Source organism: Methylocaldum sp. RMAD-M, assembly GCF_017832375.1.
GTDB lineage: Bacteria > Pseudomonadota > Gammaproteobacteria > Methylococcales > Methylococcaceae > Methylocaldum.
In genome coordinates this window covers 1-86,163 of sequence record NZ_JAFIBZ010000020.1, presented here as the reverse complement: position 1 = coordinate 86,163, position 86,163 = coordinate 1, and the positions used below count along the sequence as shown (strand labels likewise).

Below are 86,163 nucleotides of genomic sequence, written 5' to 3'. Positions count from 1 at the left end.
CGCTGCTACGCCACCAACTGTTGTTGCAGCCATAGTTTTACCTCCAAAGTTAGTACTCATTCGCGGTGCGTCGCCGCCCCGCTACCTCGTCGTGCGTCCTTGTCTTCTTCATTCTTGCCCCTGGCCCACGGGCCCCTGCGACAAAATGCCCCACTCCTAGGGTGCGTTGCAGTCTATCACTCATTCATGCCTTGTCAAGGAACAGTCTATCTATGAAAGAATACATATTTACATCGCTAAAAAGCGTCGTTTATAAGCGCAACCCATTGTTTTAATTGGTAACTTAAAAAACCTTTCCAAAGACTTGTCACTCGACGCTTTCAAGGCGCTCGACTGATTCGAACGTGCCCAAGCAGAGGCAACCGCTCATTGCAAACAAACGGACCGGACGATAGTCAGCAGTTCTAGCGGACATCGCATCAGACCCAATGCTCAAAATGCTCAATAGGCAACATGATTCTCAAATGTGCCTCGGCGATGTACGCTAACTTGATGCCCTCCCCGAGAAATAGGCCAGATATGCGACTGACCCGAATTCTGCAAGTGTCGGCATACGCCGGTGCGCTCGCACTTTCGATTCCGCAAGCTGCATTCAGCGACAATCTTGAGCGCCCGGGTTTCGCCCGAATCGCCCTCGCTTGCACCGGTTGCCATGGCGCATCGGGCCAAGGTATAGGCTCGATTCCGGCGATTAGCGGCATCCCCGAATCCGAATTCATCCACACAATGCAGGAATTTAAAACGGGTTACCGCTCAGCCACGGTGATGGACCGCATTGCAAGGGGATATCAATATCAAGATTTCCTAGAGTTAGCCCGGTTCTTCAAAAATCATCGCTAGGAGAACGCATGGCACCAATTTCCCGACGAAGTTTCATCAAGTGGGCCGGGGCGATTTCGGCGCTTGGAACAGTCGGCTGTTCGGTAAACCATCCCAGCACCGGATCACGACGCGAAAAAGCCCGCGTAGCGGTAGTCGGCGGCGGGTTCGCGGGAGCGTCCGCTGCGAAGTACCTCAAGCTGCTCAATCCGGAACTTGAAGTCACTTTGGTTGAGCAACAGGCTAATTACTTGTCCTGCCCCGGATCGAATGAAGTTATCGCCGGCCTAAAGCAGCCCGATGAGCTTCGTCGGAAATATGACATCCTCAGGAACGTTCAGGGAATTCAAACGGTAACAGCCGAAGCCCAAACTATCGACACTGCTCGGCGCACCGTGTCATTGGGGGATGGATCGGCCATACCTTACGATCGGCTAATCGTCGCACCGGGCATCGATTTCCGCTGGGACGCCATCGACGGTTACGACGAGACTGCCAGTCTGTTGGCTCCTCATGCCTGGAAAGCAGGGCCACAGACCACACTTCTGCGTCGCCAATTGCAGGCCATGCCTGACGGTGGCGTGGTTCTGATCACGGCACCCGCCAATCCGTATCGTTGTCCGCCGGGACCTTACGAGCGTGCGTCACTGATAGCGCATTTTTTGAAGCGTTACAAACCGCGCTCCAAAGTGCTCATTCTGGATGCGAAAACCCAATTCTCCAAACAATCGCTCTTCCTCCAAGGCTGGGAAGAGCTTTATCCAGGGATGGTGGAATGGATCTCGGCGGAAAAGGAAGGAAAGATAGAACGGGTAGATGCGCAATCGCGCGTCGTCTTCACCGAGTTCGACGAGCACCGTGCGGATGTTTTGAACGTGATCCCGCCGCAAAAGGCCGGCAAACTCGCGCATCAGGCGGGGCTGACCGATCAATCGGGCTGGTGCCCCATCGATCCGCTCACCTTCGAATCGCCGCTGGCACCTTACGTGCACATTATCGGCGATGCCTGTACGGCAACGCCCATGCCCAAATCGGCATTTGCCGCCAACTCGCAGGCCAAGATCTGCGCCGCGGCGGTAATTGATCTGCTGCAAGACCGCGAACCGGGTCATCCAAGCCTGATCAACCACTGCTATAGCTTTTTAAAGCCGGATTATGCGATCTCGATCACCGGCGTGTACAAGTATTCGCCAACCGAGAAGCAGCTCGAGGCCGTGTCGACGGGTGAAACACCCATGAACGGCGATCGGCGGAAAGAAGCCGAGCATGCCCGGAGCTGGCAGAAAATCATCGCCGCTGACGCCTTCGGGTAATCTCCGCCATTTGGCGCTTGCTGCCTATACCGCTTCCAAAGCCGTTGCGAGCAGCGCCCGGACAGACTCCGGAAATTCCAGCTCCAATGCGCGGCTCCGCGCGTGCTCGGACATCTTTTTCCAGGTCTTGCGGACGATACCGATCAGCTTTTCTTCATCGTGAATCGCCGCGAAGGCGACAAAGTAGTAATCGAGAAACACGAGGCACGCGACGTCCTCGATCGATTGAACGTCCGGATCGTTTTTCAAACCGCGTTTCTGAAGAACTTTGCGGACCCGCTCGATGTCTATCGGATCGTATCCAGCTTGTGTCATAAGCTGTGCAACACAATCGGCATGAAAACCATATAGATAGCTGCGCCATTGCAGATACCCCTCGCGCGTGTCCGGGTAGGTCTGCCGGGGAACCTCCCAACGTCGAATGTGCTGCCCGCGCGCGGCGATGTGCAGCAAATCCGGCGCATCGGGATAGAGGCGGTCAAGCCATTCCGTCATGCGCATCCCGTAAAGCAATTCCTTGGGATAGGATTCGCCTCGCCAAACCTCACTATTAGGGTCCTGTGCATTAGCTTCGTCTATTAAGACTAGCACCCGATCCAGCCGATCTTCGTTCATCGAAATACTCAGTCCAAGTTGAAATTTGAAATACTGGGAAACTACTTATCAAATCCTGATTTCAAAGGCAATGAAGCCATTTCAACCGGTTCACGCATTGGCGGAAACGGGGCTAAACAGTATCATCCATGGCATGATCGATTCGCCGGGAGGAAACGATGCTCGACGCGTGCGTCTTCACTATTTTTGGATCTACCGGCCACCTTTCCCGCACCAAACTGATGCCTGCCCTGTACCAATTGGACAAGGCAGGCCGACTGCCCGCGGCGATGGTCGTCTTAGGTGTCGGCCGGCGGGATTGGGATAATTCCCATTGGAGAGACGAGGTATCCAAATGGCTAGAAGAGCGTTTGGGCAGCACACTCGACCGGGACGCTCTTGAGCGCTTCAGCAACCGCCTGCATTTCTTCTCGGCGGATATCGGCGATACGGACTCATCGGTACAGCTAAGGCAAGTCCTGGACACAGGCCCCGAGTTTCCGCCCAATCACGTGTATTACCTTTCGCTTCCGCCGTCCGAATACAAAGCGGCGGCCGACTATTTGGCGCTTAGCGGACTCAACCAGGAAGTCGCCGGCTGGCGCCGTCTCGTTGTGGAAAAGCCGTTCGGCTATGACTTGGAGGACGCACAAGTCCTCGATCGCTGCCTGCACCGCAACTTTACGGAACATCAAATCTTTCGGATTGACCACTACTTAGGTAAGGAAACGGTGCAAAACATTTTCGTGTTCCGCTTCGCGAATCTCATGTGGGAACCGTTGTGGAACCGCAACCTCATCGACCATGTGCAGATCACCCACAGCGAATCGGCGGGAATCGAAGACCGGGCGGACTACTATGAAACCGCCGGCGCGCTGCGCGACATGATCCAGAGCCATCTGATGCAGATGTTGGCTTTGGTAGCCATGGAACCTCCGGCGACCATGGACGCCGAATCGATCCGGGACGAAAAGGTCAAGGCGCTGAAATCCATTCGCCCCATCCCAAAGGCTGCGGTCCATGCTCACGCCTTCCGTGCGCAATATGCTCGCGGGCGCATCGACAACCAGGAGGTGCCCGGATATCTCGACGAAAAGCAGGTCGACAAGCAAAGCACGACCGAAACGTATGCCGCCCTGAAGCTTTATATCGACAACTGGCGCTGGCGCAATGTACCGTTTTATTTGCGGACGGGAAAACGCTTGGCGAGGAACAGTTCTCTCATCGCGATACGCTTTAAGCACCCGCCGCAGCAATTGTTTCGCGAAACCCAGATCGAGGCGCTGCCCCCCAATTGGCTGCTGATGGGCATACAGCCCGAGCAATGCATTCGCGCCGAGGTTCAGGTTCGAGAACCCGGCATCGGCATGCGCGCCCGAACCACTCAACTCGATGCCAGCACCTGTTATCAGGCCGGTTATCAATTGGACGCGTACGAGTCCCTTCTGCTCGACGTCATCGGCGGCGATCACTCTCAGTTCCTGCGCTCGGATGAGGTGGAATGGGCCTGGCGAGTCGTCGATCCCATCATAAGAACATGGTCGGTAGAGCGGGAATTCATCCACACTTATCCCGCCGGCTCCTGGGGCCCCGAGGAAGCCGACCGCATCTTCGAGCGGGAGGATCAGCAATGGCGGCATTCTTTCTCGACCGGGGATGCACCTCGTTAAGACCGACGATCCTTTAAGCTATTTGCCTAATTCATTCGATACTTTTGGAGACCTTCTTAATGGCCGTTACAACTCAAGCCATCGACTACAGCCATAACGACGTTCAGCTCGAAGGCTTTTTCGCGTATGACAATAAGCGCCCTCAGCCTTTGCCGGCCGTATTGATCTCTCATGCTTGGGGAGGCAGGGACGAATTCGTGTGCAACAAGGCTCGTAAATTGGCCGAACTGGGCTACGCCGCGTTTGCACTCGATATGTATGGCAAAGGCATCATCGGAAGCGGCCCCGAGGAGAACGCACGGCTGATGAATCCGCTCATGAATGATCGCCGCCTGTTGCAGGACCGCATCACCACAGCTCTGGAAACCGTCCGCAAGCTCCCCCAGGTCGATCCCAAACGGATCGCGGCCATGGGTTTTTGCTTCGGCGGCCTATGCGTGCTGGACCTTGCCCGCACCGGCGCCGATCTGCGCGGCGTTGTCAGCTTCCACGGCTTATTTGTGCCGCCGGGCAATACTCAAGGCAATAAGATCAAGGCCAAGGTTCTCGTGCTGCACGGCCACGACGACCCCATGGCACCACCCGATCAGGCGGCGAATCTGGCTAAAGAACTGACCGAAGCCGAGGCAGACTGGCAAATCCATATTTATGGTAACACCCTGCACGCCTTCACCAATCCCATGGCAAACGATCGATCGTTCGGTACGGTTTACGACGAGACCGCCGATCGCCGCTCTTGGGAGAGTCTGCGGAATTTCCTTGCCGAGGTGTTAAACTAGGCCTTCTCCGTGCACCCTAAACAAACGACAAATGGACCTGAAATTCCTAGATTTCGAACAACCCATTGCCGAACTCGAAGCCAAAATCGAAGAACTCAAGCGCGTCGGATTCGACAATGAAATCAACATCAGCGAGGAAATTGCGAGGCTTGAAGAAAAAAGCCGCAAGCTGACCGAATCGGTATTCTCCTCGTTGACGGCGTGGCAGATATCGCAGATTTCCCGCCATCCCCAGCGTCCGTATACGCTGGACTACCTCGACCTGATGTTCGATGAGTTCCACGAGCTTCATGGGGATCGCGGATTCGCCGATGATCCGGCAATCGTGGGTGGACTCGCCAAACTCGACGGACAGCCGGTTCTGATCATCGGCCATCAAAAAGGCCGTGATACCAAGGAAAAGATCTACCGCAATTTCGGCATGCCGCGGCCCGAAGGCTACCGCAAGGCGCTGCGGTTGATGCATCTCGCCGAGCGGTTCCGCTTACCTATCCTCTGTTTTATCGACACGCCCGGCGCCTATCCCGGCATCGGCGCAGAGGAACGGGGTCAGAGCGAGGCCATCGCCCGCAACCTTTTCGAAATGTCCAAACTGCGCACCCCGATCATTTGTACCGTGGTGGGCGAAGGCGGTTCGGGAGGCGCGCTGGCTATTGGTGTGGGCGACCGCCTGTTGATGCTTCAGTACAGCACCTATTCCGTCATTTCGCCGGAAGGCTGCGCCTCCATTCTTTGGAAAAGCGCGGACAAGGCCGAGCTCGCGGCTGAAGCCATGGGCATTACGTCGGATCGGCTGCAGGAACTGGAACTCATCGATGAGATTGTTCCCGAACCGTTGGGCGGAGCCCATCGCGACCGCAAGCAAACCGGCGATAATTTGAAAGCGGCACTGAAACGGCATCTCGAAGAGCTGCGTCGCACGTCCATCGAGACCTTATTGCAACAGCGCTACGAGCGGTTGATGAGCTACGGCATTTTCGAGGAAGCCGTAGCCTAGCTTCATTGATGCGGGGCGGATAATCACCGCCCCTCACTTCACGGCTTAGATGAGCCTTTGTACCGAAACACTCGATCGAATCCTATCTCGCCAGCCGCCGGCATCCCGCTACTGGATCGCGTACAGCGGCGGACTCGACTCGCTCGTTTTGCTTCATCTCTGTGCGGAACTGAAAGCCAAAGATCCGAACCTCCGCTTTACTGCCGTACATGTCCATCACGGCCTGCAAACAGCCGCCGAAGAATGGGCCGAATCTTGCGAAGCGAGCTGCCGGATGCTTGGAATTCCGTTCCGTCTGTTACGGGTCAACGCCGCCGCGAAACCCGGCGAGAGTCCAGAGGAAGCCGCGCGAAACGCGCGCTACGATGCCCTGCGCGCGCTTCTGTCCGACGGCGAGGTCTTGTTGACCGCACAGCATAGGGACGACCAGGCGGAGACGCTATTGCTCCAACTGCTTCGCGGAGCGGGTATCGCCGGCCTTGCCGCCATGCCGGAACGCACCGCCTTCGGCCCAGGATTTCTGCTGCGGCCGTTACTGTCTTTTTCCCGCGGACAGCTCCGCGAGTACGCTCAAGCACACGAGCTGACCTGGATCGAAGACCCCAGCAACCGCGACTTGAGTTACGACCGCAATTTCATACGCCACGAGATCATCCCCTTGCTCGAAAACCGCTGGCCGGCGACCAAGGACGCGCTGGTCCGCACGGCCCAACATTGTGCTGAAGCGCAAACGCTGCTGAACTCGCTTGCCGCGGACTTGCTGAAGTCCGTTATTCATCCGCTGCGAAACACGCTTCTTCTGGATCGGCTGAGACCGTGTTCGGAAGCGGACCGCCGCCTGATTCTGCGCGAGTGGCTGCGGAGCCGCGGTTTCCGCATGCCTTCGACTCGCGTTATTGATAGGGTTTTGAACGAAACGCTGAACGCCAGACCGGACCGAAATCCCGTAATCCGGTGGAGCGAAGGCGAGATTCGGCGCTATCGGGGAGAGATCTTCCTGATGCCGGCCGCTTCGCCTTTCCATCCGAATAGAGTCATTCCATGGGATGGTGCTACGACACTCCATCTGCCGGACGGGAACGGCGACCTCAGCGTCACCACTGAAAAACGAGCCGGCATCTCGTTAACGGCATGGCGAGCCGGCAAAATCACCGTTCGCTACCGGCAAGGCGGCGAATCGCTACGCCTGCCCGGCCGCGAAGGCTCCCACGATCTGAAAAAACTGTTTCAGGAAGCCGGCATTACACCTTGGATCCGGGAGAGAACACCGCTGATCTACATCGGCGACGAGCTAGCCGCAGTGGCGGGATGGTGGGTGTCCGATTCTTATGCCGGGCAACCGAACGACTTTAATATCGTGATCCGGTGGCACGCGCCGGAGAATTTTTCCGGCGCACTGCCTTCGGCTAATTAAGGATTGATGCAGCGGTAAACATTGAAAGACTGCTCACCATCGATCAGGGGGCCGGTCGGCACGATGGTGTCTCCCCCCATGTCCGCCGCGTTATTGCGGGCGAGACGTTCAACTTCCTCTTGTACGGTATCTTTGCTGCGGGCAAAGATACCGATGGTCGCCGCCGTATTCGACGTGATACGCCCCAAAAATTTACAGCGCCCAACTTCGGGCGGCGTGAGCATACGAATCTTTTCGCCCTGCGGCTTGAGCTCTACCCATGTGCACCCGGAGACCATGGACATTATCGCCACCCCAAAAACAATCGTGAGTAATCTCGCCCCATTCATCAAATAACGTCTCCGCATTAGTCGTTGTATTTTCACCATGTTAGTGCGATTCAATATTCGATTGTAAACAACCTGGGCGGTGACTCCGATCCACAGGTTGAGTAGAATATGCTGACAAATCCTTTTGACGTCCGACGCGACGGCCGCTGCCTCGGCGATCGTTACGCAGCCTAAATTTACCCATCGTTGAATGACCAAATATATTTTTATTACCGGCGGAGTCGTCTCATCCCTGGGCAAAGGCATTGCCGCATCGTCGCTTGCCGCAATCCTGCAGGCCCGCGGTCTTAAAGTTACACTGACCAAACTCGATCCGTATATCAATGTCGATCCGGGCACCATGAGCCCGTTTCAGCACGGCGAGGTTTTCGTTACCGAGGATGGCGCCGAAACCGATCTGGACCTTGGCCATTACGAGCGCTTCCTGAGCACCACGATGGGCAAGGTCAACAGTTGGACCACCGGGCAGATTTACGAAAATGTCATCCGCAAGGAGCGACGAGGGGAATACCTCGGAGCGACCGTGCAAGTTATCCCCCATATCACGGACGAGATCAAGCGCGTCATCCGGCTCAGCGCGGAAGGCTACGACGTGGCCCTGATCGAAATCGGAGGGACGGTCGGCGACATTGAATCGCTGCCCTTTTTGGAAGCCACGCGCCAGATGCGAGTCGAGTTGGGCGATGACAAATGCCTGTTCATTCATCTCACCCTCGTTCCGTACATCGCGAGCGCCGGCGAGCTCAAGACGAAGCCCACCCAGCACTCGGTGAAGGAACTCCGAACCATCGGCATTCAGCCCGACGTTCTGATTTGCCGCTCGGACCGGATCATCCCCAAGGCCGAGCGAACAAAGATCGCACTCTTCACCAACGTCGGGGAAGATGCCGTCATCTCCGCCGTCGATGCCGACACCATTTATCGAATTCCGCTGCTGCTGCACGAACAGGGGCTGGACGATATCGTCGTGAAAAAACTCAAACTCGATGCCGGCGCGGCCGACCTCTCCGAATGGCAGAGAGTGATCGATGCCCTGGAGCATCCCGGCCATGAAGTGACGATCGCCATGGTAGGCAAGTACGTCAATCATTCCGACGCCTACAAATCGCTGACCGAAGCGCTCATTCATGCCGGCATTCAGACCAGGACCAAGGTCAAAATCCGATTCATCGAATCGGAAGAAATCGAGGACAAAGGCACCGGCTCGCTGGAAGGCGTAGACGCCATTCTGGTGCCCGGCGGCTTCGGCGAACGGGGTGTCGAAGGCAAGATCGCCACGGTCAAGTACGCTCGCGAGAAGAAAGTCCCCTATCTCGGCATTTGCTTAGGGATGCAGGTGGCGGTCATCGAATTCGCGCGCGATGCGGCGGGACTGGAAGGCGCCCACAGCACGGAGTTCTTGCCGAAAACACCGCATCCGGTCATCGCCCTGATTACGGAGTGGCAGGACGACTCCGGCACGATCGAGCATCGGGACGAAAAGTCCGATCTGGGCGGCACCATGCGTCTGGGCGGCCAGAAATGCCGGCTGGTCAGCGGCAGCCTGGGCCATAGAGTCTACGGCAAGGACGTCATCAACGAGCGCCACCGCCACCGCTACGAGTTCAACAACCGCTATCTCAAATCCCTTGAGGACGCAGGACTCAGGGTGTGCGGCAAATCCCTGGACGGCCGCTTGGTGGAAATGATCGAGATCCCCGATCATCCGTGGTTCCTCGCCTGCCAATTTCATCCGGAATTCACGTCCACCCCGCGTGGCGGCCACCCTCTTTTCACGGGCTTCGTGCGCGCCGCCGCCGAATATCATCAAAACAAGAAGGCGAACTGATGCAACTGTGCGGATTCGAAGTCGGCTTGGACCGGCCGTTTTTCCTGATTGGCGGCACCTGCGTCATCGAAGGCGAGCAACTCGCCTTGGAGACCGCGGGAACACTCAAGGAAATCACATCCAGCCTCGGCATTCCCTTTATCTATAAATCCTCCTTCGACAAGGCGAACCGCTCGTCGCACGAAAGTTTCCGCGGCCCCGGCCTCGAGGAAGGACTGCGCATTCTCGAAAAGGTACGGGATACCATCGGCGTACCGGTGCTGACCGACGTCCACGAGGATACCCCTTTAGGCGAAGTCGCCGCCGTCGTCGATGTGTTGCAGACACCGGCGTTTCTCTGCCGGCAAACCAACTTCATTCAGGACGTCTGTGCGCAAGGCAAGCCGGTCAATATCAAGAAAGGCCAATTCATGGCCCCGTGGGACATGAAAAACGTAGCCAACAAGGCAAGAGCCGTCGGCAACGAACAGGTCCTCGTCTGCGAGCGCGGCGTCTCGTTCGGTTACAACAACCTGGTCTCCGACATGCGCTCTCTCGTCATCATGCGCGAGACCGGCTGTCCCGTGGTGTTCGACGCCACCCACTCGGTGCAGCTGCCCGGCGGTCAAGGCACGGCTTCCGGAGGGCAGCGGGAATTCATACCGACCTTGGCCAAGGCCGCCCTAGCGGTGGGCATCTCCGGCCTGTTCATGGAAACCCACCCCGAACCGGACAAAGCCAAGAGCGACGGCCCCAATTCATGGCCCTTGGCTCGCATAAAGGAGCTCTTAGAGGTGCTTGTCGAAATAGACCGCATCGTCAAACAACGCGGAATGGTCTAGACGGAATTATTACAACGACACTCCGATACCAGAGGAACGGAACCGATGAGCAAAATCACCGAAGTGCGGGCACACGAGGTGCTCGACTCCAGAGGCAATCCCACAGTCGCCGCAGAGGTCATACTCGACTCCGGAGCAACCGGCTCCGCCATGGTGCCGTCCGGCGCTTCCACCGGAACCCGAGAGGCCATCGAGCTTCGGGACGGCGATAAAACCCGCTATCTGGGCAAAGGCGTATTGAAAGCGGTCGAGAACGTCAAAACAGCGATCCGGTCCGCCGTCTTGGGCATGGACGCCGATGACCAGGCGGCCATCGACCGCAAGATGATCGAACTGGACGGCACCGACAACAAAGGCCGCTTGGGCGCCAATGCCATTCTCGGCGTCTCCCTGGCGACCGCCCATGCCGCGGCGACCGATGCCGGCAAGCCGCTCTACGCGTACCTCAACCGCAGCGGCGAGTTCCTGTTGCCGGTCCCCATGATGAACATCATCAACGGCGGCGCGCATGCCGACAACAGCGTGGACATGCAGGAGTTCATGATTCTTCCCGTCGGCGCGCCCAGCTTCCGGGAAGCTCTCCGCTACGGCGCCGAAGTCTTCCACGCTCTGAAAAAGGTACTGGCCGAACAGGGCCTGAGCACCGGCGTGGGCGATGAAGGCGGCTTCGCGCCGAATCTGCCGTCCAACGAATCCGCCATCGGCGTCATCCTGGAAGCGATAGAACGGGCAGGATATAAAGCAGGAAAAGACATCTATCTCGGCCTGGACGTCGCCAGCTCCGAGTTTTACCGGGACGGCGTCTATACGCTGGAATCCGAGAATAAACGGTTCACTTCGGACGAGTTCGCGAACTATCTTGCTGCCTGGGTCGACAAATATCCCATCATCACCATCGAAGACGGCATGGCCGAAGACGACTGGGACGGGTGGAGACTATTGACCGATCGGCTGGGGAGCCGCATTCAGCTGGTAGGCGACGATCTTTTCGTCACGAATCCCGCTATCCTGAAACAGGGCATCGAGGCCAAGATCGCCAACTCCATCCTGATCAAGGTCAATCAAATCGGTACCTTGACGGAAACCCTGGAAGCCATAGCCATGGCCCACCAGGCCGGATATACGGCTGTCGTCTCGCACCGTTCCGGCGAAACAGAGGACACCACTATCGCGGATCTCGCCGTGGCCACCTGCGCGGGACAAATCAAAACCGGCTCTCTCAGCCGATCCGATAGAGTCGCCAAATACAATCGGCTTCTCAAGATCGAAGAGCAATTGGGCGATAAAGCCCAGTACACCGGCCGCAGCGCCTTCCGTCAAGCGCTCTGAAAGGCGGGACGCCGTCCGACGACAGTGTGAAAAAGCTGATTGTCTTCTTGCTGGTGTTGATCGCCCTGCTCCAGTACCGACTGTGGCTGGGCGATGGCGGAATCGCCGAATTGCAGGAGTTGCAGGACCGTATCGAAAAGCTCACGGAGGAGGGCGAAAAGCGGCGCGAACGTAACGCGGCGCTGGAAGCCGATGTCAGAGATTTGAAGGAAGGAACGGACGCCATCGAAGAGCGGGCTCGCCAAGAACTGGGGATGATCAAGCAGGGAGAGACTTTCGTCCAAGTGATCGAAATGCCTAAGAACAAGACACACGACCGATCGCCGCAACCAAAGCCTTCGGAGCGGAAAACTACGCCACAAAAGACCGAAAGGCCTCGTTAGCATCTGTTGTCCATGACCGACACCTGCCGAAATAATCGATTCTGGGCCATTGTCCCTGCAGCCGGCGTGGGTAAACGCATGGGGGTCGACGTACCGAAGCAATACCTTCAGGTCCTGGGCAAGCCGGTATTGCAGCATACCCTGGAGCGGTTGCTGGCGATCGATGTCTTGGCCGGCGTCGTCGTGGCTCTCGGGAGCGAGGATGGTTATTGGTCCGATCTACCTTGTGCTACCCATCCCAAGATCCGGGTCGCCCCCGGGGGTAAGGAGCGTGCCGACTCCGTGCTTTCCGCCTTAATGAGTCTCGAGAACGTGGCCGAACCGGACGACTGGGTGTTGGTGCACGATGCAGCTCGGCTGTGTATCACGATCAGCGATGTTCAAAAACTGATCGATCGGCTTAGGAACGATGAAGTCGGCGGCATACTGGCACTGCCGGTCACGGATACCCTGAAAGGCGCAGAGGCGGGCGAAATCGTCGAAACCATCGACCGCAGCCGGATCTGGCGCGCGCTGACGCCACAGATGTTTCGCTTTCGTATGCTCAAGCATGCGCTGACCGATGCTGCCGAACGGAAACTGATCGTGACGGACGAAGCCAGCGCTCTCGAACTTCGAGGATTGCGCCCGAAGATCGTGGAAGGACGCCCGGACAATATCAAGATTACGCGGCCGGAGGATCTTCCTCTGGCGGCTTTTTACCTGGAGCGACAATGCTACGAATAGGTCAAGGTTACGATGCACATCGGTTCAAAGATGGCGGCCAACTGGTCCTGGGGGGCGTAGCCATCGATTATGAAAAGAGCCTCGCGGCGCACTCGGATGGAGACGTTGCGTTACACGCCTTGTGCGATGCCTTATTGGGTGCGGCGGCACTGGGCGATATCGGTCGGCATTTCCCGGATTCCGACCCCAGCTTCAAGGGCATAGACAGCCGGGTTTTGCTCCGCGAGGTTCACGCCAAGATCACCGAACGCGGCTACACCGTGGTCAACGTCGATCTGACCATCGTCGCACAAAAGCCGCGGCTCGCGCCCTATATCGAAAAAATGCGCACAACCATCGCGGATGACCTCGACATTGCGCACGACGCGGTCAACGTCAAAGCCACCACGACCGAAGGCATGGGCTTCGAAGGCCGGGGCGAAGGCATCTCCGCCTATGCGGTAACGCTCCTTCAGAAAAATTAAGCCATGGGCGATTCGACCGCCGCCCTACCCTACGCCTTTGGCGGGCCAATCGGAACCGGCATTATCAAGACGTCGCCGGAAGATTTCGTCGTCGAGGAACTGCTGGGTTTCGAGCCTTCCGACCAGGGCGAACACTTTTTTCTGCGCATCGAAAAACGCGGCGAAAATACCGACTACGTCGCCCGCCAACTGGCCCGCTTTGCCGGAATCCCGACACGGGACATAGGCTACGCGGGCCTTAAGGACCGCCACGGCAAGACCATTCAATGGTTCAGCGTATGGCTGCCGGGCAAGGCCGAACCGGACTGGAGGCAACTTGAATCCCCCTCCCTCCGCATACTCGAAGTCCGGCGCAACAGCCGCAAGCTAAAAAAAGGCGCGGCAGCCGGCAATCGTTTCGAAATCGCCGTTCGCGAATTGAAATGCGACATCCCGCTATTGGAACGACGCCTGAAACAGATCGGCGAATGTGGGGTTCCCAATTATTTTGGAACGCAACGGTTCGGCCGCGAGGGACAGAACCTTGCGAAGGCATCGGCTCTTTTCGCGGGTACGCTCGGGCGGGTGGACGCTCACCGTCGCGGGCTTTATTTGTCTGCCGCGCGTTCTCATTTGTTCAACGGCATCCTCGCCAAGCGGATAAGCCGAGACGTCTGGGATCGCGCGGTTACCGGCGATGCCTTCATGTTTCCCGACTCGCGCAGTTTTTTTAAGCCCGACGCTATTACTCCGGAAATCACGCAACGGCTTGAGGCCAAGGAAATTCATCCAAGCGGCGCGCTCTGGGGCAAAGGTACACCGGCCGTTACCGATGAGGCACTGGCCATAGAGACGGCCGCAGCCGAGGAAGAGCCGGTTCTCTGCCGCGGTCTCGAAGATTTCGGCGTCGAGATGGCCCGCCGGCCGCTGCGACTTTGCCCGGACGGATTTCAGTGGGAACGGTCCGGCCCGAGCAGCATGCATTTGCGATTCGCGCTGCCCGCCGGGGCTTACGCGACCGCCGTTCTGCGGGAACTGATCGACACCGGTTTTTCAGACGATTAAAGGATCCTCATGGACTGCCATCACGTGTATTACCTGGCTCTCTTGCAAGGGCTGACCGAATTTCTGCCCATTTCGAGCGCCGCTCACCTTATCCTGATGCCGGTGGTTTTCGGCTGGCATGATCAAGGCTTGGCCTTTGACGTCGCCGTCCACATCGGAACGCTGACCGCGGTCGTGGTCTATTACGCGGGCGCTCTGCGCGATATGGCCGGAGCCTGGTTTCGTTCGATCTCCGGAAAGGGCATGAGCACGGATGCGAAACTTGCTTGGTACGTAATTCTGGGGACGATTCCGGCGGGCGTCGCGGGGCTGGCGGCCAACGGTTATGTCGAGACCCAGCTCCGCAATCCGCTGGTCATCGCCGCTAGCACGATAGTGTTCGCCTTGGTACTTTGGCTGGCGCAAAAAGTGAGCGCCGAACGACGTACCGATGCCGACATGAACTGGCAAGATGCTTTGATAGTCGGTCTCTTTCAAGCCGTGGCGCTGATTCCCGGCACATCCCGATCGGGTATCACGATAACCGGCGGTTTGTTCCGCGGCCTGGATCGCAAAGCTGCCGCCCGATTTTCGTTTCTGCTGTCGATCCCGGTAACGGCATTGGCGGGATTGCTCAAGGCATACGCATTATTCGAATCCGACCAGACGGTATCCTGGTGGAACATGTCCCTCGGAGCGCTGCTCTCCGGTATCGTTGCCTACATTACCATTGACTGGTTCCTGAGACTCCTCGATCGTATCGGCATGTTACCCTTCGTGATCTATCGGCTGATTTTGGGCGGCGTGCTGCTTTACATCTTCCTGCCCGGTTAGCGATACCGGCGGTTTTTCCTGCAACCGGCCACTCAAACGGTTAAAATACAAATCCTCCATCAATCTACAGCGCAAAGGATCATCATGTCTGTTGGACAATTCTGTAACCGCGATACGGTCATCCTAAGAAAAGAAAACTCGATCATCGAAGCGGCCAAACTGATGCGCGAGTTTCACGTCGGCAGCGCCGTAGTCGTAGAGGACTCATCGGAAGGAGCGAAACCCGTCGGCATCGTGACCGATCGCGATCTCGTCGTGGAAATTCTTGCCGCGGAACTGGACCCGAATGCAGTCGCCGTCGGGGATATCATGAGCTACGAACTGATAACGGCCCGCGAAGAAGACGGACTTTGGGAAACCTTGCAGAAAATGCGTGTAAAGGGTGTTCGCCGCATCCCCGTCGTCAATCAGCAGGGCTTGCTGGCCGGCATTCTGACCAGCGACGATCTCCTCGAGATACTCGCCGGCGAACTTACCGAACTGGTTAAAATCATCGGTAAAGAGCAGGAACGGGAACAAAAAACGCGCGGCGGTCTCGGTTAAACGATCAAGCTTTCCAATTAGGACCGGCAAAACCAAGCACGAGCAATCCGCCGGTCATTTGATGAACCGCAACCTTTCGACGCGTCACGATCGACTTCGAGAGCTATAGCCATGACTGTTACGATTTACCATAACCCCCGCTGCAGTAAATCCCGCGCTACGCTTGAGCTTCTCAAGAGTAAAGGCATCGAGCCCACGGTAATCGAATATCTGAAAACACCTCCTAGCGCATCCGAGCTGGAGACCATTCTGGCCAAACTGGGCATGGAGCCCCGCGACTTGATGCGCAAAGGCGAAGCGGCATATAAGGACGCCGGGCTGGATAATCGTGATCTGGATCGCAAAGCATTAATAGGCGCCATGGTGAAAAACCCGATCCTCATCGAGCGGCCTATCGTGCTGGCAAACGAGAAGGCGGCCGTCGGACGTCCGCCGGAGAACGTTTTAAAGATTCTTTAAGACCGGCAAGGTCTCAAGTACTTTGGCGAGTCACTTTGGCTCGCACCTCTTTACTCACGTGTTTCGTCCTTTTCATGGTTGAAGTTCTAATCGTCTACTATAGCCGTTGGGGTTCCACGGCCGAAATGGCCAATCTGATCGCGAGAGGCGTCGAGGAAGTTCCCGGCGCCGTCGCCAAGATTCGTACCGTCCCTGAAGTATCGCCGGTCTGCCAGGCCACCGAGGAGACTATTCCTGAAGCCGGTCCGCCTTACGCAACGATCGACGATCTGAAAAACTGCGATGCACTGGCCTTGGGAAGCCCTACGCACTTCGGCAATATGGCGTCGCCCCTCAAATATTTCATCGACAGCACCAGTTCCTTGTGGTTTTCGGGCGCATTATCCGGTAAACCGGCTGGCGTCTTCACGGCCACTTCGTCCATGCACGCCGGCCAAGAAGCGACGCTGATCACCATGTTATTGCCCCTGCTCCACCATGGCATGGTTCTGGTCGGGATCCCCAGCAGTGAAAGCGCGCTTCTCGAAACCACCAGCGGCGGAACGCCCTACGGACCCAGCCGGCACACCGGGAGTGACAACGCGGTCAGCGACGAAGAGCGGAAACTGTGTCGGGCGTTCGGAGCCCGTTTGGCGCGTGTGGCGCTGGCGCTGAAAGGCGCCCAAGTGAAGTAACTCCTAGTGGTCTTGACTGACGCTTTCGACGGATTGCTTTCGGATATGCTGCAATACGCCGCGACGGTTAAACATTTTTGAACTCATGGCGGAGCAACTCCCCCTGCGCTTCGCTTTCAATCCCGAACTGGGTTTTCTGCAATACCACTCGGGAGCCAACGCCGAAATCGTCGCTCATCTAAAACATGCCGCCAGCGGTCGGGGCGAAACGCTGATTTTTTTGTGGGGTGAACCGGGCACCGGCAAGAGCCACTTGCTCAATGCCTGCTGTCGGGAAGCGTGTCAAAGCGGCTTGTCGGTCTCTTATCTGCCGCTATCCGGCCTCCGCGAGTACGGTCCCGGCGTGCTCGATGGCCTGGAGCATCAGGATCTGGTTTGCCTGGACGATGTCGATTCCGTCGCCGGAGACGATGCCTGGGAACGAGCTTTATTCAATTTGTTCAATTGTTTGCGAGACCACGGCAATCGCCTCATTGCCGCTGCCGGCGTGCCGTCCGCCGAACTTGCGATCCGTTTGCCCGACCTCAAAACCCGCTTAGGCTGGGGATTAACCTTGCGCCTGCAACCATTGAACGACGAGGATAAACTAATCGTCCTCGGCGCCCATGCCCGCTCGCTGGGCTTAGATCTGTCGCCACAAGTCGGACGCTTCTTGCTTTCTCATTATCACCGAGATCTTTCCTCCTTGAAGCGCTTGCTGGACGAATTGGACCACGCGACCCTAGCCGCTAAGCGCAAGCTCACGATTCCTTTTCTCAAGAACTATCTGGAAGAATCGACATGAAGGTACTCGTCATAGGTTCAGGAGCGGTCGGCAGCTTTTACGGTTCACTGCTCGCCAAGCAGGGCGCTAAAGTTTCGATGATCGCCCGTTCCGACTACGAACACGTCAAAGCTCATGGCATAGACATTACGAGCGACACCAAACTGGGCGCTTATCACTTCCGGCCCCACACCGTCGTACGCAACGCGGCCGAATTGACCGAAAAGCCCGACTACGTTCTCTTGTGCATCAAAGTGGTCGAAAACGCCGATCGCATCAGCCTTCTGAAAGACGCCGTGGGACCCGACACGTCCATCGTTCTCGTTTCCAACGGCATCGACATCGAAGACGAAATCGCGAAAGCCTTTCCCGATAACGAACTGATCAGCGGCCTCGCATTCATATGCGTCACCCGCACCGCACCCGGCAAAATCTGGCACCAGGCTTACGGCCGGCTAGCCTTGGGCAATTATCCGCAGGGGCTTTCGGAAAAAGCTCTGGCGCTTTGTAGAGTATTCGAGCGATCCGGCATTACATGCGTCGCCTCCGAGGATATCGTTGCCGCCCGCTGGCAAAAATGCGTTTGGAACGCGCCCTTCAACCCGCTGTCGGTCCTCTCCGCGGGGCTCAGCACGAATGACATACTCTCGACTCAAGAGTCTTTCGTTCGGGCCATCATGGAAGAGGTTTGCCTGATCGCCAAAGCCACGGGACATCCGTTGCCCGAAGATACCGTCGATAAAAACATCGAGAGCACCTACAAGATGCCGCCATACAAGACCAGTATGCTGCTGGATTTCGAGGCCGGTCGGCCGATGGAAACGGAGGCCATTCTAGGTAATGCCGTGAGGGCGGGATGGAACGCAGGCGTGCCGATTCCCCATCTTGAATCGGTTTATGCTTTGATGAAGCTCAGAGAGTTGAGCCGTCGAACCGGATAACCCGCTGCCACAAATCGAAATTACGCCCGCGTGAGGCGGGCGTGATGCCAAATCAAGAATCGCCCTAAAACGGCATCCCCCGTCCTAGATTGCCCTTCATCCCTCGCAGCATGTTCATCAGATTGCCCTTCTTGAATTTCTTCATCATCTTCTGCATCTGATCATACTGCTTGAGCAGACGGTTGATGTTCTGCATATCCGTGCCCGCGCCTTTTGCGATGCGCTGTTTTCGCGAGTTGTTGATCACATCCGGAAATGCCCGTTCCTGCTTGGTCATCGAGTTGATGATGGCGATCTGCTGAATCATTTCCTTGTCGTTCACTTTTTCCTTCACGTGCTGCGGCACGTTTGCCATGCCGGGAAGCTTGTCGAACATTGCGGCGACGCCGCCCAGATTCTTCAACTGCAGCAGTTGATCGCGATAGTCGTTCAAGTCGAAAGACTTGCCCTTCTGAATCTTCTTGACCAGTTTTTCGGCTTTCGTCTTATCGATCTTGCGCTCGGCCTCCTCAATCAGACTCAGGACATCGCCCATGCCCAAGATTCGGGACGCGATTCGATCGGGGTGAAAACGTTCCAAGGCAGCTGTCTTTTCACCCACACCCAAGAATTTGATGGGCTTGCCCGTAATGTGGCGAACCGACAACGCCGCGCCACCTCTGGCATCGCCGTCGGTTTTGGTCAGAACGACACCGGTCAGGGTAAGTGCGTCGCCGAATGCTTTCGCGGTATTGGCGGCGTCCTGACCGGTCATCGAATCGACCACGAACAGCGTTTCGATCGGGTTGATGGCGGAGTGAATCTGTCTGATTTCCTCCATCATCTCGTCATCGATATGAAGACGGCCGGCCGTGTCGATAATGACGACATCCTTGTATTTCTTCCGGCCATATTCGACGGCGTTGCGAGCGATATCCACCGGATTCTGCGTCGGATCGCTCGGAAAAAAATCGGCGCCCACCTCAGCGGCAAGAGTTTGCAGTTGATCGATAGCGGCCGGACGATAGATATCGGCGCTCGCGACCACTACGGACTTGCGCTCGTTATCCTTGAGCCAGCGGGCCAGCTTGGCAACCGTGGTGGTTTTACCGGCGCCTTGGAGACCTGCCATCAGAATCACCGCCGGCGGCTGCGTCGCCAGACTGAGCCGCTCGTGGGCACTGCCCATGATGGCGATCAATTCTTCATTGACGATCTTCACTAGCGCCTGCCCGGGCGTAAGGCTGGACTGAACTTCCTGCCCCAAGGCGCGTGTCTTGACGTGCTCGATGAAATCCTTGACGACCGGTAGAGCCACATCGGCTTCCAAGAGGGCCATACGCACCTCTCGCAAGGTGTCCTGAACATTGCTCTCGGTCAATCGGCCCTGACCGCGAATTTTTTTGAGCGATTGGGTTAAACGTTCGGTAAGGTTGTCAAACATGGCTCTTAATCCTACGGGCTATGGAAATACCCAGATTACTTCATCTTGATCGGCCATTATGCCAGACTAGAGAGCTCAGGAGGACATGATTTAAATGAATTCTACGCTGTTTGGCGCCATGGCGATCGCCACTTATGTCGCTGCCGCTCTTACCCTGATTCGCTCGCTGCGCGAGAACGACTATGCGGCCATGGAGACACCCACGCTTCGGCGGTTGAAACCCTTGACACTCGGTTGGTTCGCCGCCGTTTTGCACGGGCTTGCGCTCACCAGCGGCTTTCAGACTAACGAAGGACTCAACCTCAGCTTTCTGAGCGCGATGTCGTTAGTAGCTTGGGTGATCGTAGCCATCTTGCTCCTGACGGCTCTCGCGAAACCGGTGGATAAACTCGGGATGGTGATTTTTCCGATGGCCGCGCTGGTCCTCCTGCTAAAACTCAGCATCCCGGAGAGCGTTCACACGGTGAAAGACCTTTCCTGGCCTTTGACCATTCACATCGTGGTCTCCATGCTCGCTTACAGTTTTCTCAATATTGCCGCCTTTCAGGCAGCGCTGCTGGCGTTTCAGGACTGGCGGCTGCGCAGCCACCATTCCGACCTCTTGCTACGCTCGCTCCCGCCTCTGCAAACCATGGAATCCCTGTTGTTTCAGCTGATTGCGGCCGGGTTCGTGTTTCTTAGCGTGTCACTGCTCACAGGCTTTATTTTTCTGGAAGACATGTTCGCTCAGCATTTGGCCCATAAGACCGTGCTGTCCATCCTTGCCTGGGTCTTGTTCGGCGTACTACTGATCGGACGAGCTCGCTACGGCTGGCGGGGAACCATAGCTATCCGCTGGACGCTAGGAGGCTTTGTGTCGCTAATGCTGGCCTATTTCGGCAGCAAGATGGTATTGGAATGGATATTGAACCGGGCTTGATGGTGCGGACACCGACCCTGGTCCCGGAATGCGAGTGCGTGTCCGGACTCTTTGAACTCACTCATTTTCAGCCGATCGATAAGCTTGCTCGCGTTGCCGGGAGTTTCTGAGCATGCGTAGTTCTTGAGCAGCTTGGTTTCTTTCCGCCTCAATCAAAGACATAACCTTCCCGTCGATGGTCTGCACTTCCTCGACTAAACGAACCAAAGACTCGTTATCGCTTTTCTCAAGATTGGCCGGCGAAAACAGTTTCTCAATCAGGGGCATCCGTTCCCTCTCCAGCCGAGCAACCCTCTCCCACTCCATACCTTCGGCCGCCGTTAGGATCGAACGGCACATTGCAAGAAGCTTCTCGGTTTCGGGCGTCAGATCTGACATCGCGGCATACCCGGTCTCGGACGATTAAAAGCTTGCTGAAGCTAACCTGTTTTCAACAGTCTGAGACGGAACCGGCTCTCGTATCGCCTCCCAAGCACTCTTGATCTCCTTTATCAAACCGCCGACTTCGTCCAGGGCACTCTGATCGTTTTGCGCGCTGGCGTAAAACAGCTGCTCGGTAACATAGGTATAAAGTCGATCCAGATTTACCGCGATTTCGCCGCCGTTATCCAAGTCCAGACAGGCTTGGAGGTAGCCGACGATTTCAATTGCACGGCCGATGGCTTGGCCCTTCTCGGCGAGCTCCCCCCTTTGTATCGCGCCCTTGGCAACGGAAATTTTTTCGTTCAGCCCATTAAAAAGCATCATTATCAGAGTATGCGGATCGGCGTACTCGGCACTCGCCTGCACGGTAGTTTGCCGATACTGATTCAATGCAAACTGAGCGGGTCTCATGGCGTATAACCTCTTCTTATTTCTTGTTTTGGTTAGCCAATGGCAAAGCGGCCAACTGCTGACTCAAATAACTGCTGATACTCTGAAACTGCCCCAAAAGAGCATCCATCTTATTGAATCGATCCAGAAGACGCTTTTCGAAATCACTCATTCGACTCTCTAAACGCTCTCGGCTTTCTTGAATTTTCTCGAGATTCTTTTCCAGACCGTCAGTACGCGCCTTTATGGCTCCTTTACTGTCCAACAATCCGGCAAGCACCTTGTCCAGTCGTTCTATCAGCCCACGGGAAAAACCAACCTCGCCCCGGTCGCCGGTCTTGGTATCCGAGATCAGAAGCTTAAGCCCCTGGGCATCGCCCGCCGTTGCGGTCAATTCTTGCCCTTTGCCCGTTGCCTCCAAACCTCCGATGCTTCCGGCGACATCCATGCCCCCGGTGCCCTCCGTCGAACTAGAGGCGAGCTTTAATCCCAAGGTCGCTTCACTATTAATATCGACCTGCGTGATTTCAACTTGAGACTCCGAGCCATAATTTTTGGATTGAATGACAAATCGATTATTGACATCGTCATAACTCACGCCGACTGAAATACCTTTTGCTTTGAGGGCACTGTCGCCATTGATGCGGGATTGAATCTCTGCCGCCAGAGCCGCATGATTGCTATAGGTCGCTTGCGTCAAGGTGATATCTGCCGACAAGACCCCATCGACTTTGATCTTGAAGGTGTCGTTGTCGCCGTCCACCACCAATGAATTGACGGCACCGCCGTTCAGAAAGCCCTGGGTAGCTGCTTGGGTAATGTTGACCGCATAAGTTCCCGGCTTGGTATCGACGGTATTGCTGGAATATATCACCCCGGAATCCGTGGGACGCCCGATAGCCGCAAACAAAGCGGCTACGCTGCTCCGATCCGCATTTAGCGCCTCGTTTAGCTTGGAACTGTCCAAATTGAGGGTGCCGTCTCTTTGCGTTCGGATTCCTATATGGGCCAAGGTTTTCGCCGAACCTTCGAGACCTTGGATAAATCGTCCCAGTTCCGAGCGAAGCTGCCCCATACCGCCGCGTACCGTGGGATCGCCCTGTAAAATTCCGCCTGCTTTCTGGGCTGCGTCATAGCCGGTTAAGCTTCGGTCCGTCTTTGCCAATTCGTTAAAACTTTTTACGAAACCTTCTATAAGCTTTTTGATGTCGTCATTGCTCTGGCTGACCGACACATTGACGATCTTCTCGGATTGAGCGGATTGAAGATTTAACGTCACCCCTTTAAGAGCATCTTTGATCGTGTTGCTCGCATTGGTAACCTCAAGTCCATTGATAGCGATTTTCGAGTCCAACGCCATCTGGGTCTGCTGGAGGTTAGCAGCGGCGGCATTAAAAGACAGGACGGACAGGCCTGAGGCGTCGACCGAATTTCCATCATCATCGGCTACGCTGATCTGCAAGCTGTTCTCGGCGCCGGTTTCACTCGAATTCAGTACAAGGCGAGAACCGCCGCTATCGTTGACTATAACCGCAGTCACTCCGGCCTTGGCGTTGTTGATAGCATCTCGGATGCCGCTGAGGGTATTGTTGCTCGAGTCGATCTCAAGGGTCAGCGTGCCTTTGTCGCGATTTTGGGTAAATCCGTTATAACTACCCGGGGTGGCATCCACCGGCGGCGTATAGTCCGTAGTGCCGAATTTCAGCGTCAAAGTCCCGGTTCCAACCACTGCGTTGGCCGATGCGAAGTAACCGGTTGCCAGTGCGTGGCTCTGCGCGAGTTGCTTGACCTCGATCTTGTAATTACCCAGATCGGCATTGCTTTCCGCCGAAGCACTGACAATACTGCTGTCGCTGGAAGTTGCGCCGATCTTTTGAAAACTACTCAGGTTTTTCAACGCCGAGAGGCTATCCCGAAAAGCCGATAAAGCGCTCTTGAAATTTCCAAACGAGGAAATCTTGGATTGGATCTCGGCTTCTTGCCGATCCAAACGGGCAGCGAACGGAGCACGCTCCGCCTGCACCAATTGGCTGACCATGCTGGATATATTGAGGCCGGATCCGAGCCCCGTCGATGTAATACCTGCCATCAAACCCTCCGCCTTGCCTGTTGCCGCTCTGTCCCGATAAGGATATATCCGCGCCTTACGCTTGGACCGATTCGGCCGCGCGGACTCGTCAGCCGAACCGACAAACCCTCCAAACTCACACTTTTTCTTTCAACAACATGCCTTTAAATCCATCTTTGAATTCGTCTAAATGTTTTGCGAGTCGCAAAATCTCTTCCGAGGGGATTTGGCGAATAAGTTCATCGGTTTCGGCATCCCTGACTTGCACTATCGTTCGGCCCGAATCTTCGTCAATGGAAAACTGGACCGTTCTCCGCACCATTTGAAAAAATTCGTTGAAATTGCGCACGGCATGGGCGACTTCGTCCTGCCGCTTCTCTCCTTCTCTTCCCGAGGAAGCAAACGCCTCGGCGGCCAAAGCCGGGGGAACCGCCCTAACCGTAGAAACCTGCTCTACCGCCCCGGTGCTTCCCGCTGCGGCGAGGGTTTCAGAGCCCACCTCGTCTGCCGTCTGGCGGCGCACCATGTTCGGCTTCAGAGCCGTTACATTGCCTAAAGCTATCGGGGCTTCCATATCGATCTCCTATTGCTCGAAGAAGAAAGCGGGAACGCCTCAGTGTTCCCGCTTTCCGGTTTAGCCAGCTCGGAAATTAACCCCGAAGCAGCGAGAGCACGTTTTGGGTTGAGGCATTCGCCTGTGCCAACATTGCCGTACCGGCCTGCTGCAGGATCTGATTCCGGCTCAGCTCGGACGTTTCAGCCGCGAAATCGGCATCGAACACACGGCTTCTTGCGGCGCTGATGTTTTGCGAAGTGGCCTGCATATTGGCTACCGCTGAGCTGAAGCGGTTTTGGACAGCGCCCAGGGTGGCGCGGAGGTCGTCAACGAAAGCGAGTGCACCATCGACAGACTTAATAGCCGAGTTTGCCCCCGACTGAGTACCGACGTTAATGCTTCCCACTGCACTTAGAGTGCTTGCATTCGTCGCTGCACTGAACAAGGTACCCGTCGTATCCGTGGTGACGGTGTACGAGCTTGCGGAGCTAAACATGAGGGTTCCGACCACTTTACTAGAGTCTGTTCCCACCGCTGCGCCCAAGGTAGCGGCGGCACCTTCCGTTGCCCCGGTGTCAGCGTTCAAGCCTTGGAAATTGATAGTACCGCCCGCGCCGGCGCTATTTAAAAAGTCTTCGATGACAATATCGTAACCTTCGGCTTGGCTCAGCGTGATCGAACTTCTCGAAGCATCCAGTTCTGCGGTGATACCGGTACTTGCCGCCGCACCATTAATGGCTTCCGCCAGCGAAGTGAGATCGCCAGTACTGGAGACGTTTGCCGAGATCGCAACGGCGCTGCTGTTCGAACCATACAAATTAAACGTCAACGTACCGGCAGCGGCTAGACCGGAAAGAGTTGCTTTAGTCAGCGCCGTTGCCGTTACGCCCGTGGATGCCGTGGCGTTATTCACAGCCGTCGCGATCGCATTGGCTGAATCATTGTTTGCTACGGCCAAGGTCGCGGACCCGATATTCCCGGTAACCGTTAGATTTTGTGCCGCAACACGGTTGAGAGCGGTCAAAGCAGTCTTATCAGCACTTGCCGCCGCCGCCTCTACCGCAGTACCCGTCGTATTGGTGAGACTGTTCGATCCGATATTGGTCGCCTTGCTGTTCCCGATCGAGAAACTGATCGTCTGATCGGCATACGCACCAACCTGAAATTTCGCACTCGTGAACGAGCCATCCAGCAGATTTTTTCCGTTGAATTGGGTTTGAGTGGCGATACGGGTAATCTCCTGCTGCAACTGAGCCACTTCCTTCTGCAGGGAAGCACGATCGGTCGCGGTATTGGTATCGTTGGCGGATTGTACGGCCAGTTCCCTCATACGCTGCAGCGCGTTCGTGACCTCTCCCAAGGCGCCTTCGGCGACTTGCGCGATGGAAATGCCGTCGTTGGCATTTCGGGCGGCCTGATTCAAACCTTTAATTTGCGCGGTCATCCGGTCTGCAATGGCAAGGCCGGCTGCGTCGTCTTTTGCGCTATTAATGCGCACACCGGACGACAAGCGTTGCATTGCAGTCTGCATCGCGTTGGATGACTTCAGCAACTGGCGCTGAGCGTTAAGCGAGGAAATATTGGTATTAATCACTTGGGACATGATCGTCTCCTTCAACTTTTAGGATTTTTCAAATCGACGAGCTCAAGGACATCAGCGCTGTGCATTCAACTCTCGTAAACGTTATCGGACACCACGGCGGAAACTTTAAAGGTTTTTCTGTCGGCCTTAAGTTATGGCCAAGATGCGCTGTTTCCTATGACGTCGCCTCCGGCATGGCGCCAAAATACGCCCCAGGAAGTGTATTGATATGCGTACGAACATCGTTCTTAACGACGAGCAGGTCAGAGAGGCTTTCAAGTATTCCGATGCCAAGACTAAGCGTGAACTGGTCGAGCGGGCACTCCGGGAGTTCGTGGCCAATCGAAAACGGAAGGACGTTCGGGACTTGATCGCTACGGTGGAAATCGACCCGAACTACGATTCCAAGACACTGCGCGCCGAGCAGAGCTAAGCATGTATTTGGCGGATACTTCGGTATGGATCGATCTCCTACGGCAAAGGGGAAACCCCGCTACGGAACAGTTCCGCCGAATACTGGATGGCGGCGTATCGTGGTGGAGGAATTGAATCTGGCCTGACCAGATCGCGAACGATGCGGTTCACTTCGCTCACCGCATCCTACAGCTCTGGCTTGACCGGCAGCCCGGACTGAAACGACTTCGGCTGTCGGCGCGTTATGAAAACAGTTCTCGAACGGTGGAGACGAATCGATCGAAGCTGCTTTGTAGCCAGCTCCATAACTCCTCGGGCACTATTCTGGACGCCGCAAAAACCGCGAATCCCAGAAACAACAAACCGCTAGCGATATGTAGCGCCCGCTGAGGCGTCTTCCGGAGCAGTGTGGCGCCTGCCCAAATCCCTAACGCGGACGTCACGCCCAGAGCCGCGGTGGCGCCAAGCCAAACCGGCACAGGCGGTGCTGCCGCACCTAAACCGGCGACCGCCAGTTGAGTTTTATCGCCGAATTCGGCAAGGAAAATCATCAGGAAGGTCGTCAAAAAGATGCCGTGACCGGTTTTTGCCTTGATGAACTCGCCCTCCTCTTCCTCCCTAAAAAGCAAAGCTTTCACGCCGAAGACCGCAAACAAGAGAGCGACCGCCAGGGACACCACGGAATCGGGCAGCCACCGGGCTGCCGCCGCTCCGAAGACTACGGCGACTAGATTCAAGACGGCAAAAGCGAACACGGCGCCGAGCAGAATAGGCCAATGCCGGTGCCGCACAGCCAAAGTCATGCATACCAGCTGGCTTTTGTCGCCGAACTCGGCTGCTGCGACCAGCGCGAACGCGGTACCCGACGACGCCCACCACCGTGCCCAGTCGATCGCCGGCAGGCTTCGATCCAGCCACACCCCTACTTCGTTAATCAGATTGCAAGCCACAGGGTCGGATACTCAGGTCGTGATCAGGTTGTCCAAAATCATCATGATGATGAAGCCAAACATCAGCGCAAAGGTCGCATAGCGCGCTTTGCCCTGGGATTGGGTTTCGGGAATGATGTCGTCGCTGATGACGAACAGCATGGCTCCGGCGGCGAACGCCATACCGATAGGCAATAAAGGCAAGAACATCGTGACTGCGGCAACGCCGAGAAAGCCGCCGACCGGCTCGATCAGCCCCGTCAAGGTCGCGATCAATACCGCCTGTTGCCGCCGATAGCCCAGGGCCACCAGCGGCATCGCCACCGCCAAGCCTTCCGGGATATTCTGCAGACCGACCGCGATCGCCAAGGCTGCTCCGTTGTGCCAGTCGCCGGAACCGAAACTTACGCCGACGGCCATGCCTTCCGGCAGGTTGTGCATGACGATCGCGGCGATAAAGAGCCAAATCTTTCGCAGCGAGTCGAAGGTTTCTCGGCTTTCGCCCAGAAACCGCTCATACGGCAGCCAACTATCCGCCAATACCAGAAAAACCGCGCCGATCATGACCCCCGCCGCAACCACGTACACACCGAGACCCGGCCACAGCTGATTGCCGGCCTGGATGCCCGGAACGATAAGCGAGAACGCCGTGGCTGCCAGCATCACGCCGGCGGCTCCGCCCAGCATCAGATAAAGGGTCCTGCTGGAAACATCCTTGAACAGTAGAGCGGGCAAGGCACCGAATCCCGTGGCCAATCCAGCCAGAATGCTGGCGAAGGCCCCCATGGCGATGATCGGATCGACAAAGAAATACATCACGACCAGAAACAAGGTCGTCAGGAAAGTGATCGAGCTCACCAGGATAAGCTTTTGAGCTAGCGTCGGCAGGCGAGCATATTTCTGATACAGAGCGTTGGCGCGGAGCTTCTCGGCCAGCATATTCAAACGTTGCGAGTTCATCGGATGAAATCCTTGGTGGGGTAAGTTCGGATGGACCATATCTATACATTTTTCTTGCCGTCATTCCGGCAGGGATTGCCGGAATCCAGGGCACAGGGATGTGATCCGCCTCTGCCATCCATGGCCTCTGGACCCCGGCAATCCAATCGCAAACGGTCATCCGGGGAGCGCCCGGATGACCCTTCCCTGCCGGGGTGACGACTTCCATGACAATCTTGCAATCGTCGAGGATTCGTTAACCAGCGTCAAGGCAGAGCCGCCAATGCCGCAATTCCCCTTATCTGTTATCGATAGTTGAAGCCGGCTGTACCCGCCGACCATCAGCCGCCTATCGCAGCAGATGCGCCGACTGGCCCGGTTCTTGTGTAAAATGGTCAAGGAATAGGGGGAGCATGCCTGATGCATATATTGTTGAGCAACGACGACGGTTATTCCGCCCAAGGACTGATCGCCTTGGCAAATGCGCTGGGGCAACGGGCGCGACTGACGGTTGTTGCCCCCGAACGAAACCGCAGCGGAGCGAGCAATTCGCTAACCTTGGACAGACCTTTGCGCGTCAGCCAAACCGAAAGCGGCTTCATCAAGATCGACGGCACACCGACCGATTGCGTGCATTTGGCTATCACGGGATTGTTACATGAGGAGCCGGACATGGTGTTCGCCGGCATCAATCACGGTTCCAACCTGGGAGATGACGTTATCTACTCCGGCACGGTGGCGGCAGCCACCGAAGGGCGTTTTTTGGGGCTTCCGGCGGTCGCGGTCTCCTTGGCGTCGAGCAATCCGCAGCACTTCGACACGGCAGCCCAAGTTGCCGTCACCTTGCTCAAACAGATCCAGGAACACCCCTTGCCGGCCGATACTATACTGAACGTCAACGTGCCCGATATTCCCCTGACAGAGCTTCGTGGCTTCCAATCCACTCGTCTGGGCCAGCGCCACAAGGCCGAACCCGTGATCCGGACGACCGACCCGCGCGGGCGCGAGATCTACTGGATCGGCTCCGCCGGTCCGGAGCAAGATGCCGGACCCGGCACCGATTTTCACGCCATACGCAACAACTACGTATCCGTCACACCTTTGCAAATCGATTTGACCCGTTACGAAAGTCTTCAGCGATTGGCCGACTGGCTTCCGCGTGAGGTTATTCCATGAACCGTCGGCTTCAGGGTATCGGCATGACCTCCCGCAGAACGCGGGAGCGCATGGTCAGCCGATTGAAGGAACAAGGAATCAGCAATCAGTCTGTGCTAGCCGTCATGCTGGAAACGCCCAGACATATTTTTGTCGAAGAGGCTTTCGCGAGCCGTGCGTACGAAGACACGGCGCTCCCGATCGGATTCAACCAGACGATCTCCCAGCCTTATATCGTGGCTCGCATGACCGAACTGCTGCTGGAAAAAGGCCCGTTGGACAAGGTGCTCGAAGTCGGCACCGGCTCGGGTTACCAGACCGCTGTATTGGCGCAACTCGTAAAGCGGGTTCATTCGGTGGAACGCATTTACCCCCTTCAGCAGCGCGCCCGCCGCTGCATTCAGGATCTTCACCTGCGCAATGTGCGCATGAAGCACAGTGACGGCGGCTGGGGCTGGGACGATTACGCGCCCTACGACGGCATCATCGTCACCGCGGCACCGCCGGAGCTGCCGCAGCCACTGCTCGACCAAATGGCACGGGGTGGTGTCATGGTGATACCCATCGGCGACGGACGCGAGCAGTTTCTACAGCGGATTACGCGCACGGAAGTCGGGTTTCAGGCGGAAATCATCGAACCTGTCAGCTTCGTGCCTCTGCAAGGCGGATTGCTTTGACAAACAGCCCTCTCTTTCAGGATTAAGGAATTCCCGATGCATGAACTGATCAATTGGCTGGTGACGACCATCGGCGCGATGGGCTACACCGGAATTTTTCTGCTGATGGCCATGGAAAGCTCGGTTTTCCCCATCCCCAGCGAAATCGTCATGCCGCCCGCGGGCTATCTGGCCCAGCAGGGCAAGATGGACATGACCCTGGTGATCCTCAGCGGAACGGCGGGAAGCCTGGTCGGGGCTTACGCCAACTATTTCGTCGCGCGCTGGCTGGGCAGGCCGCTCCTGATCAAATACGGCAAATACGTCTGGATTACCGAGGAGCACTTCAACCGTGTGGAGAAGTTTTTCTTGGCACATGGTGAAATCTCCACCTTCGTCGGCCGCCTCCTGCCCGTAGCGAGACATCTGATCTCGTTACCGGCCGGCCTCGCCAACATGAATCATCTCAAGTTCAGCTTTTACACGCTGCTCGGGGCGGGGATCTGGGTATCGGTGCTCAGCTGGATCGGCTATTTCATCGGTGAAAACCAGGAGCTGATCGCGCGCTATTCGGAACACGCGGTCATCGACGTGATCATATTCAGCATCGTCCTGGTTGGAATTTATGTCGCGATCCATCGCCGCAGGACCCGCAGCCAGACGCACTCATGACTATCCCCGTATTTTCGATTTCCCGCCTTCCCCGCATTCTTTTCGGTTCCGGCCAATTGGCGGAACTGCCGAAACTGGCTCGCTCCTACGGTCACAAAGCGCTGCTCGTCACCGGAGTGCGCTCCTTCCGCTCGTCGTCGCGCTGGCCCTGGCTGACGGATAACCTGACCGAGCAGGGCATGATCTTCGAACACATGACCGTCAGCGACGAGCCCACGCCGCAGTTGGTGGACGATGCTGTCGCCGCCTTTCATGGCCGCAACATCGGCCTGGTGGTCGCCATCGGGGGCGGCAGCGTGCTGGACGCCGCCAAGGCCATCGCGGGACTCCTGCCCCACGGCAATTCGGTCATGGATCACCTCGAGGGCGTAGGCCGTAACATTCCTTACACCGGACCTGCTACGCCGTTCATCGCCGTGCCCACCACCGCCGGCACCGGCAGCGAAGCGACCAAGAACGCCGTCTTGAGCGTGCGCGGCGAGCACGGCTTCAAGAAATCGTTCCGCCATGACTGCCTGGTTCCCGAATACGCGATCGTCGATCCCGATCTGCTCGACACTTGCCCGCCGGATCTCATCGCCGCCGACGGCATGGACGCGTTCACGCAATTATTGGAATCGTACGTTTCCGCTCGCGCCAACCCGATGACCGACGCCCTCGCGAAAAGCGGCATGGAAGCATTTTGCGGCGGGTTCGTCGCAGCATTGAAAGGAGGCGACGGCGAGCAAGCCCGAGCCGGGCGCAGCGCCATCGCTTATGCATCGCTCGTGTCCGGCGTCACCCTGGCGCAGGCGGGACTGGGCTCGGTACACGGGCTCGCCGCGCCGCTGGGTGCTTTCTATCCGATACCCCACGGTCTCGCCTGCGGCACCCTGCTCGCCGAAGCCACGGCCATCAATATCCGCGCACTGCGGGAGAGAGCTCCGGAGAATCCGGCCTTGAAGAAATACGCCGGTATCGCCGAACTCCTGACCGGCCATGGCTTCAAAACCCAGATGGAAACTTGCAACGCCTTGGTCGAACAGTTGCACGATTGGACCGAACGGCTGGCTCTGAAGCGCCTCGGCCATTTCGGCGTGGAATCGGCGCACATCCCTAAGATCGTCGCCAACGCCCGCGGCACCAGCATGCAGACCAATCCGGTAACGCTCACCGACGGCGAAATCGGCGAAATCCTCCTCACCAGAATCTGAGGCCGATATGGCACGCCATTACCTCGAGCATTTGTTCAGCCCGAAGTCCATAGCCGTGTTCGGGGCCAGCGAGTTGCCCGACTCGGTCGGCGCACGGATCTATCAAAATCTCTTGGACGGCGGTTTTCAAGGCCCGATCTACCCGATCAATCCCAAGTATCAACTGGTCCGGGATCAGGTCTGTTTCTCGTCGATCGAAGAGGTGAAGGAACACGTGGATCTCGCGATCATCGCCACACCGGCCGCCACCGTCCCCCTCATCATCCGCGCTTGCGGCCAACAAGGGGTCAAGGCCGCCATCGTCATTTCGGCGGGATTTGCCGAACAGGAAGGCGCCGGCCGGATGCTGGAGCGGGCCTTACTGGACGAAGCCAAGCACTACGGGCTCCGGATTCTCGGTCCCAACTGTTTAGGGCTGATGCGCCCTTCGGTCGGCCTCAACGCCACTTTCAGCAATAATGTCGCGGAACCGGGTTCGCTCGCCCTCGTCTCCCAATCGGGAGCGCTTTGCACGGCGATTCTGGACTGGGCGAGCGCCCATCGCATCGGTTTTTCGACCATGGTGTCCTTGGGCGCCGGAGCCGATGTCACCTTCGGGGACATCCTAGACTATCTCGCTCTCGATCCCGAAACCCGCAGCATCCTGATGTACGTGGAAGGCGTGCGTGATGCGCGGCGTTTCATGAGCGGGCTCAGGGCCGCGGCTCGCATGAAGCCGGTGATCGTGATCAAGGCCGGCCGCCATGCCGAAGGCTCCCGAGCGGCCATGTCGCACACCGGCGCGCTGGTCGGTTCGGATGATGTCTTCGACGCCGCGCTGCAAAGGGCCGGCGTGGTTCGGGCCACCACCATCGAACAGCTTTTCGCCGCCGCCCAGCTCCTCGCGACCCAGCACCGCGTTCGAGGCAATCGCCTCGTGATCATCACCAACGCGGGCGGACCGGGGGTGATGGCAACCGACCGGGCCGTCGAGCAAGGCATCCGGCTCGCCGAACTGGGCGGACCGACCTTCGACAAGCTGAACGCGGTGCTGCCCAAACAGTGGTCGCACAATAATCCCGTCGATATCCTGGGCGACGCCACCCCCGAACGGTATCGGGCGGCCGTCGAGGTCTGTCTGGCCGACGAAAGCGTGGACGGCGCCCTGGTGTTGCTCACGCCGCAGGCCATGACCGATCCCACGGAAGCCGCGGAGGCCGTCATTCGCGCCGCCGAACAGAGCCGCAAGCCGATACTCACCTGCTGGCTGGGAGAAACCTACGTCCAAAAAGGGCGAGAACTGTTTACCGCACATCAGATTCCGACCTTCGCGAACCCCGAGAGCGCCATCGAAGCGTTCGGCTATCTGGCGGAATATCACCGTAACCAACAGATGCTGATGCAGGTGCCGGGGCCGTTGGCCTCGCACCAGATGCCCGACCTGACCGGCGCCCGCCTCATCATCGAGGGCGCCCTGGCGGAACGGCGGACGCTGCTATCCTCGCTCGAGACCCGCGCCGTTCTGCGCGCCTTCGACATTCCCGTGCCGCCGGCGCTGAACGCCCATTCGCCCAACGAGGCGTTATCGGCGGCCGAATACCTGGGTTTTCCGGTCGCGCTGAAGATTCTGTCGCCGGACATCACCCACAAGTCCGATGTCGACGGCGTCCGGCTCAACATCAACAGCGCCCAGACGGTGCGGAACGCCTATAACGATCTGGTGTCGACGGTGCAAGCCCGAAGGCCGAACGCGCGGATCGAGGGCGTAACGGTCGAAAAGATGTACCGTAACCGCAACGGCCGGGAACTGCTGGTCGGCGTGGTCGACGATCCGATTTTCGGCCCGGTCGTGAGTTTCGGCTCGGGCGGCACGGCGGTGGAAATCCTCAAGGACCGTGCGGTCGCCCTGCCCCCGCTCAACGAGCACATCGTCCAGACGATGATCGGCCAAACCCGTGTCGCACGGCTGCTCGGACAGTTCCGCAACCTCCCGCCGGTCAAGCTGGAGGCGATCGAACAAGTGTTGCTGCGGCTCTCGGAGATGGTCTGCGAACTCCCCGAGATCAAGGAGATGGACATCAATCCTCTGGTGGCGGACGACCAAGGCGTGTTCGCCCTGGATGCCCGCATTGCGGTGCATGAGCCGCAGCCTGGACGCCGGCCCTACGGGCACATGGCTGTCCACCCCTATCCCGGCCACTTGATTAGACAGTATCAGCTCGCCGACGGCACCAACATCATCATTCGGCCGATCCGTCCCGAAGACGCGGAAATCGAGAAGCGTTTCGTGAAGCAGCTTTCGCCCGAGGCCAAATTCTTCCGCTTCATGAACGCCTTGCAGGAATTGAGTCAGGACATGCTGATACGTTTGACTCAGCTTGATTACGACCGCGAACTGGCGCTCGTCGCCATCGTCGATTCCGGGGCCGAAGAAACGGAACTCGGCGTGGCGCGCTATTTCACCAATCCGGATGGCGAAACCGCCGAATTCGCCCTGGTGGTTGCCGACGAATGGCAGCACCGTGGGTTGGGTACACGGCTGATGTCCTGCCTGATCGACGCCGCTCGCGAGATGGGGCTCAAATCTTTGCGGGGCGAAATCCTGGCGAACAACGTCAAAATGCTCGGCCTAATGAAACGGCTGGCGTTCACCTGTCATACCAAAACCGACGACTCCACCATCGTCATCGCCGAAAAGTCACTGTGATTCTACTGGCGGATTTTTGGAAACATCCGCGAATGCTAAAATTTCACCCCTTTTTACTCTTGAGGTTTGTTGATGAACATCATCGCCCGTATCGCTGAAGAGCTCGGCGTCCGAGAAAGACAGGTCCAGGCAGCCGTGGACCTGCTGGACGAAGGGGCCACGGTACCGTTTATCGCGCGCTACCGTAAAGAAGCGACGGGCGGTTTGGACGATACCCAGCTCAGAACCTTGGAAGTTCGGCTCTCTTATCTCCGCGAACTCGAGGACCGCCGCCAGATCATCCTGGACAGCATCCGAGAACAGGACAAGCTGACTCCGGAGCTGGAACAAGCCATTCTCGCCGCCGACACCAAGACCCTGCTGGAAGACCTTTACCTTCCCTACAAACCCAAACGGCGCACCAAGGCCCAAATCGCGCGGGAAGCCGGTCTGGAACCCCTGGCCGACGCCTTGCTTGGCGATCCGTCCCTGGTACCGGAGACGGAAGCACAGCAATACGTCGATGCGGACAAAGGCGTTCCCGACGTCGCGGCGGCGCTGGAAGGGGCAAGGCAAATCCTCATGGAACGGTTCGCCGAGCACGCCGGGCTTCTGGCCGAGCTGCGTGAACGAATTTGGAACGAGGGCATCCTCGCCTCGACGGTCGCCGATGGGAAAGAACAGGCCGGAGCGAAGTTCCGGGACTATTTCGATTTCGCCGAGCCTATCGCGAAGATCCCGTCCCATCGCGCGCTGGCCCTGTTCCGGGGACGCAACGAGGACGTGCTGGACCTGGCCCTGAAAGTCGGCAAGGATGAGGACGCCGCGCATAAAGCCGCGGAAAGCCTGATCGCGAGGACCTTCGGCATCGCCGACAAAGGGCGGCTCGCGGACCGCTGGCTGGCCGACACGGTGCATTACGCCTGGAAAGTCAAAATCCTGACCCGCATCGACCTCGACCTCAAGCAGCGCCTCCGCGAAGCCGCCGAAGCCGAGGCGATTCAGGTTTTCGCCAAGAACCTCAAGGATTTGCTGCTCGCGGCGCCCGCCGGCCCCCGCACCACCATGGGCCTGGATCCGGGGCTACGCACCGGCGTCAAGGTCGCGGTGGTGGACAAAACCGGCAAGCTGCTGGAAACCGCGACGATTTACCCCCACGTGCCGCAAAATCAGTGGGATCAATCGATCGCAACGCTGGCCCGGCTGATCGCCCAGCACGGCGTCGAACTGGTCGCCACGGGCAACGGCACCGCCTCCCGCGAGACCGATCAGCTGGTCGGCGATCTCATCAAGCGCCATCCCGAATTGAATATCACCAAGGTGATGGTGTCGGAGGCGGGGGCATCGGTTTATTCGGCGTCCGAGCTGGCCGCCAAGGAATTTCCGGATCTCGACGTCTCACTGCGCGGTGCCGTTTCGATCGCCCGCCGCTTGCAGGACCCCTTGGCCGAACTGGTAAAAATCGAACCCAAGGCCATAGGCGTCGGCCAATACCAGCACGATGTTAACCAGTCGCAGCTCTCTAAAAGCCTCGACGCGGTGGTCGAGGACTGCGTGAATGCCGTGGGCGTCGACGTGAACACGGCTTCGGCTTCGCTGCTCCGTTACGTTTCCGGACTGTCCCAGACCATCAGCCAGAACATCGTCGAATACCGAAACCAGAACGGCGCTTTCAACAGCCGCGAAGATCTCAAAAAAGTCCCGCGACTCGGAGAAAAAACCTTCGAGCAGGCGGCCGGATTTCTCCGCATCATGAACGGGAACAATCCGCTCGACACCTCGGCCGTGCACCCCGAGGCTTATCCGGTGGTGGAACGCATCATCGGCACCACCGGCAAGGATATCCGCGAATTGATCGGCAACGCGGCCTTCCTACGCGGCGTCAACGCCGAGAATTACACCGACGAACGCTTCGGCCTTCCGACCGTCACCGACATTCTGCGCGAGCTGGAAAAGCCCGGCCGCGATCCGCGTCCGGAATTCAAGACCGCACAGTTCAAGGAAGGCGTGGACAAGATCGAGGACCTCAAACCCGGCATGATGCTCGAAGGCGTCGTCACCAATGTCACCAATTTCGGCGCTTTCGTCGACATCGGCGTGCACCAGGACGGCCTGGTGCACATCTCGCACTTGTCCGACAAGTTCGTCAAAGACCCGCGCGAGGTGGTCAAGGCGGGAGACGTGGTGAAAGTGAAAGTGCTTGAAGTGGACGTACCGAGACGCCGCATCGGTCTGTCGATGAAAAAGGATGCGGCCCCCACTCCCGGTTCGGAGCGGGATTCGTCGCGCACCTCGGGTAGGACAGCCGAACCCAGAGCCAAAAAGCCACGGCAGGAACCCTCCTCCAAACCGCAAGGCGCCATGGCGGAGGCGTTGGCCAAAGCACTCCGGAAAGGCTGATAGTCATTACGCCGGTTACGGCGGCGCGACGGGTTCCAACGGAATCCCCCACCTCCCGGCGCTATAAGCCGCTTCTTATACGCGGCCGGTAACAGCCCCACCGGACGCGGTTTTACTCGCGCCCTAAGCGTTTTTCGCCACAGTGACCGGCGTAGACTGGGAAAACCGCCCCGCATGTGGTAGGTCGGCAATCCTTTGCCGGCGAAGGTGTCGGCAAAGGATTGCCGACCTACTTCGGGCGCTACGTCAAACCGGAAAATGCTCTAGTGCCTCAAGGATTGAGGAAAGCCAGCATGTTCCGCCTGTCGGCTCCCGACGGCAAGGGTTTGGACCTATCCGCAACCCACGCCGCGATATCGGCCCAAGGCTTGGCGGCGCTCAGATCGCGCAGCAGCAAATGGTAACCCTGCTCGTAAAGCGCGACACGGGCGGTCCCGGTTTTCGACAGCTTCTTCAGCATTAGGGAAACGGGCTCTTTGGGGATCACTTGGTCGTGCTCGCCATAGAGGACTAAAACCTCTTTATTCAGCTGCTCAACTCGCGAAAGCGCCTCGTCCATGAGATTGACCAGCCCGTAAATCGCATCGACTCGCGTCTCCTTTATGACCAGGGGATCGCGACCGAGACCGCGCAACATCTCGATATTGTCGGAAGGGAGAATCCCGAGGCTTTCCCCGGTCAACTGAAGCCAGGGCACGGTACTTACCGAAATCGAAAGCAAGGCCCGTTGATACCAGGGCATGGTGCTCCTGCCCCACACGGCCGGTGCCGAGAGAATGATCCCATCGGCCAGCGGAGGCCGTTCCGATGCCGTCGCAACAATCGCCAAGGCTCCGCCCATACTCTCGCCGAGGATATAAACCGGTTTGCCCGGATGGTTCTTGCCGACGAGTCGCGTGAATTGTCTCAGATCGTCGACATAGGCATCCATTCCGGCCCAGAGTCCTCGTCCCGGCGCGTTCCCGAAGCCTCTCTGATCGTAGGCGTACAAGGCAATTCCGTGCTCGCTCAGATAGCGGCCGGGCATGGTGAAAGCATTGCTGTAATCGTTGAAACCGTGGAGCGCCACGACCACCGCCTTGGCTTTGCCATCGTGAGGAAGCCAGGACCGCACCGGCAAAACGGCGCCATCCGTAGCGACGAAATGGGCTTTACGGAGCTGCGGTTCAACATGTTCGAGTCCCGTGGGATGGATGAGCGGCGTACAGCCACCGAGCAGCAGACATGGAAAAAGCACGAAGCAAGACAGGCGAAGAGTTTTCAAAGTCATGACGGGCATCAGAGTTGCGGACGGGTCCTATATTACCTTTGATTGCGACGGTTTGCCGAGGTTGCGCATTAATCTGTTCACCGCACTGGAATATATTGAACACTGTTTATTTTTGACCTAGACTTTCTTCTCGGAGGTGAACACCATGATAAAAATAATGCTTCGCTGGATTCTCGCCCGGCTGTTCCGCGTCAAAGTCGTCGGTCTCGAAAACTACCAAAAGGCGGGGGCTCGAGTCCTGATCGCCGCCAATCACTCGTCCTACCTCGACCCGATACTCTTGTGGGTCTTTCTGCCGGACGAGGTCACATTCGCGATCAATACCCACATCGCCCAGCACTGGTGGGTGCGGCCGGCTCTCAGGTTCGCCAAGGTGTTTCCGATGGACCCCACCCAGCCGCTGTCGGTCAAGGCCCTGACCCATTATCTGAAAGAGGACCGCAAAGCGGTGATTTTTCCGGAAGGACGCATCACGGTGACCGGAGCCTTGATGAAGATTTACGACGGCGCCGGGCTGATCGCCGAAAAATCCGGCGCAACGGTTCTGCCGATCCGAATCGACGGCACTCAATACACCATATTTTCCCATCTGCACGGGGTGGTGCGGCTGCGCTGGTTTCCGCCTATCACGCTGAACATTCTGCCGCCTCGCGAAGTCAGTCCGCCGTCGGAGATCACTGGTCCCGAGCGGCGGCATCAGGTCGGGCTCATGTTGTCCGATTTGATGAGCGAGATGATGTTCGAGACGAGCAATTACCGGCGGACGGTGTTCTCGGCCTTGCTCGACGCACGGAGGACTCACGGCGGCGGGCATCGCGTGCTCGAGGACGTACAGCGGAAACCCCTCAGCTATGATCGGCTGATCGCACAAGTCCTCGCCCTGGGCCGCAAACTGGCGGAAAAAACCGAAGACGGCGAAGCGGTAGGTCTCTTGCTGCCCAACCTGAGCGGTACGGTAGCCGCATTCCTGGGGCTTCAAGTTCACGGGCGCCTCCCCGCCATGCTGAATTTCAGCGCCGGCACCCGCAATCTCCTGTCGAGCTGCGCCACGGCGAAAATCAAGACCGTGGTCACGGCCCGTCGTTTCGTCGCCACGGCGAAATTGGAGGAATCCGTAGAGGCTTTGTCGGAAAAAGCGAGGGTGATCTATCTCGAAGACCTGGGCCGGGAGCTGGGCGCCTGGGACAAGTTCAGGGCTTTCCTCGCCGCGCTCACCGCCGATTACTGGTACCGCGGCCGGCGCAACCCGGATGATCCGGCGGTAATTCTGTTCACCTCCGGTTCGGAGGGCGAACCGAAAGGCGTCATGCTTTCCCATACCAACCTCCTCTCCAACCGCGAACAGCTCGCCGCACGCTTCGATTTCAATGCCCAGGACGTCATCCTCAACGTCCTGCCCGTCTTTCACGCCTTCGGTTTGACCGCCGGCACGCTGCTGCCCTTGCTGTCCGGCATGCGCCTGTTCCTGTATCCCTCGCCTTTGCATTACCGAATCATTCCCGAAGTGGCCTACGACATCAACGCCACGATCCTGTTCGGCACCAATACCTTTCTCCACGGTTATGCAAAGCATGCCCATCCCTACGATTTCTATAGCGTGCGCTATGTCTTCGCCGGCGCGGAAAAACTGCAAGCCGATACCCGCAAGCTTTGGGCCGAGAAATTCGGACTCCGCGTACTGGAAGGCTACGGGGCCACGGAAACTTCGCCGGTATTATCCGCCAATACGCCCATGTACTACCGGGAAGGCACGGTGGGGCGCTTTTTCCCCGGCATCCAATGGCGGCTGGAAGAGGTTCCCGGCGTAACCGAGGGAGGGCGCCTCCACGTGACCGGCCCCAACGTCATGCTGGGCTATCTCCGCCCCGGGCATTCGGGCGAACTCGAGCCGCCCGCCTCGCAGTATGGACTCGGCTGGTACGACACCGGCGATATCGTCCGCATCGACGAGGAAGGTTTCGTCAGCATTCTCGGCCGCGTCAAACGGTTCGCCAAGATCGGCGGGGAAATGGTGTCGCTTAACGCGGTCGAAGAGCTGGCCGCGCGAATTTGGCCGGGACAGCGGCACGCGGCGGTTGCGCTGTCCGACCCCAAGAAAGGCGAAAAGATCGTACTCGCCACCGAGTACCGGAACGCCGATCGCGCCGAACTAACAGCCCGAGCACAGCAGGAAGGTGTCGGCGAACTCTGTCTGCCCAAGGATATCCGGGTGCTCAAGGAACTGCCTCTGCTTGCCACCGGCAAGGTGGATTATCCGGCGCTTACCGGGTTCGTCCGGGAAGGGAGCGAATCATGAACCGGGGACTTCGTTCGCTGATCGCTGCGCAGTTTCTCTCCGCGTTCTCGGACAACGCCATGCTCTTCACGGTCATCGCCATCGTGCTGCAAAGCGGTGATCGCGGCCCCTGGTATGTCCCGGCCCTGCAAAGCGTTTTCCTGGTGGCGTTCGTGATGCTGACGCCCTGGGTCGGAGCGTTCGCCGACCGGCATTCGAAGCCGAAGGTTCTTATTTTGGCGAATGTCGTCAAGGCACTCGGCGGACTTCTGATACTGCTCGGCGTCGAGCCTCTGATCGGCTATGCCGTCGTCGGCGTGGGTGCGGCAACCTATAGCCCCGCCAAATACGGGATCTTGCCCGAATTAGCCGATCACACGCGGTTGGTCAGGATCAACAGTTGGATCGAAGGCGCGACCATCGCCGCGATCCTGCTGGGCACCGTGATCGGAGCAAAGCTCGCCGATGCCTCGATCGATCTGGCGCTGAGCTCGATCATCGCGTTTTATGTTATTTCCGCCGGGGTTACGCTCCTCTTGCCCAAGCTGCCGGCACGCGGCGCGCGCCCCGGTTCGTCCTTGACCAAACTGGTGCACGTAATCAAAGAGCTATTGAAATCAGAACGTGCCCGGTTAGTTCTAATCGCCCTGAGCTTGTTCTGGGCCTCTGCCGCCACTCTGAGAATTATTCTCGTAACCTGGGCGCCGCAAGTGCTCGATACGCAAACCGCGGGGGAAATCGCGCAGCTGACCCTGTTTCTCGCCGTCGGCATCGTCATTGGCTCAGGTATAGTCCCGCGCCTAATTCCCCTGGAGCACATCCGGCGTGCACGGCTTGCCGCGTATGCGCTGAGCCTATTTTTTCTGCTCCTGGCCGGTGTCGATAGCCTGTGGCCGGCCAGAGCGACGCTGCTGGCCATCGGCATCGCCGGTGGCCTGTTCGTCGTGCCGCTTAACGCGGCGATCCAGCAGATCGGTCATCATACCGTCGGCAGCGGCGGCGCCGTGGCGGTCCAGAATTTCTTTCAGAACGCCGCGATGCTGGTGAGCATGGGGATTTATACCTTCGCGTCGACTCAGGGCATCGGCCCGGTGGCTGCGATTCTCGCCCTGGGCGTGGTTGTCCTGGCCATGACGGTGCTAGTTTCCTGGTGCCTGCCGCGGCAACCGGCGGTGTAGCAGGCATACCTACAACTCCGCGGCGCGCCGTTCGCCTTCGGCCACATCGACATTCCAGAGCAGCGCGCCGCCCAGGGTAAAGAGCACCAGCAAGGAGAGTATCGAAAGTCTCGGTTCGCCGGTGGCATGGCTGACGATCCCCACCAGCACGGGACCCAGAACCGCCGCGAACTTGCTGAGCAGGTTGAAAAAACCGAAGAATTCGCCGGACTTTTCTTTCGGAATGAGGCGCGCGTAAAGCGCACGGCTGAGAGCCTGAACGCCGCCCTGGACCAAGCCTATGCCCACCGCGATCCCGTAAAACTCCCACTGCCGGCTCATGACGGAACCCCAAACCACCAGCAACGCATACGTCGCGAGTCCCGCGAGAATGCCGGATTTGGCGCCGAAGCGCTGACCGAGCCAGCCGTAAGCAAGCGTTGCCGGAACGCCGACGGCTTGCGTGATGAGCAAGGCCAACATCAGCCCGCCGGCATCGAAGCCGATCGCCAGCGCGTAGTCCACCGCCATGTGGACGATGGTGTCCACGCCATCGATGTAAAGCCAGTAAGCGCCCAAGAACAGCATGACGATCTTCAACCGCCGGACATGCCGGAAGGTTTCCCGAAGCTGTATCAACCCATACTTGACGGCGTTGGCACCGCTGGCACACCGGGGAGGCGGCTCCCGAACGACGAACAGCAAAGGAAGGGTGAACACGAACCACCATACGGCCACGGACAGGAACGACATTCGGACTGCGGCGGACGCATCCGCAAGACCGAACCACTCCGGCTTTTGCGTCATCAGAATGTTGACGGCGAAGAGCGCGCCACCGCCGAGATAGCCCATCCCCACCCCGAAGGCGGATACATGCTCGAAGCGGGCGGGAATCGTCACCGAAGGCAACAGCGCGTCGTAAAAAACCATTCCGGTGGAAAACCCCACGAGCCCGAGGCCGAATAGGGTAAGCGCCAATTCCCAGGCTCCCTGCTCGATCCAGAAGAGTCCTGCGGTCATGGTAATGCCGATGAACGCGCAAAGCGCGAGCAAAGGCTTCTTCCACCCCCCGGCGTCCGACAGCGATCCGAGCACCGGCGCCAGAACCAGCGCGACCAAAGCGCCTACAGAACTTACCGCCCCCAGCCAAAAGGTGCTTTCCGTCACCGGCAGCGCGCTCGCCCAAAACTGCTTGAAAAAGACCGGAAAAAAAGCCGCCATCACCGTCGTGGCGAACGACGAGGTCGCCACGTCGTAGAGAGCCCACGCCCGTTCGCGGGAGCGAAGCGAAGTCGAGTCGGAAATATCCATATTGGTATTAGAGTGAGTAAACAAAAGCGACGATCACTTCTTTCTTAGAATTCCGCCGTCATTTTTTCACGGAAAAACGGATGAACCCGGCGGAATATCACCTGTATCGACAAATGCTTTTTCCGCCCGGCAACGGGCACGATCAGAATGAACGGTGGTCTTTATTAAAACACGTTCCGATTGCGCCGCTCTGGCCCAAGGCAATCCCATGCAAAACAGCAGAATCACGCCGATGAAGCTGATTGACCATTATCGCTGTCACGGCTTGAAAGATGGAAGATCCGGCGTTTTTATTGTCGCGCCGTCTTGCGGTTTCCTTTGCTTGATTCTGCAGCGCTCGGCCTGTACGTCCATTGTTCTTGAGGTAAGGCGACAGACTGTCGAACTGCGTGCCCTTGCCCGTTCGGGATTATAATGTTCTCTTCTTGACGAATCGGCCTATCTGTCATGAATTTGCGCGAAGACGCCCCGTCCTTCGACATCAAAGCTTTCCTCGAAACTCTGACCCAGCTACCTGGTGTTTACAGGATGCTGGATGACAAGGGTGAAGTGATTTACGTCGGCAAGGCGAAAAACCTGAAAAAGCGGGTATCCAGCTATTTTTCGGGCAAAGACTGTTCGCCCAAGCAGCAAGCCATGGTGGCACGGATATGCTCGATCGACGTGAGGGTGACGCACACCGAGGGCGAGGCGCTCCTTCTGGAAAGCCAGCTCATCAAGCGCCACAAGCCGCGCTACAACATCAATCTGCGCGACGACAAGAGCTATCCTTATATTTATGTTTCGACCCATCAGCCTTTTCCTCGCATTACCTTCCATCGTGGCGCCAAGAGCAAGCTCGGCCGCTACTTCGGGCCTTATCCGAGCGCCAGCGCGGTGCGGGAAAGCTTAAAGTTGCTGCAGAAGATCTTTCCCGTGCGTCAGTGCCAGGATTCTTACTTCCAAAACCGCTCTCGCCCCTGCCTGCAATACCAAATCGAACGCTGTACCGCGCCCTGCGTGGATCTGATCGATCGTGAAACATACGCCCAGGACGTGCAGGATACCGTCATGTTCCTGGAGGGAAACGGCAAGCGGCTGATCGACGATTTGGCGGGACGCATGGAAAAAGCCGCGGCCGATCTCCATTTCGAGCGAGCGGCGCGCTATCGCGACCAGATCGCGAGTCTGAGAACGGTCTTGGCAAAACAGGCGGTACACGGCGAACACGGCGATATCGACATCATCGCCTGCGCAATCAAGGGCAACGTCGCCTGCGTACAGATGTTGTTCATTCGCGGCGGACAGCAAATCGGCGACCGCGCCTACTTCCCCAGCATGCTGGAGGAGCACGATCCGGGCAGCATCCTGGCGGCGTTCATCCCTCAGTTTTACCTTGGGAAACAGGTTCCCCGAGAAATCCTCATCAGCCATCCGATCGAGGATGCCGAGCTAGTCGCAGAAGTGCTCGCCAGCCAATCCGGCCATGCCGTGCAGATCGCGGCGCGGCTCCGCGGCGAACGTCAGAAACGCCTGCAGCTGGCGCTCATCAATGCCGAGAACGCCTTGAATGCGAAATTGGCGAATCGGCAGGACCTGTATGCGCGCTTTCTCAGTCTGGGCGAGGCCCTACATTGCCCGGAACCGCCGAAACGCCTGGAATGCTTCGACATCAGCCATACCCAGGGCGACCAAACCGTCGCATCCTGCGTGGTGTTCGACCGGCAAGGTGCGGTCAAATCCGCTTACCGCCGCTTCAACATCGAGGGCGTTACGCCCGGTGACGACTACGGCGCCCTGGCGCAAGCGGTTTCGCGGCGTTATCAGCGAATCAAGCAAGGCGAGATCGAAGCGCCGGACATCCTGTTCATCGACGGCGGAAAAGGCCAGGTCAATGCCGTGCGCGAGGTTTTGCGCGAACTCGGAATGAATAGCATTCGCACTGTCGGAGTAGCCAAGGGTCCCGATCGTAAACCGGGAATGGAAACCCTCTTCCCGGCGGGCTCGTCCGATGCCATCATTCTGCCCAGCCACTCGCCCGCCCTGCTACTGATTCAGCAGATTCGCGACGAAGCCCACCGTTTCGCCATCACAGGGCATCGTCAACGACGCGCCAAAGCCCGAAAACAGTCCACTCTCGACGATATCGCGGGACTGGGTCCGAAGCGGCGCCAGCAACTGTTGCGGCAATTCGGCGGCCTCAGGGAAATCAGCCGTGCCGGCGTGGACGCCCTGAGCAGCGTCGAAGGCATCAGCGCTCAATTGGCAAAGCGCATTTATGAAACGTTCCACGAGAGAGAAAGCTGAACATGGAGTTGAATCTCCCCACCAACTTGACGTTACTTCGGATCGTGTTGATTCCGGTCCTGGTCGTCTTTTTCTATCTACCGTGGAGTGGCGCCCACATCGCCTGCGCGTTGATTTTTGCAGTCGCCGCCGTAACCGACTGGTTGGATGGTTATCTGGCCCGCAAAATGAGCCAAACCACCCGCTTCGGGGCATTTCTCGATCCCGTCGCCGACAAGCTGATGGTGGCCGTCACGCTGGTCTTGATCGTCCAGGCCGACCCCAGTCCTTACGTAGCCATCGCTGCCGCGGTCATCATCGGACGCGAAATCACGATCGCCTCTCTGCGCGAATGGATGGCGGAAGTCGGACAGCGCAAGCGCGTGGAAGTATCTTGGCTGGGCAAATGGAAAACGACCGCCCAGATGCTCGCGATAGTCACGCTCCTGCTGAGCATGGATGTCTGGCTAGGTTTTCTAAAAAACCTCGGGCAGTTGTTTCTGCTGATATCCGCCATACTGACGCTCTGGTCGATGGTCAATTATCTGAAGGCCGCACTGCCAGTGCTCAAAGGCGATAACGAAGAGTTGACAAAGCCTCCAGTGATACCTAAAATTCCAACTCTCAACAGCACGACGCGGGAATAGCTCAGTTGGTAGAGCACAACCTTGCCAAGGTTGGGGTCGCGAGTTCGAGTCTCGTTTCCCGCTCCAAATTCAGAAAGCCGCGATAAGAGACGCGGCTTTTTACTTTGGCAAGCCCACTTAGGCTGAGTGGCAGAGTGGTCATGCAGCGGCCTGCAAAGCCGTGGACGCCGGTTCGATTCCGACCTCAGCCTCCATAAAATCCCACCAAAATCATATAGATATCAAGATATCGGCGCGATACCGCCGATATTTTTTATTGCCAATACCCACCAAAAACAGGTAAAAATCGGACAAAAATCGCTTCAGGTGTGGCAGAAACCACACGGAAGCGGACAAAAAGTCCGTCGACGCCAGTTCAAGGGGGGTACCGTGGCTACGATCCGTCAGCGAGTAGGTCGGGAATCCTTTCCCGACGACACGTCAGGCCGAGCGTCTTCGTCGGCAAAGGATTGCCGACCTACGAATGCTTGTGTAAAGGAGTCAGGCTTTGGTTATTTGCCTTAGGCTCGATGGTTAGAGCATTCGTTTCCGGCCGCGCTTCATTTCATCCAGCAGCCAGCAGCCGCTCATTGACGCTTCGCGCGTGTTCGATGTCCCAGATCCGGATCGCTTCCTCGAGTTCGACCTTGCCTTCGTTGACCATTTTGCAAAGGCCGGCTCGTAGGGCATGGCGCTTGATGATGAGCGGATCTTCGGGGGTGTCGGCCAAGTGCTTTTCCCATTCCGCCGCCTTTTGCGGATCTTTGTAGTAGTTGACCCAGCCTTCTTCGGCCCGGAGGCCGAAGGATACGGCCAGCATCAAAATCAAAAGCGCTTTCATTCGTCGATCGCCAAATCAGCTCCCGCTTTTAGCCCAGCTTCAATAAGAAACCCGGCCGCGGGGTGCCAGCCGGGTATCTAGCATGCTGCGAGCTACAAGACTCGCTCGCTATTGCATCGCTTTCTGCCTCACCGCACTGGTGCTTACATGATGGCTCTCAAGATATATCCATGGCTGAATCAGAGTGGCAGAGAGCTCTATCATCAACGTATCCAGATTATTGGCATATTGTCGGACGCTGAATAAGGGTGGAGGGAAGAGCCGCCACCAGCATATCCAGATCATTGCATCCGATCTGGTCGTTGCTGACGAGATTTAAGTACCCCAAAGCGTGCAGTTGAGTGAGTGGCCAGACGTCCACTAGAGCATTGCTCGACAGATCCAGTTCTTTGAGTTGGCTGAAGTTTGGGCCATTCGGGCCTGGGCTCGCGAAGACCTGAATATTGTCGATGCCGTTGCCCGCGACGTTGAGCCGGGTCAGCGTGCTGCCAAACGGCATGAGGAAGTCGAGGCTCTTGCCGCCGTTGGAATCGGTGAGATGGGTATTGCCCAGATCCAATTCCACCAGAGGGTAAGGCTTACCGGTCTCCCAATTCGTTAGCGGCCCGAGGTTGCTGAACGAGCCGATCTCGATACCGTTGAGCCCCAGGCTGGTCAGCCCCCGGTTCATGTCGATCACGGGACGTACTTGCCAGATGGCAAGGCTTTGGTTGCCGGAGAGATTGAGCTTGGTCAGTTGATGCAGCGGACTAAGCGGCCAGACGTCCATCAGGGCGTTTTTCGATAGGTCCAGCTCTTTGAGTTGGCTGAAGTTTGGACCGTTCGATCCCCAACTCGCAAAAACCTGAATGTTATCGATGTCGTTGCCCGCGACGTTAAGCCGAGTCAGCGTGCCACCAAACGGCATCAGGAAGTCGAGACTCTTGCCGCCGTTGGGATCAGTCAGGTGAGTGTTGCCCAAGTCCAGTTCCGTCAAAGCGTAAGGCTTGCCCGTCTCCCAATTGGTCAGCGGTCCGAGGTTATCGAATGAGCCAATCTCGATACCGTTGAGCCCCAGACTGGTCAACCCCCGGTTCATGTCGATCACCGGGCGTACTTGCCAAATGGCGAGGTTCGGATTGCCCGAGAGGTTGAGCTTGGTCAGATTGTGCAGCGGGCCGAGGGGCCAGACGTCCACCAGAGCATTGTTCGACAAATCCAATTCGCTCAGCTGGACAAAGCTCGGGCCGTTCGGTCCCCAGTTGGCAAAGACCTGGATATTGTTAATGCCATTGCCGGCGACGTTGAGCCGGGTCAGCGTGCTGCCAAACGGCATGAGAAAGTCTAGGCTCTTGCCGCCATTGAGGTCGGTCAGGTGAGTGTTGCCCAGATCCAGCTCCGTCAAAGCGTAAGGCTTACCGGTCTCCCAATTGGTCAGCGGTCCGAGGTTATCAAATGAGCCGATCTCGATACCATTGAGCCCCAGACTGGTCAGTCCCCGGTTCATGTCGATCACGGGACGCACCTGCCAGATAGCCAGGCTCTGGTTGCCCGAGAGGTTGAGCTTGGTCAGCTGATGCAGCGCGCTGAGAGGGGCTACATCAATCAGGGCGTTATTCGACAGGTCCAGCTCCCTAAGTTGCATGAAGTTCGGGTTGTACGAAGAACCCCAGCTTCCCAAGACGTGGATGCTGTCAATGCCGTTGCCGGCGACGTTGAGCCGGGTCAGCGTGCTGCCAAACGGCATGAGAAAGTCGAGGCTCTTGCCGCCATTGAGATCGGTCAGGTGAGTGTTGCCCAAGTCCAGTTCCTGTAAAGCATAAGGCTGTCCAGTCTCCCAGTTGGTCAGCGGCCCGAGGTTGTCGAACGGGCCGATCTCGATACCGTTGAGCCCCAGACTGGTCAATCCCTGGTTCATGTCGATCACGGGACGCACCTGCCAGATGGCAAGGTTCTGATTACCGGAGAGATTGAGCTTGGTCAGATTGTGCAGCGGACTAAGCGGCCAGACGTCCACTAGAGCATTGTTCGACAGATCCAGCTCTTTGAGTTGGTTGAAGTTTGGACCGTTCGATCCCCAACTCGCGAAGACCTGAATGTTATCGATGCCATTGCCCGCGACGTTGAGCCGGGTCAGCGTGCCGGCAAACGGCATGAGAAAGTCGAGGCTATGGCCGCCGTTGAGATCGGTCAGGTGGGTATTGCCTAGATCCAATTCCGCCAGCGCGTAGGGCTGACCGGTATGCGGGTTGGTCAGCGGTCCCAGGTTGTCGAACGAGCCGATCTCGATGCCGTTGAGCCCTAGACTAGTTAGTTCCCAACTCATGTCGATCACCGGGCGCACTTGCATGAGCGCCACGCGACGGTTGCCGGAAAGATTGAGCTTAGTCAGATTGTGTAGCGACGTGAGGGGGACTACCTCGATAAGAGCATTGTTCGATAGATCCAGCTCTCGGAGTTGGCTGAAATTCGGGCTATTCAGGTTCCAGTTCCAGCTTCCCAAGACCTGGATATTGTTAATGCCGTTGCCGGCGACATTGAGGCGGGTCAGCGTGCTGCCAAACGGCATCAGGAAGTCGAGGCTCTTGCCGCCGTTGGGATCGGTCAGGTGAGTGTTGCCCAGATCCAGCTCCGTCAAGGCGTAAGGCTCGCCCGTCTCCCAATTGATCAGCGGCCCGAGGTTGTCAAACGAGCCGATCTCGATGCCGTTGAGTCCCAAGCTGCTTAGTCCCCGGTTCATGTCGATCACCGGGCGCACCTGCCAAATGGCCAGAGTCGAATTACCGGAGAGATTAAGCTTGGTTAAGGTTTGCAGTGAAGCGAGTGGCCAGACGTCCTGAATATTATTCTTGCTCAAGTCGAGCTCAGTAAGACTGAAAAGCCCCTCCAATCCTTCCAATCTAATGATATTCCGACCGGGACACTCCAACTGGACTACCTGCTCAACGTACTGCCAACCGTTACGATTGGCCTGTTCTGTTAGGCAGTTTTGTAGATTTGGGTCTGCCATGGATGGCAAAGGAGTTGCCGCCTGCGCCGCAAAAGAGGCAAAGCAACTAAAAATAGTTATGGTAGCTATAGAGGCACTCTGAATACCAAAGAAAAATCTTGAACAGCGCATGTGCAACTCTCCTGAATGGCGCCTTTGCCATGAAAAAAGCCGCTAAATGCGGCAATCCCCCAGTCCTGCAGCATGGACGCTACGCATGAGCGCAAAAAATTAGTAGCGCCTCACAATGAGGCTAGGCACGAAGAAGTATAGATAAAGATACGTAGCGGACAGGCTGGACTTCCACGAAGCGTCAACCCAACTACGAAACTCCGGGAAGAAAGGATGATCGATGCCGACCGTATGGTCGTGAAGTTAGAGCTTCCGAGGTATGAGTTCCCAAGCCAGAGCTTGAGAGGGGGGTCAGGCTTTAGTTATTTGGCTAATGCCCGATGGTTCAAAGCGTACGTTTCCGGCCGCGCTTCATATCATCCACCAGCCGCTCATTGGCGCTTCGCGCGTGCTCGATGTCCCAAATCCGGATCGCTTCTTCGAGTTCGATTTTGCCTTCGTTGACCATTTTGCAGAGGCCCGCCCGTAGGGCATGGAGCGTGATAATCAGCGGATCTTTGGGGGTGTCGGCCGGGTACTTTTTCCAATTCGCCAGCGACTATCCTTTAAATTCTGTGAGATACAGAATCAGATAATCAATCGCTAGGGGGTATCAATGGGTGTCGGAACGGGGCTGCTTATTACGTTTTTGCTCTCGCTGCTTTGGTTTGCGATCAGGACGGGTAGAAAGCGCCGATCGCACTGGAACAGCGGTAGTTATGATTCGAGCTCTAACTCTTGGTCACAACCCAGTGATTCAGTTTCCTCAAGCGTCGATTGCAGTTCAGGGGATAACGGCTCAGGCAGCGATAGCGGTTGCAGTTGCGGAGATTAATTATTAATCAGGCCCGTAAATACCCTCCTGGTATTTCGGGCCGCCGCCCAAGCCCGGTACACGCCCGGCCTGGGCTCACGCGGCTTGTCGCCGCGCCGGGGCATCCCTGCCCCGGATTAACCCGGCCTATATTTATAGGCCGGGTTAATAGGAGTCACGCTTTCATTGTTTGACTAACGTTCGATGGCTTAGAGCGTTAGTTTCCGACCATGCTTGAGTTAGCGGGGCGCCGTTCACTGTAAGTCTACGATCCGCCGAAAAAAGACGGTCCTCGGCTTCCCCCAGACGCCCGACGAATGCGGAATCTGTGCGATAAACGGGGAAAAGACGCCTGAACTGAAGAAGGTTCCCAATCGTGACGGAACCGGGCAACGCACGGCGCTGTCACGAATGAACTGTGGGAAAAGCTCCGAACGAGTTACGGAAGCACGGCAATCGCCCAGGGACCGTTTCCGACCGGAACCGTCTTCGTTACGACGAAGGTCGAGAGGTCGATGATGGAGAGGTCGTTGCTGAGTCCGTTCGCGGTATAAAGCCGCTTTTGGTCCGGCGAGAATTCGAGATTCCAGACCCTTTGTCCCACCGGAATGTACCGAACCACTTCGAGCGTACGGGCGTCGATGACGGCGACCCGGCTGGCCCGGCCCAAAGCAACATAACCGTAGCGGCGATCCCGGTCGATTCGGATACCCACGGCTCCGATATCACGGTCCGCGACATCGGGAATCTTGAAGGTAATTGTCTTGATCGGACGCTTCGTTGCCGTTTCGATAATCGTCAGAGACTGGCCGTCATGCGAACTGACCCAGAGCTGTTCACCGTCATCGGTAAAGCGCGAGTAGCGAGGTCGCGGGTCGACCGGCGTTCGCTCCATCGGCTCCAGGCTGGTGGTGTCGATCCACGTGGCGGTATTGTCGGCTTCGCTGGTGCTGACGACCCAACGCCCATCGGGGCTGATCGAAACACCCTCCGGTTCCTTGCCTATGGGAATGCGCTTCAACACTTGGCGCGATTCGACATCGACCACGGTCAGCTGGTTGTCGTCGTCGTTGGATGCGAACAAGCGGGTTTCGAGGGGGTTCAGCGTGAAGGTTTTCGGGTCCTTGTCGACCGGCCATCGGCCGACGGGTTCCAGAGTGCGGGTATCCAGGACAGCGATCGCATTGCCCTCGCTGGTTGCCACGAAAATCTTCAGGCCATCGCGCCCGGCCAGGATACCTCGGGGCCGCTTGCCTACCGGAACCGTGCGCCGGACTTCGCCGGTGGCCCCATCCACTTCGACTACGGCATTGTCCTTCTCCAGGGTTACAAAAACGGAGTCTGCATGGGCGGGCAATATCACGGCCGAGGCGAGTATGCAGGGAACGAGTCTTTGTAGGCGGAAAGCTTGCGGCAGGCGCAACAGATATGGGCAATTTTTATGGAACATGTCGGACGTATTCGAAACAAAAGGAAAAGGGTGGTTACCACCGCATGAGCGATGGCGGTAAGCTGCAGGCATCCGGGTAGGATACCCGTCGATACGGTCGCGACCCACGAGGGATGTCGGGTAACTCTCCCGAAGATGCAAGGAAAATATCCTTTATTTTCGAAGCAAGGACATTCCCGATGCCTTCCGCACCAGGATTTCGCGCTCGCTGTGGTAACCTTTTCGCTCTGATCTGACGCCAACTTTTCGGAGTAGCCGGTGACTCAATCAAAACCCTTTCGCGGTACGAAGCCGCTCCGGGAGCTCAGCAACCCGGTGATCGCCATGGGCCTTGTCATCGTCGCAGCCGGATGCGACAGTCCGGATTCTTCCTCTAGCCAGAACATCCCCGCCGCTGTCGAATCGCCATTGACGCGCTCCGACCGACTGGCAGAGTTGCGCAAAGCAAAATTCCTGAACCTGGCGGAGAAGGACGTCGCAGCCGAATGGCTGGCACTTCAGGAACACCGCGACGACTCTTCCTATCGGCCGACGCCCGGCGACGTGGCGGCATACGAGCAACGCATCAAACTCCTCGCCAAGCTCACGCAGGAAGACCGACGGATGGTCGCCAACCGAACCGTACAAACACGGGACCTGCTGGCAGAGCAGAATATCCGCGAATCTCTCCTGACCCTGCTGGATGGCATGACCGATGTGGCCAAGGCCAGTGTGGTCGGCAATTACGGCGCCTATTGCCAATGGTATGTCAATTTGCGCCAAAGCCGGCTCGGTCACCGGGAAGCACTGCAGCAGATGACGAGTTTGAAGCGGTCGCCTTAGAACCGATCAGAGACAGTTCGACAGGTTCACGATAGGCCCTTAGACAGGCTCAGGGCGAACGGTCTACTGCGATAGGTCTAGGGTGCCGTCGAAACGTTTCCATCGCGACACAGCGCGATGGGGCGACGCGTTACGAACCGAAGGCAAACAGACCGGTCCGCAGATCATTCCAAGCCCTGAATCAAATACGTATCCACGATGCCGCAATCCCTCAACGCAGTCCTGCATCCCACGTCCGTAATCGCAGCGCCGCGTCTCTCCCGAAGAGTCGGTGCGAACCTTACCCTGGTCAGCGAAACCTTCCAGCACACCGGCAGTTTCAAGTTCCGCGCCGCCTACCATCTGGCTTCGAAAGTCCCTCAACGGCAGATCATCGCCGCGTCGTCCGGCAACTTCGGACAGGCGCTGGCCTATGCCTGCGGGCTGCTGGGCAAGTCCTGCCGGGTGGTCATGCCGGCGACTTCGGCCAGGGTCAAAATGGACGCGGTGCGGGAATACGGGGGTACGATAGACGAAGTGGACACAAGCGTGAAAAGCCGGGCCGAACGGCTGGCGGAACTCGCCGCAGACTGCCCCGATGCCTATGTTGCCAGCGCCTACGATGATCCGTTGGTAATCGAAGGCAATGCCAGCCTGGGAGAGGAAATTGCCGCTCTGGGCGACCTATTCGACGCGGTCATCGCGCCCGTGGGCGGTGGCGGCCTCACTGCCGGTCTGATCACGGGACTGCGTCGCGCCGGCCGATCGACGCCCGTGATCGGCGCGGAACCGCTGCTGGGCAACGATGCCGCACGCTCTCTGAGAGCCGGGCGCATCGTGGTTAACGAATCCGAACCGCAAACCCTCGCCGACGGCGCGCGCACCCTGAGCCTGGGCCGGCGCAACTGGGAAATTTTGCATACGGGGCTTGCCGGCATCGTCGAGGTACCGGAAACCTCAATTGCCCAGGGCGTCAAGCTGTTGTTCGAACTCGCCAATCTCAAGGCCGAACCTACCGGCGCCCTCGCCGTGGCCGCTCTGCTGACCGAACCGGAACGCTTCCGCGGACAGTCGGTCTGTTGTGTGATCAGCGGCGGGAATGTGGATGGGGAGGTTTATCGGACGTTGCTGCGGTAGGATGGGTAGACCGGAGCGAAACCCATCATTGCGAGGCTTTCGATTCCGATGGGTTTCGCTCCGCTCTACCCATCCTACGATCCTCCATCAATCCCCTTGTAGAGATTCCCCATGGACAGACTGAAACGGCAAATCGGCTTCATCGTCGAGTTGGACAAACTCAAGACCATCGTTCGCCAGTCCTGGCTGGCGGACGGCTCGCGCCGGGAGAATTCGGCGGAGCACAGCTGGCATGTCGCGCTGATGGCCTTGGTGCTCTCCGAGCACGCCAACGCCGACATGGACCTCGACCTCGCGCGGGTCGTCAAGCTGCTGCTGCTCCATGACGTGGTCGAAATCGATGCCGGCGACGTTCTGATCTACGATGTCGCGGGAAACGTCAGCAAGCCCGAACGGGAACGGCAGGCGGCCGAACGGATTTATGGGATGTTGCCGGACGATCAGGCGGCGGAACTGCGGGCGCTGTGGGAAGAGTTTGAAATGGGCGAGACGACCGAAGCCCGCTTTGCGGCGTCTCTAGATCGACTCATGCCTTTGTTGCACAACTTCCTGACCGAAGGCCGCGCCTGGCGGCACCATGGCGTCACCGCCGACCAGGTGTTGGCGGCCAATGCCCGCATCGCCGCCGGTTCCACCGCGCTATGGGACTATGCCCGAGGACTAATCGACGAGGCGGTGGAGCGGGATTATCTGCTTCCGGGCAAAGAATAGCGATTTTGAGCCTATCCCAGTAGGTCCCCGAAACCCTTCGACCGGCCTGTCGTGAGCGGAGTCGAAGGGCTCAGGGCGAACGGCCTACTGAGATAGGCTCTTAGAGCGTTTTCATCGCGCTCGTACGGCAAAACAGGCCTGGCAGGAGTCGTTGGTACCTTCGGCCAGGGTAGATCGACTCAAGCTTTCGTAGGTCGGCAATCCTTTGCCGACGAACCCGTTGGCCCAACGGCACCGTCGGGAACGGCGGCTTCGGCGCTCCCAGGCCGACCGTTTGCGATTGGAAGGGTCGCGACTAAAGCGACCGTTTGCGATTGGAAGGGTCATTCGGGTGCTCCCCGGATGACCGTTTGCGATTGGAAGGGATTCCCGACCTACGCGCGAGTGCCCGTACACTAGGTATGAAAATGCTCTGGCTATTGATCAATGGGCAAAAGACATGCTTTTCTTGTTTGACCAATGCCCACGATCAGCACGTTCGTCTCCGGCCGAGAGCAACCGGTGAGCCGGAGTCGTGCAGCAAGCTTTTAGCAAGGTTGAAAAGAAGGATGTCGAAGGAGTATTGTATCTAAAGATAAGCCTTGTCTTTTTTTGCACTTGGGCCGGTAGCTCAGCTGGGAGAGCGCTGCGTTCGCAATGCAGAGGTCGGGAGTTCGATCCTCCTCCGGTCCACCAATACCCAGGGCCTGGATAGTCTCCAGGCCCTTTTTCTTGCCTGAAATCCCCACATGGCGCGGGATTCCGGGCGAATGCCCTGCGGGTGCAAACGCGCCCAGATGCCCCGAAACGCCCCATTTTCCTGCCAGCCCAGTCTCTTTTCTCTGTTTGCCCTGCGGGTAGTCGCGGCGCAGAGACCAGTGATTTCGCGGGTTTGGCGCGGCCTTTCTGCGGTCAACCATGGCCACCGATTTGCCGAGAAACCGCTACGCATCGAACCCGTCGATCACCCGCCGCTGCTCGATCCAGTCCTGCGGCAGGGGGTTGCGCTGGAACCAGATCAGGCTCATGCAGCGCGGCTGCTTGCCAGCCAGAATGGCCTGGATGATGGCGGGTTCCAGGAAGGTCAGGCGCAGCAGTTCGTTCACGGTTGAGTGATGCAGTCCCTCACGCTGGGCGATATCGGTGCCGCTGACCACTACGCCGTCGTCGAGCAGCTGTTGCCAGTAGAAGGCCCGCGCCAGCGCCACCAGCAGCGGGTTGTCGTGCTGGCTGCGGCTGGAGGGTCGTGTGCTCTCCCCGTCCGGGCGGATCACCACCTTGCGCACGCCGCGCTTGCGGATCTTGAGCGGGATGAATGTGGACAGCTTCACCGCATCGCCGTCGATGCGGTTCTGGATTGTCGCCTCGCCTGTCTGCCGAATCCGCGTCATACCATCATCTCCACTTCCGCGAGTTCCGCACCGATGCTGCCGGGACGCAGCTCCTCGATCAGTCCAGCCCAGCCGGCGTCGCGCCAGAGGATCTCCAGCCCGTCGTCGCCGATCTGCACGCGCTCGATCAGTAGTTGCGCACCATGTGGGTGGTCGAGCGGGCGCGGGCAAAGTCCGCAAAGATGCGCCGCACTACCGTCGCTTCCGCCTCGTTGATGAACAGCAGGCGGTTCTGCGCGTCGTAACCCAGCGGCAGCGGCCCGCCCATCCACATGCCCTTGGCCTTGCTGGCGGCGATCTTGTCGCGGATGAGACCACCACGATGTCGATGCGGCTCGCTTCGATGTCGGCCAGCAGGCGCTTGAGCGCGGGCCGCTCCATGTTGCCGCCGGAGAAGGCGCCGTCATCGTAGTCGTCCGCCACCGCGATCCAGCCCTCGTGGGGCTGGCTCTTGATGAAAGCATGGCCGGCCTCCTTCTGCGCGTCGATGGAGTTGAAGGACTGGTCGAGGCATTCGTCGCTGGAGACCCGGCAGTAGACCGCGCAGCGTTTGGGCGAGGACTGGATGGCTGCACTCATCGCTGCCTCCCTTGCCCGGCTTGAGCCCGAAGAACTTCGGCCCCGACCACTGCGTGCCGGTGATGTGACGCGCCGCCGCGGACAGGCTCTTGAAGCGCTGGCCGTTCAGCTCGTAGAGACCATCGGCCGTCACGGTGACGCGGTGCTCACTTGTCCCATTCGCGCACCAGTCACTGTGCCGGGCATCAGGTGGCATTCCACGCCGCGTCCGGGTACGCGAATCTTGGAATGCTGGGCGCCGTGCCGCCCCGGGCGATCACGCCGATGAAGGCCGGCAACTGCTCCTACAGTTCGATCTCGGCGACGATGCCCTGCGCACCCAGATCCGCGCCCGCCAGACCGACGTCGATCTGCTGCCCGCACTCAAGGCCGCCATCGCCCGCGCCGCCGCCGAGGGCAAGCCCTACACCAAGACCGGCGGCAACGGCGTCCACGAGCGCCGCCATGAACTGCCGGAAGCCTTCCACGCCATCGGCAAGCACCGGTTGGCCGAACGGGTCGGCACGCTGCTCGACCGGGAGGAACTGGTCATGGCCATGGTCGATGGCTCGAAGCTGGTGAAGTGGCTCGACGTGCCCGATGGCCCCATGGCCAGCGGCGAGGCCCCCTTCGTCACCGGGCATCTGAAGCGCGCGAACGCGAGCCAGCCGGATCAGGCGTGAGCATTCCCGGAGCAAGCATCCGTTCCCGGCCACAACCGTTCCCGGACCGGGGTGGGAACGCGCAAGCCCGGCAACGGCGCCACTTTTCCGGTTCCCGGCGTTTCCTCTCTAAAGAGAGTGGGTGAGCATCGGGAATGCTCACCTCCCTCGATGCCAATGGCTGGCCGGGCATGGGAACGATGTCTCGTCCAAGCATACGGGTCCTTCCTGGCCGGATTCGCATACGGGGGGCGCGAGCGCGCTGCCCCTCCACCGTCAGGGTGCAAACCGAGGTTTGCAGGCCCCGTCCCTGGGGCCTGCCGCTTCGCGGCCAGCCTCCGGCTGTCCAAATCCGCTCCCGGCGGATTTGTGCAGGCCCGGAATAAATTCGAGGCTGCGGCTGTCCGATACGATGCTCGCGTGATAGCATCAACGGCACACAGGGGGAGAGCATTCATGCGCACGGTCGTCGGCATCTGCTCGGATAAACGGGCCCACCAGGCTTCCAGCTACAGCGAAGCGCCCACGCCCACGGTCTGGTTCGCGTCATGGCGCCAGCTGGCCGGCGTGCTGTCGGACGAGAACCGGGCACTGCTGCGCCTGATGCAGGAGAAGCAGCCCCGCACGGTACTGGAACTGGCTGAACTCTCCGGCCGCGCGGCCAGCAATCTGTCGCGCACGCTGCGCAATCTGGAGGGTTACGGCCTGGTCAAGCTGCACCGCAGCCCGGATACCCGCGCCGTGCGCCCGGAGGCGCTGGCCACCGAATTTCTGGTCGTGCTGGATTGATCCGGCGCGCCCAATAACCAACAACAGCACGCAATCGACTGGCAGAAGGCCCGAATGACGAACAACACCAAAGAAACCGAACGCGCCGAACTGCACAAGACCATCTGGCGCATCGCCAACGACCTGCGCGGCAGCGTCGACGGCTGGGACTTCAAGAGCTACGTGCTCGGCATGTTGTTCTACCGCTTCATCTCCGAGAACCTCACCGGCTATCTCAATGAACAGGAGCGCCGCGCCGGCCACAAGGATTTCGACTACGCGACCCTCAGCGACAAAGATGCCGAATTCGGCCGTTTGGAGACGGTGAAGGAAAAGGGCTTCTACATCCTGCCCTCGGAGCTGTTCGCCAATGTGCGCGCCAGGGCCCGGCAGGATGCCAACCTCAACGAAACCCTCTCGCGCATCTTTGTCGACATCGAGGCCTCCGCCAAGGGTTCGGACAGCGAAGACGACTTCAAGGGCCTGTTCGACGACCTGGATGTGAACAGCAGCAAGCTCGGACCCACCGTGGCCAGGCGCAACGAAAAGCTGGTCAAGTTGCTCGACGCCATCGGCGACCTGCCGCTCTCCAACGGCGCCGGCAGCTTCTCGCGCAACAGCATCGACCTGTTCGGCGACGCCTACGAATACCTGATGCAGATGTACGCCTCCACCGCCGGCAAGTCCGGCGGCGAGTTCTACACCCCGCAGGAAGTCTCCGAACTGCTGGCCCGCCTCACCGTGGTGGGCAAGACCGAGGTGAACAAGGTGTACGACCCGGCCTGCGGCTCCGGTTCGCTGCTGCTGAAATTCGCCAAGGTGCTGGGGCCGGACAAGGTGCGCCAGGGCTTCTATGGGCAGGAGGTGAACCTCACCACCTACAACCTGTGCCGCATCAACATGTTCCTGCACGACATCAACTACGAGAAATTCGACATCGCCCACGGTGACACGCTCACCGACCCGCAGCACTGGGACGACGAGCCCTTCGAGGCCATCGTTTCCAATCCGCCCTACTCCATCAAATGGGACGGCGACGCCAACCCGCTGCTGATCAACGACCCGCGCTTCGCTCCGGCCGGCGTGCTGGCACCCAAGAGCAAGGCCGATCTGGCCTTTACCCTGCACATCCTGAGCTGGCTGGCGGTCAACGGCACCGCCGCCATTGTCGAATTCCCCGGCGTGCTCTATCGCGGCGGCGCGGAAGCCAAGATTCGAAAGTACCTGATCGACAACAACTACGTGGACGCGGTGATCCAGTTGCCGCCGGACCTGTTCTTCGGCACCACCATCGCCACCTGCATCATCGTGCTGAAGAAATCCAAGCACGACAACGCCACCCTGTTCATCGACGCCAGCAGCCTGTTCACCCGCAGCGGCAACAAGAACAAGCTCGCCGCGGCGCATCAGCAGAAGATTCTCGATGCCTTCACGAAGCGCAAAGACATCACCCATTTCACCCGACTGGTGGACAACGGCGAGATTGCCTCCAACGGCTACAACATCGCCGTCTCCAGCTATGTGGAGCAGAAGGACACCCGCGAGGCGGTGGATATCAAAACGCTCAATGCCGAAATTGCCCGCATCGTCGCGCGGCAGGCGGAATTGCGAACGGCCATCGATGCCATCGTGGCGGATCTGGAAGGAGAGCGGGCATGAGCCGGATTGATGGGTTGATTGCCGAGCTTTGCCCGGAAGGGGTGGAGTTCTGCGAACTCAAGAAAGTCACGCACCGAACGACCAATATCAAATGGCCGGATACAAATGGCCAAGAGTTCCAATATATCGATCTTACGTCAGTTGATCGAATAACCCATGCAATCGTCGAGACCCAGACAATAACCAGCGAGAATGCACCAAGTCGGGCACAACAGATCGTTCAAGAAGGCGACGTGATATTCGGCACCACGCGCCCCATGCTTAAACGCTACACCCTGATTCCCTCAGAATACGACGGACAGGTATGCAGTACTGGCTATTGTGTACTTCGGCCAAACAGAGAACGGGTGCTACCGAACTTCGTCTTTCACCTCCTTGGAACTGAGTCGTTCTATTCCCACGTCGAGGCAAATGAGCGAGGCGCCAGTTACCCCGCTATTACAGATGGCGCGGTAAAGGCTTTCCGCATTCCCATCCCACCCCTCGAAATCCAGCGCGAAATCGTGAAGGTGCTGGACAGCTTCACCCAGCTGGAGGCGGAGCTGGAGGCGGAGCTGGAGGCGGAGCTGGAGGCGCGTCGGCGGCAGTACCAGTACTACCGCGACGCGCTGCTCAGCTTCGATGAGCGCATGAGCGGCGCAAGCAAGCAAGCAAGCAAGCAAGCAAGGATAAGGTGGACGACCTTGGGTGAGATTTGTCAAATCAATCGTGGTCGCGTCATGTCGAAGGATTACCTGCGCGATCACGCCGGGCCGTATCCGGTGTACTCGTCGCAGACTGCGAACGATGGCGTCTTTGGCTTCATTGACACCTATGACTACGACTTCGAATCCATTACATGGACGACTGATGGCGCCAACGCGGGTTCGGTTTTCTACCACCGCGACAAACAGTTCAGCATCACCAATGTCTGCGGCCTTCTGAAAGTGCTGGACTGCAATCACGTAAGCACCAAGTTTCTCTACTACGCACTAGGCGGGCTTACGAAGCGGTATGTCAGTGATGGTATGGGCAACCCAAAGCTGATGAGTAATGTCATGTCGCAAATCAAGGTTCCTGTCCCACCCCTGGAAGAACAACAACGCATCGTCGCCATCCTCGACAAATTCGATGCGCTGGTGAACGACCTCTCCAGCGGCCTGCCGGCCGAGATCCAGGCGCGCCGACAGCAGTACGAGCACTACCGCGACCGGCTGCTGAGCTTCAAGGAGGCCGCGTGAGCGAAGACCTCAAACCCCACCGCTACGAGCCCATCGCGCTCTCCAGCGAGAGCACGGTGGTGGCCGAGTTCGTGCCCGAGCCGGGGGTGCGCGAGCCGGGCTACCAGAGCGAGGCGGCGCTGGAGCGCGACTTTATCGCCCAGTTGCAGAAGCAGGCCTACGACTACCTGCCCCTGACCTCGGAAGCCGCGCTGGTCGCCAACCTGCGCGCGCAACTTGAAGCCCTGAACAAGATCGCGTTTTCCGATGCCGAGTGGCAGCGCTTTTTCAGCACCTGCATTGCGGGCGCCAATGACGGCTTGGTGGAAAAGACCGCGCGCATTCAGGAAGACCATGTGCAGTTGCTCAAACGCGACAACGGCAGCACCAAGAACATTTACCTGATCGACAAGCAGAACATCCACAACAACCGCCTGCAGGTGATCAACCAGTATGAGGCGGAAGGTACGCGCAGCACCCGTTTCGATGTGACCATCCTGGTCAACGGCCTGCCCATGGTGCATGTGGAACTCAAGCGCCGGGGCGTGGACATCCGCGAGGCCTTCAACCAGATCAACCGCTACCAGCGCGACAGCTTCTGGGCCGGATCGGGCCTGTTCGAGTATGTGCAGTTGTTCGTAATCAGCAACGGCACCCTGACTAAGTACTACAGCAATACGGTGCGCGACGGCCACCTGGCCGAACAGCGCAGCAAACGCAGCAGGAGCAAGACTTCCAACAGCTTCGCCTTTACCAGCTGGTGGGCCGATGCCAAGAACCGGCCCATCACCGAACTGGACGGCTTTACCAAAACCTTTTTCGCCAAGCACTCGCTGCTGAATGTGCTCACCCGCTACTGCGTGTTCGACGTGGATCGCAAGCTGCTGGTGATGCGGCCCTATCAGATCGTCGCCGCCGAGCAGATCCTGCAGCGCATCGCCACCAGCACCAATCACCGGCAGCTCGGCAGCGTGGCGGCGGGCGGCTATATCTGGCACACCACAGGCTCAGGCAAGACCCTGACCAGCTTCAAGGCGGCGCAACTGGCGCGCGGCTTGGCCGGCATCGACAAGGTGCTGTTCGTGGTGGACCGCAAGGATCTGGACTACCAGACCATGCGCGAATACGAGCGCTTCGAGAAGGGCGCGGCCAACTCCAACACCTCCACCGCCGTGCTGCAGAAGCAGCTGGAAGACCCCAACGCCCGCATCATCATCACCACCATACAGAAGCTGTCCCGCTTCGTGGCCAACAACAGAAAGCACCCGGTCTATGACCAGCATGTGGTGGTGATTTTCGACGAGTGCCACCGCAGCCAGTTCGGCGACATGCACGCCGAGATTACCCGGGTGTTCAAGCGCTATCACCTGTTCGGTTTCACCGGCACGCCGATCTTTGCGGAAAACGCGGGCAGCGGCGGCAACCCGCTGCGCCGCACCACCGCGCAGGCCTTTGGCGACAAACTGCACACCTACACCATTGTCGATGCCATCAACGACAAGAACGTGTTGCCGTTTCGCATCGACTACATCAATACCATCAAGAAGTCCGATCACATCAAGGACAAGCAGGTGCCGGCCATCGACACCGAGCGGGCGCTGCTGGCGCCGGAACGCATCAGCCAGATCGTCGGCTACATCCGCGAGCACTTCGACCAGAAGACCAAGCGCGCCGCCTCTTACAAAATGCACGGCAAACGGCTGGCAGGTTTCAATTCGCTGTTCGCCACGGCGTCCATCGATGCCGCCCGGCGCTACTACAGTGAATTCAAGGCCCAGCAGGCGGCCTTGCCGGCAGCGCAACAGTTGAAGGTCGGTCTGATCTACAGCTTCGCCGCCAACGAGGACGATCCCGATGGCCTGCTGGGCGAAGAGGAATTCGAAACCGAGGGGCTGGACCAGAGCGCGCGCGATTTCCTGGAGGCCGCGATACAGGACTACAACGCCCTGTTCGGCACCAGCTTCGACACCTCCGCCGACAAGTTCCAGAACTACTACAAGGATCTGTCCCAACGCCTGAAGACCCGCGAGCTGGATTTGGTGATCGTGGTCAACATGTTCCTGACCGGCTTCGACGCCACCACGCTGAATACCCTATGGGTGGACAAGAACCTGAAGGCCCACGGCCTGATCCAGGCCTATTCACGCACCAACCGCATCCTCAACTCGGTCAAGACCTACGGCAACATCGTCTCCTTCCGCAACCTGGAGGACGCCACCAACGATGCCCTGGCCCTGTTCGGCAACAAGGACGCCAAGGGCATCGTGCTACTGAAGCCCTACGCCGAGTATTACGCCGAATACCAGGGCAAGGTTGCCGAGTTGCAGGCGCTGTTCCCCCTGGGCACCACGATCACAGGTGAAGCGGCGCAGAAGGCCTTCATCAAGCTGTTCGGCGCCATCCTGCGGCTGAAAAACATCCTCACCGCTTTCGATGACTTTGCCGGCAATGAGATTCTCAGCCAGCGCGATTTCCAGGATTACCAGAGCCTCTACCTGAATCTCTATGCCGAGTTCCGCGCCGCGTCGGAAGCGGAAAAGGAAAGCATCAACGACGACGTGGTGTTCGAGATCGAGTTGATCAAGCAGGTCGAGATCAACGTCGATTACATCCTGATGCTGGTGGAGCAGTACCTGAAGAAAAAAGGCACGGGCGAGGACAAGGAAATCCGCGCCAATATCGAGCGCGCCGTGAATGCCAGCCCGAGTTTGCGCAACAAGAAGGACCTCATCGAGCAATTCGTGGAAGCCGTGTCCACCAAGGGCAAGGTGGATGCCCAGTGGCAGGCCTTTGTGGTGGCCAAAAAGGCCGAGGAACTGGAGCGCATTATCCAGGACGAGAACCTGAACGCCAAGGAAGCCCGTGCCTTCATCGACAACGCCTTCCGCGACGGCGCCATCCCGACCGCCGGCACCGCCATCACCAAGATACTGCCGCCGGTGTCACGCTTCTCGAAGGATAACGGCCACGGGCGCAAGAAGCAGACCGTGCTGGACAAACTGGCCGCCTTCTTCGAGCGGTATTTCGGGCTGGTGAGTTAATTGCCTATGGATTTCGGCTCAGCGACGTGCAACGAGAGGGAGGGGGCTTAATGCTGTTCAGCCCGACATGGTACCTCTTGGAACAGGAGGGGCTGCTGGCCCAAGCCTGCCTCTGCAATGGCCTGACGGCCCTGCGTCGCGCCAATCTGGGGGACAAGAAGGGACTGTTCTATTCGGCCTTCTTCGAACTATCGATCGGGTTTGAGCGGGTGTTGAAGCTGGTCTTGATCCTCGACCATATGGCGCGCAACCAGTTGGTTCCTCCCGACAGCAAAACTGTCGAGGGCTATGGACACAAGCTTCGTGCCCTCTTCGACGCCGCAAAGGCCGTCTGCTCTTCGCGCAACGTGACCGCACTGGATGGATTTCAATCCGATTCATTGCCAATCGTGATCCTGGGCTTTCTTGACGATTTCGCTCACCCCGGCGGGCACTATTCCAACATCAACAAGTTGACTGGCCACAGGCATCAGACAATGGTCGACCCCATCGCGCGATGGGGCGAGATTGCGAGCCAGATCATGCAAACGCAGGCCACGACGCGAGAACGCGAACGCGCGCAGATGAACGGACGGATAGCGAGCATTGCGTTTGGAAATGTCGCAGCCAGCCTGATGAGCGATCTCAACCAGCAACGAATGGATGTTGCGCCACTGCACGTCCGAGCCTCGGAACTGGACACTGCCGCCAAGTACGCCATCTACGCACTGATTACCCTGATCGCCGCGTTGCGCGATGTGCTCGACTCGCTTTGTGACAGCGCGTGGGCGGTCAATCGCACCGCTCAATCCGGCGCGGCAGAGGTGCCAGACATGAAAGAGTTCTTCCAGTTTGCCTGGGCAGACAGGCAGTACGTGATGCGGAAGCGGCAGTGGCCATGACCGGTCGCGACAAGTAGCCGATTCTTGGAGCAGTACCGCCCGGCAACCGTCAAGGCATCCTTGACAGTTCGGGTGGGTAAGTCGGCGGCAGGCTCTCTGATCAAAGGGTGCTTTAATGCTGGCGCTTCGTATTAAAGAATGCTTTAATACAGAAAGCTCGCATTAAAGATGTCTTCACCATGAATCGGACTACGGGCACTTACGCCATCTCGACGACGCTGGGCGAATCGGTTCGGGCCTTCGTCCCGCATCCCCTGCCGCCCGCCGCGCCTGCGCTAGCGCCTGAGGCGTATGCCGACCTGAACCATCAGGCAGAGCTGGCGCTCGCCCGTCTGTCCGGGGTGTCGGGGCTCGTGCCATCAGTTGACTGGCTGCTGTACAGCGCGATCCGCAAGGAGGCCCTGCTCACCTCGCAAATCGAAGGTACCCAGGCCACATTGACCGACCTGTTCGACGAGGAAGCGGGATTCGCCGTCAGCAACACGGACGATGTCGAGGAAGTCACCAACTATCTGCGTGCCTTTCGACTGGTGCAGGACAACCTGCGCGATCCCAACCGGCTGCCCATCAGCGTGCGCCTCCTGTGTGAGGCCCACCGTGTCCTGCTGGACGGGGTGCGAGGTGCCGGCAAGCAGCCCGGTGAACTGCGGCGTTCCCAGAACTGGATCGGCGGCACTCGGCCGGGCAACGCGGCTTTCGTGCCGCCACCGGCCGACCGGGTGGCAGGTCTGCTGGGCGATCTGGAGCAATTCATTCACGGCGAGGCTGGCACGCTCCCGCCTCTGGTGAGGATTGCGCTAGCACATGCCCAGTTCGAAACCATCCACCCCTTCCTCGACGGCAATGGCCGTATCGGACGCCTCCTAATTGCAGCGCTGCTCGAACACTGGCGCCTGTTGCCCGAGCCACTGATGTACCTGAGCGGCTACCTGAAGCAACATCAGGCCGAGTATTACCGGCGCCTGTCGATCATCCGCACCGAGGGCGACTGGGAGTCCTGGGTCGCGTTCTTCCTCGAAGGCGTGGCAACAGCCGCCAGTGACGCCGAGCGCAGCATCATCGCAATCGCTAGCCTGATCGCGGCGGATCGGCGCCGCCTACTCGAAGCACCCAAGGGTGGGCCCGCCAGCTACCGGCTGTTCGAAATGCTGCCGATGATGCCGCGCTTCACCATCGAGCGGGTGCGGAAAAGCTTGGACACCAGCTTTCCGACTGCCACTGCGGCCGTCAAGGTGCTGGAAGACCTGGGCATCGTGACGGAAATGACCGGCCAGAAGACGAATCGGAGCTACAGCTACCAGCCCTACATCGAGCTGCTGTCGCGGTGATTACGCGGGAATTCGCATCAGTTTGCACCGGTTCGAAATGGCTGACCGAGGAACCATTCCTGCGGTCAACCATCCACCACCATATGACACGAAGCCAAGAAGCGGTCAGGCTTTCGTAATTTGACTCGCGGTCCATAGTCAAAGCACACGCGTCATTTCGTCCAACACTTCCTCATTGACGCTTCGCGCGTATTCGATGTCCCATTCGGATCGCTCCATCGGCCATTTTGCAAAGGTCGACTCGTAGGGCATAGAACTTGAGGCTCTGCGGATCTCGCAGGGTGCCGGCCAGATGCTTTTGTCCCTGATTCATTAAATTAACTTCGCTGTAATCTTACCGATATACGGACCGGCTCAACGATGTTATTTAGATAACTTTGCTAAGGGTTGCCGCGTTTGGCTAATTGAATTCACCCGAGTTTAACCAAAGCAACCCTTTATAGGATCCATCGTTAGTGAGCAAAGGAGATTGCCATGAACGCTCGTCTTACATTTGCTGCGCTTGCTAGTCTGATCGGCTTCTTTGGAACCGCACAGGCAGAAATCTTCGCCGGGGGTCCGGCCTATGGCGGTCCCGGCTCTGTAGGCGGGAATATCAGTTGCCGAATCTTCAATTACGGCTTGTCCCCGGTGACAATCACGCAACGCCAGATATTCACGAACACTAACGAGACCGTCGCTCCCTCTAGCGACACTTGTGACGCCGAACTTCAACCTGCCACGTATTGCGCTTTTGTCGCGCCGATCCAGGGCAACCTGGCCTATTCCTGCTGGCTCACTGCCACAGGGACCGATACCAGGCTCAGCGGCGTCGCCGAGATTCAAGCCTCGGACTTTTCCGTTTTGAATGCTGTTCCCATACAGAAGTAAGCTGTCGAAGACGCAGTGCCGGCGGAAAGTCTGCTGACAAGTTGCGGTGTCAACCCATTCTTGTTTCTGTCCGGCACTGGACTACCTGTTCGCCGCGTTTTGACTCGCACAGCCATATCAAGCCGCTATGGCGCGGCGACTCGATACGCTGCGATCGCTTGCCTTCCCTTCTGTATCGCTCATTTTTCGTGGCGCTACCGTATTTTCATGAAGCGATTCCGCACCTCAGCCGTACTTCGTTTCGCCATGTCGGATTCAGCAAGAGATTCTAGGCCTTTCAGAAGCTCTTTTTTGTTTTTAGAGCATTTTCATACCGACTGTACGGGAACTCGCGAGTAGGTCGGGAATCCCTTCCCAATCGCAAACGGTCGCTTTAGTCGCGACCCTTCCAATCGCAAACGGTCGCTTTAGCCGCAACCCTTCCCGACGGTGCCGTTGGGCCAACGGGTTCGTCGGCAAAGGATTGCCGACCTACGAATGCTTGAATCCATTCACCCGAGCCGAAGGCGCCAACGACTTCCGTCAAGCTGGTTTTGCCGTACGAGCGCGATGAAAACGCTCTAAGTACATTGCTCAAATATTTGCGGAATCTCGACAGATTGGCTTGGTTGGCGGGGTTGTCCTGCAGGTTGTCTATGCCGCAAGACTTCCCTGAATGTACTTAGCGCACGAGGCACTCGCCTGGAACCGGCAAAACGTCCAACGGTGTCTGTCTGTACATATCGGTCCTCAACGCCGTTCGCCGACCGGTCCTGATCAACCTGCGTAGGCTCATCGGCATTGCCTTTGGAAAAGCCCTACAGGCGGCCGTGGCGCAACAACGCGTGCTATCGCGTGAATATGTCACATTTAATTAACATCCCACCCTATAGACTCTTGCGCCTAAGAACTCCTCAACAAGAACACACGGACGGAGAGACAACTCTCCAGCCGCTCCTTGGAGCGTTTACCCGATGTGAAATTGTGAGGAACGAAAACGAACTTCAATATGAAGAGGAGCATGCGAAATGAGCATAGCGAGACGTCCATCCGCCGTGCGCCTTCGGAATGACTGGAACAAGTTCATCCAGTGGGAAGACCGTGGCCAGTCGGCATCGGACCCCGAGAACACGGCAGAAGCGTACCGCTTCCATCCCGGCGAACTGCCAGAGGATCTTCGCATCCTCATGGTAGGGATCGGCGGACAAGGTGTGGCCAACCTGACCCGGCGACTGCGCGACCTGATCGCCGACCGGTACTGCCATGTGTGTACGGCGGAGCAGCGCGGTGTGGCGCAACGCCGCGCAAGCACCGCCGCCACGCTGATCGCTGGTCGTTCGGTGTGCGCGCCGTCCCTGGCCGTATCGGACGTAGACATCCTGATCGGCCTGGAACCCCTTGAGGCGCTTCGGTATCGCGACCGGCTGCGGCCCGGCTCCTGGTGCCTTCTTTCCGATGTACGCATCGAAACCATCTGTGGCGGGCTCCAGCAGTACGCCTACGCCGACACGCAGGAAATCCTGCGCGAACTGGAAGGGCGAGGCGCTCACTGCGTGCTGATTCCCCTGGCGCAATGGCATCTATCCGAGCGCATGGAAGCGGTTTATGCATCCAGCGCCATGCTCGGATTCTTCTGCGCCGCCTTCGACCTCGACATCCAACGCGCCAAGACGCTCGCCTTCGGCGCTTTGGCGCCACGTACCGCGCACAAGAACATCCGGGCGATGGAATGGGGTTTCCTGCGGTTCTACAGCGAAGCATCCAATAAGCCTCTCTCCAATCGTCAAAAATCATCCGACTGCGTCCACCCCGAATATGGCGAAGCGGAACTCGCCGAAGCCAACGTTTAATCAGAACCGAGAATCGACCGATGCCTTGTTGTTACATGTTTCCAGGTTTGGGGGCGGATTACCCCGGCATGATCGAGAAATTCCGGATTCACCATCCGTGGTCGGAAGAGCTCCTGGCCGCTTGGAGCGAGCTGGTCGGCTGCGATCTCGGTACCGAGCACGGAGCTAGCGATCGGGAGCGCGAAAACCTGCACCAGCTGCGGATACACGCTCTCAACCTCCTGTGGTGGCGCGTCGTACGGCAATCCAGCCCCGACGCGAACTACGGCTGTTGCGGCCATAGCCTGGGTTTTTACGCCGCAGCGGTGGCTGCCTGTTCATTGACCGAGGAAATGTCGTTCCGTTGGCTTCAGGCGATGTTCAGCGTCGCTTGGGACGAATTCGCGGAGAACACCGGAAAAATCTCGGTCATCACCACCAACACCCCCATCGGGGCCCATAGTCTCGCTCACCGTTTCTCCGTGGAAGTGCTCGCGATCAACAGCGCTTACCAGATCGTGGTGTACGGGAGCGAACAAGACATCGAGCAGCTGTGCCGCACTCTTGAGGGGACATTGATTCGCCGGGACGACATCGATGCCCGTATCCCCTTCCACTCGATCCGCATGTGGCGCGTCGCCGAAATAGTCGCCGCGCGGGCTGCCGAACTGGGCTTGACCGTGGCTGCGCCGGTATATGCCTTGTGGTCGCATATCACCGGCGAGCGGCTGCTGTCCGCCGATCAAGTTTTCGCCACGCTTACGCGCCAGCCATGCCAAACCGTGTTGTGGCAACAACTGGTTCGAAATCTCCGTTCGGAGCACTACCGCGAATTTGTGGAAGTCGGTCCCAGCCGGGTATTGAGCCAGATAGCCCGATGGAACGCCCCGGATACCCCGGTGCGGTACGTCGACCATCTGCGCAAGACGAAGCGATCCGAAGCGAGGGCTTGAACATGGCATTTCTCAACGGTTGCGAGGCGGTTGCGCGCGGCGCATGGGAAGCGGGTGCCGCGTTCGTGGGTTCGTATCCCGGCTCGCCGGTCACCGGGGTCGTGGAAGGTCTCCTGCGCTTTCCCGAAATCAAGACCCAATGGATGGCCAACGAGAAGGTCGCCCTGGAGGCGGCCATCGGCGCCGCCCATGCCGGGCAGCGCGCCTTGGCGGTGATGAAGCACGTGGGCTTGAACGTGGCGGCCGATCCGTTCTTCAACGTCGCCTACACCGGCACCCGCGGCGGACTGGTCATCGTCGTCGGCGACGATCCGGGCGCCAAGGCCTCGCAGAACGAGCAGGACACCAGGCAGCTTGCCCAGGCGGCGCACGTCCCCGTGCTCGAACCTTCCGATATCGACGAGGCGCTGATCTTTCCGCGACTCGCTTTCGAAATCAGCGAGCAGTTCGACGTCCCCGTCGTGGTGAGGGTTACGACCCCGATCTGCTACGGCACATCCAGAACGGTGATGGGAGCGAGACGCCAAGTTCTCCCGAATCTGGGCTTCGCCGCCCCGATAGAGAAGTACCTGTTGCTGCCGGCATTCGTCCCGGCCCGGCACAAGGATCTGGTGCGGAGAATCGACCGCTTGGCCAACGGACACTGGAGCCGGTGGTTCATGCAAACCCTGATGCCGGCCGAACGCCTGGAAAAATATCCCTACGGCATCGTGGTGACGGGCTTTCCCTATCATGCCGTCCGCGAACTGTTCGAGGGACGGGCGCCGATTTTGAAGGCCGGCATGAGCTACCCCTTGAATGAAGAAGCGATCCTGGAGTTCGCCGCCCGCTGCGACCGCATTCTAGTGGTCGAGGAATCGAGCCGCTTCCTGGAACAGCGCATCCGCGCCCTGGGCGTCAACGTCGCCGCGCGTCCCCATTTCGACGGGGTCGGCGAATTTTCCCTTAAACATCTCGAGAGTCCGGACATCCCGGAGATCGCGGAACGTCTGCAGGAACGGATCGGCCACAAGCGAAAAGTCATCCCGATCCGGCACCAGGTTACGACGCCGGAAAGCCACTCCGGACTTCCGCTGCCGCCCCGCCCCCCCGGTTTTTGCGCCGGCTGCTCTCATCGCGGGATCTTTTATACGCTGGGCAAGCGCGATCTTTATGTGGTCGGCGACATCGGCTGCTACACCTTGGGTGCGCTGGAACCCCATGGAGCGCTGCATGCGAATCTGTGCATGGGGGCAAGCCTCGGCATCCTGCAGGGCTACCTTGCCGCCATGGGTCCGGAGGCGGCGCGCTCCTGCATCGCCGTGATCGGGGATTCGACCTTCTTTCATTCCGGCATCCCGTCGCTACTGACCGCCGTGACGGCGAAGATACCGGGAACCATCCTGATACTGGACAATGCCGGAACGGCCATGACCGGCTTCCAGCTCACCAACCGGCCGCTCAAGCGTGACGATTGGGAGCGCCTGTTACACGCACTGGGCGTGCCCGAATTCGCCGTCGTCGATGCCTTGGACGTGGATCAGCTGGAATCCACCCTGGATGCCTTCCTGGCGTCCGACCGCCTGTCCGTCATGGTGGTCAAAGGCGACTGCGTGCAGGGATTGCCGCGGAAAGGGCCGACCAATTACCGGTACACGATCAAAACCGATCTTTGCACCCAGTGCGGGGAATGCCTGAAGGTCGATTGCCCGGCCATTGTGCCGTCCTGGGACCGACAAACCGCTCGGCTGGACTCAGTGGCCATTTCGACCGAATGCATCGGCTGCGGATTGTGTTCGCAGTCGTGTCCCGAGCACGCCATCATCCCGAGAACCCTGTCCTTCAAGTCTTCCGTTCTGACGCGGATGATCGCGCCGGTGCCGTGGCATCGGGTGATCAGAAGGCTCCGCGCGATTCCGCCGATTCGAAAGCTGTTGAACGCGTTCGAAAAAGAGACCCATTGACTGTCTTCTAACACTCTTAACCCCAAACGAGGAAAAAAGCCATGCAAAACGAGCAAATCAAGACCGAACTGAAAAACATCTTCGCTGACCGCCTGAACATGGATATCGCCGCGATCAATGCGGGCGACGATGACGGATTGTTCGATCCGGAAGGATGGAACATCGACTCCATCGACGTGATCGACATCGTGCTCGGCGTGGAACAGACCTTCGGCGTGAAGCTGAAACAGGACGAGGAGGTGCAAGCCCACTTCCGTACCCTCAACACTCTGGCCGACCACATCGGTCAGCTGATCGCGGCAAAAGCCTGAGCTCGCCACAAGCTACCGGTTAAGTCCGCAGGGGAGTATCCATGAAACGCATCGCTATCACGGGCATAGGGATAGTCAGCCCGATCGGCAATAACGCCAGCCAGTTCGAAGCCTCGCTCCGGCTCGGCCGCTCGGGGGTGAAGGAGAACCGCTGGCACGACACCGAGGGCTTCGCCTCGAATCAGCTCGGCAAGATCGAGGGATTCGAGGTCCCGGCGGGTATCGGAAGCCGCGCGAGAAAGCACTATTCGTCGGTCGATCTGTATGCCCTGGCCGCCGCCCAGGAAGCCGTGGATTCGGCGCGCCTCCCGGCCAATTCGGTAGTTCGCGCCGGAACGGGCGTGGTTCTCGGGAGCGGCGGCGCGGTCGCCGATACGGAAGCCTACGTGAGCCGCGCCATTCGGCATGAACCGAGGCGCCCGTCCCGGTTGCTCACCACCAATCCGGACAACGCCGGCAATGTGGTGGCCGCCTATTTCGGTTTCCAGGGGCCGCGCAGCAGCATCATGACGGCCTGCTCGTCCGGCGCCACCGCCTTGGGCTACGCCGCCGATTTCATCCGCGAGGGCTATGCCGACGTGATGCTCGCCGGCGGAGTCGAGGCGGCCTCCTACGTGACCCTGTCCGGTTTCAACGCGCTCGGCGCCTTGAGTCCGACGCTGAGTCGGCCGTTCGATCTGAACCGGGACGGTATCGTCCTCGGCGAGGCGGCGGCAGTACTGGTATTGGAGGACATGGATTACGCCCTGCGGCGCAAGGCGCCGATCCTTGCCGAGTTCGTTTCCTACGGCCTGACCTCGGACGCCAACCACATCACCGCCCCCCATCCCGAAGGGGACGGCATGGCCCGCGCCATGGACATGGCGCTCCGGAAAGGGGGCATACAGCCGGAACAGATACGCTACATCAATGCCCACGGCACCGGCACGCAGCTCAACGACAAGTCGGAAACCGCCGCGGTCAAGCGCGTCTTCGGCGAAAAACCCGACGGGCTTTGCATGAGTACGATCAAGCCGATGATCGGCCACACGCTGTCGGCGGCCGGCGCCATCGAAGCCGCCGCGACGGTGCTGAGCCTGCAAGGCCAGTTCGCCCCGCCGACGCTCAACTACCAGACGCCGGACCCCGAATGCGATCTCGACTACGTGCCGAATCGGGCCCGCAATCACGCGATGGAATACGCCATGTCGAATTCCCTGGCCTTCGGCGGCAATAACACCTCTTTGATTTTCAGACGCTATGAAGGGTGAAATCATGGGATTCGAAGACAAGGTCGCGCTGGTGACCGGCGCCTCGCGCGGCATCGGCCGCGCCATCGCCAAAGCGCTCGCGGAGGCGGGCTGCAAAGTGGCCGTGAATTACGCCAGCAACCGCGACAAGGCGGAAGAACTCTGCCGGGAAATCCACGAGGCCGGCGGAACCGCCCGCGCCTATCCGGCGAACGTGGCGACGGCCGCCGAGGTGGAGTCCATGGTCGAGGCGGTGACCGGCGATCTCGGACCGATCGAGGTCCTGGTCAACAATGCCGGCATACTGCGCGACAGTTTTCTCGCCATGATGTCGGAGGCGGCCTTCGACGACGTGGTCGACACCAATCTGAAAGGCACCTTTCTGGTGTCCCGCGCCGTCGTCAAGGACATGATGCGGCGGCGCTTCGGGCGTATCGTCAACGTGGTGTCGATCAGCGGCCTGATCGGAACGCCGGCGCAGGCCAACTATGCCGCCTCCAAGGGTGGCGTCATCGCCATGACCCGCTCGCTCTCCAAGGAACTGGCCCGCTACGGCATCAGCGTCAATGCGCTGGCGCCCGGATTCGTGGACACCGACATGCTGGCCGGCATGAATCCGAAACAGCTCGAGCCGCTGATCAAGTCGGTTCCCATGGGCCGCGCCGGAACCCCGGAGGAAGTCGCCCGTGTCGCTTGCTTTCTGGCGTCGCCCGAAAACAGCTACATGACCGGTCAGGTGATCGTCGTGGACGGAGGTCTCAGTGTCTGAGAAAGCGCGAGTCTACCGCTTGAACCGCCCCACCCGGTTGACGCTTCGCGCCAGTGCGACCCTGGTCGTCGACGGGCCGCGGCGCTTCCTGGTGGACGACGGCGACTTCGCCACGGCGGCGGAACTCGACGCGGTCTTGCGCGGCGTGGTCGGCTTCGGTCTGGACGGCATCACCGACGCCTATTTCACGCACCTGCATTTCGACCATTACAAAGCGTCGGCCCCCGAGTGCCGGAGATGGCGGATTCATGTCCCCCGACAGGAATATCGATTCGTGTGCGAATTGATGCGCTACCGGGAAGACCGCGCAGCTTACAAGGCCTTCCTCAAGGAGAGCCATGAGCTCATCGCGCCGGTGTTTCTGCGCGAATTCCTGCGTCTCGCCACGGATTCGCGCTACGACTTCGAATCGTCCGACCGTGCATGCGAATTTCATCTCTGCGACCCCGGCGAGCAGCTCTCGCCGCACGTCGCCACGGTGGACCTGGCCGGTCATTGCCCCGGCCAGATGGGCCTCTGGGTGGACACCGAACAGGGCGCCTGCATGATCGCCGGCGATGCGGTGCTGTCCTTGGACGACTTTCTCGCCACGGGCATCGACCATCATCTGATCGTCCACGATCGGGAACGGCTCCTGGCCTCCCGCCGCCGTGTCGCCGAGGCCGACTTCGTCGTGCCCGGCCACGGCGAATGGTTCGATCCCCGGCGCGGCAACCTCACACCTTTTTAACGGAGTTATTCGTCATGACTGATCAGATCGTCATTACCGGCATCGGTATCGTGAGTCCCTTGGGCTCCGACGTCGATACAGCCGTCCGGGCTACGGCCGAGCGGAAGACCGGACTCGCGGAGACCGACCGCTTCGGGCCCGAACGCCGCCTCGGCGCCGTTCAGGGATTCGATGTCGCCGATTACCTGAACCCGAAGAAGGCGCGGCGGATGGACCCGATCAATTGCTACACCATCGCGGCCGGCAGCCAGGCACTGGCTAACGCGGAGCTGCCGTCGGACCTGCGCCGGGACTGCGGCCTCCTGGTGGGAACCGGTTTTTCCGGCCTCAACAGCGTCGTGGAGCATCAGAAGAAGTTCCTGCGCGACGGCATCAAGACCCTGAGCCCCGCCCATTTCCCGACCACGGTGTACAACGCCAGCGCCGGCCTCGCCGCGATCGAGCTCGGCGTGGCCGGTCCCAACTCCACCGTCACCGGCGTCGACGTCAGCGGCGAATACGCGCTCCTGTACGCGTCCATGATGCTCCGCCAGGGACTCGCCGAACGCATCCTGGTGGTGGGCGCCGACGAGCTCAGCCCGGCGCTGGTGGAAGCCTTCCACGATTTGGGCTTGGCCGGCGACAAGGATTCCTACCCGTTCGCCCGCCGCCGTTCCGGCTTCGCCCTGGGCGAGGGCGCGGCAGCCCTGCTGTTGGAGACCGAACGAGCCGCGCTGGAGCGCGGGGCGAAGATTCTCGGAACCATCGAAGGCATCGGCCTGCGATCGTCGGCCAAGGACGCGTTCCGCCACGATTCCGATGGGGCCGTCGCGGCGATCGATCAGGCGCTGACTCGAGCCGGGTGCGAACTCGCCGATATGGACTGGGTATCCAGCCCCGCCAACGGCGGCAAAAACCTGGATCGCTCGGACGCGGAGGTCTGGCGGCAGGCGCTCGGCGACTCCTCGGCGAGAGTTTCGGCGATCAAGGCTTATACCGGCGAATTCGCCGCCTCCGGCGTCCTGCGCCTGGCTTTGGGCATCGCTTGCGCCCAGCGCGGAGTCGTCCCGGCGATGAACGAGGGCGTGGACTACGACGAAGGCATTGCCTCCCTTCTCAATTACAGCACGGCACGGGAGCGGGTATCCCGCTTCCTGCACCACGGATCGGGCGTCGGCGGCAGCCACGTCTCCGTGGTCGTCGGCTGCGACTGCGCGGCATAGGACCCAGAGCCATGCGACTCGAACGTTCCGACATCGAATCCCTCCTGCCTCACCGTCACCCCATCCTGATGCCGAACTACATCGACATCGAGACACCGGGCGCGGCCGGGACCGGTCACGTCACCTTGGCCGAGGACCGGATCCTATGGAACGACTGGACCGGGCGCGATCTCGCCGACGAACTGGTGCTGGAAAGCGCCGCGCAGATCATGGGCGTGGTGCTCGCCACCGGCGCGGATCGCCCTGAATCGCGCGACGACGCCCGCCATTTACTCCTCGGATTCGAGCAAGTGGAGTTCAATGCACCCGCCGATCCGGAACGGGACATCCGTATCGAAGTCCGCATCGAAGCCCGCTTCGGCGGGCTGTGCCGGGGCGGCTTCCGGGCACTTCAGGGCGACGCCGTCGTCGCCGCCGGCAGGCTCACGGTCACGGGAGCTTGAGCCATGACTACGAAATCCTATGTCGTCTCCGGCGAACAACCGGTATTCACGGGCCACTTTCCCGGCAATCCCATACTGCCGGGCGTGTTGCTGCTCGCCTTCGCCCGCAAGGCTCTGACCGAGACCTACGGCCGTCCTTGCCGCATACGGCGCATCGTGCGGCAAAAGTTTCTCGCACCGGTGCTGCCGTCCCAGACCGTTCAGGTGGAATGCGTGCCTACCGGAAGCGATCGCCTGCCGTCTGAAATCGGCTGCCGCTTCGTCAATCAGGACGGCGTCCTGGTCGCCAAAGCGGACCTTGTGGTCGAGTTTTCGTCATGAACCGTCGTTCCGCATTGAAAGCACTGGCCGTCCTCGGGGGACTCGGATTGGGTGCCGGGGCGACCTTCCGCGTCGACGCCAAAGGCCGGCCGAACCTCGTCAGGCTTCCGAACGCCTTCGACGAAGTCGACCACTTCGGGGTCACGCATCAGGTTCGGGACGGCGTTTCCTTCAAGGTCCCCGAGCCTTCGCTGCGCAAGGATATCGTCATCGTGGGCGGCGGCATTTCGGGGCTGACCGCACTGTATCGGCTCGGCGAGTACGATTGCCTGCTGGTCGAAAAGGAGGACGCGCTCGGCGGCAACTCGCGGCGCCGGCAAAGCCGCGGCATCCATTATCCCTTGGGGGCGCTGGTCAGCCAGGGCCCGGTGTCCCCCTTCATCGATTTCCTCCGGGAATTGGACGTGCCGTTCGAGCCCGTTCTGGGTCCCAGACTGGCCTATCATGTCCGCGGCCGCCTGGTCGAAGACCCCTTGGCGGAAGAAGGCTGGCGCCATCTCCCCTTCTCGAAGCGGGAGCGCGAGGGGTTCCGCCGCGTGCGCGACGATCTGGCGGCGCTGCGCCACCCCATTGACGGCATATTCTTTCCGCGCGCCGACAATCGGGCGGACATCCGCCAGCTCGACCGGATCACGCTGAGCCGGTATCTCGCGGACAAAGGCTACCCGGAAGCCGTAAGCCATTTCCTGACACTGATGCTGAGCTCCCGTCTCGGGGAAACCGGCGAGGATGTCTCCGCCTGGATCGCCCTCTACCTGCTTTCGAATCTCCCGGCGCCCGCCTATACCCTGCCCGGCGGACACGGCGCCATCTCCGATATTCTGCGCGAGCGCTGCGAAGCGATCCGCCCGAACGCCTTGATGACCGGATTCACCGCGATCCGGGTCGAGAACCGTCCGGACGGCAAGGTTTGGGTAACAGGATGCACGGACGACGGTTCGCTGCAAACCATCGAGGCCCGTTGCGCCGTGATGGCCGTCCCCAAGGTGTTCGCAAAGCACGCCGTGGTGGGTTTGCACGAGGAGCGGCCGGACGTCTACGACCGGTTTCGCTACAACGCTTACCTGGTCGCCCAGGTGGAACTGTCGAGACGGGTCGCCCCCGCCTTCGAGACCGCGAGCGCCTCGAGGTTCAGCCGTTTCATCGTCGCCGCCGACTGGCTTCGCAGCAATCGCGATCCGAAAGGATCGAGCCATTTGACCGTGTACGTCCCGTATCCCGGCAGCGCGGGCCGCATCGAACTGTTCGGCGGCTCGGCCAAGCAGCTCGCGGCGCGCATCGTCGGCGATCTCAATGCCATCCTGCCCCGAAGCCGCGGCGCCATCGAGACGGTTCGGCTCCACCGCTGGGGACACCCGATGGTCGGGTGTACGCCCGGCATGGACGAAGTCCTGAATGCCGCCAAGCAGCCGTTCGGCAACGTCGTCTTCGCGCACAGCGACTCGTTCGGCATCGCGGGACTTTATTCCGCGGTATGGACAGGCATGGAGGCCAGCAGCGATGCCCGAATCGTCTTGGAAGAAATCTAGCCGGTTCTATCGCCGTATCCCGTTCAACCATCCAGAAGAGAGTGAACCATGATGTCAGTGAAACGACTGCTTTCCGTACTTGTGCTCGCATCCATCAGCGCCCACGGCTTCGCGGCCGACGTAATCTACCTCAAGGGCGCCGAGGCCAAAGACGCGCTGGCGAAATATGAAACCGCCCTGCGCCAAAACCCGGACGATTTCGAGGCATTGAAATCCGCAGGCATCATCCTGCATCAGATCAGCCGCACCGCACCCGACAAGCAGCGGGTCGAGACTGCGGAGCAGTATCTGAAGAAGGCTCAGAAGCTGCACCCGGAGGATCAGGAGGTGGCCGGCTGGCTGGGCAGCGTGATCACCATGAAGGCCCTGTTCGAAACCGATCCGGGCAAGCAGACCTTTTTCGTCAAATCCGGTACGCGCCTGCTCGACAAGGCCGTGCAGAAGGATCCCGACAATCTGGTTGTACGCCTGACCCGCGCCTACAACAGCATGGAGCTGCCGGTCTTCCTGAAGCGAACCTCGTTCGCCGTGGTCGACTTCAAACATTATCTCGCGCTGTGCGAATCACGGGAGTGCCCGGCGGAGCACCTGGCGGACGCCCGCGGCAAGCTCGCCGAAGCGGAGAAAATCCTCGCCGAAAACCGCTAAAGCTTACGCATCGGAAGGACATCGACTCATCATGCCGAATACAGACACCAACCGAGCGACGGGCGGCTCCGTCACCGGACCGCGCCCGGCATCGCTCGCCGAGCGCCGCGTGCTGATCGCCGGCGCCAGCGGCGCCATAGGTGCGGCGATCGCCGCAGCCGTCGCCGACGCGGGCGCACGGGTCTGCCTGCATTACCATCGGAGCAGCGGCCCCGCCGAGCGCTTGGCCGAGCGCATCAACGCGGAGCGGGGACAATCCTGCGCCTTTCCGGCGCAGGCCGACCTGACCGACCGCGAAGCGGCGGAAAACCTGTTCGATCGCGCGTTCGATCGGCTGGGCAGCGTGGACGTCCTGATCAATTGCATCGGCACGGCGCGCGACGATTCGATCATGATGCTGACCGAACGCGATGCGGACCTCATGCTGCGGGGCAACCTGGCGCCGGTCGTCTACCTGTGCGAGGCAATGCGGCGCAGATGCGCCGCCGGAGATTACGGCCGCATCATCAACATCACCTCGATCACCGGCCTGGTGGGACAACCCATGCGTTCGCTGTACGGGGCGGCGAAAGGCGCGGTCATCGCCTACACCAAGGGACTGGCGCGGGAAATCGCCGGCCGCGGCTGGACCGCCAACTGCATCGCGCCGCAGGTCCTCGACGGCGGCATCGCCGATGTCATGAAACCCCAGGTGCGCGCCGCGATCATGGGCAGCACGCCGATCAAGCGCAGCTGCACCCCTAATGATCTGGTCGGTGCCGCCCTGTTCCTTGCCTCGGCCGAAGCCGGCTTCATCACCGGAACGGTCTTGAACGTCACGGGGGGGCTGGTCACATGGTAAGCCATCCCCGTATCTGGCTCCTGGGGCGCGAAACCTACGCCGGCGCACTCGCCGACATGCTGGCCGCGCAAGGCGCCACGGTCCACCACTCCGAGGAATCGGACGCGACGAATGCCGAATCGGCTACGGAACGTCTGGAACGATCGGCCGAAGCGGCTCACGCGGCGCTCGGCGGAATCGATGCGCTGGTCTTTCTCGACCGCATGCGCCAAGCCTCGGCCGAGCCCGATCCCGATCGCGTGTTGACGGAAGCGATAACTGCGAGCCAGCGGCTGTTCCTCGCGGTACGCGCGCTCGCGCCGAGAATGGCCAAAGACGGCGTCGAAGGCAACGTGATCGTGATCTGCGACGACGCCGCCAGCAGCGGGCGCGAAGGCTTCCTGGCCGGGTCCGCCGCGGGCGGCGCGCTGATCGGCATGAGCAAATGCCTGGCCAAGGAACTCGGCCGCTACCGGATCGCCGTCAACGTCATTTGCCATGGCTTCATCGAGGGCATCGACACCGGCGCCCGGCTCACGGCCCACGAACAAATGTTGTTCAAGGTCATGGGGCTTGCCAGACAGGGCAGTCCGGGCCATCTCGCCGCCAATATCCTGCATCTCGCTCGCGGCGGCCATTGGATGACCGGGCAAGTGCTGCGGGTGGATGACGGTTTGATCATCTAGACACGGGAATGCCGCGAGTTTCAAAGACCACGAGCGAATCACACGAGAACGAAAAACCTATGGGCTTCATTCAAATAAGCGAATTGCACAAGACCTACTGGCTCGGCGAGAGCCAGGTGCATGCGCTCCGCGGCGTTTCCCTCGCCGTGAACGAAGGCGAGCGCTTGTTCCTGGGCGGCCCCTCGGGCAGCGGAAAATCGACGCTGCTCCACATCATCGGCTGTCTCGACCGCTTCGATCAGGGACGTATCGTCGTCGCGGGACGCGATGTCGCCTCCGCCGACGATCGGGCGCTAGCCGACTTCCGCGCGCGCTACATCGGCTTCGTTTTTCAGAATTTCAATCTGCTGCCGGTGCTGACGGTATTCGAGAACGTGGAATATCCCTTGCTCCTAAACGGCGAGAAAAGCGCCAAGAAACGCCGCAGCCGGGTCGAAGGCATGCTCGAGGCCGTGGGGCTGCTCGGACACGCCAAGCACTATCCGAACGAGCTCTCCGGCGGGCAGCGGCAGCGGGTCGCCATCGCCCGCGCGCTGGTCCATCATCCGCGCCTTCTCATCGCGGACGAGCCGACGGCCAATCTGGATTCCACTACCGGCGAAGCGATCATACAGCTCATGCTGGACCTCTCTCGCGAGCAGGGCTCGACGGTGATCATCTGCACCCATAACCGGGAACTTCTGGAAAATGCCGAACGCTGCATCCTGCTGCGGGACGGCAAGATCGAGAACGACGCGACGGCGGGAACTCAGGGGAGGACGGCGGCATGTTTCTGATCAAGGTTGCCTGGCGCAACATTCTCCGCCACAAGCGTCGTTCGCTGTTCGCCCTACTGACGATTCTCTCGGGCGTCACCGGCATCATCCTGTTCGGCGGTTTCGTTGAGGCTAATTATATCGGCCTTCGGGAATCCGTGATTCGCAGCCAGTACGGGCATCTCCAAATCCACCGCGCGGGCTACGAAGCGAACCATAGGCAAGACCCCGACCGCTACCGCATGCCGCTGGAGCAGGCCGAACGGGTCAAGGAGCTCCTGGAGAGCAACTCCCACGTACAAATGACTTCGCGCAGGCTCGAATTTACCGCGCTCCTGGGTAACGAAAAGAATAGCCAGGCGGCCATCGTGCGCGGCGTCGACCCGGAGACGGAAACGCTGATCAACTCCGCGCTGACGATCATAGACGGCACCGATCTGGATGAGGAGGAACCCGAGGGCGTATTGCTCGGGGAAGGTCTGGCTCAGGCGCTCAACGTCAAGGTCGGCGACCAGCTCTCGCTGCTCGCGTCCACCGTCAACGGAGTGATGAATGCGGTCGACGTGACGGTCCAGGGCATCTTCCAAAGCTTCGCCAAGGAATACGACGATGCCGCCATGATGATGACGCTCCCGCACGCGCAGCAACTTCTCAATACCCAGTCGGTCGACACCGTCGTGGCGCTATTGGACGAGACCATGGCCTTGGACGCGGTGGTGGCGGACGTGGCCGACCGCAGCCGGGCGCAAGACCTCGGCATCGAATGGATCGAATGGCATAAGCTGGCCACCTTCTACCAGAAGGTGGTCGATCTATACGACGGCTTTTTCCTGTTCATCAATCTGGTGATTTATGTGGTCGTGGTGTTCGGCGTGGCCAACACCATGATCGTCACGGTCATGGAGCGCACCGCCGAAATCGGCACGCTGCGCGCCATGGGCACCCATCGCGGCGGCATCGTCCGGCAGTTCCTGACCGAAGGCCTGATGCTGGCCGTCCTCGGCGCCGTACTGGGCGTCCTCGCGGGTATCGCCCTGACCTATTCGCTGAATGCCCTCGAGATCATGATGCCGCCGCCTCCCGGATCATCCAAGGGCTATCCGCTCCGCATCGCGTACGTTCCCTGGATCTGGGCCGGTTCGGTCGGCGCGGTCGCCCTGATCGCCCTGTTCGCCACCCTGGTGCCGGCCATGCAGGCGGCTCGGAAATCCATCGTCGATGCTCTGAGATACGTTTGATCACTACCCATTCGTGAGGAAACACCCATGAAATCCGTTTTATTCTTCGTGACCGGCGCTCTGCTGCTGGCCTTGTCCGCTTCCGTGGCGGCCGAAGACATGCCGACGGGCGAAACTCCGTCGGCGGTCGAATTGCTTCGGAAAGCCGACGAATACCGCAATTTCAAAGGCAAGTCGTTTGCTTTCGAACTCAAGCTTCGCAGCATCGAGCCCGACGAGGCCGAAAAGACCTTTCTGCTCAAGGCCGAGATCCTGAATGCCCACACCTCGCTGATCATCTACGCCGATCCGGTCAGCGAGCGGGGCAAGGCGCTCCTGATGGATCAGAGCAACCTCTGGTTCCACTCGCCCTTGAGCAGCAAGCCGATTCGCATCACGCCACAGCAGCGGCTGCTGGGTGAAGCCTCCAACGGCGACGTCGCCAGTACCGATTTTTCCGGCGACTACGATCCGACCTACCTGAAGCAAGAGACCGTGGACGGCATTCCCTGCCATGTCCTCGAACTGAAGGCCAAGCCCGACAGTCTCGCGACCTACGACAAACTGCACCTCTGGATACAGGAGAAGAACTTCATGCCCTACCAGGCGGAGTTTTTCGCGGCTACCGGAAAGCTGCTCAAAACGGCGCGCTATACGCGCTATGAGAAGCTTCCCGACTTGGGCGGCAAGGAGCAATTGGTCACCATCGAGATCCAGAACCCCTTGAGCGCGGGCAAGAAGACCATCATGGAATATTCGCAGTTCAAGGTCACCGAACTCCCGGTTTCCCGGTTCACCGTGTCGGCGCTCAGCAGGCTGAGATGAAATCGACCCGCCACGGCGCAATCGCTCTCATGCTGACGGCAGCCTCCTTCAGCCCCTCGGCCCCGGCCTTCGACCTGGGCGGTGTGGGCGTTCGCGGACAGGCCGAGGCCGCGTGGCAGTATGCGCCGCCCCGCGACGACACGCCTTTCAACCCGGACGGGCGGATTCTGGATTTCCCGGCGCACACGGGCATCCTGGGGCTGCGCCTGTCGCCCATTTACGGCTCTGGCCCCTTCACGCTACGGGGCGATTTCTGGGGACAGGAACGGATACGCAGCACGGATGGGGATGCGGACTTCTACACGCAGGCGGCGGCGCTCGACTGGAACGTTTCCGACAACGTGGTGCTCAGCGGGGGCGTCGACATTTTCAAGTGGGGGCCCGGCTACATCTGGAACCCCAGCAATCCGTTCCAGGACCAGGAGCTGAATTTCGAAGACCGGGTTTTCTCGTACAAGCGGAACGGCGAGGTCTACGCCAGCCTCGACTGGACCGGGGAGGACGGCTGGGGCGCCAGCGCCTACACGCTCAACCATAAGTCTCGGGAAAAAGTCTACGGACCGGATAACCGCTACGAGTGGGCCTACGCCCTGCGCCTGCGCAAGCAGTTCACCAGCAGCGACGCGGCGCTCACCTATGCCCGTATCGGAGACATGAATTTCGTGGGCGGATCTTATTCGGCCGCGATCGGCGACAAGCTCGAACTGCACGGCGAATTCAGCGTGCGCGACCGCCGCCGGACGGCGCTGCCGCGACGCATCGACCTGCCCGGCGGAACCGAGAGTTTTTATGTATTCGACCGCGACGACCGACGCGAATGGCGCCCGCAATTCCTTCTGGGCGGACAGTACACGACCGAAAGCCTGGTCAACGTTATCGTGGAATATCTGTACAACGGCGAAGGCTATAGCGAAGGGGAGTTCGACCGGTTGGAAGACGCCGCCGGATCGAGCACGCCGCTGCTCGACTCCCCCCTGGGGCCTGCGGCCGGCGGATTCCTGGGCACGGCGAACACGCTGCTCGGCCGCATGCAGCGCCACTATCTGTTCGCCCGCATCTCCGACAGCCATTTGATCGGCGACCTGGACGCCCGCGCCTTCCTCCGTTACGGAATCGAGGATCAGGGCGTATTGGTCGGCGGATTATTGCGTTACCCGATACTCGACCGGGCGGCCATTCTCATGGGCGGCCAATACTACGGCGGCGCATCCGGATCGGAAACCCAAGATATTCCCTTCGGCTTCGTCGTCTATTCCGGGTTCGCCCTTTACCTTTGATTTCGATAACTACCTGAAGGTGTTCACGATGAAAAAAAAGACAGTGCTTGCCGTGGCGGCGGCCGCCTTCATCGGCGGCTGCGGAAAGGAATTTCCGGAGACGCCGTGGTCCTCGGCGGACATCGAGCTGCGCCAGGCGATCGAGCATCAGATCGACTACGACAGTCGACTGGAACTGGCGCGCCTGGACTTCATGCACAATCGGATCGACGAGGCCGACGCGCTGCTCCGAGAACTCGTCAAGGAGAATCCGGACGATATGACGGCGAAAGCCTGGTTCGCAGCGAACGAGTGCAAGATCGCCGGCCGAACCGCGCCATGGCTGCTCGGCATGGAAAAGCTGTACCTGGTCTGGGATTGTCTGAAGGACCTCGACGAAGCCGCCCAAAAGGCGCCTGACGACTTCACGGTGCTGCTCGTGCAGATGAATACGGACGCCGAGGTCGACATGTACGGTTCCATGCAACGTGCCCTCGATACCCGGGCACGCCTGGAAAAACAGATCGAGACGAGACCGGATGCCTACCCGCCGTCGGCCCGATCCGCCTTTTTCGAGACGGCGGCCCGCATCGAAGCCCTGCGGAACAACCCGCAAGCCGCGACGGACTACTGGCAGCGGATCGTCGCGCTGAACGCAGACCCCGACGGCGTCGAGCGGGCGAAACGGGAAATCGCGGCATTAGCCCAGACGCCGCCGAACCATTAGAGCATTTTCCGATTGGGTGTCAGAGCGCCCGACAGGTAGGTCGGCAATCCCTTGCCGACAAAACCCTTTGCCGAGCCGATAAGTCGGCAAGGGATTGCCGACCTACGTTCTTCCCTCCCGACACGAAGCCGTACACCGGGATGAAAAACGCTCTAAGTACATTCCATACACTTTTGCGGAATCTCGACAAATTAGTTCGATTGGCGGATTTCTCCTGCAGTGGTGCGTATGCCGCAAGACTTCCCTGAATGTACTTAGGCTTCCACGCGGTCGCGCCGCCCTTTTTACCAAAACCTTTGGGGCGCCCTCGTCACCAAAACGACCAATTTTTGGCGACGAGTGATCGCCTGCGGCACGTCTGCCTTTCCCATCGCAATCGTGTCTTTAGTGGGCATTTTTCACTAAGGAAGCTCTGATTAAGTCCTTCGACAGGCTCAGGACAGGCTTGTCGAACGCTCTCCTGAGCCTGTCGAAGGGCATGAACGGAATCCACTTGTTCAGAGCTTACCTAACGCCTGGCAGAGTGGATTGGGCAATCGCCGCGCTTCAATATGTAGGCGAAAATAAGCGGTGGGTCGGCAATCCCTTGCCGATCCACCGCCATGTCTCCCGCCGGGTCATGTCAGGAAAGATTTCCCCGTCCAGCCGGCTTCACTTGAGGGGGTTTGGCGTGTAAGCCTAGTCCTACAAGGTTTTCCGTATTTCACCGACTTGACCGTCATGCTCTTTGGGCGTTGAGTAATGGTCAAATGTTGTGTACGGGGGTGGGCTCAGGCGGCGACTTTCTCGACGTCTTCCTGAACTCCATCCTTGAACACGACTCCCTCGATG

The 86,163-nt window shown here is 59.2% G+C and carries 79 protein-coding genes, 3 tRNA genes and 1 pseudogene; 64 read left to right on the top strand and 19 right to left on the bottom strand.

Annotated features, from left to right (window positions below; all coding sequences use genetic code 11):
* The first annotated feature begins 519 nt into the window (after positions 1-519).
* Both JOD69_RS17310 and JOD69_RS17305 read left to right on the top strand, forming a co-directional pair.
* Positions 520-840, top strand: a complete 321-nt coding sequence (locus tag JOD69_RS17310; RefSeq protein ID WP_086133560.1) for a c-type cytochrome — start codon at positions 520-522, stop codon at positions 838-840.
* 8 nt (positions 841-848) lie between these two features.
* A complete protein-coding gene (locus JOD69_RS17305) occupies positions 849-2,132 on the top strand; it encodes an NAD(P)/FAD-dependent oxidoreductase (protein ID WP_086133559.1) in 1,284 nt (427 codons plus the stop codon).
* A 24-nt stretch (positions 2,133-2,156) separates the two neighbouring features.
* Here the strand turns inward: JOD69_RS17305 and JOD69_RS17300 are convergent, their stop codons facing one another.
* On the bottom strand, positions 2,157-2,747 hold the full coding sequence (locus JOD69_RS17300) for a DUF4202 domain-containing protein (RefSeq protein ID WP_077732449.1): 591 nt from the start codon (positions 2,745-2,747) through the stop codon (positions 2,157-2,159).
* 158 nt (positions 2,748-2,905) lie between these two features.
* Between JOD69_RS17300 and zwf the strand changes: the two genes are divergently transcribed.
* Genes zwf through tilS form a run of 4 tightly spaced genes read left to right on the top strand, consistent with a single transcriptional unit; the run spans position 2,906 to position 7,586 of the window.
* Positions 2,906-4,396 (top strand): glucose-6-phosphate dehydrogenase, encoded by a 1,491-nt coding sequence (gene zwf, locus JOD69_RS17295; protein WP_086133558.1) that lies wholly within the window; start codon positions 2,906-2,908, stop codon positions 4,394-4,396.
* 59 nt (positions 4,397-4,455) lie between these two features.
* Entirely contained in the window at positions 4,456-5,175 is a 720-nt protein-coding gene (locus JOD69_RS17290) for a dienelactone hydrolase family protein (RefSeq protein ID WP_086133557.1), read from the top strand.
* 31 nt (positions 5,176-5,206) lie between these two features.
* Entirely contained in the window at positions 5,207-6,172 is a 966-nt protein-coding gene (accA, locus tag JOD69_RS17285) for an acetyl-CoA carboxylase carboxyl transferase subunit alpha (RefSeq protein ID WP_086133556.1), read from the top strand.
* Between the two features lie 49 nt (positions 6,173-6,221).
* A complete protein-coding gene (gene tilS, locus JOD69_RS17280) occupies positions 6,222-7,586 on the top strand; it encodes a tRNA lysidine(34) synthetase TilS (RefSeq protein WP_086133555.1) in 1,365 nt (454 codons plus the stop codon).
* Here the strand turns inward: tilS and JOD69_RS17275 are convergent.
* Positions 7,583-7,870 (bottom strand): DUF4156 domain-containing protein, encoded by a 288-nt coding sequence (locus tag JOD69_RS17275; RefSeq protein WP_168183759.1) that lies wholly within the window; start codon positions 7,868-7,870, stop codon positions 7,583-7,585. The two genes, tilS and JOD69_RS17275, sit on opposite strands and share 4 nt — an antisense overlap.
* 235 nt (positions 7,871-8,105) lie before the next feature.
* Between JOD69_RS17275 and JOD69_RS17270 the strand changes: the two genes are divergently transcribed.
* The 13 genes from JOD69_RS17270 (at position 8,106) to JOD69_RS17210 (ending at position 18,703) form a co-directional block, all read left to right on the top strand.
* On the top strand, positions 8,106-9,743 hold the full coding sequence (locus JOD69_RS17270) for a CTP synthase (RefSeq protein ID WP_133717243.1): 1,638 nt from the start codon (positions 8,106-8,108) through the stop codon (positions 9,741-9,743).
* On the top strand, positions 9,743-10,564 hold the full coding sequence (kdsA, locus tag JOD69_RS17265; protein ID WP_086133553.1) for a 3-deoxy-8-phosphooctulonate synthase: 822 nt from the start codon (positions 9,743-9,745) through the stop codon (positions 10,562-10,564). The genes JOD69_RS17270 and kdsA overlap by 1 nt, the downstream gene beginning before the upstream one ends.
* A 45-nt stretch (positions 10,565-10,609) precedes the next feature.
* Complete coding sequence (gene eno / locus JOD69_RS17260; RefSeq protein WP_086133552.1) at positions 10,610-11,893, top strand: phosphopyruvate hydratase; 1,284 nt, start codon at positions 10,610-10,612, stop codon at positions 11,891-11,893.
* Positions 11,894-11,919: 26 nt separating this feature from the next.
* Entirely contained in the window at positions 11,920-12,276 is a 357-nt protein-coding gene (gene ftsB, locus JOD69_RS17255) for a cell division protein FtsB (protein ID WP_077732458.1), read from the top strand.
* Between the two features lie 12 nt (positions 12,277-12,288).
* On the top strand, positions 12,289-13,002 hold the full coding sequence (gene ispD / locus JOD69_RS17250) for a 2-C-methyl-D-erythritol 4-phosphate cytidylyltransferase (protein ID WP_077732459.1): 714 nt from the start codon (positions 12,289-12,291) through the stop codon (positions 13,000-13,002).
* Positions 12,990-13,466: a 2-C-methyl-D-erythritol 2,4-cyclodiphosphate synthase gene (ispF, locus tag JOD69_RS17245; RefSeq protein ID WP_077732460.1), complete on the top strand. Its 477-nt coding sequence runs from the start codon at positions 12,990-12,992 to the stop codon at positions 13,464-13,466. Before ispD ends, ispF begins: the two co-directional genes overlap by 13 nt.
* 3 nt (positions 13,467-13,469) lie before the next feature.
* A complete protein-coding gene (gene truD, locus JOD69_RS17240; RefSeq protein ID WP_086133551.1) occupies positions 13,470-14,510 on the top strand; it encodes a tRNA pseudouridine(13) synthase TruD in 1,041 nt (346 codons plus the stop codon).
* A gap of 9 nt (positions 14,511-14,519) precedes the next feature.
* Entirely contained in the window at positions 14,520-15,323 is an 804-nt protein-coding gene (locus tag JOD69_RS17235) for an undecaprenyl-diphosphate phosphatase (RefSeq protein ID WP_077732462.1), read from the top strand.
* Between the two features lie 84 nt (positions 15,324-15,407).
* A complete protein-coding gene (locus tag JOD69_RS17230) occupies positions 15,408-15,866 on the top strand; it encodes a CBS domain-containing protein (protein WP_086133550.1) in 459 nt (152 codons plus the stop codon).
* Between the two features lie 111 nt (positions 15,867-15,977).
* A complete protein-coding gene (gene arsC, locus JOD69_RS17225) occupies positions 15,978-16,325 on the top strand; it encodes an arsenate reductase (glutaredoxin) (RefSeq protein ID WP_086133549.1) in 348 nt (115 codons plus the stop codon).
* Positions 16,326-16,399: 74 nt separating this feature from the next.
* Positions 16,400-16,999, top strand: a complete 600-nt coding sequence (gene wrbA, locus JOD69_RS17220; protein ID WP_086133548.1) for an NAD(P)H:quinone oxidoreductase — start codon at positions 16,400-16,402, stop codon at positions 16,997-16,999.
* A gap of 85 nt (positions 17,000-17,084) precedes the next feature.
* Positions 17,085-17,783, top strand: coding sequence for a DnaA regulatory inactivator Hda (gene hda, locus JOD69_RS17215; RefSeq protein ID WP_086133547.1), 699 nt, complete (start codon positions 17,085-17,087; stop codon positions 17,781-17,783).
* Complete coding sequence (locus tag JOD69_RS17210; RefSeq protein WP_077732466.1) at positions 17,780-18,703, top strand: 2-dehydropantoate 2-reductase; 924 nt, start codon at positions 17,780-17,782, stop codon at positions 18,701-18,703. Before hda ends, JOD69_RS17210 begins: the two co-directional genes overlap by 4 nt.
* Before the next feature lie 64 nt (positions 18,704-18,767).
* Here JOD69_RS17210 and ffh read toward each other — a convergent pair whose 3' ends face one another.
* The gene (gene ffh, locus JOD69_RS17205) at positions 18,768-20,126 is read right to left on the bottom strand and encodes a signal recognition particle protein (RefSeq protein ID WP_077732467.1); all 1,359 of its coding nucleotides are present in this window, start codon (positions 20,124-20,126) and stop codon (positions 18,768-18,770) included.
* Between the two features lie 94 nt (positions 20,127-20,220).
* Here ffh and ccsA point away from each other — a divergent pair, with 94 nt between their 5' ends.
* A complete protein-coding gene (gene ccsA / locus JOD69_RS17200) occupies positions 20,221-21,045 on the top strand; it encodes a cytochrome c biogenesis protein CcsA (RefSeq protein ID WP_077732468.1) in 825 nt (274 codons plus the stop codon).
* Positions 21,046-21,102: 57 nt separating this feature from the next.
* On the opposite strand, the gene JOD69_RS17195 is transcribed toward ccsA, so the two are convergent.
* The 5 genes from JOD69_RS17195 to JOD69_RS17175 form a co-directional block, all read right to left on the bottom strand.
* Positions 21,103-21,423, bottom strand: coding sequence for a flagellar protein FliT (locus JOD69_RS17195; protein ID WP_086133546.1), 321 nt, complete (start codon positions 21,421-21,423; stop codon positions 21,103-21,105).
* Positions 21,424-21,447: 24 nt separating this feature from the next.
* Positions 21,448-21,879, bottom strand: a complete 432-nt coding sequence (fliS, locus tag JOD69_RS17190) for a flagellar export chaperone FliS (protein ID WP_077732470.1) — start codon at positions 21,877-21,879, stop codon at positions 21,448-21,450.
* A gap of 16 nt (positions 21,880-21,895) precedes the next feature.
* Complete coding sequence (gene fliD / locus JOD69_RS17185) at positions 21,896-23,947, bottom strand: flagellar filament capping protein FliD (protein ID WP_086133545.1); 2,052 nt, start codon at positions 23,945-23,947, stop codon at positions 21,896-21,898.
* Between the two features lie 115 nt (positions 23,948-24,062).
* On the bottom strand, positions 24,063-24,452 hold the full coding sequence (locus tag JOD69_RS17180; protein WP_168175539.1) for a flagellar protein FlaG: 390 nt from the start codon (positions 24,450-24,452) through the stop codon (positions 24,063-24,065).
* Positions 24,453-24,576: 124 nt separating this feature from the next.
* Positions 24,577-26,085: a flagellin gene (locus tag JOD69_RS17175; RefSeq protein ID WP_077732473.1), complete on the bottom strand. Its 1,509-nt coding sequence runs from the start codon at positions 26,083-26,085 to the stop codon at positions 24,577-24,579.
* A 208-nt stretch (positions 26,086-26,293) separates the two neighbouring features.
* On the opposite strand from JOD69_RS17175, the gene JOD69_RS17170 reads away from it, so the two are divergent.
* The gene (locus JOD69_RS17170; protein WP_077732474.1) at positions 26,294-26,497 is read left to right on the top strand and encodes a type II toxin-antitoxin system VapB family antitoxin; all 204 of its coding nucleotides are present in this window, start codon (positions 26,294-26,296) and stop codon (positions 26,495-26,497) included.
* A gap of 223 nt (positions 26,498-26,720) precedes the next feature.
* Here the strand turns inward: JOD69_RS17170 and JOD69_RS17165 are convergent, their stop codons facing one another.
* Both JOD69_RS17165 and JOD69_RS17160 read right to left on the bottom strand, forming a co-directional pair.
* Positions 26,721-27,428 carry a TMEM165/GDT1 family protein gene (locus JOD69_RS17165; RefSeq protein WP_240502650.1) on the bottom strand — a complete coding sequence of 236 codons (708 nt, stop codon included), beginning with the start codon at positions 27,426-27,428 and terminating at the stop codon, positions 26,721-26,723.
* Between the two features lie 12 nt (positions 27,429-27,440).
* Entirely contained in the window at positions 27,441-28,367 is a 927-nt protein-coding gene (locus JOD69_RS17160; RefSeq protein WP_086133561.1) for a ZIP family metal transporter, read from the bottom strand.
* A 399-nt stretch (positions 28,368-28,766) separates the two neighbouring features.
* On the opposite strand from JOD69_RS17160, the gene surE reads away from it, so the two are divergent.
* The 6 genes from surE to JOD69_RS17130 all read left to right on the top strand — a co-directional run bounded on the left by surE (position 28,767) and on the right by JOD69_RS17130 (position 37,087).
* The gene (gene surE / locus JOD69_RS17155) at positions 28,767-29,522 is read left to right on the top strand and encodes a 5'/3'-nucleotidase SurE (RefSeq protein ID WP_077732477.1); all 756 of its coding nucleotides are present in this window, start codon (positions 28,767-28,769) and stop codon (positions 29,520-29,522) included.
* On the top strand, positions 29,519-30,178 hold the full coding sequence (locus JOD69_RS17150) for a protein-L-isoaspartate(D-aspartate) O-methyltransferase (RefSeq protein WP_077732478.1): 660 nt from the start codon (positions 29,519-29,521) through the stop codon (positions 30,176-30,178). The genes surE and JOD69_RS17150 overlap by 4 nt, the downstream gene beginning before the upstream one ends.
* 36 nt (positions 30,179-30,214) lie before the next feature.
* Complete coding sequence (locus tag JOD69_RS17145; RefSeq protein ID WP_077732479.1) at positions 30,215-30,829, top strand: DedA family protein; 615 nt, start codon at positions 30,215-30,217, stop codon at positions 30,827-30,829.
* Entirely contained in the window at positions 30,826-32,022 is a 1,197-nt protein-coding gene (locus JOD69_RS17140; RefSeq protein ID WP_210024086.1) for an iron-containing alcohol dehydrogenase, read from the top strand. The genes JOD69_RS17145 and JOD69_RS17140 overlap by 4 nt, the downstream gene beginning before the upstream one ends.
* A gap of 7 nt (positions 32,023-32,029) precedes the next feature.
* Positions 32,030-34,708 carry a bifunctional acetate--CoA ligase family protein/GNAT family N-acetyltransferase gene (locus tag JOD69_RS17135; RefSeq protein ID WP_086133543.1) on the top strand — a complete coding sequence of 893 codons (2,679 nt, stop codon included), beginning with the start codon at positions 32,030-32,032 and terminating at the stop codon, positions 34,706-34,708.
* A 72-nt stretch (positions 34,709-34,780) separates the two neighbouring features.
* On the top strand, positions 34,781-37,087 hold the full coding sequence (locus tag JOD69_RS17130) for a Tex family protein (protein ID WP_086133542.1): 2,307 nt from the start codon (positions 34,781-34,783) through the stop codon (positions 37,085-37,087).
* Between the two features lie 271 nt (positions 37,088-37,358).
* On the opposite strand, the gene JOD69_RS17125 is transcribed toward JOD69_RS17130, so the two are convergent.
* A complete protein-coding gene (locus JOD69_RS17125) occupies positions 37,359-38,357 on the bottom strand; it encodes an alpha/beta hydrolase (protein ID WP_240506827.1) in 999 nt (332 codons plus the stop codon).
* A gap of 145 nt (positions 38,358-38,502) precedes the next feature.
* Here JOD69_RS17125 and JOD69_RS17120 point away from each other — a divergent pair, with 145 nt between their 5' ends.
* Positions 38,503-40,653, top strand: coding sequence for an AMP-binding protein (locus JOD69_RS17120; RefSeq protein ID WP_086133540.1), 2,151 nt, complete (start codon positions 38,503-38,505; stop codon positions 40,651-40,653).
* Complete coding sequence (lplT, locus tag JOD69_RS17115; protein WP_077732485.1) at positions 40,650-41,810, top strand: lysophospholipid transporter LplT; 1,161 nt, start codon at positions 40,650-40,652, stop codon at positions 41,808-41,810. The genes JOD69_RS17120 and lplT overlap by 4 nt, the downstream gene beginning before the upstream one ends.
* 9 nt (positions 41,811-41,819) lie before the next feature.
* Here lplT and JOD69_RS17110 read toward each other — a convergent pair whose 3' ends face one another.
* On the bottom strand, positions 41,820-43,124 hold the full coding sequence (locus JOD69_RS17110; RefSeq protein ID WP_210024085.1) for an MFS transporter: 1,305 nt from the start codon (positions 43,122-43,124) through the stop codon (positions 41,820-41,822).
* A 423-nt stretch (positions 43,125-43,547) separates the two neighbouring features.
* On the opposite strand from JOD69_RS17110, the gene uvrC reads away from it, so the two are divergent.
* The 4 genes from uvrC (at position 43,548) to JOD69_RS17090 (ending at position 46,206) form a co-directional block, all read left to right on the top strand.
* Positions 43,548-45,386: an excinuclease ABC subunit UvrC gene (gene uvrC, locus JOD69_RS17105; protein WP_086133538.1), complete on the top strand. Its 1,839-nt coding sequence runs from the start codon at positions 43,548-43,550 to the stop codon at positions 45,384-45,386.
* Between the two features lie 2 nt (positions 45,387-45,388).
* Complete coding sequence (gene pgsA, locus JOD69_RS17100) at positions 45,389-46,012, top strand: CDP-diacylglycerol--glycerol-3-phosphate 3-phosphatidyltransferase (RefSeq protein WP_077732488.1); 624 nt, start codon at positions 45,389-45,391, stop codon at positions 46,010-46,012.
* Positions 46,003-46,078: transfer RNA gene (locus JOD69_RS17095), tRNA-Gly, on the top strand. Before pgsA ends, JOD69_RS17095 begins: the two co-directional genes overlap by 10 nt.
* A 54-nt stretch (positions 46,079-46,132) precedes the next feature.
* A tRNA-Cys gene (locus JOD69_RS17090) sits at positions 46,133-46,206 on the top strand.
* Between the two features lie 350 nt (positions 46,207-46,556).
* Here the strand turns inward: JOD69_RS17090 and JOD69_RS17085 are convergent.
* The 3 genes from JOD69_RS17085 to JOD69_RS17075 all read right to left on the bottom strand — a co-directional run bounded on the left by JOD69_RS17085 (position 46,557) and on the right by JOD69_RS17075 (position 52,175).
* Positions 46,557-46,832: a hypothetical protein gene (locus JOD69_RS17085; RefSeq protein ID WP_086133537.1), complete on the bottom strand. Its 276-nt coding sequence runs from the start codon at positions 46,830-46,832 to the stop codon at positions 46,557-46,559.
* A 217-nt stretch (positions 46,833-47,049) separates the two neighbouring features.
* Entirely contained in the window at positions 47,050-49,668 is a 2,619-nt protein-coding gene (locus JOD69_RS17080) for a leucine-rich repeat domain-containing protein (protein WP_168183758.1), read from the bottom strand.
* Positions 49,669-51,164: 1,496 nt separating this feature from the next.
* Positions 51,165-52,175, bottom strand: coding sequence for a PQQ-dependent catabolism-associated beta-propeller protein (locus JOD69_RS17075; protein WP_086133535.1), 1,011 nt, complete (start codon positions 52,173-52,175; stop codon positions 51,165-51,167).
* Between the two features lie 258 nt (positions 52,176-52,433).
* Here JOD69_RS17075 and JOD69_RS17070 point away from each other — a divergent pair, with 258 nt between their 5' ends.
* The 4 genes from JOD69_RS17070 (at position 52,434) to JOD69_RS17055 (ending at position 55,499) form a co-directional block, all read left to right on the top strand.
* Entirely contained in the window at positions 52,434-52,997 is a 564-nt protein-coding gene (locus tag JOD69_RS17070; RefSeq protein WP_077730622.1) for a hypothetical protein, read from the top strand.
* Positions 52,998-53,195: 198 nt separating this feature from the next.
* Complete coding sequence (locus JOD69_RS17065) at positions 53,196-54,113, top strand: pyridoxal-phosphate dependent enzyme (RefSeq protein ID WP_086133534.1); 918 nt, start codon at positions 53,196-53,198, stop codon at positions 54,111-54,113.
* A gap of 111 nt (positions 54,114-54,224) precedes the next feature.
* Positions 54,225-54,824, top strand: coding sequence for an HD domain-containing protein (locus tag JOD69_RS17060; RefSeq protein WP_086133533.1), 600 nt, complete (start codon positions 54,225-54,227; stop codon positions 54,822-54,824).
* A gap of 599 nt (positions 54,825-55,423) precedes the next feature.
* A tRNA-Ala gene (locus JOD69_RS17055) sits at positions 55,424-55,499 on the top strand.
* Between the two features lie 248 nt (positions 55,500-55,747).
* On the opposite strand, the gene JOD69_RS17050 is transcribed toward JOD69_RS17055, so the two are convergent.
* From JOD69_RS17050 to JOD69_RS25265, 4 genes and pseudogenes are all read right to left on the bottom strand, one after another.
* Positions 55,748-56,194 carry a hypothetical protein gene (locus JOD69_RS17050; RefSeq protein WP_086133532.1) on the bottom strand — a complete coding sequence of 149 codons (447 nt, stop codon included), beginning with the start codon at positions 56,192-56,194 and terminating at the stop codon, positions 55,748-55,750.
* A complete protein-coding gene (locus JOD69_RS25105; protein WP_280859664.1) occupies positions 56,191-56,313 on the bottom strand; it encodes a hypothetical protein in 123 nt (40 codons plus the stop codon). Before JOD69_RS25105 ends, JOD69_RS17050 begins: the two co-directional genes overlap by 4 nt.
* 73 nt (positions 56,314-56,386) lie before the next feature.
* A complete protein-coding gene (locus JOD69_RS17045; protein ID WP_240506825.1) occupies positions 56,387-56,773 on the bottom strand; it encodes a recombinase family protein in 387 nt (128 codons plus the stop codon).
* 79 nt (positions 56,774-56,852) lie between these two features.
* Positions 56,853-56,906, bottom strand: a pseudogene (locus JOD69_RS25265) (hypothetical protein); the annotation flags it as partial.
* A gap of 1 nt (position 56,907) precedes the next feature.
* Between JOD69_RS25265 and JOD69_RS25260 the strand changes: the two are divergent.
* The 27 genes from JOD69_RS25260 (at position 56,908) to JOD69_RS16905 (ending at position 85,332) form a co-directional block, all read left to right on the top strand.
* Positions 56,908-57,435: a hypothetical protein gene (locus JOD69_RS25260; RefSeq protein ID WP_205780980.1), complete on the top strand. Its 528-nt coding sequence runs from the start codon at positions 56,908-56,910 to the stop codon at positions 57,433-57,435.
* 435 nt (positions 57,436-57,870) lie between these two features.
* On the top strand, positions 57,871-58,203 hold the full coding sequence (locus JOD69_RS17030; protein ID WP_086133531.1) for a helix-turn-helix domain-containing protein: 333 nt from the start codon (positions 57,871-57,873) through the stop codon (positions 58,201-58,203).
* A gap of 54 nt (positions 58,204-58,257) precedes the next feature.
* The gene (locus JOD69_RS17025) at positions 58,258-59,841 is read left to right on the top strand and encodes a type I restriction-modification system subunit M (RefSeq protein ID WP_210024084.1); all 1,584 of its coding nucleotides are present in this window, start codon (positions 58,258-58,260) and stop codon (positions 59,839-59,841) included.
* A complete protein-coding gene (locus tag JOD69_RS17020; RefSeq protein ID WP_210024083.1) occupies positions 59,838-61,061 on the top strand; it encodes a restriction endonuclease subunit S in 1,224 nt (407 codons plus the stop codon). The genes JOD69_RS17025 and JOD69_RS17020 overlap by 4 nt, the downstream gene beginning before the upstream one ends.
* A complete protein-coding gene (locus JOD69_RS17015; protein WP_086133527.1) occupies positions 61,058-64,081 on the top strand; it encodes a type I restriction endonuclease subunit R in 3,024 nt (1,007 codons plus the stop codon). Before JOD69_RS17020 ends, JOD69_RS17015 begins: the two co-directional genes overlap by 4 nt.
* Positions 64,082-64,131: 50 nt before the next feature.
* Positions 64,132-64,962, top strand: coding sequence for a hypothetical protein (locus JOD69_RS17010; protein ID WP_086133526.1), 831 nt, complete (start codon positions 64,132-64,134; stop codon positions 64,960-64,962).
* Between the two features lie 179 nt (positions 64,963-65,141).
* Positions 65,142-66,290, top strand: coding sequence for a Fic family protein (locus tag JOD69_RS17005; RefSeq protein ID WP_086133525.1), 1,149 nt, complete (start codon positions 65,142-65,144; stop codon positions 66,288-66,290).
* A 474-nt stretch (positions 66,291-66,764) separates the two neighbouring features.
* Complete coding sequence (locus JOD69_RS17000; RefSeq protein WP_077730633.1) at positions 66,765-67,160, top strand: hypothetical protein; 396 nt, start codon at positions 66,765-66,767, stop codon at positions 67,158-67,160.
* Between the two features lie 1,007 nt (positions 67,161-68,167).
* The gene (locus JOD69_RS16995; RefSeq protein WP_086133524.1) at positions 68,168-68,989 is read left to right on the top strand and encodes a 2-oxoacid:acceptor oxidoreductase family protein; all 822 of its coding nucleotides are present in this window, start codon (positions 68,168-68,170) and stop codon (positions 68,987-68,989) included.
* A gap of 20 nt (positions 68,990-69,009) precedes the next feature.
* The gene (locus JOD69_RS16990) at positions 69,010-69,921 is read left to right on the top strand and encodes an acyltransferase domain-containing protein (protein WP_086133523.1); all 912 of its coding nucleotides are present in this window, start codon (positions 69,010-69,012) and stop codon (positions 69,919-69,921) included.
* A gap of 2 nt (positions 69,922-69,923) precedes the next feature.
* A complete protein-coding gene (locus tag JOD69_RS16985) occupies positions 69,924-71,864 on the top strand; it encodes a thiamine pyrophosphate-dependent enzyme (RefSeq protein ID WP_166642544.1) in 1,941 nt (646 codons plus the stop codon).
* Positions 71,865-71,905: 41 nt separating this feature from the next.
* The gene (locus JOD69_RS16980; protein ID WP_077730637.1) at positions 71,906-72,175 is read left to right on the top strand and encodes an acyl carrier protein; all 270 of its coding nucleotides are present in this window, start codon (positions 71,906-71,908) and stop codon (positions 72,173-72,175) included.
* A gap of 41 nt (positions 72,176-72,216) precedes the next feature.
* Entirely contained in the window at positions 72,217-73,425 is a 1,209-nt protein-coding gene (locus tag JOD69_RS16975; RefSeq protein WP_086133521.1) for a beta-ketoacyl-[acyl-carrier-protein] synthase family protein, read from the top strand.
* A 4-nt stretch (positions 73,426-73,429) separates the two neighbouring features.
* The gene (gene fabG, locus JOD69_RS16970) at positions 73,430-74,173 is read left to right on the top strand and encodes a 3-oxoacyl-[acyl-carrier-protein] reductase (RefSeq protein ID WP_077730716.1); all 744 of its coding nucleotides are present in this window, start codon (positions 73,430-73,432) and stop codon (positions 74,171-74,173) included.
* A complete protein-coding gene (locus JOD69_RS16965) occupies positions 74,166-74,903 on the top strand; it encodes an MBL fold metallo-hydrolase (RefSeq protein WP_139841024.1) in 738 nt (245 codons plus the stop codon). Before fabG ends, JOD69_RS16965 begins: the two co-directional genes overlap by 8 nt.
* A 14-nt stretch (positions 74,904-74,917) precedes the next feature.
* Positions 74,918-76,105: a beta-ketoacyl synthase N-terminal-like domain-containing protein gene (locus tag JOD69_RS16960; protein ID WP_168183756.1), complete on the top strand. Its 1,188-nt coding sequence runs from the start codon at positions 74,918-74,920 to the stop codon at positions 76,103-76,105.
* 11 nt (positions 76,106-76,116) lie between these two features.
* On the top strand, positions 76,117-76,548 hold the full coding sequence (locus JOD69_RS16955; RefSeq protein WP_086133518.1) for a hypothetical protein: 432 nt from the start codon (positions 76,117-76,119) through the stop codon (positions 76,546-76,548).
* 3 nt (positions 76,549-76,551) lie between these two features.
* Positions 76,552-76,869, top strand: coding sequence for a MaoC/PaaZ C-terminal domain-containing protein (locus JOD69_RS16950; RefSeq protein WP_077730642.1), 318 nt, complete (start codon positions 76,552-76,554; stop codon positions 76,867-76,869).
* The gene (locus JOD69_RS16945; protein WP_086133517.1) at positions 76,866-78,398 is read left to right on the top strand and encodes an FAD-dependent oxidoreductase; all 1,533 of its coding nucleotides are present in this window, start codon (positions 76,866-76,868) and stop codon (positions 78,396-78,398) included. The genes JOD69_RS16950 and JOD69_RS16945 overlap by 4 nt, the downstream gene beginning before the upstream one ends.
* A gap of 48 nt (positions 78,399-78,446) precedes the next feature.
* A complete protein-coding gene (locus tag JOD69_RS16940) occupies positions 78,447-79,046 on the top strand; it encodes a hypothetical protein (RefSeq protein ID WP_086133516.1) in 600 nt (199 codons plus the stop codon).
* A 31-nt stretch (positions 79,047-79,077) separates the two neighbouring features.
* Positions 79,078-79,887: an SDR family oxidoreductase gene (locus JOD69_RS16935; protein WP_086133515.1), complete on the top strand. Its 810-nt coding sequence runs from the start codon at positions 79,078-79,080 to the stop codon at positions 79,885-79,887.
* Positions 79,881-80,552 carry an SDR family oxidoreductase gene (locus tag JOD69_RS16930; RefSeq protein ID WP_086133514.1) on the top strand — a complete coding sequence of 224 codons (672 nt, stop codon included), beginning with the start codon at positions 79,881-79,883 and terminating at the stop codon, positions 80,550-80,552. Before JOD69_RS16935 ends, JOD69_RS16930 begins: the two co-directional genes overlap by 7 nt.
* Before the next feature lie 59 nt (positions 80,553-80,611).
* Positions 80,612-81,328 (top strand): ABC transporter ATP-binding protein, encoded by a 717-nt coding sequence (locus tag JOD69_RS16925; protein ID WP_086133513.1) that lies wholly within the window; start codon positions 80,612-80,614, stop codon positions 81,326-81,328.
* Entirely contained in the window at positions 81,319-82,545 is a 1,227-nt protein-coding gene (locus JOD69_RS16920) for an FtsX-like permease family protein (protein ID WP_086133512.1), read from the top strand. Before JOD69_RS16925 ends, JOD69_RS16920 begins: the two co-directional genes overlap by 10 nt.
* A gap of 27 nt (positions 82,546-82,572) precedes the next feature.
* Positions 82,573-83,349, top strand: coding sequence for an outer membrane lipoprotein-sorting protein (locus tag JOD69_RS16915; protein WP_077730649.1), 777 nt, complete (start codon positions 82,573-82,575; stop codon positions 83,347-83,349).
* Positions 83,346-84,626, top strand: coding sequence for a hypothetical protein (locus JOD69_RS16910; protein ID WP_077730650.1), 1,281 nt, complete (start codon positions 83,346-83,348; stop codon positions 84,624-84,626). Before JOD69_RS16915 ends, JOD69_RS16910 begins: the two co-directional genes overlap by 4 nt.
* Positions 84,627-84,654: 28 nt before the next feature.
* The gene (locus JOD69_RS16905; RefSeq protein WP_086133511.1) at positions 84,655-85,332 is read left to right on the top strand and encodes a hypothetical protein; all 678 of its coding nucleotides are present in this window, start codon (positions 84,655-84,657) and stop codon (positions 85,330-85,332) included.
* The last annotated feature ends 831 nt before the right edge of the window (positions 85,333-86,163 follow it).

Bases quoted from the DNA above. Each gene is read 5' to 3' on its own strand.
- fliS (WP_077732470.1), bottom strand. From the start codon at position 21,879: ATGAGACCCGCTCAGTTTGCATTGAATCAGTATCGGCAAACTACCGTG.
- hda (WP_086133547.1), top strand. From the start codon at position 17,085: ATGGCGGAGCAACTCCCCCTGCGCTTCGCTTTCAATCCCGAACTGGGT.
- ispF (WP_077732460.1), top strand. From the start codon at position 12,990: ATGCTACGAATAGGTCAAGGTTACGATGCACATCGGTTCAAAGATGGC.
- JOD69_RS17000 (WP_077730633.1), top strand. From the start codon at position 66,765: ATGAACGCTCGTCTTACATTTGCTGCGCTTGCTAGTCTGATCGGCTTC.
- JOD69_RS17130 (WP_086133542.1), top strand. From the start codon at position 34,781: ATGAACATCATCGCCCGTATCGCTGAAGAGCTCGGCGTCCGAGAAAGA.
- JOD69_RS17145 (WP_077732479.1), top strand. From the start codon at position 30,215: ATGCATGAACTGATCAATTGGCTGGTGACGACCATCGGCGCGATGGGC.
- JOD69_RS16930 (WP_086133514.1), top strand. From the start codon at position 79,881: ATGGTAAGCCATCCCCGTATCTGGCTCCTGGGGCGCGAAACCTACGCC.
- JOD69_RS17025 (WP_210024084.1), top strand. From the start codon at position 58,258: ATGACGAACAACACCAAAGAAACCGAACGCGCCGAACTGCACAAGACC.
- pgsA (WP_077732488.1), top strand. From the start codon at position 45,389: ATGGAGTTGAATCTCCCCACCAACTTGACGTTACTTCGGATCGTGTTG.
- JOD69_RS17210 (WP_077732466.1), top strand. From the start codon at position 17,780: ATGAAGGTACTCGTCATAGGTTCAGGAGCGGTCGGCAGCTTTTACGGT.
- JOD69_RS17030 (WP_086133531.1), top strand. From the start codon at position 57,871: ATGCGCACGGTCGTCGGCATCTGCTCGGATAAACGGGCCCACCAGGCT.
- ccsA (WP_077732468.1), top strand. From the start codon at position 20,221: ATGAATTCTACGCTGTTTGGCGCCATGGCGATCGCCACTTATGTCGCT.
- JOD69_RS17010 (WP_086133526.1), top strand. From the start codon at position 64,132: ATGCTGTTCAGCCCGACATGGTACCTCTTGGAACAGGAGGGGCTGCTG.
- JOD69_RS16975 (WP_086133521.1), top strand. From the start codon at position 72,217: ATGAAACGCATCGCTATCACGGGCATAGGGATAGTCAGCCCGATCGGC.
- surE (WP_077732477.1), top strand. From the start codon at position 28,767: ATGCATATATTGTTGAGCAACGACGACGGTTATTCCGCCCAAGGACTG.
- JOD69_RS16910 (WP_077730650.1), top strand. From the start codon at position 83,346: ATGAAATCGACCCGCCACGGCGCAATCGCTCTCATGCTGACGGCAGCC.
- fliD (WP_086133545.1), bottom strand. From the start codon at position 23,947: ATGGCAGGTATTACATCGACGGGGCTCGGATCCGGCCTCAATATATCC.
- JOD69_RS17195 (WP_086133546.1), bottom strand. From the start codon at position 21,423: ATGTCAGATCTGACGCCCGAAACCGAGAAGCTTCTTGCAATGTGCCGT.
- JOD69_RS17275 (WP_168183759.1), bottom strand. From the start codon at position 7,870: ATGTCCATGGTCTCCGGGTGCACATGGGTAGAGCTCAAGCCGCAGGGC.
- zwf (WP_086133558.1), top strand. From the start codon at position 2,906: ATGCTCGACGCGTGCGTCTTCACTATTTTTGGATCTACCGGCCACCTT.
- lplT (WP_077732485.1), top strand. From the start codon at position 40,650: ATGAACCGGGGACTTCGTTCGCTGATCGCTGCGCAGTTTCTCTCCGCG.
- JOD69_RS17135 (WP_086133543.1), top strand. From the start codon at position 32,030: ATGGCACGCCATTACCTCGAGCATTTGTTCAGCCCGAAGTCCATAGCC.
- JOD69_RS16920 (WP_086133512.1), top strand. From the start codon at position 81,319: ATGTTTCTGATCAAGGTTGCCTGGCGCAACATTCTCCGCCACAAGCGT.
- JOD69_RS16995 (WP_086133524.1), top strand. From the start codon at position 68,168: ATGAGCATAGCGAGACGTCCATCCGCCGTGCGCCTTCGGAATGACTGG.
- JOD69_RS17085 (WP_086133537.1), bottom strand. From the start codon at position 46,832: ATGAAAGCGCTTTTGATTTTGATGCTGGCCGTATCCTTCGGCCTCCGG.
- wrbA (WP_086133548.1), top strand. From the start codon at position 16,400: ATGGTTGAAGTTCTAATCGTCTACTATAGCCGTTGGGGTTCCACGGCC.
- JOD69_RS17290 (WP_086133557.1), top strand. From the start codon at position 4,456: ATGGCCGTTACAACTCAAGCCATCGACTACAGCCATAACGACGTTCAG.
- JOD69_RS16905 (WP_086133511.1), top strand. From the start codon at position 84,655: ATGAAAAAAAAGACAGTGCTTGCCGTGGCGGCGGCCGCCTTCATCGGC.
- JOD69_RS16915 (WP_077730649.1), top strand. From the start codon at position 82,573: ATGAAATCCGTTTTATTCTTCGTGACCGGCGCTCTGCTGCTGGCCTTG.
- JOD69_RS17120 (WP_086133540.1), top strand. From the start codon at position 38,503: ATGATAAAAATAATGCTTCGCTGGATTCTCGCCCGGCTGTTCCGCGTC.
- tilS (WP_086133555.1), top strand. From the start codon at position 6,222: ATGAGCCTTTGTACCGAAACACTCGATCGAATCCTATCTCGCCAGCCG.
- JOD69_RS16950 (WP_077730642.1), top strand. From the start codon at position 76,552: ATGACTACGAAATCCTATGTCGTCTCCGGCGAACAACCGGTATTCACG.
- JOD69_RS16990 (WP_086133523.1), top strand. From the start codon at position 69,010: ATGCCTTGTTGTTACATGTTTCCAGGTTTGGGGGCGGATTACCCCGGC.
- JOD69_RS17300 (WP_077732449.1), bottom strand. From the start codon at position 2,747: ATGAACGAAGATCGGCTGGATCGGGTGCTAGTCTTAATAGACGAAGCT.
- fabG (WP_077730716.1), top strand. From the start codon at position 73,430: ATGGGATTCGAAGACAAGGTCGCGCTGGTGACCGGCGCCTCGCGCGGC.
- JOD69_RS17235 (WP_077732462.1), top strand. From the start codon at position 14,520: ATGGACTGCCATCACGTGTATTACCTGGCTCTCTTGCAAGGGCTGACC.
- JOD69_RS16935 (WP_086133515.1), top strand. From the start codon at position 79,078: ATGCCGAATACAGACACCAACCGAGCGACGGGCGGCTCCGTCACCGGA.
- JOD69_RS17160 (WP_086133561.1), bottom strand. From the start codon at position 28,367: ATGAACTCGCAACGTTTGAATATGCTGGCCGAGAAGCTCCGCGCCAAC.
- ffh (WP_077732467.1), bottom strand. From the start codon at position 20,126: ATGTTTGACAACCTTACCGAACGTTTAACCCAATCGCTCAAAAAAATT.
- JOD69_RS17060 (WP_086133533.1), top strand. From the start codon at position 54,225: ATGGACAGACTGAAACGGCAAATCGGCTTCATCGTCGAGTTGGACAAA.
- JOD69_RS17020 (WP_210024083.1), top strand. From the start codon at position 59,838: ATGAGCCGGATTGATGGGTTGATTGCCGAGCTTTGCCCGGAAGGGGTG.
- JOD69_RS17125 (WP_240506827.1), bottom strand. From the start codon at position 38,357: ATGACTTTGAAAACTCTTCGCCTGTCTTGCTTCGTGCTTTTTCCATGT.
- ispD (WP_077732459.1), top strand. From the start codon at position 12,289: ATGACCGACACCTGCCGAAATAATCGATTCTGGGCCATTGTCCCTGCA.
- truD (WP_086133551.1), top strand. From the start codon at position 13,470: ATGGGCGATTCGACCGCCGCCCTACCCTACGCCTTTGGCGGGCCAATC.
- uvrC (WP_086133538.1), top strand. From the start codon at position 43,548: ATGAATTTGCGCGAAGACGCCCCGTCCTTCGACATCAAAGCTTTCCTC.
- kdsA (WP_086133553.1), top strand. From the start codon at position 9,743: ATGCAACTGTGCGGATTCGAAGTCGGCTTGGACCGGCCGTTTTTCCTG.
- JOD69_RS16940 (WP_086133516.1), top strand. From the start codon at position 78,447: ATGATGTCAGTGAAACGACTGCTTTCCGTACTTGTGCTCGCATCCATC.
- JOD69_RS17065 (WP_086133534.1), top strand. From the start codon at position 53,196: ATGCCGCAATCCCTCAACGCAGTCCTGCATCCCACGTCCGTAATCGCA.
- JOD69_RS17175 (WP_077732473.1), bottom strand. From the start codon at position 26,085: ATGTCCCAAGTGATTAATACCAATATTTCCTCGCTTAACGCTCAGCGC.
- JOD69_RS16985 (WP_166642544.1), top strand. From the start codon at position 69,924: ATGGCATTTCTCAACGGTTGCGAGGCGGTTGCGCGCGGCGCATGGGAA.
- JOD69_RS17140 (WP_210024086.1), top strand. From the start codon at position 30,826: ATGACTATCCCCGTATTTTCGATTTCCCGCCTTCCCCGCATTCTTTTC.
- JOD69_RS17310 (WP_086133560.1), top strand. From the start codon at position 520: ATGCGACTGACCCGAATTCTGCAAGTGTCGGCATACGCCGGTGCGCTC.
- arsC (WP_086133549.1), top strand. From the start codon at position 15,978: ATGACTGTTACGATTTACCATAACCCCCGCTGCAGTAAATCCCGCGCT.
- JOD69_RS17005 (WP_086133525.1), top strand. From the start codon at position 65,142: ATGAATCGGACTACGGGCACTTACGCCATCTCGACGACGCTGGGCGAA.
- JOD69_RS17045 (WP_240506825.1), bottom strand. From the start codon at position 56,773: ATGAGTGCAGCCATCCAGTCCTCGCCCAAACGCTGCGCGGTCTACTGC.
- JOD69_RS17170 (WP_077732474.1), top strand. From the start codon at position 26,294: ATGCGTACGAACATCGTTCTTAACGACGAGCAGGTCAGAGAGGCTTTC.
- JOD69_RS16945 (WP_086133517.1), top strand. From the start codon at position 76,866: ATGAACCGTCGTTCCGCATTGAAAGCACTGGCCGTCCTCGGGGGACTC.
- JOD69_RS17075 (WP_086133535.1), bottom strand. From the start codon at position 52,175: ATGTTCCATAAAAATTGCCCATATCTGTTGCGCCTGCCGCAAGCTTTC.
- JOD69_RS16960 (WP_168183756.1), top strand. From the start codon at position 74,918: ATGACTGATCAGATCGTCATTACCGGCATCGGTATCGTGAGTCCCTTG.
- JOD69_RS16925 (WP_086133513.1), top strand. From the start codon at position 80,612: ATGGGCTTCATTCAAATAAGCGAATTGCACAAGACCTACTGGCTCGGC.
- JOD69_RS16980 (WP_077730637.1), top strand. From the start codon at position 71,906: ATGCAAAACGAGCAAATCAAGACCGAACTGAAAAACATCTTCGCTGAC.
- accA (WP_086133556.1), top strand. From the start codon at position 5,207: ATGGACCTGAAATTCCTAGATTTCGAACAACCCATTGCCGAACTCGAA.
- JOD69_RS17150 (WP_077732478.1), top strand. From the start codon at position 29,519: ATGAACCGTCGGCTTCAGGGTATCGGCATGACCTCCCGCAGAACGCGG.
- JOD69_RS16955 (WP_086133518.1), top strand. From the start codon at position 76,117: ATGCGACTCGAACGTTCCGACATCGAATCCCTCCTGCCTCACCGTCAC.
- JOD69_RS17230 (WP_086133550.1), top strand. From the start codon at position 15,408: ATGTCTGTTGGACAATTCTGTAACCGCGATACGGTCATCCTAAGAAAA.
- JOD69_RS17270 (WP_133717243.1), top strand. From the start codon at position 8,106: ATGACCAAATATATTTTTATTACCGGCGGAGTCGTCTCATCCCTGGGC.
- eno (WP_086133552.1), top strand. From the start codon at position 10,610: ATGAGCAAAATCACCGAAGTGCGGGCACACGAGGTGCTCGACTCCAGA.
- JOD69_RS17305 (WP_086133559.1), top strand. From the start codon at position 849: ATGGCACCAATTTCCCGACGAAGTTTCATCAAGTGGGCCGGGGCGATT.
- JOD69_RS17180 (WP_168175539.1), bottom strand. From the start codon at position 24,452: ATGGTGCGCCGCCAGACGGCAGACGAGGTGGGCTCTGAAACCCTCGCC.
- JOD69_RS17050 (WP_086133532.1), bottom strand. From the start codon at position 56,194: ATGACGCGGATTCGGCAGACAGGCGAGGCGACAATCCAGAACCGCATC.